The 93,976-nt window shown below is 31.6% G+C and carries 81 protein-coding genes and 2 pseudogenes (1 of these 83 running past the window's edge); 46 read left to right on the top strand and 37 right to left on the bottom strand.

The genetic code is table 11. From position 1 onward, the window contains the following. The 3 genes and pseudogenes from ABD935_RS03925 to ABD935_RS03920 form a co-directional block, all read right to left on the bottom strand. A pseudogene (locus tag ABD935_RS03925) lies at positions 1 to 116 on the bottom strand (IS200/IS605 family transposase); the annotation flags it as partial. A 130-nt stretch (positions 117 to 246) separates the two neighbouring features. Beyond that, positions 247 to 390, bottom strand: coding sequence for a transposase (locus ABD935_RS16605; RefSeq protein ID WP_425550195.1), 144 nt, complete (start codon positions 388 to 390; stop codon positions 247 to 249). Positions 391 to 472: 82 nt separating this feature from the next. Continuing rightward, positions 473 to 1,327: an NAD-dependent epimerase/dehydratase family protein gene (locus ABD935_RS03920; protein ID WP_345190294.1), complete on the bottom strand. Its 855-nt coding sequence runs from the start codon at positions 1,325 to 1,327 to the stop codon at positions 473 to 475. Between the two features lie 553 nt (positions 1,328 to 1,880). Here ABD935_RS03920 and ABD935_RS03915 point away from each other — a divergent pair. The 5 genes from ABD935_RS03915 to ABD935_RS03895 all read left to right on the top strand — a co-directional run bounded on the left by ABD935_RS03915 (position 1,881) and on the right by ABD935_RS03895 (position 6,287). Next, positions 1,881 to 2,372, top strand: coding sequence for a hypothetical protein (locus ABD935_RS03915; RefSeq protein WP_345190293.1), 492 nt, complete (start codon positions 1,881 to 1,883; stop codon positions 2,370 to 2,372). A 184-nt stretch (positions 2,373 to 2,556) separates the two neighbouring features. Next, positions 2,557 to 3,162 (top strand): sugar transferase, encoded by a 606-nt coding sequence (locus ABD935_RS03910; protein WP_345190292.1) that lies wholly within the window; start codon positions 2,557 to 2,559, stop codon positions 3,160 to 3,162. Between the two features lie 332 nt (positions 3,163 to 3,494). Further along, the gene (locus ABD935_RS03905) at positions 3,495 to 4,241 is read left to right on the top strand and encodes an SDR family NAD(P)-dependent oxidoreductase (RefSeq protein WP_345190291.1); all 747 of its coding nucleotides are present in this window, start codon (positions 3,495 to 3,497) and stop codon (positions 4,239 to 4,241) included. Between the two features lie 13 nt (positions 4,242 to 4,254). Then, positions 4,255 to 5,064, top strand: a complete 810-nt coding sequence (locus tag ABD935_RS03900; RefSeq protein ID WP_345190290.1) for an SMP-30/gluconolactonase/LRE family protein — start codon at positions 4,255 to 4,257, stop codon at positions 5,062 to 5,064. A gap of 8 nt (positions 5,065 to 5,072) precedes the next feature. Further along, positions 5,073 to 6,287 (top strand): glycosyltransferase family 2 protein, encoded by a 1,215-nt coding sequence (locus ABD935_RS03895; protein WP_345190289.1) that lies wholly within the window; start codon positions 5,073 to 5,075, stop codon positions 6,285 to 6,287. A gap of 87 nt (positions 6,288 to 6,374) precedes the next feature. Here the strand turns inward: ABD935_RS03895 and ABD935_RS03890 are convergent, their stop codons facing one another. From ABD935_RS03890 to rfbF, 3 genes are read right to left on the bottom strand one after another with little or no spacing between them, the layout of a single operon-like run. Continuing rightward, a complete protein-coding gene (locus ABD935_RS03890) occupies positions 6,375 to 7,259 on the bottom strand; it encodes an NAD-dependent epimerase/dehydratase family protein (protein ID WP_345190288.1) in 885 nt (294 codons plus the stop codon). 6 nt (positions 7,260 to 7,265) lie between these two features. Continuing rightward, positions 7,266 to 8,330 (bottom strand): CDP-glucose 4,6-dehydratase, encoded by a 1,065-nt coding sequence (rfbG, locus tag ABD935_RS03885; RefSeq protein ID WP_345190287.1) that lies wholly within the window; start codon positions 8,328 to 8,330, stop codon positions 7,266 to 7,268. Then, positions 8,315 to 9,082 (bottom strand): glucose-1-phosphate cytidylyltransferase, encoded by a 768-nt coding sequence (rfbF, locus tag ABD935_RS03880; RefSeq protein WP_345190286.1) that lies wholly within the window; start codon positions 9,080 to 9,082, stop codon positions 8,315 to 8,317. The genes rfbG and rfbF overlap by 16 nt, the downstream gene beginning before the upstream one ends. A gap of 895 nt (positions 9,083 to 9,977) precedes the next feature. On the opposite strand from rfbF, the gene ABD935_RS03875 reads away from it, so the two are divergent. Together ABD935_RS03875 and ABD935_RS03870 are read left to right on the top strand one after the other, a co-directional pair. After that, the gene (locus ABD935_RS03875) at positions 9,978 to 11,267 is read left to right on the top strand and encodes an ATP-binding protein (protein ID WP_345190285.1); all 1,290 of its coding nucleotides are present in this window, start codon (positions 9,978 to 9,980) and stop codon (positions 11,265 to 11,267) included. 155 nt (positions 11,268 to 11,422) lie between these two features. After that, complete coding sequence (locus tag ABD935_RS03870; RefSeq protein WP_345190284.1) at positions 11,423 to 12,196, top strand: SDR family oxidoreductase; 774 nt, start codon at positions 11,423 to 11,425, stop codon at positions 12,194 to 12,196. 388 nt (positions 12,197 to 12,584) lie between these two features. Here the strand turns inward: ABD935_RS03870 and ABD935_RS03865 are convergent, their stop codons facing one another. Both ABD935_RS03865 and ABD935_RS03860 read right to left on the bottom strand, forming a co-directional pair. Beyond that, a complete protein-coding gene (locus tag ABD935_RS03865) occupies positions 12,585 to 13,697 on the bottom strand; it encodes a glycosyltransferase family 4 protein (protein ID WP_345190283.1) in 1,113 nt (370 codons plus the stop codon). 293 nt (positions 13,698 to 13,990) lie between these two features. Then, complete coding sequence (locus tag ABD935_RS03860; protein WP_345190282.1) at positions 13,991 to 16,753, bottom strand: Calx-beta domain-containing protein; 2,763 nt, start codon at positions 16,751 to 16,753, stop codon at positions 13,991 to 13,993. 620 nt (positions 16,754 to 17,373) lie between these two features. Here ABD935_RS03860 and ABD935_RS03855 point away from each other — a divergent pair. Then, positions 17,374 to 17,781, top strand: a complete 408-nt coding sequence (locus tag ABD935_RS03855) for an amino acid permease (protein WP_345190281.1) — start codon at positions 17,374 to 17,376, stop codon at positions 17,779 to 17,781. 77 nt (positions 17,782 to 17,858) lie between these two features. Here the strand turns inward: ABD935_RS03855 and ABD935_RS03850 are convergent, their stop codons facing one another. From ABD935_RS03850 to ABD935_RS03810, 9 genes are read right to left on the bottom strand one after another with little or no spacing between them, the layout of a single operon-like run. Continuing rightward, complete coding sequence (locus tag ABD935_RS03850; RefSeq protein WP_345190280.1) at positions 17,859 to 18,995, bottom strand: glycosyltransferase family 4 protein; 1,137 nt, start codon at positions 18,993 to 18,995, stop codon at positions 17,859 to 17,861. A 25-nt stretch (positions 18,996 to 19,020) separates the two neighbouring features. Continuing rightward, positions 19,021 to 20,919, bottom strand: coding sequence for an asparagine synthase (glutamine-hydrolyzing) (gene asnB, locus ABD935_RS03845; protein ID WP_345190279.1), 1,899 nt, complete (start codon positions 20,917 to 20,919; stop codon positions 19,021 to 19,023). An 11-nt stretch (positions 20,920 to 20,930) separates the two neighbouring features. After that, on the bottom strand, positions 20,931 to 22,124 hold the full coding sequence (locus ABD935_RS03840) for a glycosyltransferase (protein WP_345190278.1): 1,194 nt from the start codon (positions 22,122 to 22,124) through the stop codon (positions 20,931 to 20,933). Next, positions 22,099 to 23,955: an asparagine synthase (glutamine-hydrolyzing) gene (asnB, locus tag ABD935_RS03835; RefSeq protein ID WP_345190277.1), complete on the bottom strand. Its 1,857-nt coding sequence runs from the start codon at positions 23,953 to 23,955 to the stop codon at positions 22,099 to 22,101. The genes ABD935_RS03840 and asnB (ABD935_RS03835) overlap by 26 nt, the downstream gene beginning before the upstream one ends. Positions 23,956 to 23,982: 27 nt before the next feature. Then, on the bottom strand, positions 23,983 to 24,945 hold the full coding sequence (locus tag ABD935_RS03830) for an ATP-grasp fold amidoligase family protein (RefSeq protein ID WP_345190275.1): 963 nt from the start codon (positions 24,943 to 24,945) through the stop codon (positions 23,983 to 23,985). Positions 24,946 to 24,974: 29 nt separating this feature from the next. Beyond that, positions 24,975 to 26,063 (bottom strand): glycosyltransferase, encoded by a 1,089-nt coding sequence (locus tag ABD935_RS03825; RefSeq protein WP_345190274.1) that lies wholly within the window; start codon positions 26,061 to 26,063, stop codon positions 24,975 to 24,977. A gap of 5 nt (positions 26,064 to 26,068) precedes the next feature. Further along, on the bottom strand, positions 26,069 to 27,217 hold the full coding sequence (locus tag ABD935_RS03820) for an O-antigen ligase family protein (RefSeq protein ID WP_345190273.1): 1,149 nt from the start codon (positions 27,215 to 27,217) through the stop codon (positions 26,069 to 26,071). Further along, complete coding sequence (gene murJ, locus ABD935_RS03815) at positions 27,214 to 28,554, bottom strand: murein biosynthesis integral membrane protein MurJ (RefSeq protein ID WP_345190271.1); 1,341 nt, start codon at positions 28,552 to 28,554, stop codon at positions 27,214 to 27,216. The genes ABD935_RS03820 and murJ overlap by 4 nt, the downstream gene beginning before the upstream one ends. A gap of 18 nt (positions 28,555 to 28,572) precedes the next feature. Beyond that, positions 28,573 to 29,667, bottom strand: a complete 1,095-nt coding sequence (locus ABD935_RS03810) for a glycosyltransferase family 4 protein (protein ID WP_345190270.1) — start codon at positions 29,665 to 29,667, stop codon at positions 28,573 to 28,575. A gap of 396 nt (positions 29,668 to 30,063) precedes the next feature. On the opposite strand from ABD935_RS03810, the gene ABD935_RS03805 reads away from it, so the two are divergent. Together ABD935_RS03805 and ABD935_RS03800 are read left to right on the top strand one after the other, a co-directional pair. Next, the gene (locus ABD935_RS03805) at positions 30,064 to 31,506 is read left to right on the top strand and encodes an MBOAT family O-acyltransferase (RefSeq protein ID WP_345190269.1); all 1,443 of its coding nucleotides are present in this window, start codon (positions 30,064 to 30,066) and stop codon (positions 31,504 to 31,506) included. A 98-nt stretch (positions 31,507 to 31,604) separates the two neighbouring features. After that, the gene (locus ABD935_RS03800; RefSeq protein ID WP_345190267.1) at positions 31,605 to 32,405 is read left to right on the top strand and encodes a hypothetical protein; all 801 of its coding nucleotides are present in this window, start codon (positions 31,605 to 31,607) and stop codon (positions 32,403 to 32,405) included. A 145-nt stretch (positions 32,406 to 32,550) separates the two neighbouring features. On the opposite strand, the pseudogene ABD935_RS16600 reads toward ABD935_RS03800, so the two are convergent. The 5 genes and pseudogenes from ABD935_RS16600 to ABD935_RS03780 all read right to left on the bottom strand — a co-directional run. Next, positions 32,551 to 33,013, bottom strand: a pseudogene (locus tag ABD935_RS16600) (transposase); the annotation flags it as partial. 305 nt (positions 33,014 to 33,318) lie between these two features. Beyond that, positions 33,319 to 34,599, bottom strand: coding sequence for a nucleotide sugar dehydrogenase (locus ABD935_RS03795; protein WP_345190266.1), 1,281 nt, complete (start codon positions 34,597 to 34,599; stop codon positions 33,319 to 33,321). A 6-nt stretch (positions 34,600 to 34,605) separates the two neighbouring features. Further along, positions 34,606 to 35,985 carry a nucleotide sugar dehydrogenase gene (locus ABD935_RS03790; RefSeq protein ID WP_345190264.1) on the bottom strand — a complete coding sequence of 460 codons (1,380 nt, stop codon included), beginning with the start codon at positions 35,983 to 35,985 and terminating at the stop codon, positions 34,606 to 34,608. 9 nt (positions 35,986 to 35,994) lie between these two features. Continuing rightward, complete coding sequence (locus tag ABD935_RS03785) at positions 35,995 to 36,978, bottom strand: SDR family oxidoreductase (RefSeq protein WP_345190263.1); 984 nt, start codon at positions 36,976 to 36,978, stop codon at positions 35,995 to 35,997. A gap of 160 nt (positions 36,979 to 37,138) precedes the next feature. After that, positions 37,139 to 38,161 carry an NAD-dependent epimerase gene (locus ABD935_RS03780; RefSeq protein WP_345190262.1) on the bottom strand — a complete coding sequence of 341 codons (1,023 nt, stop codon included), beginning with the start codon at positions 38,159 to 38,161 and terminating at the stop codon, positions 37,139 to 37,141. A gap of 505 nt (positions 38,162 to 38,666) precedes the next feature. On the opposite strand from ABD935_RS03780, the gene ABD935_RS03775 reads away from it, so the two are divergent. Beyond that, positions 38,667 to 40,520, top strand: a complete 1,854-nt coding sequence (locus ABD935_RS03775; protein ID WP_345190261.1) for an Ig-like domain-containing protein — start codon at positions 38,667 to 38,669, stop codon at positions 40,518 to 40,520. 39 nt (positions 40,521 to 40,559) lie between these two features. Here ABD935_RS03775 and asnB (ABD935_RS03770) read toward each other — a convergent pair whose 3' ends face one another. Continuing rightward, positions 40,560 to 42,365, bottom strand: a complete 1,806-nt coding sequence (gene asnB / locus ABD935_RS03770; protein ID WP_345190260.1) for an asparagine synthase (glutamine-hydrolyzing) — start codon at positions 42,363 to 42,365, stop codon at positions 40,560 to 40,562. Positions 42,366 to 42,994: 629 nt separating this feature from the next. Between asnB (ABD935_RS03770) and ABD935_RS03765 the strand changes: the two genes are divergently transcribed. Genes ABD935_RS03765 through ABD935_RS03750 form a run of 4 tightly spaced genes read left to right on the top strand, consistent with a single transcriptional unit; the run spans position 42,995 to position 49,308 of the window. Then, a complete protein-coding gene (locus tag ABD935_RS03765; protein ID WP_345190259.1) occupies positions 42,995 to 44,125 on the top strand; it encodes a DegT/DnrJ/EryC1/StrS family aminotransferase in 1,131 nt (376 codons plus the stop codon). Further along, positions 44,122 to 46,074 (top strand): polysaccharide biosynthesis protein, encoded by a 1,953-nt coding sequence (locus tag ABD935_RS03760; RefSeq protein ID WP_345190258.1) that lies wholly within the window; start codon positions 44,122 to 44,124, stop codon positions 46,072 to 46,074. Before ABD935_RS03765 ends, ABD935_RS03760 begins: the two co-directional genes overlap by 4 nt. Before the next feature lie 45 nt (positions 46,075 to 46,119). Further along, the gene (locus tag ABD935_RS03755) at positions 46,120 to 46,893 is read left to right on the top strand and encodes a polysaccharide biosynthesis/export family protein (protein WP_345190257.1); all 774 of its coding nucleotides are present in this window, start codon (positions 46,120 to 46,122) and stop codon (positions 46,891 to 46,893) included. Positions 46,894 to 46,941: 48 nt separating this feature from the next. Further along, on the top strand, positions 46,942 to 49,308 hold the full coding sequence (locus tag ABD935_RS03750; RefSeq protein ID WP_345190255.1) for a GumC family protein: 2,367 nt from the start codon (positions 46,942 to 46,944) through the stop codon (positions 49,306 to 49,308). 71 nt (positions 49,309 to 49,379) lie between these two features. Here ABD935_RS03750 and aroB read toward each other — a convergent pair whose 3' ends face one another. Then, positions 49,380 to 50,447: a 3-dehydroquinate synthase gene (aroB, locus tag ABD935_RS03745; RefSeq protein ID WP_345190254.1), complete on the bottom strand. Its 1,068-nt coding sequence runs from the start codon at positions 50,445 to 50,447 to the stop codon at positions 49,380 to 49,382. Between the two features lie 93 nt (positions 50,448 to 50,540). Between aroB and ABD935_RS03740 the strand changes: the two genes are divergently transcribed. Continuing rightward, a complete protein-coding gene (locus ABD935_RS03740; RefSeq protein ID WP_345190253.1) occupies positions 50,541 to 51,713 on the top strand; it encodes a proline dehydrogenase family protein in 1,173 nt (390 codons plus the stop codon). Positions 51,714 to 51,878: 165 nt separating this feature from the next. Here ABD935_RS03740 and ABD935_RS03735 read toward each other — a convergent pair whose 3' ends face one another. From ABD935_RS03735 to ABD935_RS03720, 4 genes are read right to left on the bottom strand one after another with little or no spacing between them, the layout of a single operon-like run. Next, positions 51,879 to 52,949, bottom strand: coding sequence for an SDR family NAD(P)-dependent oxidoreductase (locus tag ABD935_RS03735; protein WP_345190252.1), 1,071 nt, complete (start codon positions 52,947 to 52,949; stop codon positions 51,879 to 51,881). Next, positions 52,946 to 53,641 (bottom strand): sugar transferase, encoded by a 696-nt coding sequence (locus ABD935_RS03730; RefSeq protein WP_345190251.1) that lies wholly within the window; start codon positions 53,639 to 53,641, stop codon positions 52,946 to 52,948. The genes ABD935_RS03735 and ABD935_RS03730 overlap by 4 nt, the downstream gene beginning before the upstream one ends. A gap of 6 nt (positions 53,642 to 53,647) precedes the next feature. Continuing rightward, positions 53,648 to 54,019, bottom strand: a complete 372-nt coding sequence (locus tag ABD935_RS03725; RefSeq protein WP_345190250.1) for a hypothetical protein — start codon at positions 54,017 to 54,019, stop codon at positions 53,648 to 53,650. Between the two features lie 35 nt (positions 54,020 to 54,054). Next, entirely contained in the window at positions 54,055 to 55,254 is a 1,200-nt protein-coding gene (locus tag ABD935_RS03720) for an alanine dehydrogenase (protein ID WP_345190249.1), read from the bottom strand. 207 nt (positions 55,255 to 55,461) lie between these two features. Between ABD935_RS03720 and ABD935_RS03715 the strand changes: the two genes are divergently transcribed. Further along, a complete protein-coding gene (locus ABD935_RS03715; protein ID WP_345190248.1) occupies positions 55,462 to 57,882 on the top strand; it encodes an outer membrane beta-barrel protein in 2,421 nt (806 codons plus the stop codon). Between the two features lie 10 nt (positions 57,883 to 57,892). Here ABD935_RS03715 and ABD935_RS03710 read toward each other — a convergent pair whose 3' ends face one another. The 4 genes from ABD935_RS03710 to porX form a co-directional block, all read right to left on the bottom strand. After that, positions 57,893 to 58,441 (bottom strand): hypothetical protein, encoded by a 549-nt coding sequence (locus tag ABD935_RS03710; RefSeq protein ID WP_345190247.1) that lies wholly within the window; start codon positions 58,439 to 58,441, stop codon positions 57,893 to 57,895. Beyond that, positions 58,389 to 58,526, bottom strand: a complete 138-nt coding sequence (locus tag ABD935_RS03705) for a hypothetical protein (RefSeq protein ID WP_345190246.1) — start codon at positions 58,524 to 58,526, stop codon at positions 58,389 to 58,391. The genes ABD935_RS03710 and ABD935_RS03705 overlap by 53 nt, the downstream gene beginning before the upstream one ends. A gap of 198 nt (positions 58,527 to 58,724) precedes the next feature. Then, positions 58,725 to 59,135 carry a tRNA (adenosine(37)-N6)-threonylcarbamoyltransferase complex ATPase subunit type 1 TsaE gene (tsaE, locus tag ABD935_RS03700; RefSeq protein ID WP_345190244.1) on the bottom strand — a complete coding sequence of 137 codons (411 nt, stop codon included), beginning with the start codon at positions 59,133 to 59,135 and terminating at the stop codon, positions 58,725 to 58,727. Between the two features lie 86 nt (positions 59,136 to 59,221). Continuing rightward, a complete protein-coding gene (porX, locus tag ABD935_RS03695) occupies positions 59,222 to 60,769 on the bottom strand; it encodes a T9SS response regulator signal transducer PorX (protein ID WP_345190243.1) in 1,548 nt (515 codons plus the stop codon). Positions 60,770 to 60,903: 134 nt separating this feature from the next. Here porX and ABD935_RS03690 point away from each other — a divergent pair, with 134 nt between their 5' ends. The 20 genes from ABD935_RS03690 (at position 60,904) to hisIE (ending at position 80,294) form a co-directional block, all read left to right on the top strand. Further along, on the top strand, positions 60,904 to 62,124 hold the full coding sequence (locus ABD935_RS03690) for an HD domain-containing protein (protein ID WP_345190242.1): 1,221 nt from the start codon (positions 60,904 to 60,906) through the stop codon (positions 62,122 to 62,124). Between the two features lie 54 nt (positions 62,125 to 62,178). Next, complete coding sequence (gene lpxD / locus ABD935_RS03685; protein ID WP_345190241.1) at positions 62,179 to 63,204, top strand: UDP-3-O-(3-hydroxymyristoyl)glucosamine N-acyltransferase; 1,026 nt, start codon at positions 62,179 to 62,181, stop codon at positions 63,202 to 63,204. Continuing rightward, positions 63,191 to 64,597: a bifunctional UDP-3-O-[3-hydroxymyristoyl] N-acetylglucosamine deacetylase/3-hydroxyacyl-ACP dehydratase gene (locus tag ABD935_RS03680; RefSeq protein WP_345190240.1), complete on the top strand. Its 1,407-nt coding sequence runs from the start codon at positions 63,191 to 63,193 to the stop codon at positions 64,595 to 64,597. The genes lpxD and ABD935_RS03680 overlap by 14 nt, the downstream gene beginning before the upstream one ends. Before the next feature lie 2 nt (positions 64,598 to 64,599). Continuing rightward, positions 64,600 to 65,385, top strand: a complete 786-nt coding sequence (gene lpxA, locus ABD935_RS03675) for an acyl-ACP--UDP-N-acetylglucosamine O-acyltransferase (protein ID WP_345190239.1) — start codon at positions 64,600 to 64,602, stop codon at positions 65,383 to 65,385. Positions 65,386 to 65,443: 58 nt separating this feature from the next. Further along, entirely contained in the window at positions 65,444 to 66,010 is a 567-nt protein-coding gene (gene efp, locus ABD935_RS03670) for an elongation factor P (protein ID WP_345190238.1), read from the top strand. A 103-nt stretch (positions 66,011 to 66,113) separates the two neighbouring features. Then, positions 66,114 to 67,058, top strand: coding sequence for a UDP-3-O-(3-hydroxymyristoyl)glucosamine N-acyltransferase (locus ABD935_RS03665; RefSeq protein ID WP_345190236.1), 945 nt, complete (start codon positions 66,114 to 66,116; stop codon positions 67,056 to 67,058). A 77-nt stretch (positions 67,059 to 67,135) separates the two neighbouring features. Further along, positions 67,136 to 68,008 (top strand): succinate--CoA ligase subunit alpha, encoded by an 873-nt coding sequence (sucD, locus tag ABD935_RS03660; protein ID WP_345190235.1) that lies wholly within the window; start codon positions 67,136 to 67,138, stop codon positions 68,006 to 68,008. A gap of 116 nt (positions 68,009 to 68,124) precedes the next feature. After that, positions 68,125 to 68,871, top strand: coding sequence for a 3-oxoacyl-[acyl-carrier-protein] reductase (gene fabG, locus ABD935_RS03655; RefSeq protein WP_345190234.1), 747 nt, complete (start codon positions 68,125 to 68,127; stop codon positions 68,869 to 68,871). A gap of 59 nt (positions 68,872 to 68,930) precedes the next feature. Next, complete coding sequence (locus tag ABD935_RS03650; RefSeq protein WP_345190233.1) at positions 68,931 to 70,964, top strand: VWA domain-containing protein; 2,034 nt, start codon at positions 68,931 to 68,933, stop codon at positions 70,962 to 70,964. Positions 70,965 to 70,977: 13 nt separating this feature from the next. Beyond that, positions 70,978 to 71,793 carry a prohibitin family protein gene (locus ABD935_RS03645; protein WP_345190232.1) on the top strand — a complete coding sequence of 272 codons (816 nt, stop codon included), beginning with the start codon at positions 70,978 to 70,980 and terminating at the stop codon, positions 71,791 to 71,793. 322 nt (positions 71,794 to 72,115) lie between these two features. Further along, entirely contained in the window at positions 72,116 to 72,973 is an 858-nt protein-coding gene (gene hisG, locus ABD935_RS03640; protein ID WP_345190231.1) for an ATP phosphoribosyltransferase, read from the top strand. 20 nt (positions 72,974 to 72,993) lie between these two features. Further along, on the top strand, positions 72,994 to 74,277 hold the full coding sequence (gene hisD / locus ABD935_RS03635; protein WP_345190230.1) for a histidinol dehydrogenase: 1,284 nt from the start codon (positions 72,994 to 72,996) through the stop codon (positions 74,275 to 74,277). Between the two features lie 87 nt (positions 74,278 to 74,364). Further along, the gene (hisC, locus tag ABD935_RS03630; protein WP_345190229.1) at positions 74,365 to 75,411 is read left to right on the top strand and encodes a histidinol-phosphate transaminase; all 1,047 of its coding nucleotides are present in this window, start codon (positions 74,365 to 74,367) and stop codon (positions 75,409 to 75,411) included. A gap of 35 nt (positions 75,412 to 75,446) precedes the next feature. Beyond that, complete coding sequence (locus ABD935_RS03625; RefSeq protein WP_345190228.1) at positions 75,447 to 75,737, top strand: GIY-YIG nuclease family protein; 291 nt, start codon at positions 75,447 to 75,449, stop codon at positions 75,735 to 75,737. 41 nt (positions 75,738 to 75,778) lie between these two features. Further along, positions 75,779 to 76,915 (top strand): bifunctional histidinol-phosphatase/imidazoleglycerol-phosphate dehydratase HisB, encoded by a 1,137-nt coding sequence (gene hisB, locus ABD935_RS03620; protein WP_345190227.1) that lies wholly within the window; start codon positions 75,779 to 75,781, stop codon positions 76,913 to 76,915. 69 nt (positions 76,916 to 76,984) lie between these two features. Further along, positions 76,985 to 77,566 (top strand): imidazole glycerol phosphate synthase subunit HisH, encoded by a 582-nt coding sequence (hisH, locus tag ABD935_RS03615; protein WP_345190226.1) that lies wholly within the window; start codon positions 76,985 to 76,987, stop codon positions 77,564 to 77,566. A gap of 95 nt (positions 77,567 to 77,661) precedes the next feature. Then, a complete protein-coding gene (locus ABD935_RS03610; protein WP_345190225.1) occupies positions 77,662 to 77,856 on the top strand; it encodes a GIY-YIG nuclease family protein in 195 nt (64 codons plus the stop codon). An 83-nt stretch (positions 77,857 to 77,939) separates the two neighbouring features. Further along, positions 77,940 to 78,674 carry a 1-(5-phosphoribosyl)-5-[(5-phosphoribosylamino)methylideneamino]imidazole-4-carboxamide isomerase gene (gene hisA, locus ABD935_RS03605; RefSeq protein WP_345190223.1) on the top strand — a complete coding sequence of 245 codons (735 nt, stop codon included), beginning with the start codon at positions 77,940 to 77,942 and terminating at the stop codon, positions 78,672 to 78,674. Between the two features lie 194 nt (positions 78,675 to 78,868). Beyond that, positions 78,869 to 79,624, top strand: coding sequence for an imidazole glycerol phosphate synthase subunit HisF (gene hisF, locus ABD935_RS03600; protein ID WP_345190222.1), 756 nt, complete (start codon positions 78,869 to 78,871; stop codon positions 79,622 to 79,624). A 43-nt stretch (positions 79,625 to 79,667) separates the two neighbouring features. Beyond that, complete coding sequence (gene hisIE, locus ABD935_RS03595) at positions 79,668 to 80,294, top strand: bifunctional phosphoribosyl-AMP cyclohydrolase/phosphoribosyl-ATP diphosphatase HisIE (RefSeq protein ID WP_345190221.1); 627 nt, start codon at positions 79,668 to 79,670, stop codon at positions 80,292 to 80,294. A 51-nt stretch (positions 80,295 to 80,345) separates the two neighbouring features. Here hisIE and ABD935_RS03590 read toward each other — a convergent pair whose 3' ends face one another. Beyond that, positions 80,346 to 80,765, bottom strand: a complete 420-nt coding sequence (locus ABD935_RS03590; protein ID WP_345190219.1) for a hypothetical protein — start codon at positions 80,763 to 80,765, stop codon at positions 80,346 to 80,348. Between the two features lie 95 nt (positions 80,766 to 80,860). On the opposite strand from ABD935_RS03590, the gene ABD935_RS03585 reads away from it, so the two are divergent. Both ABD935_RS03585 and ABD935_RS03580 read left to right on the top strand, forming a co-directional pair. Next, positions 80,861 to 81,637, top strand: a complete 777-nt coding sequence (locus tag ABD935_RS03585) for a tRNA pseudouridine synthase A (RefSeq protein ID WP_345190218.1) — start codon at positions 80,861 to 80,863, stop codon at positions 81,635 to 81,637. Positions 81,638 to 81,720: 83 nt separating this feature from the next. After that, complete coding sequence (locus ABD935_RS03580) at positions 81,721 to 82,404, top strand: DUF2461 domain-containing protein (RefSeq protein ID WP_345190217.1); 684 nt, start codon at positions 81,721 to 81,723, stop codon at positions 82,402 to 82,404. On the opposite strand, the gene ABD935_RS03575 is transcribed toward ABD935_RS03580, so the two are convergent. After that, positions 82,405 to 82,821: a glyoxalase gene (locus ABD935_RS03575; protein WP_345190301.1), complete on the bottom strand. Its 417-nt coding sequence runs from the start codon at positions 82,819 to 82,821 to the stop codon at positions 82,405 to 82,407. It lies immediately after the preceding gene. A gap of 272 nt (positions 82,822 to 83,093) precedes the next feature. Between ABD935_RS03575 and ABD935_RS03570 the strand changes: the two genes are divergently transcribed. The 6 genes from ABD935_RS03570 to ABD935_RS03545 all read left to right on the top strand — a co-directional run bounded on the left by ABD935_RS03570 (position 83,094) and on the right by ABD935_RS03545 (position 90,354). Next, on the top strand, positions 83,094 to 83,477 hold the full coding sequence (locus tag ABD935_RS03570; RefSeq protein ID WP_345190216.1) for an acyl-CoA thioesterase: 384 nt from the start codon (positions 83,094 to 83,096) through the stop codon (positions 83,475 to 83,477). Between the two features lie 192 nt (positions 83,478 to 83,669). Further along, on the top strand, positions 83,670 to 85,064 hold the full coding sequence (gene leuC / locus ABD935_RS03565) for a 3-isopropylmalate dehydratase large subunit (RefSeq protein WP_345190215.1): 1,395 nt from the start codon (positions 83,670 to 83,672) through the stop codon (positions 85,062 to 85,064). 101 nt (positions 85,065 to 85,165) lie between these two features. Next, positions 85,166 to 85,762, top strand: a complete 597-nt coding sequence (leuD, locus tag ABD935_RS03560) for a 3-isopropylmalate dehydratase small subunit (protein ID WP_345190213.1) — start codon at positions 85,166 to 85,168, stop codon at positions 85,760 to 85,762. A gap of 3 nt (positions 85,763 to 85,765) precedes the next feature. Next, complete coding sequence (locus tag ABD935_RS03555; protein ID WP_345190212.1) at positions 85,766 to 87,292, top strand: alpha-isopropylmalate synthase regulatory domain-containing protein; 1,527 nt, start codon at positions 85,766 to 85,768, stop codon at positions 87,290 to 87,292. Positions 87,293 to 87,580: 288 nt separating this feature from the next. Further along, the gene (gene leuB / locus ABD935_RS03550) at positions 87,581 to 88,639 is read left to right on the top strand and encodes a 3-isopropylmalate dehydrogenase (protein WP_345190211.1); all 1,059 of its coding nucleotides are present in this window, start codon (positions 87,581 to 87,583) and stop codon (positions 88,637 to 88,639) included. Positions 88,640 to 88,776: 137 nt separating this feature from the next. Continuing rightward, positions 88,777 to 90,354: an alkaline phosphatase PhoX gene (locus ABD935_RS03545; protein ID WP_345190210.1), complete on the top strand. Its 1,578-nt coding sequence runs from the start codon at positions 88,777 to 88,779 to the stop codon at positions 90,352 to 90,354. Here the strand turns inward: ABD935_RS03545 and ABD935_RS03540 are convergent. The 3 genes from ABD935_RS03540 to ABD935_RS03530 form a co-directional block, all read right to left on the bottom strand. Next, a complete protein-coding gene (locus ABD935_RS03540) occupies positions 90,334 to 91,596 on the bottom strand; it encodes a mechanosensitive ion channel family protein (protein WP_345190209.1) in 1,263 nt (420 codons plus the stop codon). The two genes, ABD935_RS03545 and ABD935_RS03540, sit on opposite strands and share 21 nt — an antisense overlap. Then, positions 91,589 to 91,885 carry a DUF3817 domain-containing protein gene (locus ABD935_RS03535; protein WP_345190207.1) on the bottom strand — a complete coding sequence of 99 codons (297 nt, stop codon included), beginning with the start codon at positions 91,883 to 91,885 and terminating at the stop codon, positions 91,589 to 91,591. Before ABD935_RS03535 ends, ABD935_RS03540 begins: the two co-directional genes overlap by 8 nt. Positions 91,886 to 92,019: 134 nt before the next feature. Beyond that, entirely contained in the window at positions 92,020 to 92,637 is a 618-nt protein-coding gene (locus ABD935_RS03530; RefSeq protein WP_345190206.1) for a YqaA family protein, read from the bottom strand. Positions 92,638 to 92,806: 169 nt separating this feature from the next. On the opposite strand from ABD935_RS03530, the gene ABD935_RS03525 reads away from it, so the two are divergent. Then, a protein-coding gene (locus tag ABD935_RS03525; RefSeq protein WP_345190205.1) for an elongation factor G crosses the window boundary here: on the top strand, positions 92,807 to 93,976 show its 5' portion. Its footprint extends 951 nt past the window's final position; the window shows 1,170 of its 2,121 coding nt (coding positions 1–1,170); its start codon is at positions 92,807 to 92,809; its stop codon lies beyond the right edge, outside the window.

Raw genomic sequence — 93,976 nt, 5'->3', positions numbered from 1 at the left:
TGCTCAACCAATGATTTGACCATTCCCTCAAGTATCTGAAAACGATACTTGGGCGTGAAGACAATGTGATAGCCACATTTGTAATACACATGCGTTAATTTTCTATATTTACTCATCTTAAAAAGTTTTAGATGGGCAAAGCTAAAAAATGGCAGAGCCTTTAAAACATGACCACCGTCAAAGACGGTGGTTTTTCAATGAGAAATAAAATCAATATCCGATTCGGATAGTTCAAAATCAAATATGCTAGCATTGGCAAAGGCAACGCATATCGGATTCAAGTAAATCACGAATCGACCCTAAAAGAACCCTAAAACGGTATTTCGGAACCCAAACAATATGATAGTCAAACTTGTAAACAATATGAATCAACTTTTTATACCTACCCATGACCAAATATAGCCATAGGCAATCACAATATTACCACCGGCTATGCGGGTGGTTTTTCAAGGATGAAGAAATGATTGATTTCTTAGTATAGAACTCTCGTTGCATTTAGTATTTCAGACAAACCACCTTTTATTGACACTTTGGGATAATAGTTAACCTTTTTATAAATGGTATCATCATATTTAAATACATTACCTGATTCTTCTTTATCTTTTAAAAGTTCAATGGAAATAGTATTATTCGTTAATTCAAAGACGTTACGAGCAATCTCCAAGTAAGTATTTGGAGCCATTGTAGTACAATCATATTCACCCAAAACACATTTTTTGACTACCCTGTAAAGCACCTCCGAAAAATCTTTAATATGAAGATAGTTTGCACTTGCACCATGATTCCCATATAAAGAGATTTTCTGACCTTTTGATGCCATTTCTATAATTTGATAAAGAAATGGATGATGAGTTATGAAAGAAGGATCATTACCATATAACTGAGAAGGCCTTAAAATAGTATACGGGATTTCCTCTTTTTTTAAACAAAATTTTACGATATCTTCTGAATGTCTTTTAGAAATAGAGTATATACTGTTGTATGGTGATGTATCTTCCAAATGGACAAATATGCTTGATATATGAATAAAGTGTTTCACATTCATTTTTCTCAACTGAAAACACAAGTTCATTGTATTTAATACATTAAACTTTTCTGTTTCATATATCTCCTCTTCTGTATCTCCACCAAATGAAGCAGCTGTATGAATCACAATGTCTACATGGTCAGGCAACTGATCAGCTAAAGATCTATTTGGATCCAAATTAATATCACAGTCTCTACGACCAATTGTAATTACTTCATAATCTTCAGATAACAATGGCCTTACGTATCTTGAAACGCTAGAATTCCCTCCTGTAATAAGTATTCTCATATTATTCTTCATCCCCATTTTATTAAAGTTAATAAATCCACTCTTCAGAGTTCAATTTGTTGGACTTCAGTCAATGGATTTATTTATTCATACGAAAAAAAACAAATAATTTGGCTACTCCCAATTTTCACGACCAGATACCCAATTTATAAGATATATAACACCTATTTGGTCATTTTGTATAGATTCGTCGACCTTGTTCCGCTTTCCGTTTTTGTTAGTAGCTCTTAGCTGTGCTGTTTTCTGTAGGCCATGTATTGTCCATCTTTTGCCCGAGAGCTTGAGCCTTTTGCAGCACGTCCTGTAGGTGAAACTTTGGATAGCTATAATGATCTCCAAATTACAATGTCATGGAATCCGGTTCCTCTTTGTAAATTTCGCAATTTTATATGAAAAAAGAGAAATTTGTAGTACACCCAATAAAGGGGTTGTACGTCGAATATGAACTTATGAAACTAAAATTTTTAAATTAATATACCTAATTTTAGGCTCTTGAATTGCCACAATTCTTAGAAGTTGTATTTCACTGCTTTAAATAAAATTATAACCAAAATAACAAATTTAAATGAAAAAAGAATATTTGAAACGTGTACAAAATATAGATGATTTAATAACGGCATTTTATGCTTGCCTTGGTGGTGAGCCAGGTGAAAAAAGAGATTGGGATTTTTTTAGATTTTTATTTCATCCTCAAGCCTACAAAATCGGTTATGAGAAGGATATAAATCGTAATTTCAGGCTTCAATGGATACACCCTAATGATTACGTTGAACGTATTGGGTATTGGTTTGACAATACTCGAGAAACTGCTTTTTACGAAAGAGAAGTAGGTAGGGTTGTAGAAAGTTATGCAAACATTGGTCATGCATTTAGTCATTGCGAAGCTTTCCATAGCAAGGAAGACATGGCAAACAACAAACCTTACAAACAAGATGTAAAAAGTATTCAATTGGCCTATTATCAAGATAGATGGTGGATTGTCAACATGTTTTGGCACGGTGTTACACCAGAATTTCCGGTCCCTGATAGGTATAAGAAATTTCAGCAATTTCCTTAGATTATTTCTTTTATTACATAGTTCTACTAGATAATTAGGTTAATAAGCATAGTGAAGTTAGTTTGTGCACAAGATTCAACGCTAGTTAACTAGGCTATAGGTTCTCCTAAAATCATTTTTTAAGACATTAAAAACCAAAATCATGAATGCTTAATAAAGAGAGACATTAATAAAATGATTAATTATGTACAAAAAAGTTTTTAAAAGAATTTTAGACTTTTCAATATCGCTTGTTGCGTTGATTTTATTTTCTCCGTTGATTATTATTTTAATCATTCTATTGGTATTTGCAAATAAGGGTAAACCGTTCTTCTTCCAAAAAAGACCTGGGAAGCATACTAAATTATTCACGATTATTAAGTTCAAGACCATGAAAGACCCCAAAAACAATGAAAGTGAATTAATTAATCAAGCGCAGCGTATTACAAAAGTTGGTGCAATTATTAGAAAAACTTCGTTAGATGAACTTTTACAATTGGTCAATGTATTAAAAGGAGATATGTCACTCATTGGCCCTAGACCACTATTAATTGAATATCTTCCATTATATGATAAAGAACAAGCAAGAAGACATATGGTCAAGCCAGGTATCACTGGATGGGCACAAGTGAATGGACGTACTGCCTTGTCATGGAAGGAAAGATTTGCTCTTGACGTATGGTATGTTGATCATTTAAGCTTTAATATTGATTTAAAAATCCTGTTGAAAACTATTCAAAAAATATTCAATCGAGAAGCCATGTCCAACATTGAACGCGCTTCGTTTAGTCTTTGGGATGGAAACACTTAATAAAGTGGGTTTAATTATTCACTAAAACTAAGTATGCCGCTAAAAAAACCTAAGGATTAGGTTTGTTGGTTATTACACTATTATTAACTAAGAAAAAGTTATTTTAAAAGGAAATATTTTTTTTAATATAACAATCCACTCTTGATATAAAATTTAGAACAATAAACATTAAAAAACGACTCAGTTCTATGGGGCCAATTCATAGCGATTATGATGTTTCATAATTACTTTAAACGATATTATTTCAATTATGTAGGAAAAAATTTTGAACTCAGTAATAAATAACTAGATTTGGACTGTTGTATAGTCGATAACCATAAAATTAAAAATCTATGAAAACAGTAATGATTTTAGGAGGGACCAAGGGCGTTGGTAACGAGATACTAAAATCCTGCCTAAATAAAGGTTACAATGTGTCTTTTTGCGGTAGAAACCTTGATGAAGGTAATAAAATCATCCAATCTTTACAATCAGCAAATGAGCTTTATTTTCATAAGATTGACCTGAATAGTATCCAGGAAATTGAAGACTATTACATACAGACAATAAAAAAATTCGGAAACATAGATGCATTAGTTTTATATGCGGGAATAACGCCCATTACATCTATCATTGAAACCGAAGAGGACATTTACGATAGTGTTTTTAACATTAATCTTAAAGCTCCATTTTTCTTGTTGAAACATGTATTAAAATCTATGATGAAATTTAAAGTAGGTTCAATCATTTTCTTTGGATCTCCTCATATGGATTATGGTCATATTGATAGAGCTTCATATGCACTTACAAAAAGTGCGCTTTACACACTATCAAATCATATTGCACATCATTATGCTAAATACGGCATTCGATCAAATTACGTTGTAATGGGTTGGACCGATACTGAAGGGGAACTAAAATTGAGAGCTGAAGAGGGCGTAAGTGAAGAAGAATTGAATAATATTGCAAGCAATATTATTCCAATGGGACGTCTGTTAAATAAATTAGATCCGATACCAGCAATTATGCATTTAATTTCTGATGAATCTGCCATGACTACAGGGTCATTAGTAAGAATTACCGGAGGACATTACATTTAATCAATACATCCATATGAACCCTTCACTTATTTTTCACCTCAATTCGGAACTTTTAGAAGGACCTGTTTTTGACCATAAGGAAAATCTACTTTATTTTGTATCAATTTTAGATTACTTAGTCTTCTGTTACAATCCATCAACTGGTGAAATTTTGAGCGTCAAATTAGATTCTCCCGTGAGTTGCATTTTTTTGTTGGATAGGAAAAGAATCATGGTCGCCTCTAAAAACGGTTTTTTTGAAATAGATTTCAATACATTGCAAAAACAATTTTCTTTTCAAATGGATATATCAAATTCCGTCAGATATAACGATGGAATCAAAGACCCCGAAGGACGGTTTATCATTGGAACGATGGGATATCCTGAGGTCAAAGATAACATAGGAAAGGTCTTTTCGTATTCGGAAGGAAAATACAAGGTTATAATCGAGGACACAACCATCTCTAACGGTCTGTCATTTTCACAAGATGGCAGTAGTCTTTACTTTATTGATACCCCGACCAAGAAAGTGGCCAAATATGCCTATGATATAAAAAACGGGAATGTATCATTTGAGTCTTACGTGATAGAGTTTAATGGAAAGGGAAGTCCCGATGGTATGTGCATGGACCATGAGGGTATGTTATGGATTGCAGAATGGGGAGGAGGGCGTATATCTCGATGGAATCCTAAAAATGGTCGAAAAATGGATCAGCGAAAATTGCCTTGTCCAAACGTGACATCCTGCTGTATTGACAATCATTTAAACCTATATATAACAACTGCAAAGTCTTCCAAAGATGATATATATGGAGGCGGACTTTTTTATATTGAATTAAATTAACTGTGATTATGAATGAAGTTAGTATCAGTGTCATTGTCCCCATATATAAGATTGAAGCGTATCTTTCTAAATGTATTGACAGCATTTTAGACCAATCTTTCACTGACTTTGAACTGATTTTGGTCGACAATGGGAGCCCTGACAATTGCCCTCATATTTGTGACGAATATGCAAGTAAAGACAATCGGATTAAAGCAATCCACAAAGAACATGGAGGACTTTTGAGTGGCAGAAAAGAAGGGCTTAAGAACGCCAAGGGCAAGTATGTCGCTTATATTGACGGTGATGATTGGGTGGATAAGTTTTATCTCGATATTTTATTCAACCTTGCAGAAGTTAATAATTCCGATCTCGTTGTAACGGGGCATTTCAGGGAATTCGAAGGAAAAATAGAAACAGTAAAGCCTTCATATTCAGGTGTTTTTGGAGAAGATGAAATTAAATCATTAATTCTTCCAAAGGCTATGTACAATGGCGCCTTTTGTGAACACGAAATATCTACCTATGTGTGGAGCAAACTGTTCAAAAGGGAGTTGCTCAGTGAAATATTATATGAGGTTCCTGGTGAAATTGTGATGGGAGAAGACGCCGCCATAACGTATACATATTTGTCACTTTCAAAAAAACTTACAATAAGTAAGATACCGCTTTATTACTACAGACAGCGACATGATTCCATCCTAAAATCCATTAAAGACACAAGTATTGAGTTTTACAGATTGGGAGTGTTGAAAAATTTTTTAAAAGTAAAATTAAGTCCTTTCCTTAATAAGGATAACTTAAGCACACAGATACTTTATTATCTTTATTCCATGATATTGGTGAGATCAGGAGGGTTAATTCATGATGCCTCGGGTAAAGTTATTTTCAATCCTTTTTTAAAAGCAAAAAAGAACTCCAAAGTTATTGTCTATAGTTCAGGTTCTTTTGGTCAGCATATTTTATCATCGAACAGCAAAAGCAATTTTTTTCAAATTGTTAAATGGATAGATATTGATTTTCACAAACTCAATATTGGTGACAATTTTGTTGAACCACTTAGCTCTATTGTCAATACTGAGTTCGACTTTTTAATAATTGCAACAATCAATCCGTCTGCTTTTAAATCGATTAAGGCAGAATTGGTGCTTATGGGAATTGATAACAATAAAATAGTGCAAATCAATACGGATGAAAAAGAAATATGTAGTCTGTTTGGACAATTGGGTTTTCACAATGACTAAGTAGTAGTAGTAGTAGATACCTAGGTATTTTAAGGTGCTAAATTAACAAGATAATATTCCACAGTAGTAAGGGCCGAAGCAACGAAACTAGATTGTCTGTTCTAAAGTAAGCAAAAGACCTTGATTTAGGGTGTAATTAGGTTTCCAACCCCAAGAACTAAGTAAGTCGGGTACAGCTTTTGCTTCCATAATCTCGTTTTCCCGATAGGGCAATTTTCCAAATCGAAGTTTAGTTTCGGTATTTCCGGACACTGCCTTAAGAGTTTCAAGAAAATAACGTAACGTATAGGATGAACCTGTGCCCAAATCTGTTTGAGTATAAGGCTTTTGTAAATTACCAGACTGGTTTAAAGCTAATTCAATAGCAGACACTACATCGGCCACATAAATAAAGTCTCTTTTTTGTTCGCCAGGGGTCAAGTCTATAAAAGCCGTTCTTTCTTTTATGGCTTTTACGATATAGCTAACGAACTTAGATTCAGAATCCCCAGGTCCAAAGGGATGGTGCATAGTAAAGTCGATTACTTTACAGGTGTTAGCTTTATTGGCAATGAGCCTAAGCCATTGGGAACACTGTTGTTTGGATAGTGCATAATCCTGCAAATAATTATATCCTTTTCCTTGGGTGATAAAACTACCGATATTAATAAATATCTTTGAATTGTATTTTTGGGAGAGCTCCAGCAAATGTACCGGTAAATCAACATTTACATCAAGTAGCCTGGGTACAGATTCACCAAATCTTCCATATTTGGTTGCTGTGTGAATAATTCCGACAGGTCGGTATCTGTCAAAAACTTCGTTTAATGGTTCATCGGTACTACATAACGTTATTTGCCCGGCTGTTAAGCGTTTAAGGGTTTTTGTGGATCTCACTAAACCAACGATATTATAAGTTTTTGCCAATTGTTGGACTAAGTGATGACCCAAAAAGCCATCCGCTCCAGTAATAAAAAGGGTTTGTTTCACCATATTACATCAATGATGAAGAAATTCGTCTATTTGTTTTTGGCAAAGTCCCAAGGCATTTTGACCCTCGGAAAAAGCTTTGTACCAATCTACAATTTGTGTTACGGTTTTTTCCATTCCCCACTTAGGTTGCCACCTCAATTCTTGTCTAGCTCTAGAAATATCCAATCGCAACAAACCCGCTTCATGAAAAGCGTCATTCCCTTCAATTTTATATGACGCTGATTCTCCCCATGCCTTACAAACTTTATTTATAAGGGATTCAACCGTTCTAATATTGTCATTGTCTGGACCAAAATTATAACTCGTTGCTAATTTTTTGTTAGCAGATAATTGCCAAATAAGATGTAAGTATCCTCCCAAACAATCAAGAACATGTTGCCAAGGTCTCACAGCCTTTGGGCTTCTTATTACGACCTGTTCACCAGATTGGATAGACCTAATAAAATCGGGAACCAATCTATTAGCCGCCCAATCTCCTCCTCCTACAACATTTCCCGCCCTTGCGGTAGCCAAAACGGTGTTGGAATCATTAAAAAAAGAATCGCGATACGATTGGGTGACCAATTCGGAACAAGCCTTACTATTGGAATAGGGATCATGCCCCCCCAAAGAATCTGTTTCACGATATCCCCAAAGCCATTCGTTATTTTTGTAAACTTTATCCGTGGTAATATTAAGACAAACAGCGACATTAGGTAATTGACGAACTATTTCAAGTAAATTCACCGTTCCCATCACATTTGTCTCATAAGTATTAACAGGATTTTTATATGATTCTATAACCAGTGGTTGAGCAGCCATATGGATTACTATTTCGGGATCAGCATTTTTCATTGCATTCTGTAAAGCAGAAAAATCCTTTATGTCTCCTATATGAGAACACATCTTTTTATCCAATCCAGCATAATCAAATAAGTTTTGTTCTTGTTCAGGAGAAAGTGCATAACCCGTTACTTCTGCTCCAAGGGCTTGAAGCAAAAGAGTCATCCATGAACCTTTAAAACCAGTATGTCCAGTTAAAAAAATTCTTTTTCCCTTAAAAAAATCATCAAATACTACCATGTTTTCCATTTCGCCGTATTGTTTGCCAACATGTCCTCTAGTTGATTTTTATCCCTAAGTGTATCCATTGGTTTCCAGAAACCTGTGTGCTTAAAAGCAAAGAGCTCTTTGTCATCGGCCATCTTTTCTAAAGGTTCCCTTTCAAAAATGGAAGAATCTCCATCTATATAATCAAAAACCGTAGGGTCACAAACAAAGAAACCACCATTAATCCAACCCCCGTCACCTTTAGGTTTTTCCATAAACTCACTAATACGGTCTCCCTCCATTTTAAGTGAGCCAAATCTCCCATCAGGCTGCACAGAGGTCATAGTTATACAACCTGAGTGACTTCGATGGTATTCCTCTAAGGCTTTAATGTTTACATCAGACACTCCATCACCATAAGTAAGCATAAAGGGTTCATCTCCAATATACTTTCGGGCTCTAAGTATCCGCCCACCAGTCATACTATGCACTCCAGTATCCAGAAGCGTAATCTTCCAAGGTTCTGATTTGTTGTTATGAATTGTTATTTTATTTTCTGCCAAATCCACAGTAACATCAGAATTATGCATAAAGTAATTGGCAAAAAACTCTTTGACCACATATCCCTTGTACCCTAATAGAACCACAAATTCATTAAAGCCGTAATGAGAATACATTTTCATAATATGCCATAAAATTGGTTTTCCCCCAATTTCAATCATGGGCTTTGGCTTCAGATGCGTTTCTTCAGAAATCCGTGTTCCAAGCCCACCGGCTAATAATAAAACTTTCATTTTGTAGAAATAATATTAAATGTTAATTCAAAGATTAATTTTATAATGAAACAAATCTAACTACTTTTTATAAACTTATTCCCGTACATCTCATTTTTTCGATAAAAATAAGAAAAACCCTTTGTGGTACACTATATATTTTAATATCAATAGTAGATAGTTCTATTGACATGGCTAGTTATATTCATATTTAAACGCTTGTCAGTCAAAAGAAGGCAGACAATTATTAGATCCAGGGTATAGTGTTGATTGCTTATTGAGAATACCAGTTTCAGAGCTTCGTTTTTAAGAGGGCTCCATGTCTTGTGTACAAATAGTCATTATATCAACCTTTAGGTATGCAAATCGACATTCCCCCATTTCAAAGAGTCATTAAAATGTATTTTTGAATACGAAAATCTAAAAAAGTCGATTCTCAGTTTTTTTGAAATCTAAATTTTCGGATATTTATAATATCACTCCATTAAATTATTAATTTAAGCCATCTAAAAAATACTACTATGTTCTATTATATGATTTAAACAATAATTATATTTGTTGAAAAATACGACCATTATATTGGAAGAATTTAGAATACATTGTGAGCCTCTAAAGCAGAGTCTCTAATCCATAAGCAACGAACTACTCTTTTTATCACTGTCCGTAATTCTACTTACATTACAGAAAGTGTCAATAAGGCTGTTTATGCTGTCTAGCTGGTCAAGACAGTGATATCGCGAAAGGAAATATGTAAAATGGCAATAAATGATGTATTATAGAATCTAGTCAGAATTTATTGAAACAAGATTATGAAAACTATTATAAAGTTTAATCCATTTAAGACTTTTGTTAAAGTATTTTTTTAGTTTAGCAACCTTATCATTTTGAGTTAAGAACAAATTAATAAATATAGTTTATGCAAAAAAAACTAATAATACTTGGCGGTAATCCTGAAACAGGGGTTTTGGTGGATATTGCTGAGTCCATGGGTATTTATACCATTGTTATTGATCCAAATCCCAATGCTCCGGCAAAAAAAGTAGCCTCTGAGACTTACGACATAGATGGTTTTGATATCGATAAAATTGTAAGAATTGCTAAAGAAAGAAAAGTTGATGGCGTTTTAGTTGGTGTTGCAGACATCCTAGTAAAACCTTATCGGGAAATTTGTGAGAAACTAAATTTTCCTTGTTATGCTACTGAGAAAGCAGTAGAGGCGTTTTGCAGTAAAGACGGATTTAAGCGCTATTGCGAAAAATATGGTATTCAAGATATTCCCGGAATTTATTTAACAAACGATTCTGAAATTAAAAAACCACAAAACATTAGTTACCCCTTGATCGTTAAGCCTGTGGATAGTGGAGGAGGAGTTGGCGTGAAGATTTGTAGAGATGAAGAAGATTATATTGCTACTGTAGAAAATGTTTTAAAATATTCAAAAAAAGGAGTAGTCCTAGTTGAAAAATATATGGATACAAACTGCGATGATTTAGCAGTGTATTATACTTTTAGAAATGGTATTCCTTATCTTTCAGCAACTTTTGACAGACAGCTTACAAGATTACAAGGTGACTCTAGTCCTATAGCACTAGGTACCGCATATCCTTCTAAGTATACAGATAGGTTCGTTAAAGATGTACATCCTAAATTATGTACCATGTTTGAAGGACTAAATATACAGGCGGGGGTACTCTGTATTCAGTTTTTTGTTGAAAACGATGAGTTTTATATTTATGATCCTGGATTTAGATTACAAGGGGAAGCACCTCATATTCATTTAGATGCTATAAATGGGTTTGATCATAGAAAAATGCTTATAAACTATGCATTTACTGGAGTTTTTGGGAACGATGATTTTCCAGAAAAAAATGATTATAAGTTTAGAGGTAAATCTGCCAGTTCAATTTGGATTCTATTAAAAGGTGGTAAAATTGATAAAGTAGAAGGCATAAATGAAATAAAATCTAATGAAAATGTAGCTTTTGTTGTAGAACGATTTAAAGTTGGTGATACGGTTAAGGAAGAATTTCTGGGTACAGAAAGACAGATTATTTATAGAATTTATGTTAATGCAGATTCTATTGTTGAAGTCAACCAAATCATCGGAAATTTTAAAAACACGCTAAAGGTTTTTGATTCAAATGGGGAAAACATGATTCTAGAATGGTTAAAACCATGGAAAGAAGAGGATTATAGTATTAATTAGAAAAGTTCGATTTAAATAGTAAATTAATACAACATATCCAAAAGGAAGATTTTGAGAAGTTAGTGCTGTGATCTGCAAATTTACAGGTATAAAAGTATCGTTTTTACAGATTCTATAAGTCCATGGAGAGTTGTTTATAAAATAAAACAATAAGTATGACAGAAAATATTTTAGATTCGTTTAGTTTAATTGGAAAAAAGGCGATTGTTGTTGGTGGAGCGGGTGATCTTGGAATTGCCATGGTTGAAGCGATATCCCAGGCAGGAGCCCAAACGGTTGTTATTGACTTCGATGAAAGAGTCTTTACTTTATGTGAAAATCTTAAAAAAACTGGGCTCAATGTAAGTCCAATAAAAGCTGATGTAAGCAAGATTGAGGAAATAAGAGATTCCTATAAAAGCGCTCTGGAAATTTTGGGTGGAACAATAGATATTTTAATAAATTCAGCTGGAATTCAAAGACGATATTCTAGTGAGGACTTTCCAGAAGACGAGTGGCATAAAGTTATAGCTGTTAATTTGGACGCTACCTTTTTTTATTGCAAATATGCAGGTAATACCATGTTGAAAAATGGTGGTGGTAAAATAATAAATATTGCTTCTATAATGAGTGTTTTAGGGGGTATAACCATTCCTGCATACGCAGCCTCAAAAGGAGGAGTTGGACAATTAACAAAAGCCCTTTCAAACGATTGGGCCGCCAAGGGAATTTGCGTTAATGCCATAGCCCCTGGATATATGGATACACAGTTAAATACTGCCTTGATAAATGATAAAAAAAGAACAGATGAAGTGTTTATGAGAGTCCCTATGAAAAGATGGGGTAGCGGTGAAGACTTAAAGGGGTTAACCGTGTTTTTATCGTCTTCTGCGAGTGATTACATTACTGGTACTATAATACCTGTTGATGGCGGGTATTTGGGAAGGTAAACAAGAGTATTTGGTTATTTTAAACTGCAAGTTAATTAGCTATGGATAAGGTGAACAAAAGTGTATTAATTTTTTTTAAGAGCGGATAAGATTGTAATTTGAACAAAATAATATTATTTAAATAGAATAAATTTCAAATTTTATAACTTTATATCTATTAGTCTTCTAAAGAAAAAAAATGGTCGTTTTTTTTGTTCTAAAAACTCATTTCTATTATTTTAAATCGCGAATATTTTCAAAAACACCAAATAAATTCATTTAGGAAAAGAATCAATTAAGCTCATTCAATTAAATTATTAAGCACGCAATAAAAAGAATTGATTCGTCAATAAACATAAAATATTTATTTATCTATTTGTTCAAAATTTTTGAAATTTGTTCTCAACTTTCATTGAACTAGGACTTCCTCAAACAAGATTTTCCATTTTTTCATTATTTCGTCTGGAGTAAATTTTTTGACATTTTTTTTTGCCATTTTTCCCATTGATTTCCGAAGATCAATATTTGCCATTAATGATTGTAAGGCTTCAGATAGTTGATTTATATTATTTGCTTCGACAAGAATTCCATCTTCGGAATCAGTAATTATTGCACGAGGGCCATAAGGACAATCAAATGAAACAACAGGTAACCCCAGTGACATAGCTTCGACCAAAACAAGTGAAAACCCTTCTGTTCTTGAGGAACAGACTAAAATTGAAGCATCCAAATAGGCTGAAATTATATCGTTTGTATGCTCGTGAAATTGTACATTATTTATTAACCCTAAATTTTCGGCAGTTTTTGCTAACTCAAGTGATTTATTGACTCTTCCATAAAACTTTAAAGTCCAATCAGGGTTCTTTTCTATAACCTTTTGCCAAGCTTTTAAAAGCATATCATATCCCTTAACATAATCCTGTCTTCCAACGGCAATAACTACTTTATTTTCAAGCTTTGCTCGCTTTCCTTCAGTACTCAGCGCATTTGGGTTGTTTATTATTTCTATTTTGTTCAAATGTGGCCAATCTTTTTTATGTTCTTCTGTTAATAATACAACTTTATCATAGCCCAAACCAGATCTTGACAAAATGATTTTTTTTAGATAATACTTTATAATATTTAGCTTTTTTCCATCACGCTGAACAAAATTAGTTTTTTTTGCGCTATGTCTTTGATATATGAAAGGCTGCCTTTTCTTAACAAGACTAGCCAAATTCATTTCAAATACCTCATCACTACAAACCATGACAATATCTGGATTAATTTGCTTTAGTTTTCTATTTACTCCAATTACTCTATGGAAATATTTTTTTGGACCGCTACTAATTATATCCAGGTAATGAAGCTTTATATTCTGGTTGACTTCATATTTTGGATTCGAGGCATAACTTTTTTCATGTAATAATATTATTTCTATTTCATATTTGAATTTTTTTATAAAATAGTCTGCTTGCACCAATATCATTTTTTCTAATCCACCGCTTAAACTTATTTCGTCAACAATGTATGCTATTTTCATAGATAATATTTTACTTATTGATTTACTAATTCTTTGATAAAATTATGAAGACATTCGTTATACTCGCAAAAAGTAAAACCGCAACTTCTGACTGTTTTTTTTACGTCTTATAAAATATACATTTGCCGATTTGAGAGAATCGATAACTTAATAAACTGTTATGGTTATCAAAGTTCATATCTAAATATTTAGGTTATTCAATTTTTGCGAAAATAAATATATGCTTTTACATTTTAATAATTATTAGGACCCGTTGCGTTGCTTTTTATGGTTACGTATAATTCGAGTTCAGTTTATTTTATAAATAGTTTTTTACTAATGGTTTTGCCATTTGTGGTCAAACTAACAATATTCCATCCTGATATGAATGTGCTAGTATTCAGTCTAATACTGTTTTTTGAGTTGTTTTGTTCAATTTCCTTCCTTAATACAGAAGCCCCCTTAATATCAAAAACCTCCAACAATACAGTTCCTTTTATAACGTCATCTAATTCTAAAAATATATTATCCCCTTTATTGACTGGATTAGGATAAACTTGAAATTCACTTTGTCGTTCAAGGTTTTCGGCTTGATTTGAATTAATTGAATTTAATACAGCTGTTTTTGAAGTAGACGATTTTGAAGCTACAAAGATTCCGCCATAAACCTCAAATTCAACGATATGCACACCAACATTTGCAGAATTAAAATTCATATTAACTCTTAAATATCTAGCACTAGTATTTGTAAAATTAAATGTATTACCTTGATTAGTTGCAGGAGATGTATTGTCGTTAAAATCTGCAATGGAAATCCAATTAATGCCATCTATTGACGCTTCGATGTCATATTGATAAAATCTTGTACCATCATAATAATTAGTGACTATAATTTCGCCAATGTCATAAACATCAAGTAAATCAACTTGCCACCATTGCGCATAAGGATGAGCTCCCCACCAACTACTTAAAGAAAAATCATCATCGACTGCTAGTGAGCTAACACGATCGTCTTCATAACTTGAAGCAGTTGTAGGCTTGTTTAATGCAATATTAGAAGTGTTACTATCATCATCATTAATCATTCCATTTGCGGTAATGGTAGATTCTCCATTAACGAATTCTACTTCAAGATTTGACACGATATTTGAAAGCACTAGGGTATAGGATTCCTGTGACTCTGTCACGGTGTCATCTGTAATTGGCACATCAATATCAAACGATTTATTTGTAGACGTAAAAGTTATTGTTCCGGAAGTAGTTGAATAATCTCCTGGATTAAGAGCAGTCCCATCAGCTGTGGTGTAGTCTATTGTTACATTTTCACTGATATTACCTGAAAGTGTCACATTGAAAGTTGCAAAACCATTTAGGGTGTTTTCATCTGTAATTACTTCAGTATTTGTAAAGGAGATAATACCGGAATCTTTTAATTCCCCGTAAGCTTCAAATTCAACAATATGTACACCAACATTTGCAGAATTAAAATTCATATTCACTCTTAAATAACGAGCACTAGTATTTGTAATATTAAAGGTATTACCTTGATTAGATGCAGGTGTTGTATTGTCGTTAAAATCTACAATTTCAGTCCAATTAATGCCATCTAATGACGCTTCGATGTCATATTGATAAAATCTTGTACCATCATAATAATTAGTGACTATAATTTCGCCAATGTCATAAATATCAAGTAAATCAACTTGCCACCATTGTTCATAAGGATGAGCTCCCCACCAACTACTTAAAGAAAAATCATCATCGACTGCTAGTGAGCTAACACGATCGTCTTCATAACTTGAGGCAGTTGTAGGTTTGTTTAATGCAATATTAGAAGTGTTACTATCATCATCATTAATGATTCCGTTTGCTGTAATACTTGAAACGCCATTAACGAACCCTACTAATTCAAGATTAGATAGGATATTTGAAAGCACAACGGTATAGGCTTCTTGCGTTTCTATCGTGGCATCATTGGTAATTGGTACATCGATATCGAACGATTTATTTGTTGGCGTAAAAGTGATGGTTCCTGATGTAGTTGAATAATCCCCAGGGCTAAGGGCGGTTCCCCCAACTGTGGTGTAATCAACAGTTACCTTTTCACTGATATCACCGGTCAGTGTTACGCTGAACCTTGCAAAGCCTACTGGGATGTTCTCATCCACGATGACTTCAGTATTTGTAAAGGCGATAGTACTGGTTCCGAGAGTCCTAAAATATTGTTTTCCAATCCAAACATTATGACTATTGTTCCAAGTGCTGTTATGAAAATTATCCGACAATCCAGAAGTTGTTACCCCCCATGTGCCAGCACTTACTAAGTAATTATCGTTAAACACATTTTGTGCTCTTGTACCAGAATCATAATCAACATATAAGTTGAGGGTTATATTTCCTATGTCATCAGCAACATCCTGCATTATTTTGGAAGAATACACATGATCTGAATGGTCATCTGGATTAATAGTATCATCATCATCTGCCAAATTGAATACCACACTATTTAAATTAGACGATTCTAATTCTATTATAGATTTAAGAGTGTATTCTAAATCTGATAATGAATTATATGTAGTGCTATTATCTACCGCCGAAATATTTGATACAGTTCCATTATACAATTTTTGTAAACTCTTGAAATTATGTAAAGCGAAACCCGATCCATCTGGGTTCCCGTCAGGCAATCTCAAGAAGTAAGCCACTATGTTTCTATAGGTGTATTTAAGAATTGAATGTCCATTTATTGTAACTGTAGTTTCGTTCATATTAGTACCTAAACCAGCTCCTGATGTAAAAGTATTAGACATAAATCTAAGAGCTCTTAAGCTTCCTTGTTCTCGCGCTAAAAAATAATTATTATTTCCAGTACCACTTCCAGCATCTCCTGCAGTTGTATGTATAAAAACGACTTTTTCATTAGTATTTTTAACACTCTGATAAGCATTAGGATTCATGAATAATTGCCAATCGTCAGGGTGTGGGGATAAATAAAAACTTGTATCATTCTGTGCCAAAAGGTTGAAAGAGTAAGAAAAAAACAGTAATCCGACTATAATATTTAATGCTTTTTTCATTTTAATAAGTTTTAGGATTAACAGCTCTTATATCAATTTGAATATATAATGTCGTATTAAGAAATTGAATTATTTTTTGATTAACTGAAATTAAAATTCTAAGCATAGCCTTTGTTACGGTAAAAATTTTTAATAAAAAGTAAGCAAAAAAGAAACGATTTATATGCGACATTATATGTTTAATTTAGTATTACAGACTCAATTAATATCCACTTCTACAATATAGGGTTGAGAGATGGTTTGATTATCGACAATAATTGATGTCTTTCCAATTGTTGCATGGCTTTAAGTGTCACCATATCATTAATATCCCCTTGCAAATAGTTGGGTTTTAACCATATTTTCTCTTTTCATTAAATAATCATCCCGTGGATTTTACGTTTTAGAAAAAAAAACAACCAATAAAATGACTGTAAATTTCGACATAGTATTTAAAAATAATTTAGGCTATATTTTTAATTGATAAATATTTTAATAAAAATCACGAATTTTTATAAGCGATACAATGATATATATCAGTGCATCTTATACTATGACTTCATTCTTCTCTAGCTAGTCAGAATAAGTGTTTATTTATAGGTTCTCTTAATGCCATTGCCATTTCATTGATTTCTGTTTTTTTGGGAACCTCAGAATATACGCCCGAAACGGTACATTTATTTTCTGATGAAACCTCGGTGTCTTTAGATGTTGTATTTGCTTTATTTTTCCCAGCTCTTACTGGTTTTACTGCCGGTAATGCCATGAGCGAAGATTTGAAAAACTCGAAAAAATCAATTCCTTTAGGAACGTTATCAGCTATTGGTGTAGGCTTGGTCATTTATTTAGGACTTGCTGTTTTTATTGCATTAAATGTTAACTCTGAAGGCTTAAAAACAGATTATAATTTTCTTATGAAAATGGCGCTATTTACGCTGGCAGTTGTCGCAGGTATTTGGGGAGCTATTTTATCTTCCGCTTTAGGAGGTATTCTAAGAAGCTCTAGGATTTTGAAAGTTATTTCTATAAATAAGGTAATTATAGATTGATTTCCAAAGTGTTAATAAAAAACATCTCAGATTATAATGTTTGGTATAATTGCTTGTGAAATGGGGTAAACTTTAATCTAAAAAACGTTATTTAATATATTTAAAAGACTATTATTAATAATGTTAACATCAAACCTTTCCTCAGCATAAATCCTACTATTTATGCCCATTTCCTTAATTTTTTCTTTATTTACTAGAAAATATTCCATAACACTAACTAATTCATTTAAATCCTGAGGTTTTATTAAAAAACCATTTTTTCCATTAATAACAGTTTCTTTACAGCCAGGAGTGTTTGTTGTTATTACTGGCATTCCAACAGATAAAGCTTCTAAGATAGATCTTGGAACACCTTCTCTATAATAAGTTGGAAGTACAAAAATATCCCTTTTAAATAAATGCTCAGAAACGTTACTTTGCGAACCGTGAAAAACTATTGTTCCTTTTTCGTGAAGGTTGTATAGTATTTCTGATTTAATAGACGAAGGTGAGTTTCCTGATGCACCGATTACATGGAATTCTGCTTTTGGATATTTTTCTTTCAACTTTTTAGCTGCTTCAATATAAAGATGAACACCTTTTTCTTTTATCAATCTAGTAACAATAACAAAGCTAATAACATCGGAGGTATTCTCATTTACTCTCGTTTTAAACCATTCTAGATTAACACCAGAGCCACTTACAAATCCTACTTTTTGATTTTTAGAGATTATTTTCCTATCAAGGAATAATTGATGATCATCTGAATTTTGAAAAACAATTGTTTTGTTTTTTCTAATAGATATTTTATACAAAAACTCGTTTAGTCTTTGCAGCATTCTGGCCTTAAAAGTCAACCCTGAAAAGGCAAACCCTAAACCAGTTATCAAAGAAATAACAGGTATTTTATTAATATTAGCCGCAATAGAACCATAGATTACTGGTTTAACCGTATAAGGGAATACTAAATCTATTTTATTATTGGCCATTATTTTCTTTAATTCCAAAATGGTTTTAAAGTCCTTGAAAGGATTTAATCCAGTTCTCTGTAAATTAAATTTTACAGGAATAGCTCCTAGATTTTGAACTTTTTTGTGATTTTCTGTTGTAAATCCTGGTGCGGCGGCATAAACGTCATAACCATTTTTTACGAGATTTTTAATAAAGTCACCTCTAAAGTTTATTAGTGAATTTGCTAATGAAGATAAAACCAAAATTCTTTTTTTATTATTCATGCTCTATAGTTTTTGGATTATGGTTTTATTTTAAATAGATATTGCTATACCATTTTTGGAAACAATAAAAAGACCAAACTCTAAACGTATTATCGCGTTTACTGTTTAAATGATTCTGTACTAAAGGAATTATTTTATCTAAGTTAAAGATACCTTGGCTTGATAAAAATTTAGGATCAATATATGATTCTAATTCTTTCTTTAAACTAGATTTTAACCAGTTACCTGTTGGAGAACCAAAGCCCATTTTTCCTTTTTCAAGAAAGTTTTTGGGGAATTGATCTTTAAAAGCTTCTTTTAAAATATGTTTTTTGTTCCAACCTTTCATCAAAAAGCTTTCAGGTAATGTATTAGTATAATCCCATAATTTTTTATTCAAAAATGGCGCTCTACATTCCAAAGAATTTTGCATGCTTGTTCTATCAACTTTTGCAAGCATGCCGCCTTCTAAACTTAATATTTTATCTACATGTCTAAATTCAGTAAGGGATTCAGCCTTATCACTATATAACGTATCTTGGTATTCACCGAATAAATCATTTATATAATGGGAGGTATTTAGAATTTCAGCCAATTCTAATTCGGTATTTGCCAATGAAATAATATCCCAATATTGATTACCATCATAATTTACAGCTTTCAACATCTTTCTTATTTTAAAGCGTTTACCTCTATTATCATTTTTAGTGGCTAATAAATACTTTGAAGAGTTTAAAAGTACATTATGTATCGGTTTAGGAACAATATTGGTGTATTTCGTGTTCATTTTACCAACATAATACTTATTGTAACCTCCAAAAACCTCATCGCCACCATCACCAGTTAATGCAACTTTTACGTAGTCTCTTGTTTTTTTAGAAACGAAATAAGTGGGTAGGGCTGCAGTATCAGAAAATGGTTCGTCAAAGTTCAATAAAATTTCATGAATATTATCTTTTAAATCATCTTCACCAATTTTAAATTCGTGGTGATTACTACCAATCATTTTGGCAACAAGTTGAGATTTATCTGTTTCATCAGATTTAGCTTCTTTAAAACCTATTGAAAATGTTTCTATTTTTTTATTTGCTGATTGAGCAAGACAGAGTGATACTATTGAAGAGTCAACACCACCAGATAAGAATGTTCCTAAAGGAACATCAGATATAGACCTGCTATTAACACTTTCGTAAACTAAATCTTTAACATGCTTTTTTGCATCTTCAAAACTCACCTTATCTTCTTTAGGGAGGGTTTCTGGGCAGATTTTATTAATCTTGTGTGCATTGGTTATTAAATCATACTCTATATAATGATTAGCTTCTAGCTTAAAAATGTTATCATATATTGAATAAGGTGCAGGAATATAAGTTAGCCTCAAAAAAAGATTTACACCCTTTTTTGATAGTTCGGGCTTAAAATCTAATACATCTACTATTGATTTTAATTCTGAAGCCCAAATAAACTGTTTGTTTGTATCAGTATAATAAAGCGGTTTTTCTCCAAAAAAATCTCTAGCTATAAATACCTTATTTTTATGTTGATCAAAGATGCTGAAACCATACATACCATCTAACCATTTAAATGACTCAATACCATGTTTTTGATATAGTTTTAAAATAACTTCAGTATCACTGTTTGTTTTAAAAGTAGTTCCCGATTCTTCTAATTTTAGTTTAAGGGCTCTATAATTATATATTTCCCCGTTAAAAACAATAACTATTTTTTTATCATCAGAGTATATAGGTTGTTTTCCTGTTGATAAATCTATAATAGATAACCTTCTCATAGCCATTCCTAATGAAAAACTATCTTGTTTGGTAGTTATAAAACCATCTTCATCAGGACCTCTATGAATAATTAAATTATTCATTTTAGTCAATGCGGCAGTAATTTCATGTTCGCTACAACTTGTTTTATTTATTATTCCGTTAATTCCGCACATGGGTTTGCTTTTTATTTTGAATAATCAGTTAAACTAATTACATCTATATATTCTTTTAATATTTTATTTTTTCTAAAATCTTCGGCACGTTTTAAAACACTAGTTTTACAGCTATCAAGATAAGTCTTGTTAGAAAGAAAATAGTTAATTCCTTTTGCCATTAATTTAGCATTCTTAATAGGTACTAAGATTCCGTAATCTGTTTTCATTAAATCATTTTCAACAGTTTCCAATTCCATGATTTCACTTGGACCAGATTGACAATTTGTAGTTAAAATAGGTAAGCCGCAAGACATGGCCTCAAGCAATACGTTAGGGAACCCTTCATGATTTGAACCAAAAATGAATAAGTCAGCTTTTTTTAGATACTTATATGGGTTAGGGTCAAACCCTGCTAAAATAACTTGTTCTTCAAGCTTTAGTTCTTTGATTTGAGATTCTAATTCTTTTTTCATATTTCCAACTCCAAATATATATAATCTTAATATCGGGTTGTTTAATTCGCTCATTGCATTTAAAAGCATACTATGGTTTTTACCAATATCCAAACGACCAAGTGTTACTAAATTAAATTTTTTGTTATCAAAAAAATTATCTAATCCTTCAATTTTATCTATTTTGTCTAGATCAATAGGATTATTAACCACTTTTATTTTATCAGTAGGTACACTAAAATTTTCTATCAAATCATTAGCGTTTCCATGAGAATTTGATATTACAACATCAGACTTTTTGTATAGTAAACGAATCATTCTTTTATTGAAAGAAGATTGAAAACTTGGATAACTATATTGAAGGCTAGGAAATGCACGTTCATTAGTTATTACCTTATAATTATATCTTGTTAGTTTACTTGAAATTATATTTATAAAAGAAGGTCTAGTTAAAAAACTTAAACTATGAGTGATTTTTAATTGCTTCAAAAGTTTAGAATATTTGTATGCTAAAAAAGGAATTTTTAATGTCTTTATAATACCATTTTCATTAGGACTAGATTTTTCAATATGATGTATTTCGATTTCACTAGGTATTTCATATTTGATTGTTGGGTTCATCAAAAAAAGATGCACCTCTATTTTATTATCAAAACAATAGGCTAGCAGGTGAGAAACAGCTCTTTCTGCTCCACCACCAGATAATGAATAAATTAAAATACCTAAAGCCTTTACTTTATTTGTATTATTTAATTGAAAATCCTTGTCCATTATTTTTTAGCCATTGCCTTAAGATTATTAACTGCCAAATAAGTCCAGTACGATTCCAACTTCCATCCATATGTTGGTTAATCATTTTTATGACTTCTTTTGGTTTTATTCCTGGAATCTCACTTAAGTTTTCAAAGTTTAATTCAGTTAAAACATAATCCTTTAAATCTGCTTTAAACCATTCTTTAAAGGGCATTGTAAAACCAGCTTTTGGTCTGTCAAATATTTCTTTAGGAACATGTTTATACAAAACATCTTTAAGAATTCTTTTTTGATTTTTATTCTGAAATTTGAAATCTGTTGGTAGCGATCTTGCAAATTCAACAATTCTATAATCCAGTAAAGGAGCTCTTGCTTCAAGAGAATAAGCCATAGTCGCTCTATCTACCTTGGTGTTGATATCCCAGTTTAAATACGTTTTAATATCAAAGTCGGAAACCCTCTCAAATACATTTTTATTTTCATGATACAAGTATTTAAGTTCTTCAAAATGTAATTTATTAGTTTGTTCAAACTCAAACCAATTAGACTCTGGACTATATAAAGTGCTTAAATAAGCATCATTTACACTTTTATTATGAATCACACCGCCTATTACTTTTAATTTGTAATGAGGCATAATATTTAAAGTTTTAGCTGCTAAAAGTCTAAGTGGTTTTGGCATTTTATAAATGTTATTCATATGCCTCACCCAATTATATCTATGATAACCAATAAAGCTCTCATCTCCAGCATCTCCAGAGAGCGCTACAGTTACGTGCTTTTTTGTGTATTTTGCCAACAACATTGAAGGAATCGCGGAAGAGTCATTAAAGGGCTCATCATAATAATGATGAAAATCATCAATTAGTTCAATACCTTCTTTGTAATTACATTCAATAATGTGATGATCAGTATTTAAATGGTCGGCAACTTGCTTTGCATAAATACTTTCATCAAATCCTTTTTCATTAAATTTTACAGAAAATGTTTTTATTTTTTCATTAGTACTTTTTGTAGCTAAGGCAGCTATTAATGAAGAGTCTACGCCGCCAGAAAGAAAAACACCTACAGGCACATCAGCAAACAATCTCATTTTTACTGCGTCTTTTGCAATTTTCTCAAGTTCTAGTGTAGCTTCATCATAGGTTCCTGTGAATTTATATTTACCTAAATAATCGATATCCCAATATTCTTCGTTTTTGAATTTGCCAGTGTTTAAATCATATGTAAAATAATGCCCAGCCTGTAATTTTTTTATTTCGTTAAAAATTGAATTGGGATCTGGAATGGTACCCCAAGATAAATACTCACGTATTGCATTGGTTGAAATGGTCAACCTTTTTTCATTAAAGAGTTGAATTGATGAAATTTGACTAGAAAACTCAAACTCTTTTCCATTTAAATAATAATAGAAAGGTTTTTGTCCTAACCTATCTCTAGCACCAAAAAATTGTTGTTTTCTAATATCATAAATAACAAATGCAAACATACCATTTAGATGGTCTAAGCACTTTTTACCAAACTCTAAATATGCAGCGCAAATAACTTCGGTATCACTTGTGGTATTAAAAACATACCCTTTTTGTGATAACCTTTTTCTTAATTCTTGAAAGTTATATATTTCACCATTAAAAACAATGTTTATTTTATCAAGATAATTAAAGGGTTGATTTGATCTTGGGTCTAAATCTATAATTGATAGTCTATTATGCCCAAAAGTAATAGTTGCATCATTATAATTGTATGACTTCCAATCCATTTTATCAGGACCTCGAAATGCAGTTCTTTCTAGTTTAGACTTTATTTGATTATCTGAATATGTTATAGTTGTACCGTAAATTCCACACATACTGTATAATTTCTATTCTTAATTTAATTATGAGCTGCTTGATTCTTTTTTTGGTAGTATGATTTTCCGCCCTAATATTTCATCATATTTTTCGGGAATTATTGGTCTATTTCCTCCATCATGATGAAAGGTCAATTCTCCAAAATATAATTTCCCATCTAAATCATACCAATCTACTCTTACATAGCAAAAATCTTCAGATAACTTTTCAGATAAGGTAATCATTTCTTCTAGTGTTTTTGGTTTTTCAACTTCTTCATCAGATGGTTCAGTTGTTTTTCCCTTGTCTTTCAAGGAAGTCCATTTGTAAGGCTCTCTTTCCCATTTTGGGTTGTACCAATTTCTATAATGATTATCAGAATCTCTGTCAATATCAACTTGAATCATATTAACTTTACCATTAAAGCAATGTATTTTATAATCAAATGGTATATTTCCCTTTTTGTTCAAAAGTAATTTTTCAACAATAATACAAGGTTCAATATTTTTATATTGCCATTCTTTAGAACCATAATAATAGTTATGCTTCATTCTTTTTTTAAGACCTTTTCTAACTTTTTTCCAATCGATTTTAGATTTATCACGAACAATTATTCCACCGCCACTATCATGATTCGTTTTTACTATGAAAGGATAGTCTGGTAAATTATCAGGCACAATATCTTTTTCGTTTTTAGTCTTAAGATATAGAGGAATTATATATTTATCAGTTATTTTTGTCTTTATATACTCTCTAACTGCATATTTATCAGCGCATGTTGTGTGCAGAGGCGTTCTATCGTATAATTTAAGCCATACAATTTTTTCATTTAATGTTTTTGGATTGCTTAAATTGATTTTTCTGCCAAAACTGTTTTCAAATTCATCTGTTAGATATTTTTTTTCTGGTTTTATGCGAAATAAATAAAATCTATTTAAATCAATAAGTTTAGTAATTAAGTAGTTACCTATTATTGTTTTTTTGTATATGTATTTCAATATTTTTTTCATTAAATAAAATAAATTTGAGTGGTAATTAATTAAGTTAGACAAGAATCAAATAACTCTTCATATTTTTTTAAAATAGTTTTAGAATTATACTTTTCAAAAACAGAATTGTGTATAATTTGAGGATCCCATGCTTTGGATATAGCTTTAAGAATTTTATTTTTAAAACCTTTTTCAGAATTTACAATAAATCCATTGACGTCATCTTGAATAATTTCATTAATACCACCAGGTGCATCAAAAACAACTGCAGGTGTTCCAACCGCACATGATTCTATTAGAGCGTTAGGGAATCCTTCCACAAACGATCCTTGAAGAAATACATCACTCTCAGACAAATATTTGGCTACATTATTGGTAAATGGAATATGTATTATCTTATCTTCTATATTAAGTTCTGCTATTTTGCTAAAAATATTTTCTTTTTGCGACCCTCTTCCAATTATGATATATTGAAAATCAATATCTTTTATTTCACTTAAAACTTTCAATATTCTTAAATGGCCTTTTCTTCTTTCTAGACTCCCAACAGTAATAAATTTATATGTTCTATTTGGGCTTTGATTAGATGTGCTTTTTTTAACATTGAATGATTTAGTAATTGGATTATTAATAACTACAAGGTTGTGATTTTTTAAATTAGGATGATTTAAAGCATCACTATACATGTCTTGTGATTGACAAATAATATAATCCAAACCTTTGTAACCATATTTATTTATGAATGAAGGATAGTATCTGTTATTTTCTTCAGGGTGGTCTTTTAAAACGCTTCCTATATTTACCTCTCTACCTATAAATTTGCATTTTGGGAATAATATAGAAATATATCCCATATAGGCATTTAAATTTGAAAGCGCGCTAACTACAATTTTAGGTTTTAAGCGTTTGAATAAGAATACGCAATCAACTATGCTAGTTACCACACGAGGTTTATTAAGGTACTTTACTTCTATGTTATTGACCTCAAAAGCATTATCCTTTTTAAAACCTATAACAACTAAGGTTACATTATATTTTTGATTATTAATATTTTGCGCAATATAAGACATGACGCGCTCTGCTCCACCAGCAGCCAACGATGGTAAAATAAAAATAACATTTGTTTTCTTATTAGTCATAATTTCTATTGTAACGCTTGTTCGCTTTTCCTTTCATTACCATGATCCAATAATTTTAGATATAAAAAAATTGAGATAAATATAGTAGAATATTTTTCGAAATAGGTATGACCTACAAGAAAAGATGTTGCTAAAACAATTGCTAGAAAAATATAATAAAAGTTATACCGATAGTATTGGATACTTTTGATTAAAAGAAAAAGAACAATCCACATAAAAAACACAAAAGCAATGATACCAGCTTCTCCTAGTACTAATAAATATAGATTATGAACACCTGCTGCTAATCCAAAATATCCTCCTTGTAATTTGCGGTAACCATTTCCAAAAAAGGGTTTCCTTAATATAATGTCTGTATAGGTAGCCCAAGTATCTTGTCGATTGTCGTCATTAAATGTTTCTGTTTTAACTTCCTCATCATCACTAAAAACACTTTGCCAAGCCTCAAATCTTGCTGTGTTAAGTTTAATTGCCCCTGAAAACAAAACAAAAGAAAGTACTATGACACCTAAAATAGGAGCTAATAAATTTCTTCTATTCATCACAGCGGCAACTATATTAGTGAGTATCCATATTAAAAGAAAATATCGTGACATAGTTAATATACCTGCGAATGAAAATACAAGTTGGCCAATTAATTTTAACTTGACGCTTTTTATTCCATAACTTAAACTAAAACCAATAAGGCTAGTAATAGCTGCGTAATTTGGATTTAAGTAGAAGCCACTAAATCGTCCATAAGTATCACCGAAAGTAGCATCTATATTTGGAAATATTGTAGCATGTAAAACTATACTTAAAGCACCAAAAATGGTAACGATAAATATTTCTTCTATTTTAGAATCCTTTGCGACTTCAGTGCAACAGACAACAACAATGATGAATTTTATAAAAAACACAAGGTAATCTTCTACAAATCCGTATGTTGGCAAAAACTGGATACCAGAAATAGTGTAATATGTAATACCCAAAAAAATAAATGGCAATAACGGTTTTCTGTAATTATCGACGAAAAACACGAAATAAATCAGTAATAGAAGGATTGTTATATAACTAGTAAGTGCACCTAACCCTATACTTATATAGAAAAGCGCAAATGTAGGAAAACCCCACATTATTAGAATTAAAATCAATATTCTTAATATTTTCTTCAAATTAATTGATTTTGCTTTTTAAGTTTTAAAGTATATCTATATAATATGATGGCTCTAACAATAAATACAGTAGTAGTACAAAGAGCAATACCAAAAACACCATAGTATTTCATAAAAATAATATCTAACACTAAATTTAAAACAACTGCAATTAATGATACTTTTGCCATGAAATTATTTTCGTTTATACTAGTTAAAAAATTAACTATAACCATACCACATACAGTAAATGGTGCATAAACTAAAAAAATAATTTGTATCAGAGAAACAATCTCAGTGTTTTTATTAGTGAATTCTCCTCGTTCAAATAAAAATTCTATCAACCATGGTGATATTAAAATGACACATATTGCAGCTAAAGAAGTAACTATAAATAAACGCTTTAAAGAAAAAATTAGTTTTTCAAATGCCATTTTTTTATCCTCTATAACTAATTTTGAAAAATGAGGAAGTAAAACTTTACCCATAGAAATTATTAATATAGAAGTTAAAAAAGCAGGTATTTTTAATCCGTAATTTAATGAGGCAATTGAACCAATAGCTAGTTTTGCAGCAAAATATTGATCGGTAACTGGTATAAGCCCCGTTAAAAATCCAGATGAAACTTTGGCAGGGATTTGCTTCAGCATTATTTTTATGTCTGGACTTTTAAAATTAGGTTTTGATAATTTAATAATTTTCTTATTATAAGAAATTATTAGTATAAGAAGAAACTCTATTAGAGTGCCTACTAATAAACTAACAGCTAGAATTTTTTGCCCCAATTGTTCTTTAAAAAAAATAATACAAACTAAAAAACTTATTGGAGTAACTATTCCTACGAATGTTGGGGTTTTAAATTCGCCACTAATATGCAAGAGCCCTGATAATAATGAATTTAACCCCCAAATAAATATACAAGGAACAATATAATAGAATTGTATTCTTATTAAGCTATAGTATATTTTTGAATGACCACTAAAAAATGTTTCAATAAAAGTATCAGTAAATAATATGGCTACTATAGTGAAAAGGATTGAAATCACTATAGTAATTAAAAATCCTGTTGTTTGAAATGCTCTTAAATTGTTATCTGATTTTGATGCTTTAACATAATTTGGGATAAAAACACTTCCAAAAGCACCTATAAAAACATTGCTTATAAAACCAGGTATAAGCATAGCAATGAAAAAGGTGTCCAGTAATTCAGATAAACCAAATGCTGAGGCAACAACAGTTTCTTTATAGAAAGCTATTATCTTAACCAGTACAGTTAAAGTTCCAACTAAAAGAATGTTTCTTAGTACAGTACTTTTTGAATAGGTTAGTACAAGTTTTTTTAAATCAAAAAATTTCATTTTTGGGGCTTATTTTTCTCAATTTAATAATTTTTCAAATAAATGAATCCACTCTAAAGTTGTAGGTTCTGCTTCTAATGGTTTAACACTTAAAATCGCGTTATCACTAAATTTTTCTCTTAACTTTTCATCATTTATTAGTTTTGACAAACGCATTTCTAGTTGTTTTTGATCATTAATAGGGATTAAATATCCACTATGACCGTCTGTTATTAATTCCGAAGGACCAGTAGGACAATCGGTAGAAATACATGGAAGCCCAAAATGCATAGCTTCTATTAATGCATTTGGAGAGCCTTCAAAAATAGATGTGAATGCAAAAATTTTTGATTTATTATAAAAATGAGCAATGTCTTTTGTTTGATCCAATAAATTTACTTTATCATTTAATTTTAATGATTTTATTAGTTCTTCATATTCTTTTTGTTTTTCTCCTTGCCCAATTATTATTAATTTCCAATTATCATTATCTATGTTCGCAAAAGCCTTTATTAAGATATCTTGAGCTTTCTGGTTCGTTAAACGACCTATGTTTAAAATGATATTATCTTTTTTAAATTGGATGTCTCGGGCTTCAGATAGTTCAGGTGCGATAGGGTTTTTTAATATGATTATTTTATCATAATTAATGATTGATTTAAATTGCTCTCTAATTTCGCTAGTTTGTACTACCAGAAAGTTTGCTTTTCTGTATAACAATTTCCTCAATATTTCCCATTGAATCTGAATGTCTGACTTTTCAGGAAAGATGCGTTCACTAATTATACAAGGAATATTAATTTTACGAGAAGCCAAAATGGCTAAAATGTTAACACTAGTGATAAAACCAATAACTAAATCTATTTTATTGTTTTTTAAGTAACTAGATATTGCTTTGTAAAATGAATAATTGGTTTTTAATGCTTGAAATATGTTGTTACTTGGCAAGAATTTTTCTCTACAATAAAACAACCTAATGCTACTGTTAAGCTTGTAGAAGGGTTCGCATTTTGTTAAAATTATAATGTGAACTTCATATTTTTCTATAAGTTGATTAGAAAGTGTAGTTACAACACGTTCAGCTCCTCCTGCAGTTAAAGCCCCTATAACAAAAGAAATTTTCTTTTTATTCATAATTATATTTGGTAGTATTCTTTTTATGAAATCACCTTGGATTAAATGGTAAAACTATGACTATATTTTCTTATAAAGAATTCTAAATTCAATAATCTTTTGTAAAGATGTAAAAAGTGCCAGGGATACTCTTATTTTTTCGTTAACCTATAAATATATTCGGTTTAAAGACTTGTAATTTCAATATATAAAGTAAAGATAGAATCACAATATAATTAAAGTTATAAAACTCCTATTTCTTATTTTATCAAATATGTTACTTATGTTGTACAGATGCCTCTATTATACTAAAATAATAACAAGGTTTAAAAAGGATATTTTTATATATTGCGGCCTGTAAGCCAAATATAATCGGTTTTATTAGTTATTAATTAAATCTAAAAATTCTCAGTTCATATGCTGTTTAATTCAATTGATTTTGCGATTTTTTTACCTATAGTTTTTACCCTTTATTGGTTTGTAGTACAAAAGAATTTAAAATTACAAAACCTTTTAATAATTGTAGCTAGCTATTTATTTTATGGCTGGTGGGATTATAGATTTTTGTCTCTAATTGTATTTAGTAGCTTACTAGATTATTCCATAGGCTTGGGGTTGAGTAAATATGAAGACAAAACAAAGCGTAAAGTTTTATTGCTTTTAAGTCTGTTTGTTAATCTAGGTTTTTTAGGTTTTTTTAAATATTATAATTTTTTCCTTGATAATTTCATTGATGCATTTAGTTTGTTTGGTAGTAATATAAGTATTCAAGGGCTTAATATAATTTTACCTGTAGGAATTAGTTTTTATACTTTTCAAACACTTAGTTATACTATTGATGTTTATAGGGAAAAGTTGAAACCAACAGAAGATATTTTATCGTTTCTCGCTTTTGTTAGTTTCTTTCCTCAGCTTGTAGCTGGTCCAATTGAGAGAGCTTCAAATTTACTTCCACAATTTTATAAAAAAAGAAGATTTGTTTATTCTAATGCTGTAGATGGCATGCGACAAATTCTTTGGGGCCTATTTAAAAAAGTAGTGGTAGCAGATAACTGTGCAACTTTTGCAAATCAAATATTTGATAATTATTCTGAACATTCTGCTAGTACTTTAGTATTTGGAGTTTTGTTTTTTACTTTTCAAATTTATGGTGATTTTTCTGGTTATTCTGATATTGCTATTGGTACGTCTCGATTGTTTGGGTTTAATTTGATGAGAAATTTTGCTTTTCCCTATTTTTCTAGAGATATAGCTGAATTTTGGAGACGTTGGCATATATCATTATCTACTTGGTTTAGAGATTATCTATATATACCTCTTGGTGGAAGCAAAGGCGGATTGGTGAAAAAGATTAGAAACGTATTTGTAATATTTCTTGTTAGCGGGTTTTGGCATGGTGCAAATTGGACTTTTATTGTTTGGGGCTTTTTAAATGCATTATACTTTATTCCTATAATGTTAATGAAAAAAAACAGGGTAAATACTAATGATGTAGCAGAAGGACGTTTATTTCCAACTTTTGTTGAGTTTAGACAAATCATTTTTACATTTTTGCTTACGATGGTAGCTTGGGTCTTTTTTAGAGCTCCAACCGTTACTGACGCTTTACTTTATTTAAAGGGGCTTTTCAGTAAGTCAATTTTAACTGTTCCCGATAATTTAATTAATTGGCTTATAACATTAGCATTTATTTTTACATTGGTTTTTGTTGAGTGGTTGCAAAGAGGTAAAGAACATGCCCTAGAATTACACGATATTAAGATTTCAAGCCCCCTTCGTTGGAGCTTTTATATCCTTATATTTTTTACCATATTTTGGTATGGAGGTTCACAACAGGATTTTATTTATTTCCAATTCTAATATTTATAAATGTCATGAGAATTTTCATTAGTAATTGTTTTAAGTATTTAGGGATATTTTTCTTAATATGTCTGGGTTCTCTTCTTTTTAATTCTATATTGATTAACTATTATGGATATAAAATAGTAAAAGATAAAAACGTTTTAATACTTGGAGATTCACATACTGAATATGCGATTGATGACAATATTTATAATAATAGTATAAATTTATCACATAGTGCCGATTCTTATTTTTATTCTTACTTGAAAATTAGAAAGTTAAAAAAAGAAAACCCACAAATTGACACGTTGCTTTTGGCATTATCTAATCATAATTTGTTAATTGAATATGAAGATAAATGGCTTTTTAACACAAGTAATATTAAAAGTAAGTTAAGGGTTTATGCCGATTTGATGAATTTTTCAGATTTTCTATTTTTATTAAAAGCAAACCCATCAGCTGTTATTCAAGGCATTATCGAATCCCCAAAATATTCAATAAAACTACTCATCAAAGGATCATTGACGGAACGGGATTTAGGGAGTTTTCAACCTTCCGAAAGGAATAGTTTAAAAAAAGACCTTGAACAACGTAAAAAAAACAAGAAGATTAGGGCTCTTGAATATTCGCTAATTGAGATTAACTATTTATTTAAAATAATTGATTTTTCAATTAAAAACAATATTGAGCTTATTTTTATTAGTACCCCAATACACCCTGAATATAAAAAAAGTAAGGAAAAAGAAATTCAATTATTAAATAACTTCTATAGTTCAAACTTATCACAATTTAATTTTTTTGATTATTCTGAGTTTGATTTAGCAGATGATTATTTTCAAGACTTAGATCATTTAAATACTATTGGAGCCAAATTATTCACTACTCATTTAATGAAAGAAATTAAGAAAAACCATTAAATTCAACCCATAAATGAACCAAATTTTAGTACTTCATTTACACTGCTCACTTTGACAGACCTATCACACTAGTAGTGAGGTTCTCTTTCAATATATACAGTAACTAATTGAAGAAAGAAAAGTCATGAACTCTGACAAGTTTTTATTTAATCTTATAGAACCAACCTATAGTAGATTTACCAATAGCAGCAATATCCTTAAACACTTTGTTTTGCTTTTTTCATTTTTTTGTTGCACCCATGTATTGGTGTTGAATCTATAAAAGATATGATAGTACATAACCCTAAACAACAGGTCTTCATATATATAGTTAATGGCAGTAAATTAGACTGTATTAATTAAACAAAACGATTGTATGAAACTGTATTTAGAAACTCTTGTTTGAGTTGGCCTTGGACATAATGAATATAGAAATATTTAAAGGTTCTTATGCCACTTAGATGGAATAAAACAGTAGTGGTCACTATTTCACTATAGGACATCTTGAATTTACGGTTTCTTGTCTTTTTTAATGTAGAGAGTTTTCGTTTTACTAATTCAGGTTCAAAAACAGGACAAAAATCATCAAAAGAACAAAATATTTGTTTAATTTTATCTTTAGAAATCATCAGCAGAATGTTTTTAATATTAAATTTCAATACTTTAACATACTAAACATTCTGCTTTTTTTATGCTGAAAAGCCTCTTTTCTTAAGTCAAACTCAGACTGTAAGACAGTCGCTTATTGAACTAATGAAAATTAAAGAAAGAAACCTCCAATCCCAGCATCCATAAAACACATAACTAGAAATTAATAAGAGTATGTTTTGAAATTTTAAACTATCATAAGATTTATAATAAATAATAGTGAAGAATATTAGAAACTCAAATGAATTGAAAAGCATACTTTATTTTTCTTATATAAATGATTATCTTACAATCTACCAGAAACATTTTCTTTAATAATCCCCTTAACATCGTATAATAAACCATTGTCGGCAAGTAAATCATTAAAGTTCATATCAAGAAATTCTTTATGAGCTACTCCAAGAATTATAGTGTCAAAAGTATCTTTAGGTATAAGATTTGTAGCTTCTAAATTATATTCATATTTAACCTCTTCTGAATTCACCCATGGATCATAAATAGTGATATCAAGTCCGTATGCTTTTAAATGTTGTATAACATCAACTATTTTAGTATTTCTTATATCCGGACAGTTTTCTTTAAAAGTAATACCAAGCATTAAGATTTTTGCCCCATTAACTTTAATATCATTTTTTAGCATCATTTTAACCACTTCACTGGCTACATACTGTCCCATGCTATCATTAACACGTCTACCAGCCAGTATAATTTCAGGATGGTAGCCCACTTCTTGGGCTTTTTGAGCTAAATAATAGGGGTCCACTCCAATACAGTGCCCGCCAACTAATCCTGGTTTAAATGGTAAAAAGTTCCATTTCGTGCCAGCGGCTTCTAATACAGCATGTGTGTCAATATCCATTAAATTGAATATTTTTGCCAATTCATTAACAAACGCAATATTGATGTCTCTTTGTGAGTTCTCAATAACTTTAGCCGCTTCTGCTACTTTAATTGTAGGTGCAAGGTGCGTGCCGGCAGTAATAACGCTAGCATATAAATCGTTTACTTTTAATCCAATCTCTGGTGTAGAACCCGCTGTTACTTTTAAAATTTTATCAACAGTATGTTCTTTATCACCGGGATTAATACGTTCTGGTGAATATCCAGCAAAAAAGTCTTCATTAAATGTAAGTCCACTTATTTTTTCTAAAATAGGGACACACTCATCTTCAGTTGCACCAGGATATACCGTTGATTCATAAATGACGATATCTCCTTTCTTAAGGACTTTTCCAACAGTTTCACTAGATTTATATAAAGGTGTTAAATCTGGTCTATTATTTTTGTCGATAGGTGTAGGAACCGTCACTACATAATAGTTGCAATCTTTGATATCATCACTATTAGAGGAACAAAATAAACCATTACTAGAATCAGCACTATCTTTAAGTACTGCTTTTAAAACGTCATTTTCAATTTCTAAAGTAACATCTTTTCCTTGTTGTAATTCAGAGATTCGCTTTTCATTAATATCAAAGCCAACCACTGAATATTTTGTAGCGAATAAGCGGGCTAGGGGCAAACCCACATACCCCAATCCTATTATAGCTATTTTTTCTTTTTTCATAATATGTTATTGACCAATTGAAGAATATTCGAAGCCTATTTTTTCCATTTCAGATTTATTAAGTATGTTTCTACCATCAAATATAAATGCAGGTTTTTTCATTTCGGTATATATCCTTTTCCAATCATACGTTTTAAATTCATCCCATTCTGTCATAATAGCTACCGCATGGGCATCTTTTAAAGCGTCATAAGGTGATTCAGTAGCGTGCATTAGCTTACTGTTTTCATCTTCAGCCCTAGTGTTTAAATAGTTTAAATCTGATTGCATTTTTTCATTAGAAACTTTAGGGTCGTAAACAGCAATGTTAGCTTGTTCGTTTAATAAATGATCGGCAACATATATAGCTGCGGATTCTCTAGTATCATTGGTGTCTTTTTTGAACGCCCAACCTAAGAAACCTATTTTTTTTCCTGAAACTGTATTATAAAGTGTACTTATTAAGTTATCTGCAAAACGCCTTTTTTGATGATCATTTAATATGATAACTTGTTCCCAATAATCAGCAACGGCCTGTAAATTATAGCTTCTAGCTATATAAACCAGATTCAATATGTCTTTTTGAAAGCATGACCCGCCAAAACCGACTGATGATTTAAGGAATTTAGAACCAATTCTCGAATCCATACCAATGGCTTTTGCAACTTCGTTAACGTTAGCTTCTGTTTTTTCGCATAACTCTGAAATAGCATTTATTGAAGAGATACGTTGCGCTAAAAATGCATTAGCGGTTAGTTTAGATAATTCTGAAGACCAAACATTAGTTCTTAAAATTTGTGCTTGAGACACCCAACTTCCATATATACTAGCTAAACTTTCAATAGCGTCTTCTGATTCTCCACCAATTAAAACGCGATCAGGATTTAATAAATCTTGAATAGCGGTGCCTTCAGCTAAAAATTCAGGGTTTGATAAAATTTCAAAATTCACATCACTTCCAGTATTGTCTAAAATGCTTTTAATGGCTTGAGCTGTTCTTACTGGCAACGTTGATTTTTCAACCACAATTTTGTCTGTCTTGGCTACTTCTGCTATATTTCTAGCACAAAGCTCAACATATTTTAAATCTGCAGCCATACCTTTCCCTTTACCATAAGTTTTGGTAGGGGTGTTAACAGATATGAAAATCATTTCAGATTCATCAATAGCTTTGTCAATTTCAGTAGAAAAAAACAAGTTTTTACCTCTAGTTTCTTCTACTATATCTGCTAAACCTGGCTCATAAATAGGCAATTTAGATACATCTGAATCATTCCAAGCATCAATTCTAGCTTGATTTATATCCACAATAGTGACTTTAATATTTGGGTTTTTCTTTGCGATAACTGCCATGGTTGGACCACCAACGTAACCGGCTCCTATACAACAAATTTTTGTTACTTTCATTTTTCTTGATTATAAATGTTTCCAATACCAATTAACAGCTTCTTTTATGCCGTCATTAATATTGTATTTAGGATTATAGTTTAATAATTTTTTTGCTTTGTCCACAGAAGCCAGTGAATGAGGGATATCACCAACCCTGTTTTCGCGATGTTTTATTTCGATGTTTTTAATAGCATCATCAAATTGAGAAAGATGCTCTTTTAATAATGTTGTCAGCTCTAATAACGTCGTTCTGTCTCCATAAGCCACATTATAAACGGTGTTTAAAGCAGCTTTATTATCTGTTGTTATGGCAAGTAGATTCATTTGAACCACATTATCTATATATGTAAAATCTCTAGAATAACTTCCATCTCCATTGATCATAGGGGATTCATGATTAATAAATTGCTTTACAAAAAGTGGAATTACAGCAGCGTAAGCACCATCTGGGTCTTGCCGTCGTCCAAAAACATTAAAATAGCGAAGTCCAATAGTATCTAATCCATATGCCTTTTGAAAAATATCTGCATAAAGCTCATTTACGTATTTTGTAATGGCGTAAGGGGATAAAGGTTTGCCTATAACATCTTCAACTTTAGGTAGAGCTTCATGATCCCCATAAGTTGATGAACTAGCAGCATAAATAAAACGTGTTACTCTAGCATCACGAGCTGCGACAAGCATATTTAAAAAGCCAGACACATTAACAGCATTAGTTGTAATAGGGTCGTTTATAGATCTTGGTACAGAGCCTAAAGCGGCTTCATGTAATATATAACCAACCTCTTCACAGGCCTTGTGACAGTCTTCAAGGTTTCTTATATCGCCTTCAATGAGCTTAAAATTTTTATTACTTAAAAAAGGTTCAATATTTTCGCGTTTACCAGTAGAGAAGTTATCTAAGCAAACTGTTTTAATATTATTTGAAAGAAGCGTTTCGCATAGGTTAGAGCCTATAAAGCCAGCTCCACCAGTAACTAGTACAGTCTTATTTTGTAGATTTTTTAGCATTAAATTTGGGTTTATTGTCAATATCTACCGCAAATATGTGAAAAATTATTTATATATGTACGATTATTATACTAAGTTAACGTTTTCCACGATTAAAATCATAGTGTTAATTATTAAATGAGTTTAATCGGTAAAAAGCAGGTATACAACTTGTAATTAGCTATTTATAATATGTTTTATACCAATCAACAAACGCTTTTACACCATGACTTATAGAGGTGTTTGGTTTGTAATCATAATCATGTATTAAATCGTCTACATTTGCCCAGGTGCGTTCAACGTCACCAGGTTGTATAGGCAGCATATTCTTTTCAGCCTCGGTTTCAAGGTTTATTTCGATCTCTTTTATAAAATCTAATAATTTCACAGAGTTATTATTACCTATATTATATACTTTGTATAAATCGTTTTGTTCTATTCTTTCTTTATTAGGGTGTTCCAGAATTCTAACTACACCTCCAACAATATCATCTATGTAAGTAAAATCACGTTCCATTTTTCCGTAATTGAATACTTTTATAGGTTTATTATTAACTATGGCATCAGTAAATAAAAACATAGCCATATCCGGTCTTCCCCAAGGGCCATAAACAGTAAAAAAACGAAGTCCTGTAGTTGGAATTTTGAATAGATGACTGTAGGTATGCGCCATTAATTCGTTACTCTTCTTTGTGGCTGCGTATAAACTAATTGGATGATCTACATTATCATCAGTAGAAAATGGTATTTTTTTATTTAATCCGTAAACACTAGAGCTACTGGCATATACTAAATGTTTGATGCTAAAATTTCTACAGCATTCTAATATATTTAAAAAACCTACTAAATTTGAATCTACATAAGATTCTGGGTTTTCTAGGCTATATCGAACACCAGCTTGGGCAGCTAGATTGCAAACCACATCGAAATTTTCACCTTTAAAAAGTTTTGGGAGCGCTTCCCGATCTTCTAAATTTAGTCTAATAAATGAAAAGGTTACCTCCTTTTTGCTTTTAGATATATTATTAAAGATGGAAGCGTTATCTCTATCTATGCCTAATTCGTTCAATCTGGCATATTTTAGATTTATGTCGTAATAATCGTTTATATTATCTAAGCCAACTACAGTGTGCCCTTTGTTTATTAAAACTTTTGATGTGTAAAAACCAATAAATCCAGCGGCTCCGGTTACAAGTATTTTCATTTTGTTTTTAGATTTGAGGGGTTATTTTTTTGTTTATTACAAATATGTGAAAAAGAAATTAATGTTAAAGTAATTTGAGATGAATAGTATAAAATACTCGTTAAAACCTTAATTAAATTTTTGTAGTTTTTTTCAATTGAACTTACATTGTATTTTTTGGAGTTAACATCCGCTTTTAGTGAAGATGATCTAATATCTCATTTTGGGAATATTTTGCTATATAAAAGCTTGATATATCTAAAAATCTTTATTACAAGTTATTAACAAGCACTATAAAATATCCGATTAACTACTTATTTTTGCGATAAAATCAACTTTTTTTATAAATAATATAGTCCGTATTACTAAAATCGCCGTATATGAATCAAATGTAAATATCTATAATATCGACGAAATACATATTTGAAGTATTAGCCTACAATAAATTACATTTTTTCGATGAAATACAGATAAAAACGTTTTAAAGTATATATATTTGACAATCCCCCTAATCTAATTAATTACCATGAAGCACCTATTTGTAAACACAAAACTATTGACCTTTATTTTATTTTTTTTACTATTATTACCATCATGCAATAATGAAGAATTATTCGTGATAGAAGAATCTACCATAATTGCAGAAGAGCCTGAAGAAGAAATTCCGAATACTGAAGATGAAGTTATTCCAATAGATACAGTAGATGATACTGTAATTACAATGCAACATCTACCAGTAGATATTGAAGCCTATCTTAATGATATAAATTTACCTGAAAGCATTATATTATCTAACACCAATCCATCTAATGGGGTCTTAACTATTAATAATAATGATACACCAGATAATTTTTTAGACGATACTGTAGTATACACACCAAATGCTGGTTTTTCTGGAAATGATTCATTTGATTATACCGTATGTGATGCCACTAATTCTGAGAATTGTGATACAGCCACGGTTTCTATAACGATTGATTCCATTGAAGAAAATATTGCTACTGAATTAAAAGCTTTTCCTTCTGCTTTTGGTGCTGGTGCTTATGTTACTGGCGGACGTGGCGGTCAAGTTATACATGTTACTAACTTAAGCGATAATGGTCCAGGTAGTTTAAGAGAAGCCATTGAAACTAAAGGTTCAAGAATTATTGTTTTTGATGTTTCTGGTGAAATTAATTTGCAAAGTAGAATTATACTCGGCAGTGGTTATGGAGATGTAACGATTGCTGGGCAAACAGCACCCGATGGAGGTATCACAATTACAGGCGGTAGACTTTGGTGGAATAGAGGTTCAGATAATATTATTGTCAGAAACATCAGGTTTAGAAATGGTAAAGATAGTGACAATGGAGATTGTATAACTATTGAAGCAGCATCAAATGTTATAGTTGACCATTGTTCTTTTGCGTGGGCAAAAGATGAAGCTCTTGATATAAGTGGAAATGGAGATGATGGAAATATAACAATTCAAAATTGTTTGTTCTTTGAGAATAAGACAGCAATGATTGTAGGTACAAATGATTCCGCGCCTTATGGAAGTGTTTCAATTCTTAGGAATGCAAGTTCAAACACGAGTCACAGATTCCCTAAAGGAGCGGGTGATATGGAATTAGATGTTATAAATAATCTTATTCACAATTGGCGTTACAGAACACTACGATTAGATGGTTTTGATTTCACTTTAAATCATATTGGCAATTATTATCAAAGTGGCAGCAATACTTTGGCTAGTGCACTTAACTATGATAGCTCTACAGGTAAATTAGTTACTGGTATTTATATGATTGCAACAAATACAACAATGTCTCCAAATATTTATAGTCGTTTTAATCATATAGACCGAAATTTAATAGATTTATATAATAATGAATATTCAACTAATCCTGATGGCAGTTATGATATGTCAGCATATTCTGAAACAAATGATATTTCCGCATGGCATAGCTTTGGTTCGACAAACACAAACCCTGTAAAATCAGAATGGTTTACAAGTATACAACAAACCTTACAAGGTTTAGCTCCAAATATACTGGCAGCTTCTAGCTTAAAAACTGAAATTTTACCAACTGTAGGTGCGTGTCAAACATTGAATGCTGATGGTACGCTTAATTTTTGGCGTGATTCTATTGATATACAGGCAGTAGACGAAATACAAAATGATAATAGTAGGCCATTATATTTACAATCAGATTCGAAATTTGGTGCAAACCCAACTTACACTAGTGTAACTAGACCAGAAGGTTATGATACCGATGCTGATGGAATGGCTGATATTTGGGAAAGGGCTAAGTTTGGCGACCTATCAAAAGATGGTAAAGGAGATACTGATGGTGATGGATATAATGATTTAGAAGAGTTTTTGAATTCTGTTGATAATTAAATAAATGTTTTTAAATAGTGAATTCGGGTTTAGGTATTTTTATCTAAACCCGAATTCTTTATACCACTTACTCAAAACATAAACTTTCCAAATATTTTCTGTATGATCATGTTTTTCTGTCATGTGCTCATTCAAGATAGTTTTAAACTTAACAATATTTAAGTTTGGAACCTTGTTTAAAAAATCATCATTAAGGGAAGAAATAAATTCTTCTTTTAATTCATGTCGCATCCAGTTACCAATAGGCGGAGCAAACCCCATTTTTGGTTGATTAAAAATTTCTTCAGGAATATATTCTTTAAGGATCTCTCTTAATATTTTCTTTTGTCTCCCACTTTCATAACGAAACGACATAGGTAGTGATCTAGCAAACTCTATAACTCTGTAATCCATAAATGGGCTTCTAACTTCAACGGAATAAGCCATACTCGCACGGTCTACTTTAGCATTACTATCATTTTCTAACCATAGTTTAATATTCAAATCGGCTGCTTTTTGCAAAAAATTTGAAGACCATTTTTTATAGCCTTGATAATGCTTCATATAATCTTGTTTCTTCTCTTTCAATAAAAAACCTTTTCTTGAAAATATATTTTCTATGAAATCATTTCTAGTTCTTGTTCTTAAGGCATTTTTGACTCTATATGTGTTTTGACCTATCATTCTTAAAAGAAAGGAACTTGATAAAACCTTTCTGATGGGGTAGGGAATATCTATAATAAACTTATTTTTAATTAGCGAATCAAAATGATCATAACCCATAAAACTTTCATCGCCACCATCTCCTGAAAGTGCTACTGTAACATGTTCTTTTGTTACTGAATTTAATAACAAAGAGGGGAGAGCAGAACTGTCAGCAAAAGGTTCGTCATATACTTCTACAAGCTTTGGAATTAATTTTAAAATATCTTCAGAGCTACAAATTGTTGTTTTGTGCTTTGAACCCATTATTCTCGCAAATTGTTCAGCTATCTTACTTTCATCATACTCTGGGTCGTCAAACCCTATAGAAAAAGTATTTATAGGGGTATCTGATATCTTTGCAGCGATACTAGATACTAATGCAGAATCAATACCTCCCGACAAAAAAGAACCAATAGGAACATCTGATTGAAGTCTAATTTTTACGGCATCTATTAATAAATCATGAAGTTCTTTTTTTGCATCTTCATAAGTAATGTTTCTGGTTTTTACATAATCTAAATTCCAAAATTCTTTAATTTTATATTCTTTAGAATTTAAATCTATTTTCATGAAATTTCCTGGTGGAAGCTTATGAACATTCTCGGCAATGGTATATGGGCTAGGAATAAATTTACAATCTAAAAACATAGAAATTGCATCTTCATTAATTTTTTTATCTTTAAGTAAAGGTCTTATTTGACTGCAAATTTCGAATTGGCCATTTTCCCAATAATAATAAAATGGTTTTACACCTAACCTATCTCTTGCAGAGAAAATTTCATTACTTGCTGTATCATAAATACAAAAGGCAAACATGCCATTTATCCTTTGCAATACATCTTCTCCCCATTCTTTATATCCAATCAAAAGAACTTCAGTGTCACTTTCAGTTTTAAATAGATATCCTTTAGCTAATAATTCAGCCCTAATATCTTTATAATTGTATATTTCACCATTAAACACGATATGAATATTTTCATGAATCATAGGTTGATGAGACCGGGCATCTAAATCTAAAATAGAGAGTCTAAGATGTCCAAGCGTTAGATTGTTTACTTTTTCTATACCTGTATAATCTGGGCCTCTAAAAGAAATAGATTCTAATTTTTCTTTTACAAGACTTTCTTCGTATGGAATGTTAGTTAGGTATATACCGCACATGCTTTTTTTTGTAAAGCACGTATATATTTTTTATAAAAGCAATATTAAAATCAGAAAATCTATAAAAAGAATAAAAGATTAGTTATGATGCAGAAGTTGGTTTATTCTAAAACTATTCCTTTTAATTATTCTTCATTTAAGCTTATTAAATAAAGTATGCAAATTCAAAGTACTTGGTTGGTTTTACGATTAATGGTTTATAGTGTTAGATATCGACAATCTACTATTTTATTCTGTTCTAAAAAAACATAAATGCACTTAACCGATTTTAATAACTCTTTTAGCGAAATAACCTAATTCTACTCTTTTTGCATTAAAACAATTACTAAATTTACATTATTAAACAGAATTGAATTGATTAATAGCATGATTAATTTAATTGTATTAAAAGGTAAATTAAACATATTTCAAAGCTCTCAAATACAACCGATTCATAAAGTTAGGTTATATTTTAAATATTTTTAAAACGTTTAATACAAATTAATTGAAGTTATTAATATAATAATTGATTTTGTTACATATGCAAGAGGGAATATCCAATAAATTATTTTATGTTTTAATAAAGCATAGTTTTTTAGCTATGGGTGTAAACTTATGCGTTAATTTTAAATTGTAGTTTTTTAATCCAAATGTTGACTAAAACAAAAATATATCTTTCATCGCCACATATGGGAGGCTCGGAACAAAAATTTGTTGTTGAAGCCTTTACAACTAATTGGATAGCGCCTTTAGGACCTAATGTTGATGGTTTTGAGAATGATTTGAAAAGCTATTTAGGAGGTGAAAAACATGTGGCTGTACTAAGTTCGGGAACTGCTGCTATTCATTTGGCTTTGCAGTTGCTTGATGTGTCGAAGGGAGACGAAGTTTTATGCCAAAGTTTTACATTTTCAGCTTCGGCTAATCCAATCATATATCAAGGCGCAACACCTATATTCATTGATAGTGAATCTGATACTTGGAATATGTCTCCAGAATTATTGGAAATAGCTATAAAAGATAGAATTGAAAAATATAAAAAACCTAAAGCTATTATTGCGGTTCATTTGTATGGCATGCCATATAAGGCGAATGAAATTAATGCTATAGCTGAAAAGTATGGCATACCGGTTATTGAAGATAGTGCTGAGGCCTTAGGAAGTAGATATTTCAATAAAGAATGTGGTGCCCTTTCAGATATGGGAATACTTTCATTTAATGGCAATAAAATAATTACAACTTCTGGTGGTGGCGCCTTAATTGTTAAAAGTAAAGAACTAAAAGAAAAGGCTGTTTTTTTATCGACCCAAGCTAGAGATAATGCACCACATTATGAACATTCATCCATTGGGTTTAACTACAGAATGAGTAATGTATTAGCTGGAATTGGTAGAGGGCAAATGGAAGTGATTGACGATAGAGTGGAAGCTAGAAGACAAAATTTTGAATTTTACAAACAGCATTTATCTCAATATAAAGAAATTACTTTTTTAGAAGAACCCGAAAATTTCTTCTCAAATAGATGGATTACTTGTATTGAGACTGAATCATTCGAACTTAGAGAAAAAATAAGATTAGAATTATTAAAAGACGACATAGAATCAAGACCACTTTGGAAACCCATGCACATGCAACCCGTTTTTAAAGAGTATTTGCATTTTACTAATGGAACATCAGAGAAGCTTTTCGATAAAGGTCTTTGTTTACCAAGTGGATCTAACTTAAGTCAAGATGACTTATTTAGAATTCTTAATAATATTATAAACACCCTCAAATTATGATAAATAACTACTTTGCCTATTATTCACAAAAATATGCCTCTAAATGGGTTGTTTTTGCTGTTGATTTATGTTTAATCTTGGCTACATTCTTTCTAGCTTATTTTATAAGATTTAACTTTACCCTTAATTTTGATTTAAGTCAATTTTTCTTAGAACTTCCATTTGTTTTGGTTGTATCCGCACTAAGTTTTTTAGTAGTTGGCTCTTTTAAAAGCGTGATAAGACATACTGGGTTTACTGATGTTGTAAACGTTTTTAAATCTATAGTTTTAATGTCTGTAACCAGTGCTTTTGTTATTTTGTTAAATGGACTTACAGGTGTAGTACCAGGATTTACAATACCGATTTCAATAATAGTTATGCATGCTTTGTTAAGTTTTGTTGCATTATCAGGAAGTCGATTATTTTTCAAATTGAGCTATAATTATTTGAATAGTCAATTTAATCCATCAAAAAACATTTTAATTTATGGAGCTAGTGATTCAGGTATTATAACTTATAACGCTTTGTTAAATTCCTCTAAAAATATGTTTAATATTGTCAATTTTATTGATGATGATGTAAAAAAGCAAGGGAAATTAATAAACGGAATCAAAATTATATTATCACAAGACATTGATAAAAATTACATTGAAATTAATAATGTTGATGAAATAATTGTTGCATCCCAGACAGTCAAGCCAAGTCGGTTGGTTAATTTAATAGACAGTTTGATTGATTTAGATGTTAAAATCACAAAAGTGCCACCAATTGAACAATGGATTAATGGCGAATTAAATGCTAAACAAATTAAAAAAGTACAAATCGAAGACTTGTTAGGACGACCACCAATTGAAATTGATAATCCTAATTTATTAAATGAATTTAGAGGCGAAGTTGTATTGGTTACTGGAGCTGCTGGATCTATAGGGAGTGAGTTGGTGAAACAACTTTCAAACTTTGATGTTAAACATTTGATTTTAGTAGATCAAGCAGAGTCTGCGCTTTATGACGTGCAACAAGATTTAAAGCGAGACGGGAAGCACAATTATGCAGCTATTGTTGCTGATATTAGGGACGGACTTAGAATTGACTCTATTTTTCAAACATACAAACCTACTATAGTGTTTCATGCTGCAGCATATAAGCATGTGCCATTGATGGAAAAATCGCCTTATGAAGCTATAAAAATAAACGTAAACGGAACAAAATTATTAGCAGATACAGCCTCGCGTTATAATGTTAAAAAATTCGTTTTTGTTTCCACAGATAAAGCTGTTAATCCAACTAGCGTTATGGGAGCTACAAAACGAATGGCAGAAATCTACATTAGTTGTCTTCAAAAAGAGAGTAAAACTAAATTTATTACGACACGTTTTGGGAATGTTCTAGGCTCCAATGGATCAGTCATTCCTTTATTTAAAAAACAAATCGAAGCTGGCAGTGATTTGACTTTGACACATAAAGATATTACTAGATTCTTTATGACTATTCCTGAGGCTTCTCAGTTAGTTCTTGAGGCAGGAACTATGGGGAAAGGTGGTGAGATATTCATTTTTGATATGGGAGAATCTGTAAAAATTTATGATTTAGCTAAGAATATGATTAAGCTTTCAGGTTTAAGATACCCCGAAGACATTGATATTAAAATTACTGGATTAAGACCAGGGGAGAAATTATATGAGGAATTATTAGCTAATGGTGAAAACACCTTATCTACTTATCATAAAAAAATATTAATAAGTAAAACCAGAGAATTAGAATATGCCAGAATAAAGGCTGAAATTGAAGAACTTTGTATAACAAATCGTTTTCAAAACAATAATATTGTAATGAAAATGAAGAGTTTAATACCTGAGTATAAGTCTAATAATTCAGAATACGAGAAATTCGATACTAGAGTCAAGATTTACAAAAAAGCAAAAGGTATTATAGAAAATAATTCTAAAGTTTTTAAATCAGTTCAATAGGTTTTATCTGAAAATCTCGTAATTTACTCCCCAAATCCTTATATAATGATATTTAATTATATTAAAACGAAGCTTACATTACCTTGTATAGTTTTATTACTTTCATTGTCATCATGTGTTACTAAAAAAGAAGTTGTATACTTTCAGAATGCAAAAGATTTTGAAACTATTGTTGATACTGATACATTTGCTCCTAAATTCAAAGTCAATGATATCGTTAGTATATTCGTTTCAACTTTTGATATAGAAGCGGTAGCTCCTTTTAATTTGTATATTGGTGGTAATCAAAATTCAAACCCACAACTTATTGATTATTTAGTTGACATTGATGGTAATATAGACTACCCTGTCTTAGGTAAGGTTAAGCTACTTGGTTTAACTGTCGAAGAAGCAAAATTATTATTTAAAGAAAAACTCTCGGATTATTTAAAAGATCCTATAGTTAATATACGAATTCTAAATTTTAGAATTTCTATTATAGGAGAAGTCAATTCACCTGGCAGATATGATGTTTCAGGTGAAAGAATTACAATCCTTGAAGCATTAGCATTAGCTGGAGATTTAAACATTAAAGGGAAAAGAGAAAACATACTGGTTGTTAGAGATTTTAATGGAACAAAAACCTATACAAGAGTAGATTTAACTAATAAAGAGTTATTTAATTCTCCAGTATATTATTTAACTCAAAACGATATTGTTTATATTGAACCGAATAACTCGGCTAGAAGTAGCGCATCTGGCGATACTAGAATTGGAACAATTATTAGTATCTCATCTTTTTTAATAACTACAGCTTTAATATTCGTAACAAGAAATTAATTTTCTTTCTATAAATAATTTATAAGTTCTAACCTAAAGCTTAAATTAATGAATAATAATAATATAGATTTTAAAAAAGTTATAATAAGATATTTAAAACAATGGAAGTGGTTTGTTTTAAGTTGTATTCTATGTATTGGATTAGCTTTTTTCAAATTAAGATATACAGCGCCTGAGTACAATGCTTATGCGAAAATAATGTTAGTAGATGATGGAGGTGTGTCTAACCCAGCTGAAGAATTACTTAAAGATTTAGGCAAAATCCCTAACACCGATAGTAAAAAAGTTGAAGACGAAATAGAAGTATTGAAATCACGAAAGTTGATGAAAGGCGTTGTTAAGAAATTAGATTTAAATAAAAAAATTTTTGCTAAAGGACGAATTCATAATACTGAGTATTTCCCACTCAAAAAAGCGCCAATTACAATTAATTTCCTAGTATCTGATACTTTGGTTGATGAGTCTAAATTAAGTTTTAGTCTTTATATAATTTCAGAAACTACTTTCAATTTTATTCGTTTAACTGAAGAGGAGGAAGAGATTACAAAGAAGGGGTCTTTTGGAAAAAATATTGATACCCCAATAGGTGATATTTTAATAACTCCAAATACCAATAACATATCTAGCTATATTGGTCAAACTATTTACGTTCAAATTAGACCAGTTGATAAAGTAGCTGAAATTTACAGAAATGCTGTTAAAATTAAACAAGCTGGTGAATTTTCTAAAGTATTAAATTTATCCCTAAATGATAACGTAATTGCTAAAGCAAAAGGCGTATTAGATATGCTAGTTGAAGAATATAACAGGACATCTATAGAAGAAAAGAGTGCTAAATCTAATAATACAGCAGAATTTATTAATAAGAGAATAGATTTGATAGCGTCTGATTTAGGTAAAGTTGATGATGAGATAGAGCAATTTAAAACGGGTAATAAGCTTACTGACATTACTTCAGAAGCCAATTTATATTTAAAAACAAATGCTCAAACTGAACAAGATTTAGCCATTGCACGTACTGAATATAATAAAATAAATTTTATGAAGAATCAACTAGATGATGATTCTTTCGGAAGAGTACCTGCTAATATAGGTTTAACAAATGGTTCTGTTAATTCAATTGCAAACAAATACAATGAATTATTAGATAATCGAAATAGACTTTTAAAAAGTTCGAATGAAAAAAACCCAATAATTGTTAATTTAGATCAACAATTACTTGCATTAAAAAACAGTCTTCGTGAGGGATTGGATAATTCAGCAGAATCTGCTAGTCTTCAAATTAGAAGTCTAGAAAATCAATCAGCTAAAATTAGTTCTAAAATATATGCTGTACCCGGACAAGTGAGAAAGTCTAGAGATATTCAGCGTGAGCAAGGCATAAAAGAATCATTATATCTATATCTTTTACAAAAAAGAGAAGAAGCTACTATTTCTTTAATATCTACATCTCCAAATGCAAAAATAGTAGATGAGGCAAATTCGACCAACATAGCAGTATCACCCAATCAAACTATAACTTACTTTACTTCAATAATTATTGGGTGTTGCATACCTTTTGCCTTTTTTTATTTTAAAGACCTGTTGGATACTAAAATTCACAATAAAGAAGATTTAGAAAATGTAATTAAAAATATTACTGTTTTAGGAGAAGTACCGAGATTGTCAGGAAATGACAAACATTTAATTGAGCGAAATGATAGATCAATTTTATCAGAATCTTTCAGAATTATTAGAACAAACTTTGATTATATTAGACGTAGTAGAGACGTTGAAAACTATAATAACGTCGTTTTCGTGACGTCAACCATAAACGGTGAGGGTAAATCTTTTGTCAGTCTAAATGTAGCGCTTACTATAGCCAATACAGGTAAAAAAGTTTTGTTAGTTGGTGCAGATATCAGAAACCCTCAAATTTATTCAGCATTTAAAAAGAAAAATGATAAAGCACTTTTAAAAATTGGATTTACTGAATATTTGGCTGATAAATCTGTTAAAATTTCAGAAACTATCAATGACTATGAAATAAATGATATCAGCCTAGATATTTTGCTTTCAGGTAAAGTACCACCTAATCCTGCAGAACTGTTGATGGGTGATAGGGTAAAAGATTTATTTGACAAAGTTTCAGAAGATTATGACTATGTTATCGTTGATACGGCACCTGCGATGCTTGTTACTGATACATTATTAATTAGTCAATTTTCAGGACATACGCTTTTTGTAACAAGAGCAGATCGTACAGAAAAGAAAATACTAAATTTTGCAAAAGAGTTACATGCAGAAAACAAACTGAATAATATGATGCTTATTGTTAACGATGTTAAACAATCGAACTTTGGTTATGGTGCTAAGTATGGTTATTATGGTAAGCAAAAAAAGAAAGGGTTATTTAGCAGAATTATAAAATCATAATCCAAATAAATTCATAATACTAAAAAAAGCTTCGTAAGAAGCTTTTTTTAGTATTATGTTGTGTTGAATCATTAATTATTGTAAAAATCAAAAGCATCTATAATGATTTTTTCATCAACAATGCAATCAATTTCCGGGTTTCCAATCGATTCCAAAAGCACAAAATTAATATTTCCATGATTATTTTTCTTATCGTATTTAAGTAAATTAATTATAGTGGCATATTCACTTTTATCTATAGTTACTTTACCATAATAACTCATAAATAGTTTCTTTATATCTTTTGTAGTTTGCTCAGGGAAACCAGTTAATTCAGTAGAAATATAGCAAGCCAAAATCATTCCAACAATAATAGCTTCACCGTGTAACAATGTCGTTTTATTTTCATTACTTAAAAAATAAGATTCAATGGCGTGTCCTAGCGTATGCCCAAAATTTAAAGTTTTTCGTAGCCCATTTTCAAAAGGATCTTCTTCGACTACATTTCTTTTTATAATAACAGATTCATGTATTAGCTCATCTAAATCGTCAAGATTCAGTTTTGATAAATTTTGAAATTTATTCCAATAACCTTCTCCTGTAATCAGGCCATGTTTAAGCATTTCTGCTAATCCAGAGCGCATTTGGTTTGTATCTAGCGTATCTAAAAATTGTGTGTCAATAAGTACTAAATTGGGATTGCTAATAACACCAATTTGGTTTTTTAAATGACCTAAATCAACACCGGTTTTTCCACCTACAGATGCATCGACCATTGAAAGTAGGGTAGTAGGTACGTTAATGTAAGCAATGCCACGCTTAAAGGTACAGGCCACAAAACCGCCTAAATCGGTTATAACGCCACCGCCAATGTTTATCATCAAACTTTTTCGGTCTGCATCCAATTCAGAAAGCGTATTCCAAACCCCAACACAAGTATCTATGGTTTTGTTTATTTCGCCCGATTCAATTTCAATGATTTCAATAGCAACATGCGTTTCTAACTTTTCTAAGAAAAATGGCAAACAATGTTGGTGTGTATTTTCATCAACTAAAATAAAAATTTTAGAAAAATTATTTTCCTTAAGATGCTTGTTTAAAGAAGGATAACAGTTGTCATTGAAATGAATGACACTATCATTTGCCGTAATGGAATCCATAAATAATTGTTGTTTTTTAAGGCTGTGAAATTAAGGAGATTTTATATAAAATGGTAACTTAGCTATAATTATCTTTAATAAAACTTTTATTAAATGAATACAGATTTAATATTTGATAATACAGAAATTGCTTTTTCATTAAAAAGTGATTCCGAGCTAGAACGCGCCTATTTTTTATTTAAAATGATTTCTATTGAGCCATTGGTAAGAATTGGTACTGCAGCCACAAACTTTGCAATTAAAGCACATTTACCAATAGAAGGGCTTATTAGATCTACGGTTTTTGATCATTTTTGTGGAGGTGTTAATGAAGAAGATTGCCTAACTGTAATTGATAACATGTATAGTAAAGGGGTAAGCTCAGTTTTAGATTACTCAGTTGAAGGTAAAGAAAATGAAAAAGAATTCGATGCTGCCAGAGATAAAGTTCTAAAAATAATTGATTTTGCTAAAACCATTGATGCTATTCCAATTGCTGTTTTTAAGCCAAGTGGTTTTGGACGGTTTTATTTATACGAAAAAATAAGTAGTGGGAAAGCTTTAAGCAAAAATGAAGAAGAAGAATGGGCTAGAGTTTTAGATCGATTTGATATCGTGTGTAAAAAGGCTAAAGCTAATGATGTAGCGGTTTTAATTGATGCAGAAGAGAGTTGGATGCAAGATGCGACCGATGCACTTATAACCCATTTAATGGAAAAATATAATACTGAAAAACCAATTGTTTATAATACGTTACAAATGTATAGGCATGATAGGCTAGCATTTCTAGAAAAAGAGCATCAAAAGGCAAAAGCCGGTAATTATTTTCTTGGCTTTAAATTGGTTCGTGGCGCTTATTTGGAAAAGGAAAATGAAAGAGCACAGGAAAAAGGCTATGAGTCGCCTATTTGTGAAAGTAAATTTGCTACCGACCAAAATTTTAATAACGGTTTAAAATATATGATGGATAATTTAGATGGCATGTGGTTATTTGCCGGGACGCACAATGAGGATAGTTCTTATTTGTTAATGCAGCTCATGGAAGCAAAAGGTTTGAAAAACAACGATCCACGTGTTTGGTTTGGTCAATTATATGGTATGAGCGATCATATTAGCTTTAATTTGGCTAATAAAGGGTACAATGTAGCTAAATATGTTCCTTTTGGACCCGTTAAGGACGTGATGCCTTATTTGATAAGAAGAGCAGAAGAAAACACATCGGTTGCAGGACAAACGGGAAGGGAATTAGCACTAATAAAAAAGGAAAAAAAACGAAGGAAAATTTAGTTGGTGTCTACAAACCTGAGTTTAACGTAAGCCAAAAGATAATCTAATGTAAATCATTGACTTATGTTTCGATGTCAGGTTGAGCGCAGTCGAAGGGCTCAAGGTAACAACCATCTATTTTGTTGATTTTTATCCTAAAAATGGAGTTTTTTTATCGAATACAGGTTACAAGTGATTTTTTAAGATGGATTTAATTTCTGGATTTGACATAAATGGTGTAACGTTTAATAATTCAATAAAATCTATTTTTCTTAGTTCTGGATAGTTCTTTTGTTTTACAAGTAAAATATCTTGGTGTTCAGTTGGTGTTAAACTTTCATTAGAAGAAACAATATCTTCATGGAGTTTTTCGCCTGATCGTAACCCAATAAAATGGATTTTAACATGGTCTTTATCGTTTTGATAAAACGAAAGAAGTCTTTTAGCTAAATGAATTATTTTAATGGGCTCTCCCATATTAAAAGTAAAAACATGACTCTTGGGGTTGCTAAATGTCGCGATTTTTAAAATTAAATGGCAAGCTTTACGCTTGCAAATAAAATATCTAGAAATGGATTTATCTGTTATGGTTATTGATTGACCAGATTCTATTTGTTTTTTGAAAAGTGGGACTACAGAACCATTAGAACCTAGTATATTTCCAAATCGTGTTGTTAAAAATAAGGTGTCACTTTTTGTGTTTAAATAATTTAAGTGATTTTCAGCTATTCTTTTGGACATCCCCATAACACTTATAGGGTTTACCGCTTTATCAGTTGAAATAAAAATAAACTTTTTTGCGCCGTGTTCAATAGATAAATCGGCTAATAATTTAGTTCCTAAAATATTTAGTTTAACAGCTTCATATGCGTTTTGCTCCATTAAAGGGACATGTTTGTAAGCAGCTGTATGGAAAATTAATGTAGGTTTATAAGTTTTAAAAAGATATGTTATAGATTCTTCATCTGTAATATTTAGAATTTTAAAATCTACATGTTTAGTGTCTTCAAATTCCAATTCTTTTATGAGATGGTATAAGGGAGATTCTGCAACATCAACTAGTATAATTTTTTTAAAGTTACTATGTACCAATTGTTTTGAAAGTTCGCTTCCAATAGAACCAGCTGCTCCGGTAATTAAAATTGTTTCATCGGAATAATCAAAATTATGTGAGTAATCTTTTAATTTTCTTTTCGTCGAAAATATATCAGAATCAAGTAATAGTTGGTCTATATGATTGGAGGTTGATTTATTCATTTAGGGCTTCGGTAAAACGCATGTTTTAAAGGGCGAATTGCAATTACAAAGTATGAATAATTATGAATGACACCAAACAGGAATTTAAAATAGCGTAAACTACTGGTTATCACTTTAATAACAGTAATGCATATAAGTTTTAAATCAAAAAAGAAGTTTCTTCTTTTAATGTATGCTTTATTGAATTTCAATTTATCAGGAATAATTGTTTTTATGAAAAACGTATCAGGATCTTTTGCGGCTTTTAAAAGTTCAACCTCATTTCTGTACTTTAATGAAGCAAGTCCTGTAATACCAGGTCTTACTTGAAATATTCTCATATCATCTTCATTATAGAAGTTTACATAATATCTCAATTCTGGTCTAGGACCAACAAAACTCATATCGCCTTTTAAAATATTTATAAGTTGCGGGAACTCATCAATTTTATATCGCCTCAAAAAATAACCGATTTTTGTAATCCTTGAGTCATTATTACCTAAAGTAAGCAATCCTTTGGTGTCAGATTTGACACGCATGGTTCTAAACTTAAAAATATTGAAATCTTTATTGTTTTTGCCAACACGACCTTGAATAAAAAAAACAGGGCCTCTGGAGTCTAATTTTATTAGTATAGCTATTAAAAGTAGAACAGGGGAAAGGAGCAATAGCCCAATTATAGAAAAAACAACATCAAAACTGCGCTTAGCCATTGTTTTTTATTTTACCTCAAAATTTCTAATGGTGGCAATGCTATCGCAATTTTCAACAGTTAAAGCAATTTCTTTTTCATTTAAATCACCTTCAACTAAATATATACCACAAGGTTCTTGTCTTGTGTTACTTTTAGAGAAATTAATATCGCCTTTTTTTAAAATAGTATGTATTTCTGAAGAGTCGATGGTTTTATTAATTAAAAGTGAGCTAACATGATCACTGAAAATAATTTTTTTTGAATTGATGTTTTTTAAAACTCTGGCATCAGGACCATAACTGCAAGACGTTTTTTTACCGTTTAAAAAGAATGCCAAAATTACTAATCCGATAGAAAATCCACCAAGATAATAGCCAATACGTTGTATAAGTTTCATTTATTGTATTTAGAAAAAATCAGAATTTTCGATGATTAAAATATCAGTAAATTAATATCGGTGTAATTTAAATCGAACCATTCGCCAACAGGTTTACTTGTTAGAATTCCGTGGTAAAAATACAATCCATTTTTTAAACCTCTATCAAATCTCAAAGAATTTTCTATTCCTCCATCTTCGCCTATTTTTAATAAATAAGGTGTAAAAATATTGCTGAGTGAAACTGAGGCCGTACGAGGATATCTAGCAGGGATGTTTGGAACGCAATAATGTACCACACCGTGCTTAACAAACGTTGGTTGTTTATGTGTAGTAACTTCACTAGACTCAAAACAGCCTCCCATATCAATACTAACATCAATGATAATCGCACCATTTTTCATGGATTCTATCATAGTTTCTGAAACAACAATAGGTGATCTGTTCGTACCTCTTACAGCACCAATAACCACATCACAGCGTTTTAATGCTTTATTTAAATTTTTTGGTTGAAGTGTGGACGTAAAAAGCGGGCGACCAAGATGGGTTTGAATACGTCTTAATTTTGTAATTGAGTTATCAAATATTTTTATTCCAGCACCTAAACCTATAGCACTTCTTGCTGCAAATTCTCCAACAGTACCGGCGCCTAATATAACAATCTCAAGTGGAGGCACACCACTTATGTTTCCAAACATTAAACCATTACCGCCTTTGGTATCTGATAATAATTCTGCTGCAATTAAGACTGAAGCAGTACCGGCTATTTCACTTAGGGATTTTACAACTGGGTATGTTCCATCAAAATCACGGATAAATTCAAAAGCCAAAGCGGTGATACGTTTTGAAGCCAATGCTTCAAAATATTTTTTTGATTGCGTTTTTAATTGTAGTGCAGATATTAATATAGTTTGCGGATTTATAAGCTTTATTTGCTCTAAAGTAGGTGGCTCAACTTTAAGAATCATTGGGCAGGAATATACTTTAGCGGTATCTTTTGTTATTTCTGCCCCAGCTTCGCTATAATCTTTATCGCTATAATTAGCACTACTTCCTGCTCCAGCTTCAAGTAATACTCTGTGTCCGTTACTCACTATGGCATACACTGCATCAGGTGTTAAACAAACACGTTTTTCTTGGTAAGCCGTTTCTTTGGGTATGCCTATAAATAATTCTCCTTTTTTCTTAAATATTTCAAGAGTTTCTTCTAGTGGTAAAAGTTGTTGCTTTGTAAAAGGAGAAAGTGGTTTCGACATGCTTAGCTGAATTAATAAAAATCAAATTACAAATAAATTTTATAATGATAATAGAAACTTAATAATAATTATTTTGGCTTTAATTATATTTTATAAATTATGCTTCTTATCACACTTTTTTATGTAAGAAAAAGAATAATTTTAATTGTGGGTTTCCCTCAAAATAGTTTAAATTAAATATCATAAGTTTGCATTATAATTGGCTATATGTTTGCAAAAATAATTTCCTCTTGTATATTGTTATTTTCATTAATATGTTCTTCTCAAGAATTTAATGTTATAGGCAATGTAAATGATACGAATAGCCACCCCATAGCTTATGCTAACGCTGTGCTAATTGACACTAAAGATTCATCAATAATTAAAGGCACAACTACTAATGAATTTGGTGCTTTTAATATTGATAATGTAAAAGCAGGGGCATATATTTTTAAAGTTAGTTTTCTAGGTTTTAAAGCACATACTTCAGAAATAAAAGTTGATAGTGATACGAAGCTAGGCATTATTATACTAAAAGAAAATTTAGAAGCGCTGGACGGCGTTACCATAGTTGCAAAACGCCCTACGGTAAAGCGTATGGTGGACCGTTTGGTATTTAATGTTGAAAACTCCACACTATCAAACAATAATGTTTTAGACGTATTAAAACATACGCCTGGGGTTTTGGTTCATGATGGAACCATTACAATTAAACAATCTACACCAACAGTTTATATTAACGACAGACGCGTGCATTTGTCAATTAATGAAATTCAACAACTTTTAGAAGGTACTTCTGCGACCAATATAAAATCTGTTGAAGTTATTACCAGTCCGCCAGCAAAGTATGAGGCTGAAGGTGGAGCTGTGTTGAACATTATTACTTCAAAAAACATTATAGCTGGTTATAATGGAAGTGTTTTCGGAAACTTTAAACAAGGCTCGGAATTTCCTAAATATTCATTTGGTACGAGTCATTTTTTTAAGACTAAAAAACTGAATACTTATTTGAATTATAGTATTAGTCCTAGGAAAGATTACCAAAATAATGATGAATTTATCAATTTTATAGAAAACAATCAAATTATATCAAGTTGGGAAACAGAATATGAAAGGATAAGGAAATCCGAAAACCAAAACATTAACGCCAATATCGATTATGAAATAAATAAGAGTAATAGCCTTGGGTTTTCGACTAACATGATCATATCACCTAGAAGGGTTACAAAAACAGGAATTAATTCTTTTACTGAGATTTATAGTGCTACTAGTATTTTAGATTCTACATTTAATACTATAAATAAAGCAGTTGAAGAAACCTTTAATCTAGCTTTTACTTTAGATTATATCCATAAATTTAAAAAGGAGGGGGAGAAGGTTTCAAGTAATTTACACTATACAAATTATGATTTTTCAAATTTTCAAGATGTTAAAACTGGCTATTTTTTACCAAGTGCTAGTAGTCCATTTAGAAATAATCAGTTTCAAACATTTTCAAGTCAGACTATAGAATTATATACAGGTCAAGTTGATTACCAGTTACCAATTAATGAATCAGCTCATTTTGAGGCGGGAGCTAAACTGTCTAAGATTAACTCCGAAAGTGTTTTAAATCAGTATATTTTTGAAAAGGCCTTAAGACAAGAGGATTTAGATGCTTCTGATACTTTTTTATATGATGAAACCAATTATGCTACTTATGTAAGTTTTTCAAAAGATTGGGAATCTTGGAGAATTAAATCTGGGCTTAGAGTAGAGTTCACTGATATTAAAGGAAATTCGTTATCTACAAATCAAATTAATGAAACTGACTACATTAAATTTTTCCCTTCATTTCATGTTTTAAATAAATTAAATGAGAACAGTGAGATTTATTTTAATTATAACCGACGTATATATAGACCTCGTTATGCTGATTTGAATCCATATAAATACTTTTTAAATGATAATACCTATAAATCTGGGGATCCAAATCTAAAACCTCAAATTGATGATTCATTTACATTAGGCTATGTTTATAATGAAGATTATACATTTGAAATTTATTATAGGTATGAAAATGATCCTTCAATACAAATTGTATTCCAAGACAATGAAAATAATTTTATAAAATACTTAAATACAAATATCGATAGAAGCATATCCTATGGATTAGATTTGTCTTCTTACACTCAAATTCAAAACAGATGGAGTCTTTATGCTGAGTCTTCTATTTTCTATTATGAAAATCAATTTTACGCTTTAGAAAGTAGTAATGAATTATTTTCTACGGATAAATGGTCTGTCTTATTTCGATTTAGCAATAACATTACCTTTTTAAAAGATAAAAGTTTATTGGCCGATATATCATATTTATATATATCGCCATATGCGCAAGGACCATTAATTGTTGGTAAGCGGTCTAGTTTAGACATTAGTTTAAGTAAAACTTTATGGAACAATAAAGCTTCAGTAAGTATGGGGGTTATAGATGTTTTTAACACAAAAAACTTCTCAACTTCTACTAAATACCTAAATCAAGATATTTATAAGAAAAGAAGGTATGAAAATAGATTTTTCACTCTTGGATTTAACTATAAATTTGGAAACTTTAGATTGAATAGTAATAAAAAAGAAATTGATTTAGAAGAAATTGAACGACTAAATTAAAAGATGATAATTAAAAATACTGCTTCACTCTCTGCCAAAAGTTTTTTGGAGATATCTTAAATTCATCTTCTAGTTCTTCTAAAGATTTATTTGCTTCATTTATTCTATTAAAAATTCTAGCTCTTACTAAATATATAGATGGTATAATTACAGCCATTATAGGAATTAGGTAAATCAATTGATTTGAATCAAAAAATTCACCATCTTTATTTAAAGTGTCGAAGGTTTGATACGAATACATCGCTATTGGTACTAATAAGGTATGATACCACCAATGTCTACAAGTAAAAAACCATAATAGCAATAAATAAAGTGGAATTAGTTTACTTGTTAAAACCCACATAGCAACATTAGCATTCTCAAAATAACCACTATTATAAGTAAACAAAAAAGTGTTCCAGATGTTTGAATCTGGAACACTTTCATAAAGATAGAATAAATAAGGTGTAATAGCTATTAACGTGGCAATAATACTGCCAATAACTATATTCTTATTGTTCTTAGGCTTAGTCAGATACTTTAATTGCTGATTTTCTAACTTGTGCTGTTTGTTCTGCATCTACGTTATATTGATTAGCAGTTTGAGCTAAAAATAACATACCTCCGAAAATTGCTAGTGCAATTACATACTTTTTAGTTTTCATATTATAAGGGATTTTAATTAATTAATAATCCAAAAGTATATGAAAGCTATCTTGAAGTTTATAAGTAAATGTTAAAATTATGTTAAAAACAGTGTTTTCTAAAATTTACGTTGTGGGTTTCCCGTAAAACTTCAAAATAAGGAGGTGATTATGTTATTTATTGTGCATAAACTGGTTGTATTATTGGTTTTCTGGTTATTAATTTAGTCTTAGAATCCTGTTGTTATCAGCATCTAATTCTAATTTTATTTTATCAAAAGAATCAAATAAAATGGGTTCAATTTTTTCTGGCCATTCAATTAGCTTCCAATGTTCAGAATCTAAATAATCTTCAATTCCGAAATTATAAGCTTCTTCAACATCGTTTATTCTATATAAATCAAAATGATACACTTTATCATCATTTAATTCATATTCATTTACAATAGAAAATGTTGGACTACTAACTTCATCATGGCTTCCTAATGCTTTTACTACGGTTTTTATAAGTGTGGTTTTACCAACGCCCATATCCCCATAAAACAATAACGTTTTAGTCTTTACGTTAGCAATGAGTTGATCAGCAACGTGCTCAACATCATTTAATTCATAACAAATTTCCAAATTCAAATAATATTTCTTGACAATATTAATAATAATAAATGTAAAAACCTAGAAAAAAATGCATTTCATCGACGTTTTTAGCTTTTCACGGATTATTTTGGATTAAACACGACAAAGGGAATAATCATTTCTTCGAGAGATACACCACCATGTTGGTATGTATTCCTAAAATAACTTACATAATGATTATAGTTATTTGGATACGCAAAAAACAAATCGCTTTTGGCAAAAATGTATGAACTACTCATATTTATAGATGGTAAGTGAATTTCTTTAGGGTCTTTTGCTACGAGTACATCTTTACTGTCATAAGACAAACTTCTGCCAGTTTTGTAACGAAGATTTAAGCTAGTATCCCTATCTCCAATAACTTTTGACGGATTTTTAACATTAATAGTTCCATGGTCTGTGGTTAAAATTAATTTAAAACCCATTTGTTGTGCTTGTTGAATCATTTCTAAAAGTGGCGAATTTTTGAACCAACTTAACGCTAGTGACCTGTAGGCTTTATCATTTGAAGCCAACTCTTTTACAACCTCCATTTCGGTTTTGGAATGCGAAAGCATATCAACAAAATTATAAACAACAACCGTTAGATCGTTATTTTTTAATGATTTAAAACTATCGGCCAATTTTTTGCCATTTTTTAAATTTGTTATTTTATAATATTCATAATTTAAATGGGTTAAACTTAAACGTTTCATTTGAGCTTCAAGAAAATCTGCTTCATGCATATTTTTACCTCCTTCATCGGTATCGTTTTTCCAATACTGAGGAAATAACTTTTCCATATCACTTGGCATTAAACCAGAAAAAATGGCATTACGCGCATACTGGGTGGCAGTTGGAAGAATACTAAAAAAGGCCTCTTCTTTTTCCTTTTTATAATAATTGTTAATTATGGGTTCAAAAACTTTCCATTGATCATATCGTAAATTATCAATAACAATTAAAACGGTAGGTTGCTCTTTACTTATTTCTGGAACTATATTTTCTTTAAAAAGTGTATGTGACATTATTGGAGAATCCTCATGTGGTTTAAACCAATCAGCATAGTTCTTCTCTATGTACTTTCCAAACTGAATGTTTGCTTCATTTTTTTGAGACTCTAAAATTTCAAACATGCTAGCATCTTCTATATCTTCCAATTGAATTTCCCAATAAATGAGTTTTTGATACAAACTCACCCATGCTTCATAACTATTGACCATAGCCAAATCCATGGCTATTTTTCTGAACTCTTGTTGGTAGTTTGATGTTGTTTTTTCTGAAACCAATCTAGAATGATCTAAATTCTTTTTAAGGCTTAATAGTATTTGATTTGGATTTACAGGCTTTATTAAATAATCGGCTATTTTGTTACCTATGGCCTCTTCCATAATATATTCTTCTTCACTTTTGGTAATCATAACCACTGGAAGGCTATCTTGCTTTTCTTTAATTTCATGCAACGTTTCGAGCCCTGTAAGCCCTGGCATATTTTCATCTAAAAAAACGATATCGAAATTTTCTTCATCTAAAATATCAATAGCCTCAGTACCACTTTTGCATGTTGTTACGTTATAGTTTTTCTTTTCTAGAAATAAAATATGCGGTTTTAGTAAATCTATTTCATCATCTACCCAAAGTATGTTTATCATATTATTTTTATTAATTTTTTTGTTAAAAGTGCTTTAAATAGTTGCTATGCTATTTTGAGCGTTTTTATTTTCAGATGCCCATTATGGACTTCATATCGTTATATTTGCAAATATTTAATGCTAAAATTTAAAGTTTGAACAAACTTAAAATATTAAACGACCCAATTTACGGATTTATTACTATTCCGAATTCGCTTATTTTCGATCTAATACAACACAGATATTTTCAGCGCTTGCGAAGAATTACACAAATGGGCATGTCTTATTTGGTATATCCAGGTGCGCATCATACACGATTTCATCATGCCATTGGTTGTGTGCATTTAATGCAGCAAGCGGTTAATGTACTACGTTTTAAAGGGGTTACAATTTCTGAAGAAGAAGAAACAGGACTCTACGTTGCTATTTTGCTACACGATATTGGCCATGGACCATTCTCGCATGCCATGGAACATAGCATAGTAAATAATGTGTCCCATGAGGAGATTTCGTTACTTTTTATGACACGATTAAATGAAGAATTTAACGGAAATTTAACGCTTGCCATTCAGATTTTTAAAGGAGAATACCCAAGAAAATTCATGTGTCAGCTTATATCGGGTCAAATTGATATGGATAGAGCCGATTATTTAAAGCGCGATAGTTTTTATACAGGCGTTGCAGAAGGCAATATAAATAGTGAGCGTTTAATTACCATGCTTCATGTTGTGGATGATAATTTGGTGGTTGAAGAAAAAGGTATTTATAGTGTTGAAAAATTTATTATTGCCAGACGACTTATGTATTGGCAAGTGTATTTGCACAAAACAGGTTTGGTTGCCGAACAATTATTAATTAGAGTGTTAAAACGCGCTAAAGAGTTGCACGATTCTGGGCGTGAGTTACAGGCTAGTGATGCTATTTTATATTTTCTTAATAATAAAATATCTATTGATAACTTCAATAATGAAACCCTTGAGGTTTTTGCACAGTTAGATGATTATGATATTGTTTCAGCTATGAAACAATGGCAGCATCATGATGATTTTGTACTTAGTCAATTATGTGAGATGATTATTAACAGAAATTTACTTAAAATAAAACTAAAAAATAAAAATATAAAAGAAAATAGTTTAGAAAAACATACAGGTATCTTAATGAAGAACTATAATATTACAAAAGAAGAAGCTCAATATTTTGTATTTACAGGTAGTATTTCCAATCAAGCATATCATTTAAACACTAAAGGCATCAACATTTTGCACAAGTCTGGTAAAATCCAAGATATTGTAAAAGCATCAGACCAGTTAAACCTTAAAGCCTTGTCGAAACCAGTTACTAAATATTATATATGTTACCCTAAGGCTAAACTTTAGCACATTTTTCCTATTTTTGCGTGAATCAAACAAAAAACATATAACTTTTAAAGTGTGAAATTTACAGCACAACAAATAGCGGGAATTTTAGAAGGCGATGTCGTTGGAAATCCTGATATTGAAGTATCTAAGCTTTCTAAAATAGAAGAAGGATTTGAAGGTTCTTTAACTTTTTTAGCAAACCCTAAATATACGTCACATATATATTCTACAAAGGCTTCTATTACTATTGTAAATAAAACTTTTGTTCCTGAAAACGCTATAGATACAACATTAATCAAAGTTGAGGATGCTTATTTAGCGTTTTCAAAAATCCTAGAATATTACAATTCAGTAAAACTGAACAAAGTAGGTGTTGAACAACCTTCGTATGTTTCAGATTCATCAAAACTAGGAGGTAATATATATATAGGAGCATTCAGTTATGTTGGAGACCATGTTGTTATGGGCGATAATGTGAAGATTTTCCCGAGTGCATACATAGGAGATAATGTCATATTAGGAGATAACACCATTGTTTTTTCTGGTGCTAAAATTTATTCAGACACTATTATTGGTAAAAATTGTATTATAAACTCTGGTGCCATAATAGGAGCTGATGGTTTTGGATTTGCACCTAATGAAGATGGGGGTTATAGTAAAATCCCTCAAATTGGGAATGTTATCATTGAAGATTTTGTTGATATTGGTGCAGCTACGACCATAGATAGAGCAACATTGGGCTCTACAATAATACGAAGCGGTGTAAAACTTGACAATCAAATTCAAATAGCCCATAATGTAGAAATTGGAGAAAACACCGTAATTGCTGCTCAGTCTGGAATAGCGGGTTCTTCAAAAATTGGTAAAAACTGTCAAATTGGAGGTCAAGTTGGTATTGCAGGACATATAACCATTGGTAATAATGTTAGAATACAGGCACAATCCGGTATAGGTAGAAATGTAAAAGATAACGAGATGCTTCAAGGTTCACCAGCTATAAAACTGAGCGATTATAACAAGGCATACGTTCATTTTAAAAACTTGCCGACTATTGTTAAAAATATAAATGATTTAGAAAAAATAAATGGGAATAGTTAATACTGAAATAAAACAGAAAACCATTAAAGACGAGGTTTCTTTAACAGGGGTAGGGTTACATACTGGTAAGAATGTAACCATAACTTTTAAACCAGCTTTAGCTAATTCTGGTTTGTCTTTTAAACGTGTAGATTTAGAAGGTGCACCAGTTATTGAAGCGGATGCAAATTATGTAACAAACACGCAGCGAGGTACTTGTTTAGAAAAAAACGGAGTCGCAATTCAGACTTCGGAGCATGTGCTTGCAGCATTAGTAGGATTAGATGTTGATAATGCTATTATTGAATTAAATGCCTCAGAGCCTCCAATTATGGATGGGTCTTCAAAGTTTTTTGTTGAAGCTATTGAAAAAGCCAATGTCATAGAACTTGATGTTTTTAGAGAGGAATTTGTAATAACAGATATTGTATCTTATATTGATGAAGAGTCTGGCAGTGAAATATTAGTAATGCCATCAAAAGAGTACCAAATTACTACTATGGTAGATTTTGGCACAAAAGTATTGGGCACTCAAAATGCGACACTTAATCATATTTCAGATTTTAAGAAAGATATTTCAGATTCACGTACATTTAGTTTTTTACATGAAATTGAAATGCTATTAGAAAATGGCTTAATAAAAGGAGGCGATCTAAACAATGCTATCGTTTATGTTGATAAAGCACTATCTCCTGAAACTATGGAGAAGCTTAGAGTTGCATTTAAAAAAGATTCTATTTCGGTTAAACCGAATGGTATTTTGGATAATTTAACATTACATCATCCTAATGAAGCAGCAAGACATAAATTGCTTGATGTTTTAGGAGATTTAGCATTGATAGGCACAAGAATACGAGGTAAGGTTATAGCTAACAAGCCTGGACATTTTGTAAATACGCAATTCGCAAAAAAATTAGCTAAAATAATAAAAAACGAACGTCGTAATAACGTGCCAAATATAGATTTGAATCAACCTCCTTTAATGGATGTTGTTCAAATTATGGACATGTTGCCACATAGACAACCCTTTTTATTAATCGACAAAGTATTTGAGCTTTCAGATAGCCATGTAATAGCTACAAAAAGCGTGACCATGAATGAAGAGTTCTTTAAAGGTCATTTTCCTGGAGCTCCAGTAATGCCAGGTGTTCTGATTGTAGAAGCTATGGCTCAAACAGGTGGTGTTTTAGTTTTAAATACGGTTCCTGATCCAGAAAATTATTTAACTTTTTTCATGAAAATGGATAAAGTAAAGTTTAAACAAAAAGTAATGCCTGGAGATACGTTAATATTCAAATGTTCGTTAATTACCCCAATACGTCGTGGTATATGCCACATGCAAGGGTATGCATACGCTAATGGCAAACTTTGTGCTGAAGCCGAACTAATGGCACAAATTTCTAAAGTAAAATAATTATGAACCAACCACTAGCATATGTGCACCCCGGTGCAAAAATTGCAAAAAATGTCGTTATTGAACCATTCACAACTATAAACAATAATGTTAAAATTGGTGAGGGCACATGGATTGGCAGTAACGTTACAATCATGGAAGGTGCTCGAATAGGAAAAAATTGTAATATTTTTCCAGGCTCTGTGATTTCTGCTGTTCCTCAGGATTTAAAATATAATGATGAAGACACTACTGTTGAAATTGGAGATAATGTAACCATAAGAGAGTGCGTTACCATAAACAGGGGAACAACCGATAGAATGAAAACGGTTATTGGAGACAATTGTTTAATTATGGCATATTGCCATGTTGCGCATGATTGCATCGTTGGGAAAAATTGTATTTTTTCAAATAACAGTACACTTGCCGGACATATTACTATTGGAGATTATGTGGTTTTAGCGGGTATGACAGCGGTTCATCAATTTGTTTCGATTGGTAATCATGCATTTGTAACGGGAGGGTCTTTGGTTAGAAAAGATGTGCCACCTTATGTAAAAGCAGCTCGTGAGCCATTATCTTATGTTGGGATTAATTCAGTAGGACTAAGACGAAGAGGGTATTCAACAGAAAAAATTAGAGAAATTCAGGATATTTACAGAATACTTTATCAAAAAAATTATAATAATACCCAAGCTGCAGAAATAATTGAAGCAGAAATGCAAGCAACTCCGGAGCGAGATGAAATTCTTCAATTTATTAAGAATTCTCATCGAGGAATAATGAAAGGTTATTTCAAATCAAATTAAATATTTTGTCTTTTTCATAAAAAAATAAAGAGCAAATTAATAAACTATAAACTGCATTATGGCAACTACAAGTGATATTAGAAATGGATTATGTATTCGTTACAACAATGATATATACAAAATAATAGAATTTTTACACGTAAAACCGGGTAAAGGGCCAGCGTTTGTAAGAACAAAAATGAAAAGTGTTACAAACGGAAAAGTATTGGATAATACATTTTCAGCAGGGCATAAATTAGAAGATGTCCGTGTTGAAACGCATAAATTTCAATATTTATATAATGATGGAGAATTTTACCATTTTATGAATGAAGCTGATTATACTCAGATTCGTTTATTAGAAGCTGCTTTAGATAATCCAGGATTAATGAAAGAAGGAGAGATAGTTACAGTAATTATAAACACTGAAGATAATTCGCCGCTTTCAGTTGAAATGCCAGCAAGTGTTATTTTAGAAGTTACAGCTACAGAGCCAGGCGTTAAAGGAAATACAGCTACAAATGCTACTAAACCAGCTACGGTTGAAACAGGAGCTACGGTTAACGTGCCTTTGTTTATTAATGAAGGAGATAAAATTAAAGTGGAAACAGATAAAGGAACTTATAAAGAAAGAGTTAAAGACTAAATCCGAACAAGTCCTTCCCTTATTTTACGGGAAGGTGATTTCAGTTTAATAAAATTGAAAGATGGAAGGGTTAAATATTTTAATACTAAATTTTTAATATAAATTGAAATTTCCTAAACCACAAACTTTAAAACATATATCAGAACTTATAGATTCTAGTTACATTGGTAACGAAAATTTTCCAATTGAAGGCATGAACGAAATCCATGTTGTCGAGCCAGGAGATATTGTTTTTGTTGATCATCCAAAATATTATGATAAAGCGCTCAATTCTGCAGCAACCATTATATTGATCAATAAAGAAGTGGAATGCCCGCAAGGAAAAGCATTATTAATTAGTGATGATCCATTTCGGGATTTTAATAAACTAACAGATTATTTCAAACCTTTTAAGGCTTCAAATGCTTCAATAGCATCTTCAGCAAAAATTGGTAAAAACACCATTATTCAGCCTAATTGTTTTATAGGTAACAATGTGGTAATCGGAGACGATTGTATTATTCATTCCAATGTAAGTATTTATGATGATGCCGTTATTGGTAACCATGTAACAATTCATTCTGGCACCATTTTAGGAGCTAATGCATTCTATTATAAAAATAGACCAGAAGGCTATGATAGGTTAAAGTCTGGCGGACGTGTGGTTATAGAAGATTATGTAGATATTGGAGCGGCGTGTACTATTGATAGAGGTGTTACTGCTGACACCAGAATTAAAGAAGGTGCTAAAATCGATAACCAAGTTCAAATTGGCCATGATACGATTATCGGAAAAAAATGTTTAATAGCTTCTCAAGTCGGTATTGCAGGATGTGTTGTCGTAGAAGATGAAGTTACTATTTGGGGGCAAGTTGGCATAACAAGCGGGATTACTATTGGTAAAAAAGCGGTTATTTCTGCTAAAGCAGGAGTTAGTAAGACTTTAGAAGGGGGTAAAAGCTATTTTGGAATTCCAGCAGATGATTTTCGCTCGAAATATAAAGAAATAGCATCAATAAGAAAAATCCCTGAAATATTAGAGAAATTAAAAGAAACTAACAAAAAGTAATTTGGGTTTTACTTTAAAAAGATAATTCAAAAAATTACATTTGTTTGATTAAAATTAATAACGAAAAATAACCACTTATGAGTGTTTTAGTAAACAAAGATTCAAAAATAATAGTTCAAGGGTTTACAGGTAGTGAAGGTACATTTCACGCCAGTCAAATGATTGAATACGGAACTAATGTTGTTGGCGGTGTTACTCCAGGAAAAGGAGGTCAAAAGCATTTAGATAAACCCGTTTTCAATACGGTTTTAGAAGCTGTTGAGCAAGTTGGAGCAGATACCACAATTATTTTTGTTCCACCAGCGTTTGCCGCTGATGCTATTATGGAAGCTGCTGATGCAGGCATAAAAGTGATTATTACTATTACAGAAGGTATTCCTGTTGCTGATATGATTACCGCAGCAAGTTATATAAAAAATAAAGATTGTAGATTAATTGGTCCTAACTGCCCAGGCGTGATTACACCAGAAGAAGCTAAAGTTGGTATCATGCCAGGTTTTGTATTCAAGAAAGGTAAAGTTGGTATTGTTTCAAAATCTGGAACGCTAACTTATGAAGCCGCTGATCAAGTTGTAAAACAAGGCTTAGGAATTACTACAGCAATTGGTATTGGGGGAGACCCAATTATTGGAACAACAACTAAGGAGGCTGTTGAGCTTTTAATTAATGACCCAGAAACAGAAGCGGTTGTTATGATTGGTGAAATTGGAGGTCAATTAGAGGCAGATGCAGCCAATTGGTATAAAGCAAGTGGAAGCAAAAAACCTGTAGTAGGATTTATTGCTGGTGAAACTGCTCCTGCTGGACGTACTATGGGGCATGCTGGTGCTATTGTAGGCGGTAGCGATGATACTGCGCAAGCTAAAAAGAAAATTATGAGAGCCTGTGGAATTCATGTCGTGGATTCTCCTGCTGAAATTGGAAAAAAGATTGCTGAAGTATTAGCTTAAAACGCAAAATTTAAATTTTAAAACCTTGCAAATCTTGTAAGGTTTTTTTATTTGAAGCCATTTGTATTTATTATATTTGATAGCATAAGATAAATTAAAACTAACTAGATAAAAACATGAAACTTTTAGAAGGAAAAACAGCTATAATCACGGGGGCGAGTAGAGGTATTGGAAAAGGAATTGCGCAAGTTTTTGCCCAACAGGGTGCAAATGTAGCATTTACGTATAGTTCATCTGTTGACGCTGCAAACGCATTGGAAAAAGAACTTAATGCTTTAGGTGTTAAAGCAAAAGGTTATAAAAGTAATGCGGCTAGTTTTGATGAAGCTCAAGACTTAGCAAATGAAGTGGCTACTGAATTTGGCAGCATCGATATTTTGGTAAACAACGCTGGTATTACAAAAGATAATTTATTAATGCGTATTTCTGAAGAAGATTTTGACACGGTTATTGAAGTGAATTTAAAGTCTGTTTTCAATATGACAAAGGCAGTTCAAAGAATGATGCTTAAACAACGTAAAGGTTCAATTATTAATATGAGCTCAGTAGTTGGTGTTAAAGGAAATGCAGGACAAACCAATTATGCAGCCTCAAAAGCGGGTATTATTGGGTTTTCAAAATCTGTAGCTTTAGAATTAGGTTCAAGGAATATTAGAAGTAACGTTGTTGCTCCAGGTTTTATTGAAACTGAAATGACTGCTAAACTTGATGAAGAGGTTGTAAAAGGATGGCGTGCTGGAATTCCATTAAAACGTGGTGGTACCCCAGAAGATATAGCCAATGTTTGTGTGTTTTTAGCTAGTGACATGAGTGCTTATGTAACTGGTCAAACATTAAATGTAGACGGCGGTATGCTAACATAGCTTTTGTTTGTTATTCCCTCGAATGAGGGCATCTCATCTCGATAACTTAAAGTTTTTTAATGAGTTCAGAAACTCTATTATACATTATACTTGCTGGAATTGTAGCGCTATTGTTAGCTATTTTTCAGTATTTTACTAAAAAGAAAAGCGTGTCTAAGTTGAACATGCTTTTTTCTTTTTTAAGGTTTATTACTGTGTTTGCTGTTTTGCTACTACTTATAAACCCGAGTTTTGAGCAAGTTCGCTTATCCGTTGAAAAACCTAATTTAGTAATAGCTATTGATAATTCGAGCTCTATAAAACACCTTAATCTAGATAAACAGGCAAATAGTTTCATTCAAAAATTATCCAATAATCAAGTTTTAAAATACAAATTCAATTTAGAGTATTATACGTTTGGAGCATCTATAAAAGCTTCGGATTCTGTCACTTTTACAGAAAAGCAAACAAATATCTATAATGCCTTTAGTCAATTAACTCAAATATATAAACAAACCACCGCGCCTACACTTTTAATTACGGATGGAAATCAAACCTTTGGGAATGATTATCAATTTATTTCAAATTCGTATAATCAGCCCATTTATCCAATAATATTAGGGGATACCATAACTTATACCGATTTAAAGATTCAACAATTTAATATCAATAAGTATGCGTATTTAAAGAATAAGTTTCCTGTTGAAGCTATTTTGGTTTATAATGGAAATGAAAATATTAATTCAAGATTTATAGTTACTAAAGGGAATACAACCGTTTATTCTAAAATTATAAATTTTTCAAAAAGTAATAATTCAAAGGTTATTAATTTCACATTACCTGCCAATAGTGTTGGCGTTAGTAATTATAGAGCAACACTTATTCCTTTAGAAAGTGAAAAAAATAAGATAAATAATTCTAAACTTTTTGCTGTTGAAGTTATAAATCAGAAAACAAAAATAGCCATTATTAGCGATTTTCCACATCCAGATTTAGGTGCACTTAAGAAAAGCATAGAAAGTAATGAGCAACGTTCTGTGTCGTTTTTAGATTCAAAAGAAATAGTTAGTCAAATAAATGATTTTCAATTAATTGTATTATATCAACCAAATAATAAGTTTAATGAAATATTTTCACTTTTAGAATTGCAAAACAAAAACAGATTTGTTGTTGTTGGCACAAAAACAGACTTGAATTTCTTAAACAGAGTTACTAAAAGTTATTCTCAAGAAATAACAAATCAAACTGAAACCTATCAAGCAGAATTGAATAGTAATTATGCACCATTTATTATTGATGATTTAAATTTTGAATCTTTTCCGCCGTTGCATTCAAATTTTGGTTCTACCTCGTTTTCAATTCCTTTTGAATCCATTTTGAATAAAACCATAAATGGTGTTTCAACGCAAGCTCCTTTATTAGCAACTTTTGAAACTAACGGTAGGAGAGAAGCCGTTTTGTTTGGCGAAAATATTTGGCAGTGGCGTGCACAAAGTTATCTAAACACTAAATCCTTTAATGCGTTTGATGATTTTACAGGAAAGCTTATTCAGTATTTAGCTTCTAATAAGCAAAAAAGCAGATTGAATATTGATTATGAATCATTTTATAGTGGTAGTAGTAATATTATTATTAAAGCGGAGTTCTTTGATAAGAACTATGTTTTTGATACTCGCGAAACACTTGATATTACCGTAGTTGATAACATTTCTGAAGAACAAAAAATATTTCCTTTAATTCTGAAAGTTAATAATTATCAAGTTGATTTAAGTAGTTTGCCACCATCAGAATATAGCTTTACAATAAAAACTTCTAATGAAAACTTATCAAAATCGGGTAGTTTCCAAATTTTAGAATACCATGTTGAACAACAATTTTTAAATGCCAATGTAACAAAGTTACAACAATTGGCTACTAACAGTTCTGGTACAAGTTACTTTATTAATAATACGGAAGGTTTAATAAGTGATTTATTAAATGATAATAGATACGTTCCTATTCAAAAAAACAGCAAAAATACCATACCTTTGATAGATTGGAAATACCTACTCGCCATTATAGCATTAAGCCTAGGAATAGAGTGGTTTTTAAGAAAATATAACGGATTAATTTAAATTAAAATAAAGAATGGAAAAATTACCAAAAATTGCATTGCCTTTTATAATCGGGGCAATTATACTAGTAATTGTATTAACAAAATCTGCAGTAACTATAGATTCTGGTGAAGCAGGCGTATTGTTTAAAACTTTTGGCGAAGGAGTTGTTGTTGACAAGCCTCCAATGGGAGAGGGATTTCATATTGTAGCCCCTTGGAATAAGGTTTATGTTTATGAAGTACGTCAGCAAGAACTTTTTGAAAAAATGAAAGTATTATCATCAAACGGATTAGAAATTCAAATTGATGCTTCGGCTTGGTACGAACCTGTTTATAATGATTTAGGAAACTTACATCAATCTCTTGGCCAAGGGTATTTACAACGTGTTATTCAACCAGCTATTCGCTCTGCGGCGCGTAGTGTTGTTGGTCGCTATACACCGGAACAATTATATTCAAGCAAACGCGATGCTATTCAAGACGAAATTTATGAAGAAACTAAGAAGATACTAGAAAAACAATATGTACAACTAAATGAAGTATTAGTAAGAGATGTTACATTGCCAAATACAATTAAAGAAGCCATAGAACGTAAATTACGTCAAGAACAAGAATCTTTAGAATATGAGTTTAGATTGGTTACTGCGGCCAAAGAAGCTGAAAAAGTAATTATTGAAGCTCAAGGAAAAGCGGAGTCGAACAGAATTTTAAGCGCGTCATTAACTGATAAAATTTTACAAGACAAAGGTATAGATGCCACTATGAAACTAGCAGAATCGCCAAACAGCAAAGTCATTGTTATTGGTTCTGGTGATAGCGGATTGCCTATTATTCTTGGAAATCAATAAATCTAGAAATAAAATAATCAAGTAAATATTGATTATTTTGAATAATAAATAATTATTTGAAACTAAATATATATAATATTCATTTGTTTTAAGATTTGGAATTTTAATTTGGAATTATTGACATAAATTATAGATATTTGCAAAAAGATAATACAAGACATGGCTTTTATTCAATTACATCATCATTTTCATATTTGCCCTCAAGCGAAGTGAAAATGTATTGAATAAAATCAACATATTTTTAAACCCGTTTGAGACAATCAAGCGGGTTTTATTTTTTTTAATGCCAACTAGATAGTTTCAAACTCATAAAAACAACAAAATGAGTAAATTAAGAATTGCAGTACAGAAATCGGGTCGATTAAATGAAGACTCGATGAGAATTTTAAAAGACATCGGTATTTCTATAGACAATGGAAAAGACCAATTAAAAGCTTCAGCTAGAAACTTCCCTGTAGAAGTTTTTTATTTAAGAAATGGGGATATACCGCAGTATTTAAAAGACGGTGTAGTTGATGCGGCCATTATTGGCGAAAATGTTTTAATAGAAAAAGGAAACGACATTACAGTAGTTGAAAAGCTAGGATTTTCTACCTGTAGAGTTTGTATTGCTGTGCCAAAATCAGCTGAATATTCAAGTATTAATGATTTAGAAGGCAAACGCATTGCAACATCATATCCAAATACTGTAAAAATGTATTTAGATGAAAACGGCGTAAAAGCTAATCTTCATATTATTAACGGTTCCGTTGAAATCGCACCAAATATTGGACTAGCAGATGCTATTTGCGATATTGTTTCAAGCGGAAGTACACTCTTTAAAAACAATTTAAAAGAGGTTGATACTATTTTGAAATCTGAAGCGGTATTAGCTGTTTCACCAGTTTTAAGTGAAGAAAAACAAGCCATATTAGATAAAATTCAATTTAGAATCCAATCGGTTTTAAAAGGAAGGCAATCTAAATATATTTTACTTAATGCTCCTAATGATAAAATTGAAAATATCATAAATGTATTACCAGGAATGAAGAGCCCAACGGTTTTACCTTTGGCTCAAGAAGGTTGGAGTTCGGTACATTCGGTAATTAGTAAAAACGAATTTTGGGATGTTATTGATGAATTAAAAAATAATGGAGCCCAAGGCATTCTAGTTTGTCCAATTGAGAAAATGGTGCTGTAACTGATTTTAAGATTTTACTTATGCAAATCATAAATAATCCAAATAAAGCAAGCTGGTCGGAAATTTTAAAGCGACCAACACAAACGGTTGATGATATTGAAGATACAGTAAATCAAATTTTTGAGGAAGTTTCCCAAAAAGGAGATGACGCCATAAAAAAGTATACGTCATATTTTGATGGCATTGCTTTGGAATCAAATGTAGTGACGACTGAAGATATTCAGAATACCATAAAAGATGTACCAGAAAAACTTCAAAACGCTATTAAGTTAGCCAAACAAAACATAGAAGTATTTCACAACGCACAGAAAACATCTAAAGTTGCTATTGAAACATCAAACGGTGTTCAATGTTGGCAAGAAAAAAGACCCATACAAAAAGTGGGCTTATACATTCCAGGTGGTACTGCGCCTTTGTTTTCAACAGTTTTAATGTTAGCAGTTCCAGCTCAAATTGCTGGATGCAAGGACATAGTTTTGTGCTCCCCACCAAACAAAGAAGGCAATCTCGCTCCAGAGATTTTATTTGCAGCACAACTTTGTGGTGTCACTAAAATCATAAAGGTTGGTGGTATTCAGGCAATTGCAGGTTTAACATTTGGAACAAAAACGATTCCGCAGGTTTATAAAATTTTCGGGCCAGGAAATCAGTTTGTAACCGTAGCTAAACAATTAGCAACAAAACATGGTGTTGCCATTGATATGCCAGCAGGACCAAGTGAACTATTAGTGGTTGCAGATAAATATGCAAACGCATCGTATATTGCTTCCGATTTATTGAGTCAAGCAGAACATGGTACAGATAGTCAAGTGATTTTGGTTTCAACATCTAATAGTATAATTAATTCTGTTTCAGAGGAAATTGAAACACAATTAAGCGTACTTCCGCGTAAAGCGATTGCAGAAAAAGCGATTGCTAACTCTAAATTGATTTATGTTGAAAATGACGAAACAGCACTCGAACTAATAAACGAATATGGTCCAGAACATTTTATTATTTGTGCAAAAAATGAAGAATTATATGTTGATGGAATACATAATGCAGGTTCAGTATTTATTGGCGATTACACACCAGAAAGTGCTGGCGATTATGCTTCGGGAACTAATCATACCTTACCAACAAATGGGTTTTCAAAAGCATATTCTGGCGTGAATCTAGATAGCTTTTTAAAGAGTATGACATTTCAGAAAATATCAAAACAAGGACTTTTGAATATTGGAGAGACTATTGAGTTAATGGCAGAAGCAGAAGGGTTGCAAGCACATAAAAATGCGGTTTCAATTCGATTAAAAGATTTAAAATAAAAGCCGTGCGTCATGCTGAACTTGTTTCAGTATCGCATCAGAAGAAATAAAATTATGAGATACTGAAATAAATTCAGTGTAACGAAAATGATAAATATTCAAGATTTAATAAGACCAACAATAAAAGCGCTTAAACCGTATTCATCGGCAAGGGATGAATTTCAAGGTAATAGCGGCGACATGGTGTTTTTGGATGCGAATGAAAACCCGTTTGAAAATGGTGTAAATCGTTATCCTGACCCACAACAACGTACTGTAAAATCGTTACTCTCAAAAATCAAAGATATTCCACAGCAAAAAATCCTTTTAGGAAATGGAAGTGATGAAGTTTTAGATTTGATTTTTAGAGCGTTTTGTGAGCCTAATCGGGACAACATCATTACGTTACCACCAACTTACGGTATGTATAGTGTATTGGCTAACATTAATGCAATTGAAATAAAAAGTGTTCAGCTAGATGAAAATTTTGAACCTAAAGTTGATGAGATTCTAAAAATAGCTGATTCAAATTCAAAGTTATTGTTTTTATGTTCGCCAAATAATCCCACTGGAAATAGTTTTAAGGCTAAATCTATCGAAAGATTAATTAATGGATTCAATGGTATCATTGTTATAGATGAAGCTTATATCGATTTTTCAAAAGAAGAAAGTTGGGCAAGTAGATTAAATGAGTTTCCAAATTTGGTTGTAACACAAACCCTTTCAAAAGCTTATGGAATGGCAGGAATTCGTTTGGGTATTTGTTATGCGTCAGAAGAGATAATTTCAGTTTTAAATCGCATTAAGCCGCCTTACAACGTCAATGAGTTAACACAGCAAAAAGCAATTTCACAGTTAGAGCAATCTGAATTAACGCAACGGCAAGTTTCAGATATATTAAAAGAACGAGATGCTTTAATTGGGAAATTAGGGACTGTAAATTTCATTTCTAAAATATACCCATCGGATGCTAATTTTGTATTGGTTAAAGTTGATGATGCTACAAAACGTTATAATCAATTGATTGAAAAGGGTATAGTAATTAGAAACAGAACCACACAACCTGGTTGCGAAAATTGTTTGCGTTTTACGGTTGGGACGTCTGAGGAAAATGAGAAATTAATAAAAACCCTTTTATTAATTTCGAAATCCTGAACTTGTTTCAGGAACTTTTAAATTGAAGTTATGGTTTGAAACAAGACGAAAAATATTATTGTTACATAGTATCAAATAAAAATAGAACGGTATTATATATTGGATATTCAGATAATTTAGAGAGAAGACTTAATGAACATTTAAAAGGGAAAGGTGCTGTTTTTACTAAAAAGTATAGTGTTTCATATTTAGTATATTTTGAAGAATTCAAAACTATGAAAGAAGCAAAATCAAGAGAGAAACAATTAAAAAATTGGCATAAAGAATGGAAATGGAACCTTGTAAAAGAAGCAAATCCAAATTTAGAAACATTGAGCATAAATTAAAAAGACCCTGAAATAAATTCAGGGTGATTAACAAGTTAATCATGAAGAAAGTTTTATTTATAGACCGTGACGGTACGCTAGTACTAGAACCACCAGTAGACTATCAATTAGATAGTTTGGAGAAGTTAGAATATTACCCAAAAGTGTTTCAATACATGGCTAAAATAGCTAATGAATTGGATTACGAATTGGTCATGGTAACCAATCAAGATGGTTTAGGAACAGATAGCTTTCCAGAAGACACCTTTTGGCCAGCTCAAAATAAAATCATTGATGCTTTTGCTAAAGAAGGGATAGTGTTTTCTGCTATTCATATTGATAAAACATTTCCGCATGAAAATGCTGAAACACGTAAACCAAGAACTGGGTTATTAACTCAGTATTTTTCTAAGGAATACGATTTAGAAAATTCTTTTGTTTTAGGTGATAGAATTACCGACATGGAATTAGCTAAAAACCTAGGAGCAAAAGGTGTTTATTTATCAGAAGACCCAGAGTTAGGAGCAGATGAAATAGGAACATCTAAACAAGAAATTTTTAATTGTATTGCTTTAACAAGTACCAATTGGGCTGAAATATATGAGTTTTTGAAACTTGAAGACCGTGTTGAGGAAATTACACGTAACACCAATGAAACTCAGATTTATATCAAATTAAATTTAGATGGTTCAGGTAAGAATGATATCGATACAGGTTTATCATTTTTCAATCACATGTTAGATCAAATTGGGCGTCATGGTGCGATGGATTTAACAGTTAAAGTGAATGGCGATTTAGAAGTTGATGAGCACCACACCATAGAGGATACTATGATTGCTTTAGGCGAATTATTTAATAAAGCTTTAGGCAATAAATTAGGTATCGAGCGTTATGGCTTTTGTTTACCAATGGATGATTGTTTAGCACAAGTGGCTGTTGATTTTGGAGGAAGAAATTGGTTAGAATGGGATGCTGAATTTAAGCGTGAAAAAATAGGAGATATGCCTACTGAAATGTTTTTTCATTTGTTTAAATCGTTTACCGATGGTGCAAAATGTAATTTAAATATAAAAGCAGAAGGCACAAATGAACACCATAAAATAGAAGGTGTTTTTAAAGCCTTTGCAAAAGCTATGAAAATGGCTATTAAAAGAGATTCAAATAAAATGTATTTACCATCAACAAAGGGGATGTTATAAATTTAAGAATTCAGATTGACGAATTACGAATTTAAAATCGTAAATCAAAAATCGTAAATCAAAAATCAATTGAAATTAGTCATTATAAATTACGGAGCAGGAAATATAAAAAGTATTCAGTTTGCTTTTAAACGTTTGGGTATCGATGCTGTTTTGTCAAATGACCCAGAAGAAATTAGATCAGCCGATAAAATTATTTTTCCAGGTGTAGGAGAAGCGAGTACCGCTATGCAAATGCTAAGAGAAAGTGGTTTAGACACTTTAATCCCTACCTTAAAACAGCCTGTTTTGGGTATTTGTTTAGGTATGCAATTACTTTGCAGATATACTGAAGAAGGAGACACTAAGGGTATAGGCATTTTCGATACAGATGTTAAGCGATTTTCTAATGATGTAAAAGTGCCTCAAATGGGCTGGAACGTCATTAAAGATTTAAAATCTGATTTATTTAAAGGCATCAAAGAAAATGAATATATGTATTTGGTACATAGCTACTATGCAGAACATTGCGACCAAACTATAGCCAAAACTGATTATGGTATCAATTATGCATCGGCTTTGCAACATGATAATTTTTATGGAGTTCAATTTCATCCAGAAAAGAGTGGGATTGAAGGGCAAAAAGTTTTGAAAAACTTTTTAGCACTTTAATTCCATTCTGAACTTGTTTCAGAATCTATAAATTAAAATAATAATTTCAATTGAGTTACTACTGTTACATATTATCAAATAAAAATAGAACAGTAATGTATATTGGCCATACAGAGGATTTAAAAAGAAGAATAGAACAACATAAAAAAGGAAACGGAGCTGTATATACAAAGAAATATAATGTAACCGAATTAATTTATTTTGAAGATTTTATAAATAGTAGTTTATCAAGAAAGAGGGAAAAACAATTAAAAAATTGGCATAAAGAATGGAAATGGAGTCTTACTTAGAGAAACCAATCCGAAATTGAAAACATTAGAAATATAATATAAAGACCCTGAAATAAATTCAGGGTTGATTAACAAGTTAATCAATGAGAATAATACCAGCCATAGACATCATAGACGGAAAGTGTGTCCGCTTAACTAAAGGTGATTACGACACCAAAAAAATCTACAATGAAAATCCGCTCGAAGTAGCAAAAATGTTTGAGAATTCAGGCATTGAATATTTGCACTTAGTGGATTTGGATGGTGCTAAAGCCAAGCATATTGTAAATTATAAGGTATTGGAACAAATTGCTTCAAAAACTAACTTAAAAATTGATTTTGGAGGTGGTTTAAAGACTAATGAAGATTTGCACATTGCATTTAATTCTGGTGCTAGGCAAATAACAGGTGGTAGTATAGCGGTTAAAGACCCGGAAACTTTTGAGGGCTGGATTTCAAAATATGGTGCTGCAAAAATTATTTTGGGTGCTGATAGCGATAATGGAAAAGTATCCATTAGTGGATGGATGGAACAAAGCAAAGAGGATGTCATTCCGTTTATTAAAGCCTATCAAAAGAAAGGTATTCAATATGTTATTTGTACTGATATCTCAAAAGATGGTATGCTTGAAGGCCCATCAGTAGATTTGTATAAGCAAATCATTTCTGAATGTAGTAATAGCAGTAGCGGGCAATCTGTAAAATTAATAGCATCTGGAGGAATTTCATCAATTGATGAACTACCGGTTTTAGAAGCAATAGGATGCGAAGGTGTTATTATTGGAAAAGCTATTTATGAAGATAGAATTAGCTTACAACAACTAGAGAAATTTGTTTAGAGTAAATTATTTTTCTATTCCCATGAAGATGGAAATCTAATTTAAATAACAACAAAGTCTATTAAAACTCATATGTCACACTGAGCCTTTCGACGGCGCTCAAGATAAACTAAAGTCGAAGTGTTTCAATGATAAAAGAAAATAATTTAAAATGATTGCCTCGACTTTTCTAAAGTCTAGGAACAACAAGAACTATGTTAACAAAAAGAATAATACCTTGTTTAGATATTAAAAATGGACGTACCGTAAAAGGTATCAATTTTGTTGATTTGCGTGATGCTGGAGACCCCGTTGAGCTAGCAAAACAATATGCGGATTTTGGCGCGGACGAATTAGTGTTTTTAGATATATCGGCTACTCTAGAAGGTCGTGCAACTACTCTGGATATGGTTTTACATGTTGCAGAGCAAGTCAATATACCTTTTACTGTAGGTGGCGGGATTTCATCAGTTGAAGATGTTGATGCTTTGTTAAAATGTGGAGCAGATAAGGTGTCTATTAATTCTTCTGCTGTTAAAAGACCTGAATTGGTAAACGAGCTATCAAATAAATTCGGTAGCCAATGTGTTGTTGTAGCAATAGACGCTAAAGAAGTTGATGGTAACTGGAAAGTTCATTTAGCAGGCGGAAGTATTCCAACAGAAATTGATTTATTTGAATGGGCTAAAGAAGTTGAAGAACGAGGTGCTGGCGAAATCCTATTCACATCCATGAATCATGATGGCACAAAAAACGGGTTTGCAAATGAAGCTTTAGCTAAATTATCTTCATCATTGAACATTCCTATAATAGCTTCTGGAGGTGCAGGAAATGTGCAACACTTTATTGATACGTTTAAGGATGGTAAATCTGATGCAGCTTTGGCCGCAAGTGTATTTCACTTTGGAGAAATTCCAATTCCAGAACTAAAAAAAGAATTAAAAAAGAATAATATAGAAGTACGACTTTAGTCGTCATGCTGAACTTGTTTCAGCATCTCATAAAGATTTAATTATGAAACACGAAATGAATACAGATATTGTTTCTCCTCCTTGGAGTGAGTTAGAGGGGGCTCTAGTCCCAGCAATAATCCAAGACGCTATAACAAAAAATGTTTTAATGCTTGGCTATATGAACGAAGAAGCTTATCAGAAAACCATTAAAACAAAACAAGTTACTTTTTTCAGTAGAAGCAAACAACGCTTGTGGACAAAAGGTGAAGAAAGTGGCAATTTTTTAAATCTTGTTGGTATAAAAAATGACTGTGATAACGATTCACTTTTAATACAAGTAAACCCAGTAGGGCCCACATGCCATAAAGGAACAGATACGTGTTGGAAAGAAGAAAACACATCAAGTTATGGCTTCTTTTCAACTTTAGAAGATGTAATTGCAGAGCGTGTAGAAAATAAGGATACTAAAAAATCTTATGTAGCAAGTTTGTTTTCAAAAGGTATTAATAAAGTGGCTCAAAAAGTAGGCGAGGAGGCTGTAGAAACCGTTATTGAAGCTATGGATAATAATGATGAATTATTTCTGTACGAATCAGCAGATTTACTATTTCATTATTTAATGCTCCTACAAGCCAAAGGATTTACCTTAAAGGATATTGAAAATGAATTAAAAGGCAGACATAAATAAAAAGGCATTAGATATTTTTCTAACGCCTTGTTTATTGGCTAATTAAACATTTTAAGAAATCCACCCTTTTGAAGTAGAAAGTCTTGAAAACCATAGAAAAGCAAAAGCAAAAACTACAATCATGATTACCATGGCTATACTTGCAGCTTCTCCTGTTATTAAGGCGTAACCCATTTGTAGCACAACCGCAATTAGAGATATCATCCAAAATGTAGTTGCTATTTTTTTTCTTAGCAATAGAAATATAGCAGCTAAAACTCCTGTAAAAACGGCAATTGCAAAAGCACCCATGGTCCATGACGGCGCGTTAGCAGCAATTTCCAGTTGTTCAGGAGTAAAAGAGCTTCTATAGCGCTCAGTGTTATAGGCTTGGCCTATATAGCCGTCTACCCCAAGACTGTTCCAAATAAGGGCAATTACACTAATAATCCAAAACCAAATAGGAGGTTTGTTTGTTGATGTGTTGGTCATAATTTTCGGTTTTTAGTTAGTAAAAAGTAATACAAGTTATAAATTTTTTGTCACACTTAATTAAATAGCCTAATTTCCGAACCTATTTAAACCAAATGAAAAAGTACTTTTACGTTATTAATATTCAGTATTTAGGCTATCGTTTTCACGGGTGGCAAAAGCAGCCAACTGTTAAGACCTTGCATTTAATGGTAGATAGAACGCTGAATTTTATATTAGAAGGAAAAACATTTAAAAGTTTAAGTTCTGGCAGAACAGATGCCATGGTTTCTGCAGAGAGTGCGGCTTTTGAATTATTTTTAAAAGAACCCATTGAGGACCAAACAGCTTTTTTAGACTTATTCAATCATAACTTACCTCAAGATATCCGTGCCTTAAGTATTCGTGAAGTTGATGAAACATTCAACATTATCAATCATTCAAAAATTAAGGAATATCTTTATTTGTTTTCCTACGGACAAAAAAATCATCCATTTTGCGCTCCCATAATGACTACGATTCTTGATGATTTGGATATTGAAATTATGAAAGAAGGGGCTAAGTTGTTTCAAGGCGAACATTATTTTAAAACCTATTGCTATAAACCAACCGATAACGGCATTTATAATCGTGAGGTTTTACTATGCGAATTAGTTGAGAACACCATATATACCGCTAATTATTTTCCTGAAAAATCATATATACTTCGAGTAAAAGGAAAGGGTTTTATGCGAAATCAAATTCGATTGATGATGGGGACACTTATAGATTTAGGAAAAGGCAAATTGACGTTAGAAGATATTAGAGTTAGTTTACTGCCAAATAGCACTTGTAAAATGAATTATATTGCTCCTGCTTCTGGGCTAATTCTTAACACCATCGAGTTTGAATAGTTAGCTGATTTTTGTAATTTACCTGACATTCTCTAGACTATTAATTTGTGATAATAATTTCATTTTTCATAAACAAAATCAATATGAGTAAATCAATACCAAAATCAGTCTTCACATTTTTTAAAAAATTAGAAAAGAATAATAACCGGGATTGGTTTAATGAAAACAAACCAGAATTCAAGGCGATTGAAAAAGAAGTAAAAGAAGTTTATAATAGGATTTTAGAAAACCTGAATGCTCATGATGAGATTGATAAACTCAAGATTTTTAGGATTTATAGAGATGTACGTTTTTCAAAGAACAAATTACCTTATAAAACCCATTTTGGAGGTTCGTTTCATAGAACAAAACCACGACTAAGAGGTGGGTATTATCTACATATTCAGCCCGATAATGAAAGCTTTATAGCAACTGGTTTTTGGGAACCTGCACCAGCTGATTTATTGAGAATTCGTAAAGAATTTGAAATGGATGATTCTGAGATAAGAGACATCTTATCTAATGAAAAATTTAGTAGCATTTGGGGAGATGCTTTTGTGGGAGACGAAGTTAAAACGGCTCCTAGAGGCTTTGATAAAGACCATAAAGCGATTGATTTAATAAAAAAGAAACAATACATTTTTACCAAGAAATATACAGATAAAGAAGTTTTAGATGCCAACTTTTTAAGCGAAATTGATAACGCTTTTAAAGTCATCCGCCCATTTTTTGATTATATGAGTGATGTGTTAACTACTGATTTGAATGGGGTTTCTTTGATTGAATAACTAAACCGCAGCCAATAATTCAGGCTTTTCAAACAATTGAATATGACTTAGTAAACGGTCTTTAACAAGATTCATCATACGCTTATTTAATGCTGATGAATTTTCAATATAAATACCATATTCTGCAACTGTAAAATGACCTATAATCATGCCTTTCATAGAGTTGCGAAGTTTCATGTCTTTTTGAATGGCATTTTCTATATAATCCAGACGTTTTTCCAAAGACAAATCATAAAAAACAGATTTATGCTTTTCAATGTAATTTCTAAATACTTCAATAAGTAAATCATTCTGAAATTTGATAATGGGGCGTAATACTAAATTCTGAAAACGCTCATCAGCACTCATGTTGTCATTAATAGTAGTACTTAAAATATCTGGTCGAATACTTTTAAGATTAAATTGTCTAGAGTCCATTTTGTAGATTTTCATTAAAAATATCGATTATTAATACTAGATTTTGCTGATTAACTTCATAATTATTAACGAGGTTATTAACATTAAAGTTTTTTCTATCTTTAATTTTTAATTTAAATTCAGATTTATAGCTGTTGACGCTTCTTATAAAATGAATTTTTTCATGAAAATAATCACTCTAATTTTTCGGTGTATTTCGTCAAAAGTTCAATGTATTGGAAACATAAAGAAGCTATTTTAGTGCATCATAAATAAAAAACATTAATAATATTATGAGATTTCATACAAGAAAATGGATTAAACCCGAAGATTTAAATGCGAATGAAACGCTTTTTGGAGGCAGGTTGTTAGAATGGATTGATGAGGAAGCTGCACTATATTCTATCGTACAATTGGAAAATAGCAAAGTGGTTACTAAATATATGAGTGAGATTGATTTTCAAGCTTCTGCCAAACAAGGCGATATCATAGAAATTGGTGTTGAAGTTGTAGCTTTTGGTAAAGCCTCTCTTACATTAAGTGCAGAGGTAAGAAATATGATGACCAGAGAAACCATTATTACTATTTCAAATATTGTTATGGTGAATATTGGACCAAACGGAAAACCCTTGCCACATGGTAAAATACAGGTGGAATATGTAAAAGACAGGCTGTGATATTATTGATTAAATATTGTAACCATTTTTGTTAATCTGTTGAAGATAATTCAATTTATAAAGTTTCCATTGGCAATTTTATAAAAATTCAATAACAAGGCGTCTTAAAGTTTTGAAATACTGTAATAAAATCTAAATTTGTTAAGCTTTATAGCTTCTAAAAGCTATTTTAATACAAAATTTAAAATTTTTATGAGTAGTACATTATTTGACAAAGTGTGGGATTCGCATGTTGTGAGAAACATTGCAGATGGACCAGATGTGTTTTATATAGACCGTCACCTAATTCACGAAGTTACAAGCCCTGTGGCTTTTGTAGGTTTAAAGAGTAGAGGTTTAAGTGTTTTGTATCCAAAAAAGACGTTTGCTGTTGCCGATCATAACACGCCAACAATCAATCAACATTTACCAGTTCAAGATCCACTATCTGCTAATCAATTAAAAACATTAGAAGATAATGCAAATGAATATGGTATTAGCCACTGGGGATTAGGACACCAAAATAATGGAATTGTTCACGTTGTAGGCCCAGAAAATGGTATTACACTTCCCGGAGCAACTATTGTTTGTGGAGATTCACATACATCTACACATGGTGCTTTTGGTGCTATTGCTTTTGGTATTGGTACTTCGGAAGTAGAAATGGTATTAACAACGCAGTGTATCATGCAACCTAAGCCTAAAAAAATGCGCATTAGCATTAATGGGCCATTAAGTAAAGGCGTTACTCCAAAAGATGTTGGTTTATATATTATTTCACAATTAACAACTTCTGGTGCAACAGGATATTTTGTTGAATATGCAGGTGATGTTTTTGAAAACATGACTATGGAAGGCCGTATGACCGTTTGTAACTTATCTATAGAGATGGGTGCTCGTGGTGGAATGATTGCTCCAGATGAAAAAACATTCGAGTACATTAAAGGTCGTGCCATGACACCTAAAGGAGCAGATTGGGACACAGCCATGACTTACTGGAAAACCTTGAAAACGGATGAAGGTGCGTCTTTTGATAAAGAATTAGTATTCAATGCCGCAGATATTGAGCCTATGATTACCTATGGTACAAATCCAGGTATGGGGATGGGGATTTCAAAAAATATTCCATCAGCTGAATCTGTTGAAGGTGGTAAAGCCACTTACGATAAGTCTTTAGCTTATATGGGGTATGCAGAAGATGAGCAAATGATTGGTAAAAAAATCGATTATGTGTTTATTGGTAGTTGTACTAATGGACGTATTGAAGATTTTAGAGCCTTTGCATCTATTGTAAAAGGACGACAAAAAGCAGATAACGTAACCGCTTGGCTAGTTCCAGGATCACATATTGTTGAAGCTAAGATTAAAGAAGAAGGGTTGTTAGATATTTTTGAAACTGCTGGTTTTGTTTTAAGAGAACCGGGTTGTTCAGCTTGTTTAGCAATGAATGATGATAAAGTACCTGCAGGTAAATATGCTGTAAGTACATCAAATAGAAACTTTGAAGGACGTCAAGGACCTGGATCAAGAACGTTATTGGCTAGTCCGTTAGTTGCAGCAGCAGCAGCGGTAACAGGAGTCGTTACAGATCCAAGAGAATTACTATAATCCCCTCAGTCCCCAAAGGGGAAGCTTGATTGGAGTTATAATTGATAATGAATAACTATAAACAAACTGCGACTGAAAACCGCGACTGAAAACTAAAAAAAATGGCTTACGATAAATTTACAACATTAACGAGTACTGCAGTTCCATTACCAATTGAGAATGTAGATACAGATCAAATTATACCAGCACGTTTCTTAAAAGCTACAACACGTGATGGTTTTGGCGATAATTTATTCCGTGATTGGAGATATAACGGCGACAATACACCTAAAGAAGATTTTATTTTAAACAATCCAATCTACACAGGGAAAATACTAGTAGGAGGAAAGAACTTTGGTTCTGGATCTTCTAGAGAGCATGCTGCTTGGGCGGTTTACGATTATGGTTTCCGTTGTGTGGTGTCAAGTTTCTTTGCTGATATTTTTAAAAATAACTGTTTGAATATTGGTGTTTTACCAGTACAGATCAGTCCAGAATTTGCTGATGAAATTTTTGAAGCTATTTATGCTGATCCAAAAACTGAATTGGAAATTAATTTAGAGGCGCAAACCATTACCTTGTTGTCATCAGGAACTCAAGAATCTTTTGATATTAATGGTTACAAAAAAGGAAATATGTTAAATGGTTTTGATGATATCGACTATTTACAAAGCATGAAAAGTGAGATAGAAACGTTTACAGAATCTCGTCCTTTCTAAAAAATGGCAGTGAAACGCATAGAAATAATGGATACGACATTACGCGATGGTGAACAAACCTCGAGTGTGTCGTTTTCTGCATCTGAGAAACTTACTATTGCAAAGCTTTTATTAGAAGAATTAAAAGTTGATCGTATTGAAATTGCATCGGCCCGTGTATCTGAAGGTGAACTTCAAGCGGTTAAAGATGTTACTGAATGGGCTTCCGAAAACAATTATTTAAATGCAGTTGAAGTTTTAACTTTTGTTGATAAGGGTGTATCCATAAAATGGATGTTGGAAGCGGGAGCAAAAGTTCAGAATTTACTAACTAAAGGTTCGTTAAACCATTTAACTCACCAGCTTAAAAAGACTCCAAATCAGCATTTTAAAGAAATAAAAGAAAATATAGATTTTGCGAATGTAAATGATATTGTAACCAATATCTATCTAGAAGATTGGAGTAATGGCATGCGAAATTCTAAAGCTTATGTTTTTGAATTTTTAGAATTTTTGTCCACTCAGCCAGTAAAACGCATTATGCTTCCAGATACTTTGGGAGTATTAACACCTCAAGAATCTTTCGATTTTGTAAAAGAAATTAAAGATAAATATCCAAGCTTGCATTTCGATTTTCATGCACATAATGATTATGATTTAGGCGTTTCTAATGTTATGGAAGCAATAAAAGCAGGAGCTGACGGTTTGCATTTAACAATTAATGGCATGGGTGAACGTGCAGGAAATGCACCTATGGCGAGTACTATTGCTGTTATAAATGATTTTATGCCGGATATTAAGATTGGTGTAAACGAAACCTTTTTATATACCATAAGTAAATTGGTTGAAACTTTTTCGGGTGTTATGATTCCTTCAAACAAACCTGTTGTTGGCGCTAATGTATTTACACAAACAGCTGGAATTCATGCTGATGGTGATAATAAGAAGAATTTGTATTTCAGTGATTTATTACCTGAACGCTTTGGAAGAAAACGAAAATATGCGTTAGGTAAAGCTTCAGGAAAAGCAAATATCCAAAAGAACTTACAGGAATTAGGGCTTCAATTGAATGATGAAGACTTAAAAAAAGTAACCCAGCGTATTATTGAGTTGGGTGATAAAAAACAAGTGGTTTCTAAAGAAGACTTACCTTATATAATTTCAGATGTTTTAGATAGAACATACGAAGAAAAGGTAAAGGTCAATTCTTATGTATTGACACATTCTAAAGGTCTAAAACCTTCAACAACGGTTTCTATAAGCATTGAAGATGAAACTTTTGAAGAGCACGCACAAGGTGATGGTCAATTTGATGCTTTTATAAATGCTATTAGAAGTGTATTCAAAAAGAAAAAAGCGGCTATTATTTTACCAGATTTGGTAGATTATGCTGTTAGGATTCCTCCAGGAAGTCGATCGGATGCTTTATGTGAAACGATTATTACTTGGAAAAATCCTGAGCGAGAATTTAAAACGCGTGGTTTGGATTGTGATCAAACAGTTTCGGCCATAAAAGCTACCGAGAAAATGTTGAATATTATTGTGAGTTAGGAGAAGTTGGAAGTTTCAGTAATGAAGTTAGCTTATTCCTGGATAATATTTGACTTATAGATTAAGGATTAGGTTATAATGTTAACGAAAATAAATACACAAGAGTAAGCTTTCCCCTCCTTGGAGGGGGTTAGGGGTGGGTTGTAAATTAAGAGCTTGAAGTTTTTTGGTTTGCAGATAAGGCTTTACAGTGGGACTAAGATTGACAATTGAGGACGAACGTGCGTTAGGGCTGCCTGCCGGCGCCAAAGAGAATTAAAAAATATTTGAAAATTAAATTATAAAACAATGAAATTTAACATTGCGCTTTTAGCCGGAGACGGTATAGGACCAGAAGTTATAGATCAAGCTGTAAAAGTAAGTGATGCTGTAGCAAAGAAATTTGGACATGACATTACTTGGAAACCAGCTTTAACAGGAGCTGCAGCTATTGATGCAGTTGGAGAACCATACCCAGACAGTACTCACGATGTTTGTGTGGCTGCTGATGCCGTATTATTTGGCGCTATTGGGCACCCAAGATATGACAATGATCCTTCTGCAAAGGTACGCCCTGAGCAAGGTTTATTAAAAATGCGTAAAAAATTAGGTCTGTTCGCTAATGTGCGTCCAACGTTTACGTTTCCTTCGTTATTAGACAAATCGCCTTTAAAACAGGAGCGTATTGAAGGTACCGATTTAGTATTCTTAAGAGAATTAACTGGTGGTATTTACTTTGGTGAAAAAGGTAGAAGAGACAATGGAGAAACGGCTTTTGACAATTGTGTTTACACGAGAGCAGAAGTACAGCGTTTAGCAAAAAAAGGTTTTGAATTAGCTATGACACGTTCTAAAAAACTGTGTTGTGTTGATAAAGCCAATGTATTAGAAACGTCTCGTTTATGGAGAGAAACCGTGCAAGCTATGGAAAAAGACTATCCAGAAGTAGAAGTAAGTTACGAGTTTGTTGATGCTGTGGCAATGCGTTTGGTACAATGGCCAAATAGCTATGATGTGTTAATTACTGAAAACTTATTCGGTGATATTTTAACTGATGAGGCCTCTGTAATTTCAGGATCTATGGGATTAATGCCATCGGCATCTATGGGAACTGATGCAGCTTTATTTGAGCCTATCCACGGGTCTTATCCACAAGCAACTGGACTAAACATTGCTAATCCAATGGCAACGGTTTTATCGGCTGCTATGATGTTTGAAACTGCCTTTAATTTACCAGAAGAAGGTAAGGCTATTAGAAATGCAGTAAATAAAGCATTAGCTGAAGGTATTGTTACTGAAGATTTAGCCGATGGCGGAAAAGCTTACGGAACCAAAGAAGTAGGGGATTGGTTAGCTGCTAATATCTAATAAGTATAAAATATTTTATCAGAGACCTGTCAAAGTTTACAACTTGGCAGGTCTTTTTTTTGTTTAAAGGCTTTGTATTAAGATTGGTGAATTTAAAAACATTTCGTAACTTTCTAACAACCTTTAACTTACCAAATATGAAAACAAAATTACCCTTAAAAACCCTAATCTTTTTCCTTGGAGTAAATGGCTTATACGCACAAAGTATTGACGATTTTACTTCGGTAACTCCAGTTGCACCATCAGCGCAATTTGTGATTCCATTGAGTCATGCTTTTCAAAAACTTGCTGAAGTAGGTGATGTTTTAACAGAAGGCGGTTTATTTAAACCTAAACCAGATTTTACCGGTTATGTGCCAATTGCTAGTAGTAGCGCTAATGGATATTTAAGTATTAATTCTGAGGATGTTCCACCGCCGTTTGGAATTGGTGGCGGTGTTATGGTTTTTGATATTAATTATAATAGCACAACAAAATTATGGCAAACTACAAAATCACAAGACCTTGATTTTACAGCTGTTGGTAATACGGCTGCCAATTGCTCAGGCACTGTAACTTCTTGGGGAACAGTTATTACCTGTGAAGAAGCAAGTGTTCCCGATACATTTCCTCCCATTGATGGCTATAACGACCTTGGTTGGAATATTGAAATTAACCCTGCTACTAAAACTGTAGTAGGTAAGCACTATGCTATGGGTAACTTTGCCCATGAAAATGTAACGATCCATACTAATGCGAGGACGGTGTATCAGGGTGCAGATTCAAACCCTGGGTACCTATATAAGTTTGTAGCCGATGCTGCCCAAGATTTAAGTAGCGGGAAACTTTATGTTTTTAAAGGGCTTAAAAATGGTATAGGAAGTTGGATTCTTCTAGATAATTCTAATCAAACTGAACAAAACTCGACATTAACTCAAAGTGGCCCTTCCGATCATGACGCTACTATTTTTAATGGTATTGAAGATGTAGAAATAGGTCCAGATGGCATGGTTTATTTTGCTGTTAAAGGCGAAGGAACAGTATATCGTTTTTCTGATTCTGATGTGTTAGAAACATCGGCATCTACCGTAACTATGGAAACTTATGTTGGTGGAGGTGCTAGCTATAATATTAATGATGGTAGCACTATCACTTCTGTTGCTTGGGGAAATGGGAATGACAATTTGGCTTTTGATGGTGATGGTAATTTATGGGTGTTACAAGACAGTGGGAATAATTATATTTGGGTGGTTAAAAATGGGCATTCCCAAGCTATTCCTGATGTTGAAATATTTGGGATAGCACCAATTGGTTCTGAACCAACGGGTATTACATTTACACCAGATTATAAGTATTTATTTATGTCGATTCAGCATCCAGCTGATACAAATATTGCCAACCAAACTGATGCAGGTGGACAAACTGTGAATTTTGATAAAGGCACAACTTTAGTGATTGCCCTTTCAGAAAATTTAGGAAACTCTTTGTCTGTTGAAAATAAAAATTTTGATGGTGATTTTATGGTTTTCCCTAATCCATTAGGGGCATCTAGGAACTTAATCATTAAAGGAAAACCAATTAATAATATTAAGCTATACTCTGTACTTGGAAAAATGGTATTAGACTATGATTATAATAAGACACATACCGTAGAATTAAATCTTAAGCAGTTTAATTCTGGGATTTATTTTTTGAAAATTAACGAAAAAACGACATCAAAACTTGTCATTCAATGATGCTTTGAAGCTTGAACTACTAGGCAATTCAAAAATTTCTAAATCGAAATAGGGCAGGGCTGCCATAAGATGATCAAATATATCGGACATAATATATTCATAATTCTCCCAACGTTTATCACTACTAAAGGCATAAATTTCTAAAGGAATACCTTGTGTGGTTGGCGCTAATTGACGTGCCATAATCATCATATCTTTATTGATGGCTGAATGATGTTTTAAATAAGAATCGATATACTTTCTAAAAACTCCAATATTGGTCAGGTTTCTTCCATTTAAAAGCAATATTTTATCAATGCTGTTAGACCTGTTATATAATTTAATATCCTTTTGTCTGGTTTCTAAATAGGATGTAATTAATTGAATCTCTTTGAGTTTATCTACTTCAGGTTCTGTTAAATACTTAACGCCCTCTTGTTTGATGTATAATGCTCTTTTAATACGTCTGCCTTCAGAACTTGTCATACCTCGCCAATTTTTAAACGAATCGGAAATCAAGGCATAAGTCGGAATTGTGGTTATGGTTTTATCGAAATTCTGAACTTTTACGGTCGCTAAAGTTATTTCAATAACATCGCCATCGGCACCGTATTTTTCAAACGTAATCCAATCGCCAATGCGTACCATATCATTTATAGACACTTGAATACTGGCTACAAAACCCATAATAGTGTCTTTAAAAACTAAAATAATAACTGCAGAAATAGCACCTAAGCCTGTAGCAAATGTCAAGAATGGAATACCGGTTACAATAGCTATGGCAGACATAAAACCACCTAACCAAGCAAAAATCATAAATACTTGAATGTAACTATCAATAGGTTTATCTTTTAATCGAGGTAAGGTTTTTAAATAATCCTTGAGGGTATTCAGTAAGCTCCTAACAATCCAAAGAGTTAGAACAATAGCAAATACTTGAAGTCCTCTTTCAACGATATTTTCAAATGCAGGGAAATCAATAAACACCTCACGAATAAATACTAAAGCAATAAGTAAAGGAATGATGTGAGCAATATTTCGCGGGACTTTATTATTTACCAATAAATCGTCAAAATTGGTTTTTGAAACGGATGCAAATTGCGCAAAGGCTTTAACTAATAATTTTCTTGTAATGAAATCAATGACAAATACTATAATTATCAAGGCCAGCAATAAAGCAAGCATATTTAAGTATTTTGCAGAATTTTCAGATAATCCAGATGAAACCAAATAATCATAAAGCCAATGTTTTATACTATCCATTTGTAGCTGGTTTTAAAAGTTTCCGTTCCACATAAAAAGTTCCGAAAGGAATTATGGAGGCTAAAAGCACAAATAAAAATGTGTTATTGGTCCATTTCATGTCTCTTTTAATTAAAAATGCTAAAACAATATATAAGATAAAAAGCATTCCATGCGGCATCCCTAACAACTTTACGTATTCTGGATTCCCAGTCATATATTTAATAGGTGTAGCGATAAATAGTAATAAAATATAAGATAGACCTTCAAGAAAAGCAACAATTCTGAAAATATTAAGAAATGAAAACATAGTTAAATTTTCATGCAAAAATAAGCTAGAAAAAGAATATATCCTTGATTTATAGAATTTAATACGAAACTAAACTTATAAGATAAAGAATGATGTAATAAAGCGCCCCAATTTCAAATGAAAAAAGCAAATGCCTATAACACATTAAAAATGATAAGCCCGTAAATAGCAAAGCGAATAAATCGTAACGAACCATAAAGAATTACATTTTTAAATGGAAATTCAATAATACCAGCAGCTATACACGCTATAGAAAAGGGTAGTGGTAATACGGCACCGACCATGATTAAAAATCCGCCCCATTTTTTAGAATTCTTGAGTTGCTTTTCCATTTTAACCTCTAAATAGTTATGTACCGAAGGCATTTTTGTTATTGAGCGCCCCATCCAATACGATAAAAGTCCGCCACCATAAGATAAAATAGCTAAAACACTTAAATAAAACCAAGGGCTATACATTTTACCAGCCCAAGCAATAAAAATTTCTGGAGGAACAAGCCCTAAAAGCGTTTCTGATACAAAAAAGAAGCTTAATACACCGTAAGATGGCAGTATTTCTGTTAATCTAACTAATGCAGCATTAATGTTAAAGAAATGATTAACGGTAAAAATAGCAATAACAATGGCTACAATATAGGGCAATGCTTTTTTTACAGCTTCCCATACAAACGTATAGAATCCTGTGTAATTATAGTATTGATGTAAAAGCCGCAATCGAGACTTTGCAGTTTTATCTTTAGACTTTTGTTTCATTTTCTTTGACAGATAAAGGGATGCAAATATAAGCTTAGAATTCCAATGAAAAAAGTAATTAACATATTTAACAACTCACCTTGGCACATGATTATTTGATGACAAAAGTCATTTTTTTCAAAACTGAAATGAACTAGTTTTATGAGATCAACATTTTAATCCATGAAACATGAAAGTATTTGATGAAAAGCATATTAAAAATATTGTGCTAGTTGGCGCTCACCATAGTGGAAAAACAACATTATCTGAAACCATGTTGTTTGAAGCTGGCTTAATAAATAGAAGAGGAACTGTTGAAAATCATAATACGGTTTCAGACTACCATGAGATTGAGCATGAACGAAACGCATCTATATTCGCCACTCCCTTACACACCGAGTGGCGTAATTATAAAATAAATATCATAGATACCCCTGGTTTAGATGATTTTATTGGTGAAATTATTTCGTCCATAAATGTCGCAGACACTATTGTTACAGTGGTTAACGGTAGGCAAGGCGTAGAGGTAGGGACTGAAATTATTTGGAATTATATTGACACCTATAGAAAGGCCTCTTTATTTGTGATTAATCAAATTGACCATCCTAATTTAAAATTTGAAGAAAGTTTTAAAAGTATAAATGAATTAGTCGGTAATCATGCTGTAAAAATTCAATTCCCCATAAAAATTGATGGTTCACAAGGTATTATTGATGTTTTGAAAATGAAACTCTACAAATTCAAACCTGAAGGCGGTAAGCCGGAAAAATTAAATATCCCAAAAGACTATCTAGAGCTTGCTAATACGCTTCATAATGAGTTGGTAGAAAAAGCAGCCGAAAATGATGATGCATTATTAGAACTCTTTTTTGAAAAAGGAACGCTAAATGAAGATGAAATGCGCCAAGGTATTAAAGCAGGCATGTTAAATCATGAATTATTTCCTGTATTCTGTGTATCTGCTTTAAATGATATGGGAACAGGCAGATTAATGGGATTTATTGATAATGTAGCACCAGCAGCTTCCGAATTAAATGAAGAACAAAGTGTAGAAGGCAAGACCTTAAATAGAGCGGTTAGTGCGCCAACAGCATTATTTGTTTTTAAAACCATTTATCAGCCTAATTTGGGTCAGATTACCTTTTTTAAAGTAAAATCAGGAGAGCTTAGTGTTAACGATAAATTGGTTAACCCTAGAAATAATGAAACTGAAATTATTAACCAATTGTTTATAATGGATGGTAAAGAGCGGCAATTTGTTACAAAACTAACCGTAGGTGATATTGGTGCCACTCTAAAATTAAAGTTTACAGATACTAACGATACACTAAGAGATATAAACAGTAAAACCACTATTAAA

The organism is Algibacter agarivorans (assembly GCF_039543245.1).
Classification (GTDB): Bacteria; Bacteroidota; Bacteroidia; order Flavobacteriales; family Flavobacteriaceae; genus Algibacter_G; species Algibacter_G agarivorans.
Note: the sequence above shows the minus strand (reverse complement) of the source record. Positions and strands in the feature narration are given on the sequence as shown.

What these genes read in the sequence shown, in the direction of transcription:
- ABD935_RS16605 (WP_425550195.1), bottom strand. Translation starts at nt 390, where the DNA reads ATGGGTAGGTATAAAAAGTTGATTCATATTGTTTACAAGTTTGACTAT.
- ABD935_RS03920 (WP_345190294.1), bottom strand. Translation starts at nt 1,327, where the DNA reads ATGAAGAATAATATGAGAATACTTATTACAGGAGGGAATTCTAGCGTT.
- ABD935_RS03915 (WP_345190293.1), top strand. Translation starts at nt 1,881, where the DNA reads ATGAAAAAAGAATATTTGAAACGTGTACAAAATATAGATGATTTAATA.
- ABD935_RS03910 (WP_345190292.1), top strand. Translation starts at nt 2,557, where the DNA reads ATGTACAAAAAAGTTTTTAAAAGAATTTTAGACTTTTCAATATCGCTT.
- ABD935_RS03905 (WP_345190291.1), top strand. Translation starts at nt 3,495, where the DNA reads ATGAAAACAGTAATGATTTTAGGAGGGACCAAGGGCGTTGGTAACGAG.
- ABD935_RS03900 (WP_345190290.1), top strand. Translation starts at nt 4,255, where the DNA reads ATGAACCCTTCACTTATTTTTCACCTCAATTCGGAACTTTTAGAAGGA.
- ABD935_RS03895 (WP_345190289.1), top strand. Translation starts at nt 5,073, where the DNA reads ATGAATGAAGTTAGTATCAGTGTCATTGTCCCCATATATAAGATTGAA.
- ABD935_RS03890 (WP_345190288.1), bottom strand. Translation starts at nt 7,259, where the DNA reads ATGGTGAAACAAACCCTTTTTATTACTGGAGCGGATGGCTTTTTGGGT.
- rfbG (WP_345190287.1), bottom strand. Translation starts at nt 8,330, where the DNA reads ATGGAAAACATGGTAGTATTTGATGATTTTTTTAAGGGAAAAAGAATT.
- rfbF (WP_345190286.1), bottom strand. Translation starts at nt 9,082, where the DNA reads ATGAAAGTTTTATTATTAGCCGGTGGGCTTGGAACACGGATTTCTGAA.
- ABD935_RS03875 (WP_345190285.1), top strand. Translation starts at nt 9,978, where the DNA reads ATGCAAAAAAAACTAATAATACTTGGCGGTAATCCTGAAACAGGGGTT.
- ABD935_RS03870 (WP_345190284.1), top strand. Translation starts at nt 11,423, where the DNA reads ATGACAGAAAATATTTTAGATTCGTTTAGTTTAATTGGAAAAAAGGCG.
- ABD935_RS03865 (WP_345190283.1), bottom strand. Translation starts at nt 13,697, where the DNA reads ATGAAAATAGCATACATTGTTGACGAAATAAGTTTAAGCGGTGGATTA.
- ABD935_RS03860 (WP_345190282.1), bottom strand. Translation starts at nt 16,753, where the DNA reads ATGAAAAAAGCATTAAATATTATAGTCGGATTACTGTTTTTTTCTTAC.
- ABD935_RS03850 (WP_345190280.1), bottom strand. Translation starts at nt 18,995, where the DNA reads ATGAATAATAAAAAAAGAATTTTGGTTTTATCTTCATTAGCAAATTCA.
- asnB (WP_345190279.1), bottom strand. Translation starts at nt 20,919, where the DNA reads ATGTGCGGAATTAACGGAATAATAAATAAAACAAGTTGTAGCGAACAT.
- ABD935_RS03840 (WP_345190278.1), bottom strand. Translation starts at nt 22,124, where the DNA reads ATGGACAAGGATTTTCAATTAAATAATACAAATAAAGTAAAGGCTTTA.
- asnB (WP_345190277.1), bottom strand. Translation starts at nt 23,955, where the DNA reads ATGTGTGGAATTTACGGTACAACTATAACATATTCAGATAATCAAATA.
- ABD935_RS03830 (WP_345190275.1), bottom strand. Translation starts at nt 24,945, where the DNA reads ATGAAAAAAATATTGAAATACATATACAAAAAAACAATAATAGGTAAC.
- ABD935_RS03825 (WP_345190274.1), bottom strand. Translation starts at nt 26,063, where the DNA reads ATGACTAATAAGAAAACAAATGTTATTTTTATTTTACCATCGTTGGCT.
- murJ (WP_345190271.1), bottom strand. Translation starts at nt 28,554, where the DNA reads ATGAAATTTTTTGATTTAAAAAAACTTGTACTAACCTATTCAAAAAGT.
- ABD935_RS03810 (WP_345190270.1), bottom strand. Translation starts at nt 29,667, where the DNA reads ATGAATAAAAAGAAAATTTCTTTTGTTATAGGGGCTTTAACTGCAGGA.
- ABD935_RS03805 (WP_345190269.1), top strand. Translation starts at nt 30,064, where the DNA reads ATGCTGTTTAATTCAATTGATTTTGCGATTTTTTTACCTATAGTTTTT.
- ABD935_RS03795 (WP_345190266.1), bottom strand. Translation starts at nt 34,599, where the DNA reads ATGAAAAAAGAAAAAATAGCTATAATAGGATTGGGGTATGTGGGTTTG.
- ABD935_RS03790 (WP_345190264.1), bottom strand. Translation starts at nt 35,985, where the DNA reads ATGAAAGTAACAAAAATTTGTTGTATAGGAGCCGGTTACGTTGGTGGT.
- ABD935_RS03785 (WP_345190263.1), bottom strand. Translation starts at nt 36,978, where the DNA reads ATGCTAAAAAATCTACAAAATAAGACTGTACTAGTTACTGGTGGAGCT.
- ABD935_RS03780 (WP_345190262.1), bottom strand. Translation starts at nt 38,161, where the DNA reads ATGAAAATACTTGTAACCGGAGCCGCTGGATTTATTGGTTTTTACACA.
- ABD935_RS03775 (WP_345190261.1), top strand. Translation starts at nt 38,667, where the DNA reads ATGAAGCACCTATTTGTAAACACAAAACTATTGACCTTTATTTTATTT.
- asnB (WP_345190260.1), bottom strand. Translation starts at nt 42,365, where the DNA reads ATGTGCGGTATATACCTAACTAACATTCCATACGAAGAAAGTCTTGTA.
- ABD935_RS03765 (WP_345190259.1), top strand. Translation starts at nt 42,995, where the DNA reads ATGTTGACTAAAACAAAAATATATCTTTCATCGCCACATATGGGAGGC.
- ABD935_RS03760 (WP_345190258.1), top strand. Translation starts at nt 44,122, where the DNA reads ATGATAAATAACTACTTTGCCTATTATTCACAAAAATATGCCTCTAAA.
- ABD935_RS03755 (WP_345190257.1), top strand. Translation starts at nt 46,120, where the DNA reads ATGATATTTAATTATATTAAAACGAAGCTTACATTACCTTGTATAGTT.
- ABD935_RS03750 (WP_345190255.1), top strand. Translation starts at nt 46,942, where the DNA reads ATGAATAATAATAATATAGATTTTAAAAAAGTTATAATAAGATATTTA.
- aroB (WP_345190254.1), bottom strand. Translation starts at nt 50,447, where the DNA reads ATGGATTCCATTACGGCAAATGATAGTGTCATTCATTTCAATGACAAC.
- ABD935_RS03740 (WP_345190253.1), top strand. Translation starts at nt 50,541, where the DNA reads ATGAATACAGATTTAATATTTGATAATACAGAAATTGCTTTTTCATTA.
- ABD935_RS03735 (WP_345190252.1), bottom strand. Translation starts at nt 52,949, where the DNA reads ATGAATAAATCAACCTCCAATCATATAGACCAACTATTACTTGATTCT.
- ABD935_RS03730 (WP_345190251.1), bottom strand. Translation starts at nt 53,641, where the DNA reads ATGGCTAAGCGCAGTTTTGATGTTGTTTTTTCTATAATTGGGCTATTG.
- ABD935_RS03725 (WP_345190250.1), bottom strand. Translation starts at nt 54,019, where the DNA reads ATGAAACTTATACAACGTATTGGCTATTATCTTGGTGGATTTTCTATC.
- ABD935_RS03720 (WP_345190249.1), bottom strand. Translation starts at nt 55,254, where the DNA reads ATGTCGAAACCACTTTCTCCTTTTACAAAGCAACAACTTTTACCACTA.
- ABD935_RS03715 (WP_345190248.1), top strand. Translation starts at nt 55,462, where the DNA reads ATGTTTGCAAAAATAATTTCCTCTTGTATATTGTTATTTTCATTAATA.
- ABD935_RS03710 (WP_345190247.1), bottom strand. Translation starts at nt 58,441, where the DNA reads ATGCAGAACAAACAGCACAAGTTAGAAAATCAGCAATTAAAGTATCTG.
- ABD935_RS03705 (WP_345190246.1), bottom strand. Translation starts at nt 58,526, where the DNA reads ATGAAAACTAAAAAGTATGTAATTGCACTAGCAATTTTCGGAGGTATG.
- porX (WP_345190243.1), bottom strand. Translation starts at nt 60,769, where the DNA reads ATGATAAACATACTTTGGGTAGATGATGAAATAGATTTACTAAAACCG.
- ABD935_RS03680 (WP_345190240.1), top strand. Translation starts at nt 63,191, where the DNA reads ATGGGAATAGTTAATACTGAAATAAAACAGAAAACCATTAAAGACGAG.
- lpxA (WP_345190239.1), top strand. Translation starts at nt 64,600, where the DNA reads ATGAACCAACCACTAGCATATGTGCACCCCGGTGCAAAAATTGCAAAA.
- efp (WP_345190238.1), top strand. Translation starts at nt 65,444, where the DNA reads ATGGCAACTACAAGTGATATTAGAAATGGATTATGTATTCGTTACAAC.
- sucD (WP_345190235.1), top strand. Translation starts at nt 67,136, where the DNA reads ATGAGTGTTTTAGTAAACAAAGATTCAAAAATAATAGTTCAAGGGTTT.
- fabG (WP_345190234.1), top strand. Translation starts at nt 68,125, where the DNA reads ATGAAACTTTTAGAAGGAAAAACAGCTATAATCACGGGGGCGAGTAGA.
- ABD935_RS03650 (WP_345190233.1), top strand. Translation starts at nt 68,931, where the DNA reads ATGAGTTCAGAAACTCTATTATACATTATACTTGCTGGAATTGTAGCG.
- ABD935_RS03645 (WP_345190232.1), top strand. Translation starts at nt 70,978, where the DNA reads ATGGAAAAATTACCAAAAATTGCATTGCCTTTTATAATCGGGGCAATT.
- hisG (WP_345190231.1), top strand. Translation starts at nt 72,116, where the DNA reads ATGAGTAAATTAAGAATTGCAGTACAGAAATCGGGTCGATTAAATGAA.
- hisD (WP_345190230.1), top strand. Translation starts at nt 72,994, where the DNA reads ATGCAAATCATAAATAATCCAAATAAAGCAAGCTGGTCGGAAATTTTA.
- hisC (WP_345190229.1), top strand. Translation starts at nt 74,365, where the DNA reads ATGATAAATATTCAAGATTTAATAAGACCAACAATAAAAGCGCTTAAA.
- hisB (WP_345190227.1), top strand. Translation starts at nt 75,779, where the DNA reads ATGAAGAAAGTTTTATTTATAGACCGTGACGGTACGCTAGTACTAGAA.
- ABD935_RS03610 (WP_345190225.1), top strand. Translation starts at nt 77,662, where the DNA reads ATGTATATTGGCCATACAGAGGATTTAAAAAGAAGAATAGAACAACAT.
- hisA (WP_345190223.1), top strand. Translation starts at nt 77,940, where the DNA reads ATGAGAATAATACCAGCCATAGACATCATAGACGGAAAGTGTGTCCGC.
- hisF (WP_345190222.1), top strand. Translation starts at nt 78,869, where the DNA reads ATGTTAACAAAAAGAATAATACCTTGTTTAGATATTAAAAATGGACGT.
- hisIE (WP_345190221.1), top strand. Translation starts at nt 79,668, where the DNA reads ATGAAACACGAAATGAATACAGATATTGTTTCTCCTCCTTGGAGTGAG.
- ABD935_RS03590 (WP_345190219.1), bottom strand. Translation starts at nt 80,765, where the DNA reads ATGACCAACACATCAACAAACAAACCTCCTATTTGGTTTTGGATTATT.
- ABD935_RS03585 (WP_345190218.1), top strand. Translation starts at nt 80,861, where the DNA reads ATGAAAAAGTACTTTTACGTTATTAATATTCAGTATTTAGGCTATCGT.
- ABD935_RS03580 (WP_345190217.1), top strand. Translation starts at nt 81,721, where the DNA reads ATGAGTAAATCAATACCAAAATCAGTCTTCACATTTTTTAAAAAATTA.
- ABD935_RS03575 (WP_345190301.1), bottom strand. Translation starts at nt 82,821, where the DNA reads ATGGACTCTAGACAATTTAATCTTAAAAGTATTCGACCAGATATTTTA.
- ABD935_RS03570 (WP_345190216.1), top strand. Translation starts at nt 83,094, where the DNA reads ATGAGATTTCATACAAGAAAATGGATTAAACCCGAAGATTTAAATGCG.
- leuC (WP_345190215.1), top strand. Translation starts at nt 83,670, where the DNA reads ATGAGTAGTACATTATTTGACAAAGTGTGGGATTCGCATGTTGTGAGA.
- leuD (WP_345190213.1), top strand. Translation starts at nt 85,166, where the DNA reads ATGGCTTACGATAAATTTACAACATTAACGAGTACTGCAGTTCCATTA.
- ABD935_RS03555 (WP_345190212.1), top strand. Translation starts at nt 85,766, where the DNA reads ATGGCAGTGAAACGCATAGAAATAATGGATACGACATTACGCGATGGT.
- leuB (WP_345190211.1), top strand. Translation starts at nt 87,581, where the DNA reads ATGAAATTTAACATTGCGCTTTTAGCCGGAGACGGTATAGGACCAGAA.
- ABD935_RS03545 (WP_345190210.1), top strand. Translation starts at nt 88,777, where the DNA reads ATGAAAACAAAATTACCCTTAAAAACCCTAATCTTTTTCCTTGGAGTA.
- ABD935_RS03540 (WP_345190209.1), bottom strand. Translation starts at nt 91,596, where the DNA reads ATGGATAGTATAAAACATTGGCTTTATGATTATTTGGTTTCATCTGGA.
- ABD935_RS03535 (WP_345190207.1), bottom strand. Translation starts at nt 91,885, where the DNA reads ATGTTTTCATTTCTTAATATTTTCAGAATTGTTGCTTTTCTTGAAGGT.
- ABD935_RS03530 (WP_345190206.1), bottom strand. Translation starts at nt 92,637, where the DNA reads ATGAAACAAAAGTCTAAAGATAAAACTGCAAAGTCTCGATTGCGGCTT.